The following is a 115,343-nucleotide window of genomic DNA, read 5'->3' on the forward strand; positions in this document are numbered from 1 at the left end:
TCGCGAGCAAGCATTGCTCCCACGGTGGATTGCTGGCGTTCGCGATACCTTGGAACCACGCGAAACTCTGTGGGAGCAAAGCTTGCTTGCGATCGCTGTGGGTCAGTTTGGGAGGTGTTGGCTGTGCAGACGCCTCGCGAGCAAGCATTGCTCCCACGGTGGATTGCTGGCGTTCGCGATACCTTGGAACCACGCGAAACTCTGTGGGAGCAAAGCTTGCTTGCGATCGCTGTGGGTCAGTTGGGGAAGTGTTGGCTGTGCAGACGCCTCGCGAGCAAGCATTGCTCCCACAGGCTAGACCTTGAACCGCGCCACCGTCTCATGCAGTGAACCGGCCATCTGCGCCAAGTCCTGGCCGGCGGTATCGGTATGCCGGGCCCCGAGCAATACCTGTTCGGACAGGTTGCGAATACCCACAAGGTTACGATCTACCTCCCGGGCGACCAGCGCCTGTTCTTCCGTGGCGCTGGCGATCATCAGGTTGCGCTCGTTGATCTGCGAGATCGAGCGGGCGATTTCATCCAGGGCATCGCCGGAGCGTCGGGCCACTTGCAGAGTGGTCTGCACCAGTTCGCTGTTGTTTTGCATGGCTGTAACGGCCTGCTCGCTGTCCTGGCGGATGTTGCCGATCATCTCCTCAATTTCCCGGGTCGAATCCTGGGTACGATGGGCCAGGGCCCGGACTTCGTCAGCCACCACCGCGAAACCCCGCCCGGCATCGCCAGCGCGGGCCGCTTCAATGGCGGCGTTGAGGGCCAGCAAATTGGTTTGATCGGCGATACTGCGGATCACATCCAGCACCGAACTGATGTGCTCGACCCTTCCTGCCAACTGCTGGATGCGTCCTGAGGAGTCCGTCACCCCCAGCGCCAATGCGCTGATCGAAGCAACCGTCTCCTGAACCTGCTCACGACCGCGCTGGGCGGTTTGCTCGGAAATCCGCGAGGCTTCGCTGGTACTCACGGCGTTGCGCGCCACTTCGTCCACCGCAGCGGTCATCTGGTTCACGGCCGCCGCGGCCTGCTCGATTTCCTGGCCTTGCAGTTCCAGGGTGCTGTTGGTCTGACTGCTCACCGCGCTCAGCTCTTCGGAGGAACTGGCCACCCGATCCACTGAAGCGGCAATGTGCCGGACCATGCTGTTGAGGCTCTGCTGCATGTCATGCATGTTGCTCATCACGCTGTCATTTGCGCTCCCGGCATTCAGCGGTACGCGGATCGTCAAGTCGCCCTGGGCAATCTGGCTCAGCACCCGCGCCGCATCATCGGGCTCGCCGCCCAGCGGACGGGTCACACTGTGGGTCACCAGGACCGCAACAGTACTGACCAGGGCCAGGCAGGCCAGCACCAGCGCCAGCATGTTGCGCCGCGCGTCGCTGTAGCGCGCCTGGGCCAGTCGTTCACGCTCGACAAACAACTTGCCCTGCATCGCCATCAGCCCTTCCAGGCTTTTGTAGACCTCAAGCTCCGCCGGTATCACGCCTTGCTTGAGCTGGGTCATCGCGTCGTCCGTCGCGCCCTGGCGGATCAACGCCTGGACCTGAACGAACGCGGCCACATACGCCTCACGGTGCTTCTTCAGTGCCGCATACGCCGCTTTGCCTTCGGGCTGGTCGAACAGCGGCTCCAGCGTGGTAAAGGCCTGGGTAATACGTTGCCGGGTCATGTCGATGGATTGCTGGACCTGCGCGTTGTTCTTGTCGATCAACAGGTCCCGGGTGTTCCTGGCGTTATCGCGCACACCCGTGGCGATCACCATGATCGGGTCGATCTTCGGCCAATCCTGTCTGACGATTTGCACCGCCTGGTCGCGCAGCGTGGCCAGGTCGTTCAAGGCGTACAGCGCCAGGGCAATCAACGCCAGTGGCGCGATGGCAAAACCGATCACGATACGGTGGGCAGTGGTGAGTCTGGTCATATCAAATGCTCCCTGTTCAACTACCTGCCGATTGGCAGCGCATTTGAAAACCATAAGAAAAGCCATAAAAAAAGAGCGGCCCGGCAATCCCGAACCGCTGCCGGTCGTGCATCCCCGGGGACGGTCAACTGCGCAACACAAACGAGGGAAACAACTCGCGCATGGCGGCCCACAACTCCGGCTGCAAGGCCTGTGCCGAAACACTGGAAAGATGGGGGTCGAGCATCCTGGCGGTGCGCACCAGTTGCACGGCGAAACGCGTGACGCCCTGTTTGCTCAGGCGGCGGGCCAGGGTCAACAGCCGTTCGGGGTCGAACAAATGCCAATGCACGGTGGTCCGGCATTCGTAATCCACGCCGCTGTCCAGCAGATGATCGAGACTGCGCCAGTTGGCGGCACCGCTGCCATGAACCCGAGTCACGTCCAGGGCGTCTTCGGGCAAGGCCTTGATGTCGAAGCCCACCCAGTCGGCGAGCCCGACCACTTTGGCAAAAGCCGCCGGCTTGATGCCAGCACTGTGCAGGCCGATGCGAAAACCCATCTGCCGCACTTGCTCCATGGCCGGCGCCAGCCCGTCCTGCAAGGTCGGCTCGCCGCCGCTGAACACCACGGCGTCGAGCAGATCCTGACGGCGTTGCAGGAACGCCAATACCCTGCACCAATCCACCTCTTCGCTGCCGCGCGGCGGGATCAGTTGCGGGTTGTGGCAATAACGACAACGCCAGGCGCAGCCCTGGCAAAACAAGACGCAAGCCAGTTGGCCGGGGTAATCGAGGGTGGTCAGGGGCACCATGCCCCCGACCCGTAGCGCTCGACTCATGGACGCCCGGCCGCGCTTTCAGTGAAATGAACCCGTTCGCGATGCTCGGACTGTTTGCCCGGGTTGAAGGCCGCCACCGGACGGTGATAACCCATCACTCGGGTCCAGACTTCGCAACGTTGACGCTGTGCTTGTGGAAGGCTTTGCGATGCTTTCATGGGTGAAGCTCCTTGCGGTCGATGGATCGGATCAGTGAACGCTGCCTGCCAACTGCTGTTGCACCAGCAAGGCTTCGTCGCATTTGGGGCAAAACTCGTGTTCGCCAGCTAGGTAGCCGTGGACCGGGCAGATGGAAAACGTCGGTGTGATGGTCAGGTACGGCAGCCGGAAACGTCCCAGGGCCTTGCGCACCAGTTGCTTGCAGGCCTGTGTCGAGGAGATCTGCTCGGCCATGTACAGGTGCAGCACGGTGCCGCCGGTGTATTTGCATTGCAGTTCGTCTTGCAGTTCCAGGGCTTCGAACGGATCGTCGGTGAAGCCCACCGGCAATTGCGACGAGTTGGTGTAATACGGGGCGATCGGACTGCCGGCCTGCAAGATATCGGGGTAACGCTTGAGGTCTTCCTTGGCGAAGCGGTAGGTGGTGCCTTCGGCGGGCGTGGCTTCCAGGTTGTAGAGGTGGCCGGTTTCTTCCTGAAAGCGCAGCAGCGTGGCGCGCACGTGATCCAGCAGTTTCAGGGCGAATGCCCGGCCTTGCTCGGTATGCAGGCCTTGCTGGTCATCGGTGAAATTGCGCAGCATTTCGTGCAGGCCGTTCACGCCGATGGTGGAGAAGTGATTGCGCAGGGTGCCCAGGTAGCGCTTGGTGTACGGGTACAACCCGGCGTCCATGTGGTGCTGGATGACCTTGCGCTTGACCTCCAGGCTTTCCTTCGCCAGTTCCATCAGCGTATCGATGCGCTGCAGCAACGCGCTGGTGTCACCTTTGTACAGGTAGCCCAGCCGTGCGCAGTTGAGCGTCACCACACCCAATGAGCCGGTCTGTTCCGCCGAGCCGAACAGGCCACCTCCGCGCTTGAGCAACTCGCGCACATCCAGTTGCAGGCGGCAGCACATCGAGCGCACCTGGTTGGGTTGCATGTCCGAGTTGAGGAAGTTCTGGAAATATGGCAAGCCGTAACGGGCGGTCATTTCGAACAGGCGATCGGCGTTCTCGCTGTCCCACGGGAAGTCGTGGGTGATGTTGTAGGTCGGGATCGGGAAAGTGAACACCCGCCCCTTTGCATCACCGGCCTGCATCACCTCGATGTAGGCACGATTGATCAGTTCCATTTCTTCCAGCAGGTCGCCATAGGCGAACGGCATCTCCTGGCCGCCAATCACCGGGATCTGTTCGCGCAGATCCTCCGGGCAGACCCAGTCGAATGTGAGGTTGGTAAAAGGTGTTTGCGTGCCCCAACGTGACGGGACGTTGAGGTTGTAGATGAACTCCTGCAGCGACTGGCGGACCTCGCCGTAGCTGAGTTTGTCTTTGCGCACGTAGGGCGCCAGGTAGGTGTCGAACGAGCTGAACGCCTGGGCACCGGCCCATTCGTTTTGTAGCGTGCCGAGGAAATTCACCATCTGCCCCAAGGCGCTGCTCAGATGTTTGGGCGGCCCGGCCTCGACCCGTCCCGGCACCCCGTTGAGGCCTTCGTGCAGCAGCGTGCGCAGGGACCAGCCGGCGCAGTAGCCGGCGAGCATGTCCAGGTCGTGGATATGCAGGTCGGCCTCGCGGTGCGCCTGGCCGATGGCCTGGCTGTAGACCTCGTCGAGCCAATAGTTGGCGGTGACCTTGCCCGACACGTTCAATATCAGCCCGCCGAGGGAGTAACCCTGGTTGGCGTTGGCCTGCACGCGCCAGTCTTCGCGGTCCAGGTATTCGTTCATCGAGGTGGCGACTTCCACCAGGGTCCGGCGATCCCGGCGCAGGCGCCCATGTTGCTCGCGGTAGACGATATAGGCGCGCATCGCCAGAAAGAAACCGGCATCCATCAGCACTCGCTCGACACGGTCCTGGATCTGCTCGACGTTCAAGCGCGTCTGCCCTTCCAAGCGCGTCAGCACCGCTTCCAGCAACCCTTCAGCCTCCCCCTCGGCGTATTCGCCAGTGGCCTTACCGGCGGCGATCAGCGCCTGGCGAATCTTGTCCGCGTCGAAGGCAACCACACTGCCATCGCGCTTGTGCAAGCGGTTACAGCCTACTGAGATCAACGTGCTCTGCATTTTGGCTCCAGACACTACATATAGATAATTAATAAGCTTCAAACACAATATGCAGTGGAGAGTACGGCCAAAAGTCAGGGTTGCAATTGATCGATATCAAGAATCGAGGGTGGGTCAGCCGTTGAGATGTCGACCGGTAGAACCCCATCGCGAGCAGGCTCGCGATAGCGGCGGTCCATTCAACATCTGCGCTGAGGCTCACCCACCACTCATGTTCATGAACCGCACAATCTGCACTTCCCCGCCGGGGTTGAAGTCGTGACGCAGGGGTTTGCCGCGCAGCGCCTGCTGCACTGCCTGGATCAGCGGTTGATCGTCCAGCGGATAGCGCCGTAGCAAACTGCGCAGGTCCAGAGAGTCCTCCTGCCCAAGGCACAGCAACAACCGCCCTTCAACGGTCATGCGCACCCGGTTGCAACTGGCGCAAAAGTTGTGGGTATTGGGGGAAATGAAACCGATCCGGGTCTGCGCGTGTTGCTCCAGGCGCACATAACGCGCTGGGCCACCGCTGTTTTCCGTGCTGTCGAGCAACCGGTGATGGTTGGCAATGACCGCCCGGACCTCATCGCTGGAACAGAACGACTCACCGCGCGAACGCCCGACCTCGCCCAAGGGCATTTCCTCGATGAAACTGATGTCGATGCGCTGCTCGATCGCGTACTGCACCAGCGCCGGGACTTCATCGAAGTTGCGCCCTTTCATCACCACGCAGTTGAGCTTGATCCGCTCGAACCCCGCGGCCTTCGCCGCGTCAATGCCCGCCAACACCTGATTTAGGTCGCCGTTGCGGGTGATCGCCCGAAAACGCTCGCCATCCAGGCTGTCCAGGCTGATGTTCATGCGCTTGACCCCGGCATCGACCAGCGGCCGAGCCAGCCGCCCCAGCTGCGAACCGTTGCTGGTCATCACCAGTTCCCGCAGGCCGGGCAACGCCGCGATGTCGCGACACAGCCCCACGATGCCCGGACGGATCAGCGGTTCACCACCGGTCAGGCGGATTTTCTTGACCCCCTGCCCCACGAACAGCCGCGCCAATCGGTGCAGTTCCTCCAGGGTCAATACTTGCTGGCGCGGCAGGAAGGTCATGTTTTTCGCCATGCAATACACACAGCGAAAATCACAACGATCGGTCACCGACATCCGCAGATAATCGATCTGGCGCCCAAATCCGTCCTGCAACACGGCGTTCATGTCTGTCCCCTGATTGAGCCGGTGCTCACTGCACCAGCGGCGAGTCGGCGCCCTGAAGATGAATGCCGCGAATGTCCGCCGCACCGATCAGGGTTTGCAGATACTGCACCAGCGCCTTCTGCCACACGCCTTGTTGCAGCTGGGTGCGAATCGCCGTCGCCACCGCCTCATAAGGCAACGGTTGGCCTTCGACACGCTGATCGATGCTGATCACATGCCAGCCGTAGCGACTTTCCAGCGGATTGCCCACCAGGCCCGCCGGCAAGGCAAACAACTGGCGCTCCAGTTCGGGCACGGTCTGGCCCTTGCTGATCTGCCCCAGCGAGCCGCCCTGCGCCTTGGACGGGCAGGCCGAGTGGTTCAACGCCAGTTCGGCAAAGCTGCCGGGGAACTCATCCAGGCGTTGCAGCAGAATTTCGGCCTGGCCGCGCGCCTGATCACGCGCTTCGGCGTCATCCGGTGCGCACTCCAGCAGGATGTGCCGCACCGCCAGCAACGGTGCGCTGTGAAAGCGCGCCCGATTGCTTTCGTAGTAGCGCAGGCAGGTCGCCTCGTCACATTGCGGCACCTGCACCTCACGTTCGAGCAACAGCCGCGTGGCCGCCTCCTCCTCGTTTTCACCGGCGCCCACCTGCAACGCCAGCCCCAGTTCGGCGATGCGTTGCTGGAGCAATTGACGGATCACCAACGCCCGGGCAGCCTGGTAGACCGCATCCTCGCGGCTCTCAGCCGGGTGATATTGCAGCTCCTGGGCCATCGCCTGGGGGGTGATCGACACCCCGTTGACGCTGATGATCGGCCACTCCTGCTCACTGCTGGCGATCAATTGTGCCGCAGTTTCATCGCCCGCCACCGGTCCGGCCTGGGCCGGTTCGAACTGCACCGCGCCCGCCGGTTCGGTGTCGCTAACCGGCGCGGTCACTGGCGCTGTTTTCGCCGAAGAACCACAGCCGCCGCTGCCCCCGTTACCGCCGCCACATCCGCATCCACTAGCCATGATCGTCTCCTTAAAACTTCTGCCGAACGATTTGATAACGACGTCCCAGGTACCAGACCGGCGCACTGACGATATGGACGAGACGGGTGAACGGGAACAGCACGAACAGGGTCAGGCCCAGCACCACATGAAGCTTGTAGACCAAGCCCACCGGAGCAATGGCCGCGGCCGCCTCCACCGGACGCAACAGCACGGTGTTCTGTGCCCAATCGGCCAGCATCACCATCACCGAGCCATCCATATGGGCGGTGGACGCCACAATGGTCATCAACCCCAGCACCAATTGCACCAGCAGCACCACCAACACCAGGATGTCCGACGTACTGGAAGTGGCGCGCACCCGTGGGTCGGTCAGGCGCCGGTTGAGCAGCATCACCAGGCCGATCAGACCCAGCACGCCAAAGAAACCGCCGGAAACCATCGCCAGCAACTGCTTGTTCTCGGTGCTCAGCACATGGTGATAGATCGCCGACGGTGTCAGCAGGCCGACAAAGTGGCCGGCCAGGACGAACAGCACGCCGATGTGGAACAGGTTGCTCGCCACGCGCATGCCGCGATTGCTCAGCATCTGGCTGGAGCCGGCCTTCCAGGTGTACTGGGACAGGTCAAACCGCGCCCAACTGCCGATCAGGCAAATCGCCAAGGCGACATAGGGGTAGACCCCGAACATCAACAGATCCCATTTAGACATTGCCCACCTCCCCGGCCGGCGCAGCGGCCTGCCCTTCATGCTGAAAATCCACCCAATGCAACGGCACCGCGCTTTCGTCCCGGGCCTTGCCCGGTGCGCTCGGCAGTGAACTGCAACGGTCCTGCTGCTCGGCCTTCATGAAATCCACCGCCTCCTCTTCCCAGATCCTGTCCAGAGCTTCGAGGGAGTCGTCGCGTGGCTCGGCCTTCACCTGTTCCCGCAACTCGGCCACCGCTACCTGGGGCTCGGCCCCGGCGATTTGCAGCAAGGCCCGGAAACAACTGGCGTAGGCGCTTTCGCGCTCTTCCAGGCGCGCCGCCAGCAAGGCCAGCAGATGCGCCACGTCGGCCAGTCCTTCGCGGGCCTCGATGTCTTCGCGGGTGGAGAGAAACTCCAGATACAACGGGATGTAATCGGGCAGTTCCTTCACGCCGATGGCAAAACCGGCCTCTTCGTACTGGGCCATCATGTCGACCATGGCCTGGCCCCGATCGCGGGACTCGCCATGGACGTGTTCGAACAGCAGCAGCGACAGCGAGCGTCCACGGCCGAACAGCGCGCCGTAGTGCTCCTGGCCGTCCATCAGGTCCTGGCCACAGATCAGTTCCAGCAACTCGAACAGCGCGGCGCGCTGCTTCGGGCTGATTTCCCGTGCCTGCACAATCGCCTGCTCCAGCTCGTCGCGACCGGCCACCAGGGTTTCGGTCGGATAATCGAGCAGCAACGAAATCACCTTGAGAATGCGCATGTTCATTCCTCCCACAACTGCACGGTTTTGATCACGTCGCGGCGATTGGCCTTCTTGGCGCCGAACATGTTGGTGTCGGAACTGCCGCTGCAACCGCTGCCGAAACTGAAACCACAGCCGGAGCGTTCGGCGAACGCATCGCTCATGGCGTCTTCGCGGTGAGCGCTGGGCACGACAAAACGGTCTTCGTAGTTGGCGATGGCCAGGTAGCGGTACATCTCTTCCACCTGGTTCACGCTCAGGCCGACATCAGCCAGCACTTGCAGGTCCTGCACGCCGTCCACCTGTTCGGAACGCTTGTAGGCACGCATCGCCAGCAGGCGCTTGAGGGCGCGCTTGACCGGCTTTTCATCGCCGGCGGTGAGCATGTTGGCCAGGTAGCGCAGCGGAATGCGCAGGCTGTCGACGTCCGGGATCACCCCGTTCATGCCCACGGTGCCGGCCGCCGCAGCGTTCTGGATCGGCGACAGTGGCGGCACGTACCAGACCATTGGCAAGGTGCGGTATTCCGGGTGCAACGGCAACGCGAGTTTCCAGTCCACGGCCATTTTGTAGACCGGCGAGCGTTGCGCCGAATCGATCACCGACTGCGGCACGCCGTCGGCCAGGGCCTGGCGAATCACCGCCGGGTCGTTCGGGTCGAGGAAAATCTCCAGTTGTTTCTCATACAGGTCGTGCTCGTTGGCGGTGCTCGCCACTTCACTGATGCGGTCGGCGTCATACAGCAACACACCGAGGTAACGAATCCGGCCTACGCAGGTTTCAGCGCAAACGGTCGGCATCCCGGCTTCGATGCGCGGGTAGCAGAAAATGCATTTCTCCGATTTGCCGCTCTTCCAGTTGAAGTAGATCTTCTTGTACGGGCAGCCGCTGATGCACATGCGCCAGCCCCGGCACTTCTCCTGGTCGATCAGGACGATGCCATCCTCCTCGCGCTTGTAGATCGCCCCGCTCGGGCAGGACGCCGCGCACGCCGGGTTCAGGCAGTGCTCGCACAGGCGCGGCAAGTACATCATGAAGGTGTTTTCGTATTCGCCGTAGATGTCCGCCTGGATCTGGTCGAAGTTCTTGTCCTTGCGCCGCTTGGCGAACTCGGTGCCGAGGATCTCCTCCCAGTTCGGGCCCCACTCGATTTTCTCCATGCGCTTGCCGGACACCAGCGAGCGCGGCCGTGCGGTGGGCTGATGCTCGCCCAAAGGCGCGGTGTGCAGGTGCTGGTAGTCGAAGTCGAACGGTTCGTAGTAATCGTCCAGGCTCGGCAGGTCGGGGTTGGCGAAGATGTTCGCCAACACGCGGAACTTGCCGCCGATGCGCGGGTTGATCGAACCGTCGGCGTTACGGATCCAGCCGCCCTTCCACTTGTCCTGGTTTTCCCACTCCTTGGGGTAGCCGATGCCAGGCTTGGATTCGACGTTGTTGAACCAGGCGTATTCCATGCCTTCACGGCTGGTCCAGACGTTCTTGCAGGTAATCGAGCAGGTGTGACAGCCGATGCATTTGTCCAGGTTCAGGACCATGCCGATTTGTGAGCGAATTTTCATCTCAGTTCTCCTCGATACCGGTGGGCAGTGGACGCGGCAGATCATCGCCACTGGAACCGTCGAGCCAATCGACCTTGGACATCTTGCGCACCACGACGAACTCGTCGCGGTTGCAACCGACCGTGCCGTAATAGTTGAAGCCGTAGGCCTGTTGCGCGTAGCCACCGATCATGTGCGTGGGCTTGAGCACCACGCGGGTCACCGAGTTGTGGTGGCCACCACGGGTCTTGGTGGTTTCCGAGCCGGGCACGTTCACGATCCGTTCCTGGGCGTGGTACATCATCACCATGCCTTCCTTGACCCGCTGGCTGACGACCGCGCGGGCGGTCAGCGCACCGTTGACGTTGAAGCATTCAATCCAGTCGTTGTCCTCGATACCGGCGCGCTTGGCGTCGATTTCCGAGAGCCAGACGATCGGCCCGCCTCGGCTCAAGGTGAGCATCAGCAAGTTGTCGCTGTAGGTGCTGTGGATGCCCCACTTCTGGTGCGGGGTGATCCAGTTCAGGACGATCTCGGTCTCGCCATTGCTGCGCTTGCCCTTCACGCCTTCGATGGTGCGGGTGTTGACCGGCGGCCGATAACTCATCAGTTGCTCGCCGAACGCCTGCATCCACGGGTGATCCTGGTAGAACTGCTGGCGGCCGGTGATGGTGCGCCATGGAATCGCTTCGTGAACGTTGGTGTAACCGGCGTTGTAGCTGACGTGATCGTCTTCCAGGCCAGACCAGGTCGGGCTGGAAATGATCTTGCGCGGCTGTGCCTGGATGTCGCGGAAACGAATGGCCTCGTGAGCCTTGGACAGCGCCAGATGGCTGTGATCGATGCCGGTGAATTTCGACAGGGCCGCCCAGGCCTTGACGGCCACCTGGCCGTTGGTTTCCGGGGCCAGGGACAGAATCACTTCGGCCGCGTCAATGGCGCTGTCGATCTTCGGCCGCCCCTGGCTGATACCGGCGTCGACCTCATGGTGATTGAGCTCGCCGAGAAATTTCACTTCATCGTCGGTGTTCCAGTTGATGCCCTTGCCGCCATTGCCGAGTTTCTCCAGCATCGGGCCCAGGGAGGTGAACTGCTTGTAGATGTTCGGGTAATCGCGTTCCACCACGTGCAGGTTCGGTGCGTTTTTGCCCGGTTGCGGCGCCACGCCGGCGCTTTTCCAGTCAGTGCCGCCAAACGGCTGGGCCAGTTCACCGACGCTGTCATGCATCAACGGCACGGTGACCAGGTCTTTCTCGACACCCAGGTGGCCGACCGACATGGCGGAGAACGCTTTGGCGATGCCCTTGTAGATTTCCCAGTCGGAACGCGATTCCCAGGCTGGATCGATGGCAGCCGACAGTGGGTGGATGAACGGGTGCATGTCCGAGGTGTTCATGTCGTCTTTTTCGTACCAGGTCGCGGTCGGCAAGACGATGTCGGAATACACGCAGGTCGAGGACATGCGGAAGTCCAGGGTGGTCACCAGGTCCAGTTTGCCAATGGCACCGTTGTCGACCCATTCAGCCTCGGTCGGCTTGGATTCGCCACCAAAGCCGACGTCTTCGTTCATCACGCCGTTCTTGGTGCCCAGCAGGTACTTGAGCATGTACTCGTGGCCTTTGCCCGAGGAGCCCAGCAGGTTGGAGCGCCAGATGAACATGTTGCGCGGGAAGTTTTCCGGGCTGTCAGGTTGTTCGCAGGCAAACCGCAGACTGCCGTCCTGCCAGGACTTGACCACGTAGTCTTTCGGGTCCATGCCGGCGGCAGCAGCATCCCGGCAGATGTTCAGCGGGTTGGTGTTGAGTTGTGGCGCGCTGGGCAACCAGCCGGCGCGTTCGGCGCGGATGTTGTAGTCCAGGGCGTGCTCGGGGAACTGTGATTTGTCCGCCAGGGGCGACAGCACGTCGTGCATGCTCATCTTCTCGTGGCGCCATTGCGAGCTGTGGCCGTAGAAGAAGCTGGTGCCGTTCATCTGCCGTGGCGGACGGTTCCAGTCCAGGCCGAAGGCCAGGGGCAGCCAGCCACATTGCGGACGAAGTTTTTCCTGGCCGACATAGTGGGCCCAACCGCCGCCGGTCTGGCCGACACAACCACACAGCATGAGCATGTTGATCAGCCCACGGTAGTTCATGTCCATGTGGTACCAGTGGTTCATCGCCGCGCCGACGATGATCATCGAACGGCCACGGGTCTTGTCGGCGTTGTCGGCGAATTCGCGGGCGATCTGGATCGCCTTCTCGCGACTCACACCGGTGATCTGCTCCTGCCAGGCCGGGGTGCCAGGCACCGAGGCGTCGTTGTAGTCCTTGGCGACGTTAGCGCCGCCCAGGCCACGGTCGATGGCCAGGTTGGCCGCCGACAGGTCAAATACCGTGGCAACCTTCGCCACGCTACCGTCGGCCAGCACCACGCTGTGTACCGGCACCCGGCGGTACTGCACCGCGTCACCGGCCACGTGCTGGAAGTACTCCTGGGCTTCACCGGCAAAATACGGGAAGGCCACTTCGGCCACGTCATCGCCAATCAGGCTGAGTTTGAGGTCGATCTCACGGCCCTCGCCGCCTTCACGGGCAAGAATGTTCCATTTGCCCTCCTCGCCCCAGCGATAGCCGATGGAACCTTGGGGGGAAACCAGTTCACCGCTGGCATCCAGGGCGATGGTTTTCCACTCAGGGTTATTGTCCTGGCCGAGGTTGTTGGTCAGGTCACTGGCGCGCAGGAAGCGATCAGGCTGGTAGCCGGCGCCAGGCGCCACGCCGAGCATCGGCTTGAGCATCACCAGTACCGGCAGGTCGGTGTAGCGCTTGGCGTACTCGGTGAAGTAAGCGCTGGGCTTGTCCAGGTGAAATTCTTTGAAGATCACATGGTTGAACGCCTGGGCCAGCGCCGCGTCGGTGCCCTGCTTGGGGTTGAGCCACAGGTCGGTGAGCTTGGCGACTTCCGAATAGTCCGGGGTGATCGCCACGGTCTTGGTGCCCTTGTAGCGCACCTCGGTGAAAAAGTGCGCGTCGGGGGTACGGGTCTGCGGGACGTTGGAGCCCCAGGCAATGATGTAGTTGGAGTTGTACCAGTCGGCCGATTCCGGCACGTCGGTCTGCTCGCCCCAGACCATCGGCGAGGCTGGCGGCAGGTCGCAGTACCAGTCGTAGAAGCTCAGGCACACGCCACCGATCAGCGACAGGTAACGCGAACCGGCGGCGTAGCTGACCATCGACATCGCCGGGATCGGCGAGAAGCCAACCACCCGGTCCGGGCCGTATTGCTTGACGGTGTAGACGTTGGCGGCGGCGATGATCTCGTTGACTTCTTCCCAGTTGGAACGAATGAAACCGCCCATGCCGCGCTTGCTTTTATAGGAGTCGGCCTTGGCCTTGTCCTCGACGATGCTGGCCCAGGCTTCCACCGGCGCCAGGGTCAGCCGGGCTTCGCGCCACAGCTTGAGCAATGGCTTGCGGATCTTCGGGTACTTGAGCCGGTTGGCGCTGTAGATGTACCAGCTGTAGCTGGCGCCACGAGGGCAGCCACGCGGCTCGTGGTTGGGCAGGTCGTTGCGGGTGCGCGGGTAGTCGGTCTGCTGGGTTTCCCAGGTAATCAGGCCGTTCTTGACGTAGATTTTCCACGAGCACGAACCGGTGCAGTTCACCCCGTGGGTGGAGCGCACGATCTTGTCGTACTGCCAGCGGGAACGGTAGACGTTCTCCCAGTCGCGGGACTCCTTGCGGGTCTCGCCGTGACCATCGGAAAACTCGCCTTGCTTGCGGTTGAAAAACCGCAGTTGATCCAGTAAATGACTCACAGTGTGTTCCTCTCAGGCTTGCTCCGCGGGGTCTGCGCCCCGCCCACGCAGGTTTAGATTCGGCTTAGCACGGTGTCGCGGCGCCCTTGCGGGCATACCACCACCAGGTCACCACGATGCAGCTCAGGTAGAAGCCGACGAACATGTAGAAGGCCATCTCCGGGCCGCCGGTCAGGGCCATCGAAGTGCCGAATGATTTGGGGATGAAGAACGCGCCGAAGGCGCCCATGGCCGAGCTGAAACCCAGCACCGCGGCCGACTCCTTGCCAGCGTTCTTGAGTGCTTGTTCGCGCAGCTCGGGCTTTTGGCCGCGGCTGGCTTTCTCATGCAGGGTGCGGAAGATCACCGGGATCATGCGGAAGGTCGAACCGTTGCCCACGCCAGTGGTGACGAACAGCAACATGAACATCCCCAGGAAGCCGTAGAAACTGCCGCCCTGGCCGCCTTGGGGCAGGAAATGAAGGACCCCGAACACCATCGCGATCATCAGCACGAAGTTCCACAGGGTGACTTTCGCGCCACCGAGCTTGTCCGCCAGCCAGCCACCCAGTGGCCGCACCAGGGCACCGACCAGCGGGCCGAGAAAAGCGAACTTCAGGGCGATGACGTCCGGGAACGAGGTTTTGATCAGCAGCGGAAACGCGGCGGAGAAACCAATGAACGAGCCGAAGGTCGCCAGGTACAACCAGCACATCAGCCAGTTGTGCTTGCGCTTGAAAATCACCGCCTGCTCACTGAACGAAGCGCGGGCGCTGGACAGGTCGTTCATGCCGAACCAGGCAATCACGGTCACGGCGAGGATGAACGGCACCCAGATAAAACCGGCGTTTTGCAGCCACAGCGAGCTGCCGTCAGCCAGTACCTGCGGCTGGCCGCCCATGAAGCCGAACACGCCGAAGGAAATCACCAGCGGCACGCTGAACTGCATCACCGACACGCCCAGGTTGCCCAGCCCGGCGTTCAGGCCCAGGGCCGTGCCCTGCTGGGACTTGGGGTAAAAGAAGCTGATGTTGGACATGCTCGAGGCGAAGTTACCGCCGCCAAAGCCGCAGAGCAGCGCGATCAGCACGAACACGCTGTAAGGCGTGGCCGGATCCTGCACGGCAAAGCCCATCCACAGTGCCGGCAACAGCAGCGACGCAGTGCTCAGGGCTGTCCAGCGACGACCGCCGAAGATCGGCACCATGAACGAATAGAAGATGCGCAAGGTCGCGCCCGACAGGCCCGGCAACGCCGCGAGCCAGAACAACTGATCGGTGCTGAAACTGAAACCGATGGCGTTCAGGCGCACGATCACCGTGCTCCAGACCATCCACACCGCGAAGGCCAACAGCAGCGCCGGGATGGAAATCCACAGGTTACGCCGGGCAGTCTGTTTGCCACTCTTGCCCCAGAACGCGGGGTCTTCCGGACGCCAGTCATGAATGACCGGGCCCTTTTCAGGCGTTTGCAGAACGGACATGTTCTTCTCCTTGGGCAATGCTGGAAAACGGGGATTGGCTGGCCGGCGGCTGTTTACCCAGCAGCGGGCGCTTGCGAACTTCGCTGAAGTACATCCAGGTCAGGGAGACCCAGACCACGCCGTACATCAACATGAAGCAGGACGAGCGCACGCCGGTGAGGTCCACCAGGGCGCCGAACATGATCGGCAACACGAACCCGCCCAGGCCGCCGGCCAGGCCGACGATGCCGGACACCGCGCCCATGTTTTTCGGGTAGTCGTTGGCGATGTACTTGAAGACCGAGGCCTTGCCGAACGCGAAGGCGATGCCCATCACGAACAGCAGCACGGTGAACAGCGTGGCGTTGAGGCCGATGTGAAAATCCAAGGTGCCGTTGACGGTCTGCACTTGCAGTTGGGTCTGTGGGTACGAGAGCAGGAACAGGCAGATCCAGCTGACCCACAACACCCACCAGGTCACGCTCTGGGCGCCCCAGCGGTCGGACATCCAGCCACCGACGGCCCGCAATACGCCACCGGGCAGGGAGAAGCAGGCCGCCAGCAGCGCCGCGCTTTGCAGGCTGAAGCCGTATTCCTGCACGTAGTACTTGGTCATCCACAGGGCCAGGGCTACATAGCCGCCGAACACGATCGAGTAGTACTGGCAGTAGCGCCACACCGCTGGTTCTTTCAGGGTTTTCAGTTGCTCGCGCAACGTGGCGCCGCCGGTGCCGCTGTGCTCCTTCTTCTCGGTTGTGAGAAACCAGAACAGCAGCGCGGTGATGAACAGAATGGCGCTGAACACCTTCGGCACCAGATGCCAGGAACCGAAGGCGATCAAGGCCGGAGCGAGGAATTTGGTCAGCGCGGCGCCGGCGTTGCCCGCGCCGAACACACCCATGGCGAAGCCTTGATTCTGCTTGTCGAACCACTTGGCCACATAAGCGATGCCCACCGAGAACGATCCACCGGCCAGCCCGACAAACAGGCCCAGCACCAGGAACTGCCAGAAAGCCGTGGCCAGGGTGATCAGGTACAACGGCAGCACACAGGAGAGCATCAGCAGGAAGAACACGATGCGCCCGCCGAAGCGGTCGGTCAGCAGGCCCAGGGGCAAGCGCACCAGGGAACCGGTCAGCACCGGCGTGGCGGCCAGCAGACCGAATTGGGTTTCGTTGAGCGCCAGCATTTCCTTGATCGGAACACCGAGCACGGCAAACATCATCCAGACCATGAAGCACACGGTGAAGGCCAGGGTACTCATCCCCAGTACCAACCCTTGTTGCACTTGCGCTCGCATCTCGATGCACTCCCCGTCAGTTCGATGAGCGCAGCCTAGTGATGCGTACCCCGTAAAAACTTGACCTGGGTCAACGTGCGTCCCGGCGGTACTGGCCTATGCTGGGCCCGTCTACCTCTTAGGGGGTAGAGCCTGAAGTTGATAAGAACCTTTATTTATCAAGGCTTTGAACATTTCGGCCGTGGCTTTTATCGAAACGTAGCGGCCGACAACTCTTTAGAGGTAGTGCGCCCGGGATCGGCTGCTATACCCCCCCAACGCCAGGGCGTCCCCATGTTCGGTTTGCAGAATTTCCTCCAGGGCCAGTCTCGATGATGCGGTGGCTGCGCAGTTCCCTGCCCGCTCGCGCCGGGCTGGCGGTGATCCTGATCGCCATCCTCGCCCTGGCCAGTTCCTTGAGCGCAGGTCTGATTGCCTGGTTCAGCCAGGGCGACGCGGCCGCCATCAACACCGCCGGTTCCGTGCGTATGGAGACCTATCACCTGAGCTGGAAACTGGCAGCCGGGGCCAGCGACGATGTCCCGGCGATCATCGACAGCCTGCAACGACGTCTCGAAAGCCCGTCCTTGCGCGCCGTGCTGGAAGACGGACCGGCGACCTCCCTGCATCAGAGCTATCAGAGCCTCATGCAGCGTTGGAACCAGACCTTGCGCCCGGCGATCGAACGCGGCGATTCGGCGTTCTTCCAGTCCAGTGCCGCTTCCTTCGTTGCGCAACTGGACCAGTTCGTCACCCTGTTGCAACGCCAGAGCGAGCACAAGCAAGCCTGGCAACAGACGATCCAGGGCATGGCGCTGTTCACCACCATGATCATCCTGCTGATCGGTCTGTATGAATTGCAGTACGGTGTGGTCACGCCCTTGCAGGAACTGGTGGACGCCACCCAGCGCTTTCGCCGTGGCGAATTCCAGGTGCGGGTCAACCATCAGTCAGAGGATGAACTGGGCCAACTGGCGACCAGCTTCAACACCATGGCCGAGACCATCGAGCAATCCCATCGCACCCTGGAGAATCAGGTCCAGCAAAAGACCCTGAACCTGCAACAGGCCAATGCCGCCCTGGAGCTGCTGTACCAGAGCAGCCGCAGCCTGGCCACGCGGCAGGCCAATGCCGAAGGGCTGGATGAACTGATCAGTCGGTTCCAGCAGCGACTGCCGGGCCTGCGCCTGTCGCTGTGTCTGCAAGGCCAGTTGCAGGCGCCCGCCCGGCAACTGCTGTCGCTGCATGGCGCCAACAGCCGCGAGGTCTGCGCCAGCAGCGATTGCGCCACCTGCCAGAAACATCACAGTGCCCGGCCGCAGACGTTCAGCATCAGTAACCAGGGCACGGAACTGGGTGAGCTAAAGGCGCATTTCGTCGACGGCCACGCAGCGCAACCCTGGGAAACTGCACTGATCCAGGCCCTGGCGAACCTGATCGGCACCTCGCTGTCCCTCAAGCGCCAGCGCGAACAGGACCATCGCCTGCTGCTGCTCGATGAGCGCACGATCATTGCCCGCGAGCTGCATGACTCCCTGGCCCAGGCCCTGTCTTACATGAAGCTGCAAGTCAGCCGCATGCAAACCCTGATGCGGCGCGGCGAGCCGGTGCAAACCCTGGAAACCGTCACCGCCGAACTGCGCGAAGGCCTGAACAATGCCTACCGTCAGTTGCGCGAACTGCTCACCACGTTCCGCTTGCAGATCCACGACGACGGGCTGGTCCAGGAACTCAAGGACACCGCTGAAGAGTTCTCCCGCCGGGGGGATTTCCGGGTGCATCTGTTCGTCGACACCCTGGCCTTCGAGCTGTCGGCCAGCGAGCAGATCCATATCCTGCAGATCACCCGCGAGGCGCTCTCCAACTGCCTGCGCCATGCCCATGCAGAGAACGCCTGGCTCGAACTGCGCCAGGAAGGCGAGACCGTGCGACTGTCGGTCGAAGACGATGGCCGGGGCTTCAGTGGCGAAGTGGACCAGCGCGAACACCACGGCCTGAACATCATGAACGAACGGGCCCGCAGCTTGCGCGGCGAATTGCAAATTCTCTCCCGAACGCCCCAGGGCACCCGTATCCAGGTGCATTTCCAACCGGAATTCCTGGGCCAACACAGTGAAGGTCTCGCATCATGAACGCCCCCCTGCGTCACACCCTCCTGCTGGTCGACGACCATCCAATGATGCGTCGAGGGATCCGCCAGATGCTCGAACTCGAAGACGACTTGCACATCGTCGGCGAGGCCAGCCACGGCGAAGAAGCCCTGACACTGATCGAACCGCTCAAGCCCGACCTGGTCCTGCTGGATAACAACATGCCGCAAATGAACGGCATCGAAACCCTGCGCCAGCTACGCGCCATGCAGTACACCGGCAAGGTATTGCTGTTCACCGTATCCGACGCCGAGGACGACATCCGCGATGCCCTGCGCCTCGATGCCAACGGTTACCTGCTCAAGGACATGGAACCGGAGCTGCTGGTGCAGTACATCCGCGATGCCCTTAACGGCGCGCTGGTGATCAGCCCCGGCCTGACCCGCGTCATGGCCCAGGCCCTGCGCTCCCCTCCCCGTCAGGCCGACGTGGAACTGACCGAACGTGAACGCCAGGTGCTCAAGACCATCGCCGGCGGCTGCAGCAACAAAGTCATCGGCCACAAACTTGGCATCACCGAAGGCACGGTCAAGGTTCATGTGAAGAACCTGCTGCACAAACTGGGTTTGCGCTCACGGGTCGAAGCCGCCGTGTGGGCCATGGAGCATCTGCGCGGAGCGGGCTAGCCCGGCAAAACAGATCTCCCAAAGGAGATTGGTGGTAAACACAAGTCCGGGAACACCCGAAAAAACTGTGGGAGCGAGCCTGCTCGCGATGACGGCGGCACATTCAACATCCCTGCAAGCTGCCCCTCCGCTATCGCGAGCAGGCTCGCTCCCACAGGGTGCACCTCCCTCTTCCGAGGTAGGCCTGCCGAGGCATAGGCCGGGAGCGCGTGGGGTCCTACCATGACGGCACGCGGAGGTACGCCATGCTGACTCATCCTTCCATCGTTTTACTGTTGCGTCGTCATCACTTGTTCAACCAGTTGCCGGAACGGGTTTTTGAAGACGTGTGCAACCTGGCCGTGCTCAAACGCCTGGAGTGCAACAGCACGCTCATGCACCAGGGCGACCCGGCCAAGCGGTTTTTCCTGCTGGTCAGCGGTCAGATCAAATTGTTCCGGGTCACCGGTGAAGGCCAGGAGAACCTGGTGGAAATCATCCAGCCCGGGCAGACCTTCGCCGAGGCACTGCTGTTCAGCCAGGCCCGGTGCTACCCGGTCAGTGCGTCGGCGCTCAAGGACAGTGCGCTGGTGAGTATCGAAGGCACGCACTACCGCAAGGCCCTGGAGGACCAGCCGAAGGTCTGCCTGGCGATCCTGGCGAGCATGAGTATCCATTTGCACCAGCGCCTCAAGGACATCGACAACCTGACCCTGGCCAGCGCCAGCCGGCGGGTCATCAATTTCCTGCTTCAGGAACGCGATCCGCGCGACGGTCAGGTAGTGCTGCAGGTGTCCAAACGCCTGGTGGCCTCCAAGTTGGGAATCCAGCCAGAGACTTTTTCGCGCATTCTCCATCGCCTGGTAGACGGTGGCCTGATTGCCATGGAGCGGCGCAACATTCGGATCCTGGCTGAAGAAGAGCTGGACGCTTACCAGCAATAATGCAGCGAAGTGCTAACAAGCCCCTGTGGCGAGGGAGCTCGCTCCCGCTGGGTTGCGCAGCAGCCCCAAAGAAACCGAATGCAATCAACCTGACCCACCGCAGTGACAATCCTTGGGGGGGCTTCGCCCCCCAGCGGGAGCAAGCTCCCTCGCCACAGGGTGGGTGTTTGCGCCAGAGTCTTTAATCGACACCCATCATCGGTATCAACCGCTCAAACAACGCATCCCCCTCCTCTTGCGTGCAATCGACGCCGAAACGCTTGCGCCAGCCCAACTGGCTCAAAATCACATGCACATCCGCTTCCAGATCATGCTGCCGCAAACACGCCTGAACGCACTGCAACGGACAACCATCCAGCGCGATGATCCGCCGCCCCGAGCGCGCTTTGTTGACCAGTGCTGGCACATGCCCGCCGACCCCGACGATGCAGGACATCTCGGCCAGGCCGGCGCGGTCCAGGCGCAGGGCGACGGTGTTGGCCAGTTGCGCGACGTTGGAGCAACCGGAACAGGAATACACCAGGGGCAGTGTGCCTGGAGCTTTCATCAGACCGCCGCCAATCCCTTGCCCGCCCGCTCCAGATTGCGCCATAACCAGGGCGGCAATACCTCCGGGTCGAGGCTGTCGATCAGGTTCTTCAGCGCCAGCCCCAATTCGGTGTCGCCCTCGATCACCAGGCGTCGTCGGAAGAACAACGTATCGGGATCCTCCTGACGGCTGGCGAGCAAGAGGAATTCACGCCAGTTGCCGCTGATGCTGACCTGAGCTTCGGCCCGTTCGGCGATGCGCAGTCCGTCCCGCGACAGGGTCAGGTACCAGCACAACTTCAGGTCCGGCACCCGCAGGCACAGCCAGCGCCCACGCAGCACCTCGAACCCGCCATCGCGCAACGGCTCGGCCAGGCAGCGATTGAGCGCCTGCTGCAGCGCCAGTCTCTGCACCACGAACGGCACCTTGCCCACCAGCGGCAACACCCGGTCAGCGCCTTTGAGCAACCATTTTTTTGGACTCAGCACAGGCCCGCCTCCTCAACTTTCAACATGCCGGCATGGCCGTGCCAATAACCGTTGCAACCGTCCACAAACAACGGTGGCGTCTCGCCCCGGCGGACCTTGTCGAAGGCCCTGACCACCTCGTCCATGCCCTGGGCGCGCGGGCTCAGGCGCAGCACGTTGGCGCCACTGGCCATCAGCGCGGGGTAATCGGCCAGCAGATTGGTCACCTCCCCCGACATTGTCTGAATGCCATTGAGGGTGAACAGCTGTTGCCCCTCCTGACTGCTCAACGCCAGGCCGTCGGGATAGTTGATGCAACAGAACTGACAGTCGTCCTTGGGCCGGTTTTCGGCCCGGGCGGTAAAGCAGCGGGCCGAATAAGCCAGGGGCAAGTGGCCGTAGGCAAAGATCTCCACCTCGGGCACCTCGCGGTCCAGTTCCCGCACCTGCTCCAGCACATCGCCGATCAGCGCCGCCGAGCATTCCACAGGCGGCACCCAGCGAATCATGCCGCTGTCGAGCAATTGCCCCAGGGCGTGGCCGTTGTACAAATTCAGTGCCGGGCCGCCGACGAAGGGCAGCTTGCGTTCGGCGAGAAACTGCACCGCGCCCATGTCATTGGCTTCCACCAACAACTGGCCGTTGTCACACAGGCGACGCAGTGACGACAGCTCCGAGGCCGCTTCGATCAGCGTCAGGCTCGACAAGACAATTTGTGCTTGGCTGCACGCTTGCAGTTCGCGCCCCAGGCCCAGCCATTGATCCAGGGAGAATGCCCGGCGTTTGGAACACACGGTTTCCCCCAGGTAAATCACATCCAGCGGCAAGGCCGACATCTCGGCGTAGAAATTCCCCAGTTGCGCTTTGTCCCAATAAAACAGGACCGGTCCCAGGCTGAGTTTCATCTGGCCTCCCTCATTGCCATGATCGATGGTAAGCGCCCAGGGTGGTCTGGCTGCCTTCCGACAAACCGGCCAGCACCTGGCGCCATTCTTCCCGCACCCGGAATCGTTGCGGCGCAGCCCGGTGGGCATCCAGTGCGGCGCGCCAGACCCGGGTCACTTGTTCGACGTAGGCCGGGCTGCGCTGGCGGCCTTCGATCTTGACTGCCTCAACGCCGATGGCCGTCAGCTCCGGCAGCAGGTCCAGAGTGTCGAGGCTGGTGGGTTCTTCCAGGGCATGGAAGCGCTTGCCGCCGACCAGGAAGCGGCCCTTGCACAGGGTTGGGTAACCGGCCGGTTCTTCAGGGGTGTAGCGGTCGATCAGCACCTCGCTCAAGCGTGCGCTCAGGCCATCGGCGTCCTCGCTCCAGCGTACTGCCTTGGCCGGCGAACACACGCCGCACAGGTTCGGCGACTCACCGGTGATGTAGGAGGACAAGTGACAACGGCCCTCGGCCATGATGCACAAGCTGCCGAAACCGAAGACTTCGATTGGCACTGGGCTGGCCGCAGCTACCTGCCGCACCTGGGCCAGGGACAGCACCCGAGGCAGTACCGCACGCCGAATGCCGTAACGCTCGGCGTAAAAAGCCAGTGCCGCCGCATGGGTCGCCGAACCTTGTACCGACAGATGCAGGGCCAATTGCGGATGGCGCTGGCTGGCGTAACCGAGCACGCCGGGGTCGGCGGCGATCAGGGCGTCGACGCCCAGATCGGCGGCGCGATCCACCGCGCGCTGCCAGCGCTCCCAGCCCTTGGGTTGCGGGTAGGTGTTGACCGCCACGTAGAGTTTGCGTTGGTGCTGGCGGATGTGCGCGACCGCCGCGTCGAACTGCTTGTCGTCCATATTCAGACCGGCGAAGTGCCGGGCGTTGGTGTCATCGCGAAAGCCGACATAGACGGCATCGGCGCCTTGGCGCACAGCCGCTTTGAGGGCAGGCAGATTCCCTGCCGGGCAAACCAGTTGCATGGGGCATCCTCATGAGATAACTCGGAGCGCCGCCAGTCTAGTCAGCTCGTGGGCGGCGACCTTGACGACAATCAATTGCCGTCACTGCATCAGGCTGGCGAACGGCAAGTACATCACCGTGTCGTGCATACGCACATGCGCCTGGCACTCGACCACCGCCAGGCCATCGGCCCAGCATGCGGCAGCCAACATCGCCGAACTTTGCTGGGGATGCAGCTCGACACACAGCGAACCATCGGCACTCGGGACCAGTTTCGCCCGCAGGTACTGCCGCCGGCGGTTGGGCTTTGGCCAGTCAAACCCGGCCGGCACCTGCAACGGGACGGGCAATACTTCGTCCATGCCTTGGGCCCGGAACAGGAACGGGCGCACGATGATCAACGCGGTAATCAGCGCTGCCGATGGGTTACCTGGCAGACCGATCCAGGGTTTGCCGGCCACTTCGCCAAAGGCCAGCGGTTTGCCCGGCTGGATTGCCAGGCGCCACAGATCAATGCTGCCCAGCGCTTCGATGGCTTGTTTGAGGTGATCCTCCTCGCCCACCGAAACGCCGCCGGAGGTCAGCAGCAAGTCACACTCGGCCGCCGCCAGACCCAAGGCCTGGCGACTGGCAAGCAGTTTGTCGGGCATGGAGCCATAGTCATGCACGTCCATACCCCAACCGCGCAGCAGTGCCGCGAGGCTATGGCGATTGCTGTTGTAGACCTGCCCCGGTGCCAACGCTTCGCCCGGTTCGCGCAGTTCATCGCCGCTGCTGAGCAGGCCCACCTGCAAGGGCCGATAGACCTCCACCCGCGCAATCCCGGCGCCGGCCAGCAACCCCAGTTCCTGGGCGCGCAAGCGCTTGCCGGCAGGAAGCAAAAGGTCTCCTCGGCGCATTTCCTCGCCTTCCTTGCGCACATGGTCCCCGTCATTGACCGGTGGCAACCAGACCCGCTCGCCTTCTACCCGACAGCTCTCCTGAGGCACCACGGTGTCTGCCCCCGGCGGCAGCGGCGCGCCAGTGAAAATCCGTACTGCCTGTCCCGGCTGCAGCGGTTTATTCGCTGCCTGCCCGGCGGCAATGCGCCCGACCAGGGTCAGTGAGCCACCGACAGCTGGCAGGTCAGCGGCCCGCAGGGCGTAGCCGTCCATGGCGCTGTTGTCCCAGGGAGGCAAGTTCATGGGGCTGCGGATGTCTGTCGCCAGTACCCGGCCCAGAGCCTGGTCCAGCGCCACCTGTTGCACCGGAGGTGGCAGCGGTGCCTGATCCAGCAGGTACTGGATGGCTTCATCCACCGGCATCAGCGCGCCACTCTCACAGACGCTGCTACACGCGCCGCCGCTCATGAGCGCGTCCCACAAGGCTCAACGACAACGCCTGGCTGCGGTTTGAGATGGGGAGTGAAATTGCAGGGACCAGTGCGGCGGTCCAGTTGACCGGCCAGGATCTGTTCCCAACCGGTTCGACACGCCCCCGGCGAACCCGGCAGGCAGCACACCAGTACGCCGTTGCTCATGCCCGCCAATGCCCGTGATTGCAGGCTGGACATGCCGATCTCCGCCAGTGACACCTGCCGGAACAGCTCACCAAAACCGTCCACCTGCTTGTCCAGCAGCGGCAGCACCGCCTGCGGGGTGTTATCGCGGGCGGTGAAACCGGTGCCGCCGGTCATCAGCACCACTTGCACTTCAGGGGCGGCGATCCATTGCGAGACCTGGGCACGAATCTGGTAGATATCGTCCTTCACCAGCCCGCGGTCGATCAGCACATGCCCGGCCGTTTGCAACAGATCGGCGAGGGTCTGGCCGGAGGTATCGGTCTCGAAGCTACGGGTATCGCTGATGGTCAGCACCGCAATATTCAGCGGTTGAAAGTGGCGTTGCGTCAGATGGGCCATGGTCAGCCGTCCTTATAAAAAAGATGGCCCAGCCTGAACCGCAATCGGGGCCGGGCCTATTCCTCCATGGAGGTACCTCCCTCGGCGCTCCATGCACAAACAATGATCCCCCCGTAGGAGCTGCCGAGCGTAGCGAGGCTGCGATCTTTCCCCGGCCACTTGAGTCTCAAGCGAGGATCAAAAGATCAAAAGATCGCAGCCTGCGGCAGCTCCTACAGTGGCGTTCAGTCAGGGCGCTAGGCGGCTACGCTGCCAGGCGCCATCTTGCAGGCGGTAGTCGAGGCGATCGTGCAGACGGTCGGTGCGGCCTTGCCAGAACTCCAGCCGTTCGGGCCGCAGGCAATAGCCGCCCCAATGTTTGGGACGCGGCACCGGTTGATTGATGAACCGTCGTTCGGTTTGCGCCAGCAGGGTCTCGAGAGTGGCCCGATCGTCCAGCACACGACTTTGCGGCGAGGCCCAGGCGCCAAGACGGCTGGCCAGGGGGCGGGAAATGAAATAGGCGTCCGAGAGCCCGGGATCGAGTTTGTGGACCTGGCCTTCAACGCGCACTTGCCGTTCCAGCCCCGGCCAGAAAAAGGTCATGGCTGCCCACGGACTGATCGCCAGGTCCTGGCCCTTGCCGCTGTCATAGTTGCCGAAAAATGTGAAACCTTCATCGCTGAACCCCTTGAGCAACAAGATCCGGCAATGCGGCCGGCCCTGCCCGTCCACGGTCGCCAGGGCCATGCTGTTGGCTTCCACCGGAGGGCTTTCGGTGTCGCGCGCTTGTTGCATCCATAACCCGAACAGGACCATTGGGTCATCCGGTGCCTGGGTTTCATCCAACCCGTCCAGGGTGTACTGACGCCGCATTTTGGCCAGGGAAAGGGGCATGACGGTGATCTCCACAATGAATTTGCTCCAGTGTGGGTTCTGCCGTGATGGCTGGCCTTGATCGTTGTCAATGGCGGACCTTGTGTTGAACGTGCCGATGCCATCGCGAGCAGGCTCGCTCCCACAGGGGATTTTGGGTGCAGGGAAACCGTAAACCACCACAAGCCCCTGTGGGAGCAAAGCTTGCTCGCGATGACTGAGGCACATTCAGCATTGATGCAAGCTGACTCACCGCTATCGCGAGCAAGCTTTGCTCCCACAGAGGAGCCCCGGCGTGACTGATTGATAAGGAACGTCGACGCTACTTGAGCCCCAACCGCCGCGCCAGTTTATGCAGGTTGCTCGGGTCGACCTCCAGCAGCCGCGCTGCGCCGGCCCAGTTTTGCCCGCAACGCTCCAGGGCGTTGAGAATCGCCTGGCGCTGGCAAGTGTCGACAGCGTCATTCAACGGCTGGACCGGTCCAGCGGCGACCTCTGGAGACTGTTCAAGTGTCGCGTGGGCCGTGGCTCCGCTGGCACTGACGTCCAAGTCCAGCACCTGCGGCTCCAGGGTCATGATCAGGCTACGACTGGCTCCGCGACTGAGTTGCTTCAACGCCGCGCGACTGATCACGTGTTCCAACTCCCGCACATTGCCCGGCCAGGAGTACGCCAGCAGCGCCTGTTCGGCCGCCGGTGACAGGCGCAACCCACGCAGGCCCAGACGTGTGCGGTTCAGTTCGAGGAAGTGTCCGGCCAGCATCAACACGTCATGACCGCGTTCACGCAGCGGCGGGATCGGCACCGGATAGACCGAGAGCCGGTGATACAAGTCGGCGCGAAACAGTCCGTCGCGAATGCTGTCCGGCAGATGGCGGTTGGTGGCGGCGATGATCCGCACATCGACGTGCAGCGGCTTGTCTGCCCCCAGGCGCTGGATCTCGCCGTTTTGCAAGGTGCGCAGCAACTTGGCCTGCACGCTCAACGGCAATTCGCCCACCTCGTCGAGAAACAGCGTGCCGCCATTGGCCGCGTCGAAGCGCCCGGCGCGGTCGGTCGTAGCGCCGGAGAATGCCCCTTTGACGTGGCCGAACAGTTCGCTTTCGGCCAGGGACTCGGGCAATGCCGCGCAATTGACCTGCACCAGCGGCTTGTGGCTGCGCCGGGACAGGCGATGCAAACGACGCGCAAACAACTCCTTGCCGACACCGGTTTCGCCCAGCAACAGCACCGGCAGTTCGGAGTCGGCCAGCACGTCCAGCTCGTTGAGCAGTTGATCCAACACCTCGCTACGGCCAAGGATCTCGCCCTCCTCGGCCGGCAGCCGGACATCCGGCAGATCACTGCGCGAGGCCCGCAGGCTGCGGTTTTCCTGCTCGAGCCGGGTCACCCGCACCGCCGCTTCGATCTGCAAGGTGCAGCGTTTGAGTTCCTCCCTTGCGCAGCTGTCGAAGGTCCCGGCGTGCAAGGCATCCAGGGTGATCGCGCCCCAGAGCCGCCCTTCCACGTACAGGCTCACGCCCATGCAGTCATGCACCGGCAGCGGCTCGCCGACGTGGTTGTCGAGCAAACCGTCATAAGGGTCGGGCAAGCGGCTGTCGGGCTCGAACCAGGTAGGTTCGCGCGAAGCCATGATCGCCGCCAGGCGCGGATGCTGGGCGATCACGAACCGACGGCCGAGCGCCTCGTGCACCAGGCCTATGGTGGCGACGGGTCTGAGGCTGTCGTCGTCCAGACGCAACAATCCTACGGCGCCACAGCTGAAGTATTCGCGCAGGGTCTGTACCAGGCGTTGGAATCGAACGGCATTGGGCAGCTCGACGATCAGGTCGGCGGCCAGGCTTTCACGCAGCATGGTAATGATGACCCTCCAGGGTTCGTTTGACCCCTTGCAGCCAGGGTGAGAATCACCCTGGCAAATAGCTAGTCGTTAATATTCAAGCATTTAAATCTGGCACGCCGGCTGCAAAGTCCGCTTATCTGTCCCTGCCGGGATTCAACCCAAGGAAACATGATGAGCCTCGATCTGCTGGAACAAAGCCTCGGCCAACTGGCCTGCGACATTCCCGGTGCCACCCGTACCTTCCATCACTACAACCTCGACTTCTGTTGCGGCGGGCAAAAATCCTTGCGCGAGGCGGCGCTGGGCAAAGGCCTGAACCCGCTGCTGATCGCCGATGCCCTGCGCACCCTGCAAGCCGCCGGGGAGCTGGGCCATGACTGGCGCGACGAACCCCAGGCGCTGTTGATCGCCCACATCCTGGAACGCTACCACGCCCGCCACCGCGAACAGCTGCCGGAATTGATCCGTCTGGCCCGTCGCGTCGAGATGGTCCATGGCGCCCGGGCCAGTTGCCCCGTCGGCCTGGCCGATCACTTGCAGGACATGTATCAGGAACTCGAAGGCCACATGCTCAAGGAGGAGCAGGTGCTGTTCCCGATGCTGCAACAAGGCCTGGGTGAACGGGCCGCGGCGCCGATCCAGGTGCTGCGCTACGAACACGACCAGCACGGTGAAGCGCTGGAGACCATGCTCGCCCTGACCGACCAGATCACCCCGCCCTCCGATGCCTGCAACACCTGGCGCGCCCTGTATCGCGGGCTGGTGGAGTTTCGTGACGACCTGATGCAGCACATCCATCTGGAAAACAATGTGTTGTTCGTCAATGCGATCGAGCCTGCCCGCTAGCCCTCCAACATCACTCATCATCCCGCAGGGCGCTACTCTTGTGGGAGCTACTCTTGTAGGAGCTACCTCTGTGGGAGCCTACCCCTGTGGGAGCCTACCCCTGTGGGAGCCTACCCCTGTGGGAGCAAAGCTTGCTCGCGATGGCGATTGATCAGTCAACATTGATACCGCCTGACACTGCGCCATCGCGAGCAAGCTTTGCTCCCACAGGTGTTTGTTGCTCCCACTGGCATTTGTTACTCCCACAGGTGTTTGTTGCTCCCACTGGCATTTGTTGCTCCCATAGAGGTTTGTTGCTCCCACAGGCGTTTGTTGCTCTCATCCCGACTCAAAACTGCCAATAGAACATGCCTTTGGCCAACACCACGATCAGCACCATGTGCCCCAGGATACTGCGGCGCAGCCAACAGGCCCGGCGGGGTGTCAGGCGACCGCTCTTGAGCCAATACGCCAGCCACAGATAGTGCCCGATGATACTCAGGGCCAGCAGGATCTTGAGGCTCAGCAGCAGACCAAAGCTGTTGTTCAAAGGCTGGCTCAAGGCGCCGCGATGCTGCCAGGCCAGGCCGATCCCGGCGCCGTACAGCAACAGCACCACGCCGTGCAGCACGTGCCGCGAGCGCTGGGCGATCGCCTGGTCGGCGGCGTTGCGGGCGCCTTCGGCCAATGGCCTGCGGGCGGCATGCCAGATACACACCTCGAAAAACAGCGTGCCAATGAACGCGATGGCCGCCAACAAGTGGATCACCAGCAAGACGCCATACATCATTGATTATCTCCGTACAGTCGGCTCATCCCGGATGCCCATCCACGCGGGCCTGCAACAGCATCGGGCCATAACGCCAGGCGTAGAGCCCGAATGCCAGGGTCCAGCACAGCCCCGCCAGCCACAGCGCGGCCAACGGGAACAGCAGCACCAGCAGCACTCGGCTCAGGCATGCCAGGTTCAGCAGGACGAACGCCAGAGTCATGCCGGCCGGCGGTTCCAGGGCTCGCCCGGTATGGCCCAGGCTGACGCGGGCGATCATCGCCAGGATCAACCCGGCCATGGCGCCGATGGACAAGCTATGCACCGCCAGGCTCGGGTTCAGGGCGACGCCGAAGTGCCACAGCGCCATGCCCAGGCAAGCCAGCGCCAGCCAGGCGTACGCCAGGTGCAGCGACCACAGCAGCGGCACCCGCCACAAACCCCGATCATGCCAACGCACCAGTCGCACCCCATGCCCTACCGCCAGCGCGGCGAACAACAGGCCAACCCAGAGGCTGGCCGACAGCGCCGGACCGAAGGCATACAGCAGCGCCACCAATGCCGACCCCGCCAGTAACAGGCGATCGAGCCACGGCCAGGGGGCAACGCCCTCTACCCGGCCCAAACCGCGCTGGGTAAAGAAAGGAATCACCCGCCCGCCGATCAGCCCCATCATCGCCGCTACCAACCACAGGCCAGTGAGCACGCTTTGGCGCTGCAAACCTTCGTCATGCTGCACCAGACCGTACACGGATAACGCGTCAGCGGCGGCCAACAGCAGCAAGACCAGCACAATCGGGTAATTGCGCTTCTGCCGTACGCGCCACAACGTCATGCCCATCAACGCCGCAACCGCCAGGGCGAAACCCAGCTCCAGCACCGTCAGCAATGGCCAGGGCGCATCCACCAGCCAGGCCAGTCGCGCGCCCAGCCATAACAACGCCAGTGCCGCCAGGCGCTTGCCGCTCAGCCCTGGGGTACCTGTCCAGGTCTGCACCGCCGTCAACAGAAACCCGGCAATGATCGCCAGGCCGAAGCCGAACAACAGCTCATGACGGTGCCAGGCCAACCAACCGCCGGCCGGTTGCCAGGCCGACAGCCTTCCGGTGAACGCAGCCAGCCACAACGGTATGACCAACAACGCAAGCACACACCCGGCCAGGAAAAACGGCCGAAATGCCAGCCGCCACAACGGCAGGATGGCCATGGCCTTGCGACGGTCAAGCACTTGCATACACCACTCCTTTACCTCGTCATGGGACTGGCCCACTGACGAGGGGTCAACAATCAGGGTTCGAATGATCCGCTATCGGCGCTGACGGGCCTTGTCTCAGATCAAGCCAGCCTGCCTCGCCCCTGTACTTGCAAGGGGCTTGCCGAAACCGATCGGGGCGCACACCCCACTCAATAAAACATCTGCTTATCCCTTGTGGGGGCGAGCCTGCTCGCGATGAGGCCGGTCCGCTCGACATCACCTCTAACTGTCGGCCGCCATCGCGAGCAGGCTCGCTCCCACAAATGGCTATCAATCGGGTAAATATGACCCTGTCGTGGTGATTATCACCCTAACAGCGCAGGGTCATTTATACCCATCCAACAGTAAGGCCCCACAAATCAACGGCTGCGGGCATGGCCCGTCTCTTGCTCTGGCAGGGCACAGACTTTCTTTTGCCGGGGTTTTCCATGAAGTACGTCGCGCTGCCGCTTACCTGGTTCGTCCTGCTCTCTTGCGTCGTGGCGCTGGCCAGCGGCCTGTCCCTGAGTCTCGTCTGAACCCGATTAATTTTCCCTGCCATACAAGGACTCATGCCATGGTGCTCCACCGTGTTCATCACCAGATTCTGCGCAGTCATCATCTGTTCGAGCCGTTGAACGAAGAACAGCTCGACGAACTGATGAGTACCAGCCAATTGCTGAATGTCGACCGGGGCGAACCGCTGTTCCGCCAAGGCGAACCGGCGCAGGCGTTTTACTTCGTGATCTCCGGCGCGGTGAAAATCTACCGGTTGACGCCGGACGGCCAGGAAAAAGTCTTTGAGGTGATCGGCGAGCGCCAGACCTTCGCTGAAGCCATGATGCTGATGGACACGCCGAACTACGTTGCTTGCGCAGAAGCCGTTGGGCCAACCCAGCTGTATCGCCTGTCCAATGCCACGTACATGCGTCTTTTGCAAAGTAACAGTCGGTTGACCTTCGCCCTGCTCGGCAAACTTTGTGTGCGCCTGCACCAACGGGTCAACGAGATTGAAACCCTGTCGCTGAAGAACGCCACCCACCGCGTGGTGCGCTACCTGCTGACGCAACTGGTGCGCCTGCAAACCGTGGACAGCCAGTTCGAGTTGCCCATGGCCAAGCAACTGATCGCCGGGCACCTGTCGATCCAGCCAGAAACCTTCTCGCGGATCATCCGCCGGCTGATCGATGAAAAGATCATCACCCAGGACGGTCGCCAGATCGCCATTCTCGACCGTCTGCGCCTGGAACATTTCGAATGAGCGCGCAACCCACCTGCCTGTATTGCCAACACGCCAACACCGCCAATGAAACCGAATGTCGCCAGTGCGGCATGCCGCTGCCGGCCGAGGCAGCGCTGGCCGGCGAGCGCCGGCTGCGGCGCTTCACCTGGTTCTGTGTCGGCCTGACGATATTCTGCATCGGCATGTTTTTCTGGTTACCCCGCAGCATCGCTTGAACCCTCAATCCTGAGTCAACTGCCGGTACAACTGCGGCAAACGCAGCGGCAGTTGTTCCGGCTGACGGATCAAGGTGTAGCCATTGGCGCCGAACATGTACGGCAGGTAATCCCCGGCTTCACGATCGATGGTGATGCAAAACGGCGTCAGCCCCTGGCGCCGGGCCTCCAGCACCGCCTGGCGGGTGTCCTCCACGCCATAGCGTCCTTCATAGAGATCCAGGTCGTTGGGTTTGCCATCGCTCACCAGCAACAACAACTTGCGTCGCCGCTTGCACCCTTCCAGACGTTGGGTGGCCTGGCGAATGGCGGCGCCCATGCGCGTGTAGTAACCGGGCCTGAGGCCCTGGATCCGGCCTCGGGTGTGGTCGTCATAGCCTTGGTTGAACGCCTTGATCTCGTGCATCCGCACCTGTTGTCGGCGCAGTGAAGAAAACCCGTACAAGGCAAAATCATCGCCCAGCACCGACAGGGTTTCACCGAACAGCAGCAGGCTGTCGCGGATCACGTCGATCACCCTGTGTTCGTCGTTGAGGTGGGCATCGGTGGACATCGACAGATCGGCCAACAGCAGGCAAGCCAGGTCGCGGCGGGTCTGGCGCTGTTCCATGAACAGGCCACGTTCGCTGCACTGGCCGTGCTGGCGCTCGACGTGAAAATCCAGCCAGGCTTGCAGGTCCAGCTCCGAACCCTGGGCTTGCTGGCGCAGCCATTGTCGATCGTTGCGCAGGTGCTCGAACTGGCGCCGCAAACGCTGGGCCGAGGCGCGCAGGCGGGCCGGCAGCGGCTGAGGCTCGCAGTCCCGGGGAATGAAAGTCTGCACGCTGACGAAATCGTCCTGGAGGCGTTGCTTGCGGTAGTCCCATTCCGGCAACAGGATGCCCGCGCCGAGGGGTATGTCATCCACATCGGCCGGCGGCAGGTCCAGGTGCAGCTTCAAGCCGCCGCCCTTGCGCAGGCGGGTACGCGACAAGGTCAATTGGTCCAGGTCCTCGGCGACTCGCGCCGCGTCCGGGTCTTCGCTGTCGTCCGCCCAGCGATCCAGGTCCACGTGTTCGGTCCAACTGAACAGGTTCTCCAGGCGCACGATCAGCAACCCACCGTCACGGGTGGCGTCATCGATGCGCTCGGCGCGCTTGCGACCGCCCTGCTGCTCACCCGGCGGCGTGGCCAGGTATTGCTCGGACTCCTCGAGGTTGGCCGCCTGGGGATTGCCCAGATGCTGGGGCGGATACAGCCACAGCGGCAGCGGCCAGGCGGCCCGCTCGCTGCGTGGAAAATGCTCGACGCTGCCCGGTTCGCGCAAGGCCTGACACAGCGCGCGCTCCAGGGCCGCTTCAGCCGGGGGCAACGATTGTGGATCAGGGCGCAAGGACAGATGCGCATCCACCAGCCGCCGATATCGGCTACGCAGCGCCGGATAATGCCCCAGCAGCGCTTGGGTCCAGCGCTGGTTGTCCCGCCCCCAATGCTTCATTGGCCCCGATTGTGCGGCCAGCAACGCCAGCCAGCGGTACAGCTCTTCGTTCAATCCGGCATCGGGAAACGCCGCCAGGTTCGCCGGCAGACGCAGGTTGTCGCCATCGCACCAGGCCAGTGGCACTTGCTTGCAGGTACCGGCGATCTGCTGCAACAGGTTGCGGCGCAGCAACAGGTCGCGGTCGCTGACGGCTTCCACACCCAGGTGTGGAGCGCCACCGGTGGCACGAAACAGCACGTGTAGAGCGCGTTGCCGGGGGATCAACTCCACCCGTGCTTCGGGAAAATCCACACTGGCGCGGCGGGTGATGAAGCGGTGCCAGACACTGCCGACCCACTCTTCCAGTTCAAGGGTGAATGCCATGGTTATTTCCTCTTCAACCTCTATCCACTAAACCCCGCACCGCCCTGTTGGGCTGAGCCCGTAGGAGCTGTCGAGCGAAGCGAGGCTGCGATCTTTCCCATGACACTTGAGTCTAAAGCGTCATGGGAAAGATCAAGATCAAAAGATCGCAGCCTTCGGCAGCTCCTACGAAGGCACCACCGCTGCCGGGGCGCGCAACGCGGCGCGGCCACGTTGGCGGAAACTGAACAGGTAGCAGAGCAGTCCGGCCAGGAACCCGACGCCGCTGACCAGACGCGCCCAGAACAGCGGCATCAAATGATCCATCGTCGCCATGAACGGCAAGGCGCTGCCGTCCGTCATCCAGCGTTGCAACCACACCTGGACGACACCGGCGGCGGTGAGGAACAAGGTGATCATCACCATCGACAGGGTCATCAGCCAGAAGCCCCAGATTTCCAGGCGCTGCGAGCGCTCATCCGCTGCTTCACCCAACCCGCGCAGGCGCGGCATGGCGTAGCTGATCAGCGTCATGACGATCATCGCGTAGGCACCGTAGAAGGCCAGGTGTCCGTGGGCTGCGGTCAGTTGCGAACCGTGGGTGTAGAAGTTCACCGGTGCCAGGGTATGCAGGAACCCCCAGACGCCCGCACCGAAGAACGCGGTGACCGTGGTGCCCTTGGCCCACAAGGTGGCGGCGCGGTTGGGGTGTTGCCGGCGACGGTTCTTCACCATGCTGAAGGCGAAGATCACCATTGCCAGGAACGGCAACGGTTCCAGCGCGGAGAAGATCGACCCGACCCACAACCAGACCTCGGGTGCGCCAATCCAGAAGAAGTGGTGACCGGTGCCGATGATCCCGGTAATCAGGGCCATGGCGATGATCACGTAGAGCCACTTCTCGACCACTTCGCGGTCCACGCCAGTCACCTTGATCAGTACAAAGGCGAGCATCGAACCCATGATCAGTTCCCAGACGCCTTCAACCCAAAGATGCACCACCCACCACCAGTAATACTTGTCGCGGACAAGGTTTTCCGGGTTGTAGAAGGAGAACAGGAAGAACACCGCCAGGCCGATCAGCCCGGTCATCATCACCATGCTGACCGTGGTCTTGCGGCCCTTGAGCATGGTCATGCCGATGTTGTAGAGAAAACCCAGGCAGACCACCACGATGCCCATTTTGGTAATCGTCGGTTGCTCCAGGAATTCACGGCCCATGGTTGGCAACAGGTCGTTACCGGTGACTTTCGCCAACGTGGCATAGGGCACCGCCAGGTAGCCCAGGATCGTCAGCACCCCGGCGGCGGCGAACACCCAGAACAGCACGATCGCCAGCTTCGGACTGTGCAGCTCCCGGTCGGCTTCCTCGGGTATCAGGTAATACGCCGCGCCCATGAAGCCAAACAGCAGCCAGACGATCAGCAGGTTGGTGTGGACCATGCGGGCCACGTTGAAGGGAATCAGCGGGAACAGGAAGTCGCCGACCACGTATTGCAGCCCCATGATCAAACCGAACAACACTTGCCCCAGGAACAACATCAGGGCAAACACGAAGTAAGGTTTGGCGACGGCCTGCGAGGCGAATTTCAGATGCGGATTAGCCATGCTCATCTCTCAGCCCTCCTTGTTTGGCGGCCAGCCATTGGTGTTGATTTTCGAACTCCACTTGAGGAATTCGGCGATGTCGTCGACTTCCTGTTCGCTGAGGTTGAACTGCGGCATGGCGCGACGGCCGGGGACGTTCAGCGGCTGCATTTTCATCCAGGCCTGCAGGAACGGCGTGAAGGCTTCCTCGCCACCGCGGCGGTTGACCACATTGCCCAGCTCCGGCGCAAAATACGCGCCCTCGCCCAGCAAGGTGTGGCAGCCGATGCAGTTGTTGCGCTCCCAGACGCCCTTGCCGCGTATCACCGATTCGCTCAATTGCGCCTGGTTGCTGCGTTCTGGAAAGGTCTGTTCCGAGTGGTAGGTCAGGGCCAGGAATATCAGGAAAAAGAACACGCTTCCCCCGAAATAAATATTCCTGGCCATGCCTTTGGTGAAGGTATCTGACATGGTCACTTCCTCATTGCTTGGCGTGTCCATTCTAGGAAGCGAGGGTCCAGAACCCGCTTGATGGCGATCAAGAATCTCCGATGGTTTTGGTGGGTTGTTCCAGCACAGCCAAGAAGTCAGGTGAGCTGTTGTGGCGATGGAGCTTGCTCCCTCGCCACAGGGGGTGTGTCGGGATTCAGAGCGCGAACGAGATCAAAATCGCGAGCAGCGCTGCCCAGCTCAACACCAACCGCCGCCACAATCGCGGCGCATGGCGCAGTTCCATGAAGCCATCGGCGATTAACCAGGCCTTGGTCACCGCGACCGCCAGGATGGCGATGGAAACCAGCCCGGTGGCAGCGACCTGGCCCAGGGCAACCGTGCCGATGCTCAGCACGGCCAGTGTCATCCAGCAGACGATCAAGACACGGGAAACGGACATGAGCACCTCCGCTCAACCGAGAATGTAGACAACCGGAAACAGCAGCACCCAGACCAGGTCCACCATGTGCCAATAGAGCACGCCGGACTCCAGCCCGCTGCACTGCCGCGAGCCGTAGCGACGCCGCCGGCAACCTTCGGCCAGCCAGGCGAGGATCACCATGCCCAGCAGCACGTGCAGGAAATGAAACGCCGTGAGGATCCAGTACAACGTAAAAAAGGTGTTGTGCTCCAGCCCGAGGCCGTTGGCCAACAGGTGGCTGTACTCAATGAGCTTGAGCGCCACGTAGCCGCCGGCAACCAGCAAGGCCAGCCACAACAGGAGCGCCGCTTGGCGTGGCCGGTCCTGCCGGACTTGCTCCTGGGCCAAGGCGGCAAACAGCCCGGCGCTCAGCAGGCTGAGGGTCATCGCCAGGCCGGTGGAGCGATCCAGCAATTGCCGGCCTTCGCTGAACAACGGCGGATTCAATGCCTGGGCGACGGCGAACGCGAGGATCAGCAAGGCAAACACCGTCAGCTCGGCGAGGATGAAAAACCACATTGCCAGATCCCCTGGCAAACGCCGGGTGGACAGCGCAGCGGCTTCAGCCGAAGTGGACATCGACCACATCCATCAGCGCGGCAACGGTCTGCGGGTCGTCGCTCAACGGCTCGGCCAGACAGGCCAGACAGGCCTGGCGCGGGTCCATGCCGGCCCCGATCATGCGCGCGGCGAAAATCAGCAGGCGCGTCGAGGCCACCTCCTCCAGGTCGTGCTGATCGAGCCGGCGCAGGGCCTGCCCCAATCGCACCACCTGGGTCGCCAGAGCCATCTCCACCCTGGCCTCGCGGGCAACGATGCGTTCTTCATCGGCAACCGAGGGATAGCCGAAGCGCATCGCCACGAAACGCTGGCGGGTGCTGGGTTTCATGCCCTTGAGCAAGTTCTGGTAACCGGGGTTGTATGACACCACCAACATGAACGAAGGCGGTGCCTGGAGCACCTCGCCGGTGCGCTCCAGGTATAGCTGCCGGCGATCATCGGCCAAGGGGTGCAACACCACTGCGGTGTCCTGGCGCGCTTCCACCACCTCGTCCAGATAACAGATACCGCCCTCGCGCACCGCTCGGGTCAGCGGTCCGTCTTGCCACCAGGTGCCCTGGGCGCCGATCAGGTGACGACCCACCAGGTCGGCCGCGCTCAGGTCATCGTGACAGGCCACCGTGTACAGCGGCAATTTCAGACGGTGAGCCATGTGCTGGACAAAACGGGTCTTGCCGCAACCGGTAGGGCCTTTGATCAGCACCGGCATACCGTGCCGCCAGGCCTCTTCGAACAACGCCAGCTCGTTGTCCTGGGGTTGGTAGAAAGGTTCGGCCGGGTGTTCGAGGGTGTGGATAGCGTTCATGGCATGACCTGATCAGATAACACGATTGCCAGCCACGCTACGGGCCCCTGCGACAACCTGGCAAGGGCTGTGGCGGGCAAACTTGATCGCCGTCAAGCGGGTAACCACCGGCCTGGGCATAGCCTTGCAGCGCACCAAGAATCTGCGCACCGAACCTCAATTGCAGGGCTGCGCAGGTCATGCCTGAGGAGAAATGGAATGCTGATCAGCCACAAAAAATCGTGGGTCATGGGGGTCGGGGCGCTGTGTACGGCGCTGGCTGCACTCAATGCCTTCGCCAACCCACCCGCTGCGCCGCAACACGCCCGCATGGTCAAGACCGAAGGCGCGCCAGACTTGAGCCAGGCCGATTTCGACTCGGCCAAGCAAATCTACTTCCAGCGCTGCGCCGGTTGTCACGGTGTACTGCGCAAGGGCGCCACCGGTAAACCGCTGACACCCGACATCACCCAAGGCCGCGGCCAAGCCTATCTGGAGGCGCTGATTACCTACGGTTCAGCCGCCGGCATGCCCAACTGGGGCACCTCCAATGCCTTGACCAAAGACCAGATCACGGTGATGGCCAAATTCATCCAGCACACTCCGCCCACCCCACCGGAATGGGGCATGGCCGAAACCCTCAAGACCTGGAAGGTGCTGGTCAAACCCGAAGACCGGCCCACCCGGCAACTCAATTCACTCAACCTGCAAAACCTGTTTTCAGTCACCCTGCGCGACGACGGCAAGATCGCCCTGGTCGACGGCGACAGCAAAAAGATCGTCAAACTGATCGACACCGGTTACGCGGTGCACATTTCGCGCATCTCCGCGTCCGGGCGTTATCTGCTGGTGATCGGCCGGGACGCCAAGATCGACATGATCGACCTGTGGCCGCAAGAGCCGACCAAGGTGGCCGAGATCAAAGTGGGTATCGAGGCCCGCTCGGTGGAAACCTCCAAGTTCAAGGGCTACGAAGACAAGTACACCATCGCCGGCTCCTATTGGCCGCCGCAGTTCACCATCATGGACGGCGAGACCCTGGAGCCCAGGCAGATCGTCTCGACTCGCGGCATGACCGTCGATACCCAGCAATATCACCCCGAACCCCGGGTTGCAGCGATCATCGCGTCACATGAATGGCCGGAGTTCATCGTCAACGTCAAGGAAACCGGCAAGGTGATGCTGGTCAACTATCAGGACATCAAGAACCTCACCATCACCAGCATCGACGCCGCACCGTTCCTGCATGACGGCGGCTGGGACAGCAGCCATCGCTATTTCATGACGGCGGCGAACAACTCCAACCAGGTTGCAGTCATCGACTCCAGGGAGCGCAAGCTCACCGCCCTGGTGGATGTCGGTAAAACCCCGCACCCGGGACGCGGCGCCAACTTCAACCACCCACTCTACGGTCCGGTCTGGGCTACCAGCCACCTGGGCGATGCCGGCGTCTCGCTGATCGGCACCGACCCGGTCAAGCATCCGCAATATGCCTGGAAACAGGTCGCATCACTCCAGGGCCAGGGCGGCGGTTCGCTGTTCATCAAGACCCACCCCAAGTCCCGCCACCTGTATGTCGACACCACCCTGAGTCCCGACACCAAGCTCAGCCAATCGGTGGCGGTGTTCGACATCGACAAACTCGACGCCGGCTACACCGTGCTGCCGATTGCCGAGTACGCCGGTATCAAGAAGGGCGCGATGCGGGTGGTGCAACCGGAATACAACAAGGCCGGCGATGAGGTCTGGTTCTCGGTCTGGAGCGGCCAGGAAGACGAGTCGGCGCTGGTGGTAATCGATGACAAGACCCTCAAGCTCAAGAGTGTGATCAAGGACAAGCGCCTGATAACCCCTACCGGAAAATTCAACGTTTACAACACCCAACACGACATCTATTGAGCTCCATCAATAAGAGGAAAAACCATGAAGCCTATTCTGATTGCCCTGACCTTGAGTGCCGCATTCAGCCTGCAACCGGCGCTGGCCCAGGACGGCCCGACGCTGTTCAAGAGCAAACCCTGTAGCGCCTGTCACTCCATTGACACCAAGTTGGTAGGGCCGGCGCTCAAGGAGGTGGCGGCAAAAAATGCCGGCGTCGCTGGAGCGCAAGAACTGTTGGCCAAGCACATCAAGGAAGGCACGCAAGGAAACTGGGGGCCGATGCCGATGCCAGCCAATCCAGTGACCGATGAAGAAGCCAAGATCCTCGCGGCGTGGGTCTTGACCCTTAAGTAACGCTGATTAAGAGCATCTCCCTGTGGCGAGGGGATTTATGTGGGAGCAAGGCTTGCCCGCGAGGGGGGCGAGATCAAGGCGTCTGTTTCGCGAGCAAGCTTTGCTCCCACATAAACCCCCGCACCACAGGGGGCGCGCTCGGCTTTATTTCTTGATCAGGAGGACGTCATGGAACGACACCGCTTTACCGCCTCAATGACCACCCTCCTCTTGGTTTTTTCCACCTGCGTGCTGGCGGCTCCCGATCACCAGCGCCAGGCGCAACTGCAACACCTGCTGGTCCAGGACTGCGGCGCCTGCCACGGCCTGCACCTGACTGGCGGCCTCGGCCCACCCCTGACCCGTGATGCCCTTGCCGGAAAAACCCGCGACAGTCTCATCGCCACCGTCACCCAGGGACGGCCCGGCAGCGCCATGCCCGGTTGGGCACCGCTGCTCGGTCCCGACGATATTCGCTGGTTGGTGGACCGGCTCCTTCAAGGAGTTCCTGCCTCATGATTCGATCTCTGCTGTCTCTCACCACCTGCGTGCTGTTGCTCTCCGCTTGTGCCCAGCCACCGCTGCGCGGCAGCGGCGACTTGGGCGTGGTGGTGGAGCGTGCCACCGGCAGCCTGCAAATCATCGAAAGCGACACCCGCACCGCCCTGGCCCGCGTCGAAGGGCTGGGGGATCTGTCGCACGCCTCGGTGGTGTTTTCCCGCGACCAACGTTTTGCCTATGTATTTGGCCGCGATGGCGGGTTGAGCAAGGTCGACCTGCTGCGCGCACGCATTGACCGCCGCATCATTCAGGGCGGCAACAGCATCGGCGGCGCGATCAGCCAGGACGGCAAGCTGATTGCCGTCTCCAACTACGAACCCGGCGGCGTCAAGGTATTCGACGCGCAGACACTGGAACAGGTCGCGGACATCCCGGCCACACCACTGCCCGACGGACAGAAACGTTCGCGGGTGGTCGGCCTGGTGGACGCGCCGGGGCAGCGCTTCGTATTCAGCCTGTTCGACACCGGCGAAATCTGGACCGCCGATTTCAGCCAAAGCCAAACGCCACACATCGAACGCTTCACCGCCATCGGTCGGCAACCCTATGACGCGCTGATTACGCCGGACGGGCGTTATTACATGGCCGGGCTGTTTGGTGAAGACGGCATGGCGCAACTTGACCTCTGGTACCCGGAGCGTGGCGTGAAACGGGTGCTGGGCCAGTACGGGCGCGGCGAGGCGAGGCTCCCGGTATACAAGATGCCCCACCTGGAAGGCTGGGCCCTGGCCGATCAACAGGCGTTTGTGCCCGCCGTTGGACACCATCAAGTGCTGGTGATGGACGCCCGCACCTGGCAAACGGTCGACGCCATCGCCGTGGCCGGCCAGCCGGTGTTTGTCACGGCGCGTCCCGATGGCCGACAGCTGTGGGTCAACTTCGCCTATCCGGACAACGACCGGGTGCAGGTCATCGACACCCAGACTCACGCCATCATCGCCGACCTGCGACCAGGGCCTGCGGTGCTGCACATGGAATTCACCGCACGGGGCGACCAGGTGTGGCTGTCCGCCCGCGATGGCGGTGAGGTGCAGGTCTGGGATCCGTATCGACTCGAACGCCTGAGCAGCCTGCCCGCATTGAGCCCCAGCGGCATCTTCTTCAGCAGCCGTGCGCACAAACCGGGGTACTGACCATGACACCAAGCCCACTCGCCCGCCGCCTGATCGATCAGTTCCAGCATGGCCTGCCGTTGTGCGCCGAACCCTATCGGGCAATGGCCGAAGCCCTGGGTTGCAGCGAAGCCCAGGTGATCGATTGCCTGCAGCACCTGCAACTGGCCGGCACCCTGTCGCGGATCGGTCCGGTGTTCGAACACAGCCGAGCCGGGGCCAGCACCCTCGCCGCCCTGGCAGTGCCCGTGGACCGATTGCACCAGGTCGCGGCACGCGTCAGCCAATACCCGGAAGTCAATCACAACTACGCCCGGGAACATCGCTACAACCTGTGGTTCGTGCTGACCGGTCCTGATCGTGCCCACCTGGACAACATTCTCCGGGAACTGGAAGACGACACCGGCCTCACGCCACTGGACCTGCCCATGCTGACCGCTTACCGCATCGACCTGGGCTTTGCCCTGGAGGCTACCTCATGAACACGCCCCTGAGTGAACACCAGGCACTGCAACTGCGCCGTCTGCTGGAAACCGGCCTGCCCCTGACATCACGCCCCTTCCAGGCCCTGGCCGAGCAGATCGACGCCAGCGAACAACAGGTTCTCGACCAGATGCAGCACTGGCATGAACAAGGCCTGTTCCGCCGCGTCGGCCTGGTGGTCAATCACCGCGCATTGGGCTTTGCCGCCAACGCCATACTAGTGCTGGACGTACCGGATGCATTGGTCGATGAAGTCGGTCGCCGCCTCGGCCAGGCGCCGGGCATCAGCCTTTGCTATCAACGACCACGACGCCTGCCCCAGTGGCAATACAACCTGTTCTGCATGATCCACGGTCGCCAGCGCGACCGTGTCGAGGCCCAGGTCCAGGCGCTGCTTGAAGAACACCTGCTGGACGACCTGCCCCGCCAGTTGCTGTTCAGCACGCACCTGTTCAAGCAATGCGGCGGGCGTTTCGCCGCACCGGCCGGAGCCCGTATCGATGGATGACCTGGACCGACGCCTGATCAATCGCCTGCAACTGGGTTTGCCGCTGGTACGCCATCCCTGGCAGGCATTGGCCGATGAACTGGAGAGCAACAGTACCGAACTGCTCGATCGGCTGCACGAGTTGCTCAACGACGGCGTACTCACCCGCTTCGGCCCGATGTTCGACATCGACCGCCTGGGCGGCGCGTTCACCCTGGCGGCGCTGGCGGTGCCCGAACCGCGTTTCGAGACCATCGCCGAGCTGCTCGCGACCATGCCCGAAGTGGCCCACAACTACCGCCGCGAGCACACCTGGAACATGTGGTTCGTGCTTGCTTGCCCCAGCGAACAGGCGATCAGCGACACCTTGTTGCGTATCGAACGCCTGACCGGCCTGGAGCCGCTGAACCTGCCCAAGGAGGAGACCTACCATGTCGGCCTGTATTTCCCGGTCTGAGCCGTTGCCGCAAACGCCACCTCACCCGGATGAAACGCCTTTGGCCCTGCGGCTGGTGGAACTGACCCAGGACGGCCTGCCCTTGCTCGAAGATCCCTGGGCCTGGCTGGCCGAGCAACTGGGGCTGAACGTGGAATCGACCCTCGACCTGCTCAAGCGCTTGCAGGCCGAAGGCGCGATCCGTCGCATCGCCGCGGTGCCCAATCACTATCGCCTGGGTTATCGCCACAACGGCATGACTGTCTGGGATGTGGCCGATGCCGATGTGCCGCGCTTGGGCGCGTTGCTGGGTGCGCAGCCATTTGTCAGCCATTGCTACCGCCGCCCGCGCCGGGCCGGTTGGCGCTACAACCTGTTTGCCATGGTCCATGGCCGCAGCCGCGAGGAAATCGACAGCTACCGCGAGCACCTGCGCTATCTGCTGGGTGACGCCTGTAGCGCCGACGACATGCTGGTGAGCAGCCGCATCCTGAAGAAGACCGGCCTGCGCCTGTCGCCTGAGGGAGCAAAGCTTGCTCGCGAAACAGCCGCCTCGGTTTCTGAGGGACCGCATCGGCTTCATCGCGGGCAAGCATTGCTCCCACAACGAAGGAGCGACTTATGTTGAGGATCAGCCACTACCTGCGCGCCCTGGCCGGTCAATGTCCCGCGCCGCGTGTTGCACCACCGGGCAGCACACGGCCGCCGGTGGTGATCTGGAATCTGCTCAGGCGCTGTAACCTGACCTGTAAACACTGCTACGCCACCTCGGCCGACAGCGTGTTTCGCGATGAGCTGGACACGTCGGCGGCGCTCAAGGTCATCGACGATTTGCATGACGCGGGCGTACGGGTATTGATCCTGTCCGGCGGCGAGCCATTGCTGCGCGAAGACCTGTTCCAGCTCAGCGCCTATGCCCGGTCCAAGGGGTTTTTCCTGGCACTGTCCACCAACGGCACGCTGATCGACTCGAGCAACATCGAGCAGATCGAGGCGGCGAACTTCGATTATGTGGGCATCAGCATCGACGGACTGGAAGCCACTCACGACGCCTTCCGCCAGCTCAAAGGCAGTTTCGCCCGTTCCATGGCGGCCGTCAGATTGTGTCGCGAACGAGGGATCCGGGTCGGATTGCGCACCACCCTGACCCAGCAAAACCACGCCCAGTTACCGCGACTGCTGGATCTGATGACTGAATACGACGTGCAGAAATTCTACCTGTCGCACCTCAACTACAGCGGTCGCGGCAAGCGCAGTCGCCAGCTCGACGCCCGGCAACAGATGAGCCGCGAGGCCATGACCCTGATCTTCGAGCGGGCCTGGAGCGACATCCTGCACGGTCGCGACTCGGACTTCGTCAGCGGTAACAACGACGCCGATGCGGTGCTGTTGCTGCAATGGGTAGCCTCACGCCTGCCCCATCACTACGCCGAACTGGAACGCATGCTCAAGGCTTGGGGCGGCAATGCCTCGGGCAGCGGCATTGCCAACATCGACAACACCGGTGAGGTGCACCCCGACACTTACTGGTGGCAGCACTCGGTGGGTAACGTGCGCCGGACGCCCTTTCGCACACTCTGGCTGGAACGTCCCGACGCTCTGCTGCAAAAACTGCGCGAGCATCCGCGCACCGTGGGTGGCCGCTGCGGACAGTGTCGTTGGCTGGCCATCTGCAACGGCAACACCCGCACGCGCGCCTGGGCCGACGGCGACCTGTGGGGCCAGGACCCCGGCTGCCACCTCAGCGATGACGAAATCGGCTTGCACGCGCTCCCCAGCACTTTGATTCCCAGCGTTGCACTGCCCTGCGCCCGATAACCCGACGGCGAACCTGATGATGAACCAAGGAAGTCCCATGTCTGCCTCTATCGTTCTGCCCGCTGCCCTGCAATCGTCCTTCAGATCGGGGGAAGTCGCGCTGGTCGGCGCCGGTCCCGGTGACCCGGGCTTGCTGACGTTGCGCGCCTGGAGCCTGTTGATGCAGGCCGACGCGGTGGTCTACGACCGCCTGATCAGTGCACAACTGCTGGGGTTGATCCCGCTGACCTGCGCCCGGCACTACGTCGGCAAGGCCGCCGGTTGCCACAGCCTGCCCCAGGCGCAGATCAACCAATTGCTGGCCGACCTCGCGGATCAGGGCCAGCGGGTGGTCCGGCTCAAGGGCGGCGACCCGTTCATCTTCGGTCGCGGTGCCGAAGAGCTGGAATACTTGCTGGCGCGTGGCATCGATTGTCAGGTGGTGCCCGGTATCACTGCCGCATCCGGTTGCAGCGCCTACGCCGGCATTCCGCTGACCCATCGCGACCTGGTCAACTCCTGCCGTTTCATCACCGGCCACTTGCAGCGCGAAGGTGATTTGAACCTGCCGTGGCAAAGCCTGGCGGATGACAGCCAGACCCTGGTGTTCTACATGGGCTTGTCGAACCTGGGCAGCATTGCCGCACGGTTGATGGCTGCTGGCCTGGCCGCTGATACTCCGGCGGCGTTGATCAGCAACGGCACTCGCCCCGACCAGCAAGTGCTTCGTGGCACCCTGCAACAACTGCCGGCCATGGCACTGGATTGCGTCGAAGGTCTGCCGACATTGACGGTGATCGGTAAGGTGGTCGGTTTGTTTGCCCAGCAACCGATGCAGCATCCGGCTCGCGTTCATCCCAAACCCCAGGCTTTGAAGGTGGCGCTATGAAGCGCATCGGGCTTGCAATGCTGTGGATCGGTACGAGCCATGGCGCCGTTACCACCGGCGCCGACCTGGAACAGGCCGAGCGCAATTACCAGCAGCTCTGCCAACAATGCCACGGCGTGAACCGCATCGGCGGCGCCGGGCCGGCGTTACTGCCCCAGAGCCTGGGCCGGATCAAGCCCGGCGAAATTCGCCAGGTGATCGAAAATGGCCGCCCCGCCAGTCAGATGGCGGCCTTCGGTACGCTGCTGGAGCCTGCACAAATCGACGCCCTGGCGCTTTATCTCCAGCGTCCGCCCAACTGGAATGAAGAGGCTATTCGCCAAAGTCATCGGGTGCTGGTGGACGGCGCCACATTGCCCGACCAGCCGCAACACCGGGCCGACCCGCTGAACCTGTTCGTGGTGGTGGAAGCCGGCAATCATCACGTCGCGGTGGTCGACGGGGATCGCTTCGAGGTGCTCGCGCGCTTCGCCTCGCACTTTGCAGTGCATGGCGGACCGAAGTTTTCCCCGGACGGGCGTTTTGTCTACCTGGCGTCGCGCGATGGCTGGATCAGTCTGTATGACCTGCACAACCTCAAGCTGATCGCCGAGGTGCGGGCCGGGCTCAACACCCGCAACCTGGCGGTGAGCAAGGACGGTCGCTGGGTGCTGGTGGGCAACTCGCTGCCCGGCAACCTGGCGGTGCTGGATGCCCGGGACTTGTCACTGGTCAAGACGATCGCGACGCTGGGCAGTGATGGTCAGGCTTCGCGGGTCAGCGCGGTCTATACCGCTGCGCCGCGCAACAGCTTCATCGTCGCACTGAAGGATGTGAACGAGGTTTGGGAACTGTCCACCGGCCCGAACCCGGACTTCGTGCCCAGGCGCATCGAGGTCCAGGATCATCTGGATGACTTTTCCTTCTCCCCCGACTATCGCCAGTTGCTCGCCACCTCGCGCAAGGCCCAGGGTGGACAGGTGATCGACCTCGACAGTGGCCAGGTGGTCAGCGACATCAGCCTGCCGGGCATGCCGCACCTGGGCTCGGGCACCTATTGGAAGCGCGATGGCCGCTGGGTGTTCGCGACCCCTAACATCAGCAAAGGACTGGTGTCGGTGATCGACATCAACACCTGGAAAGTCATCAGGCAGATCCCTACCCTCGGGCCGGGTTTCTTCCTGCGCAGCCATGCCAACTCCCGCTATGCCTGGACCGATGTATTTTTCGCCGCAGGCAACGATGCCATCCACCTGATCGACAAACAAACCCTGGAAATCGCCCACACCTTGCGCCCCATGCCCGGCAAAACCGCCGCCCACGTCGAATTTACCCATGACGGCCGTTACCTGCTGTTGAGCATCTGGGACACCGACGGCGCGCTGATCGTCTACGACAGCAACACCCTCAAGGAAATCAAACGCCTGCCCATGAACAAACCTTCAGGCAAATACAACGTTGGCAACAAGATCGAATTTGCCGAAGGTACGTCTCACTGAGCGAGCGAACCTGCTCCCGCTCGGTCCTGTAGGAGCTGGCGAAGCCTGCGATCTTTTGATCTTGATCTTTCACTTGAGGCTCAAGTGGTTGGGAAAAGATCGCAGCCTCGTTGCACTCGACAGCTCCTACATAACTCCTACATAGCTCCTACGCGGCTCTAACACAGCATCTACGCTCCTCATCGGGAGCAGGTTGCTGGTTCAATGACTCATCAGCGACATGGCGGTTGCCTGTCCTAGCAGCTTCTGATCGATGTCTTCCAGACGCAGCACCCGGCCGCCGGTCGCGCTGGCGAGTTTTTCCGCCGCCTGGGCGTCGGCGAACGTGGCCAGGACGACGCCCATGGCGCCCTTGAGCCTGGAGCCGACGACGAAATAGGCGGTCCGGGCATCGATCAGGTGCTCATCATCCGGGGCGTTCCAGTGGCTGCGCCCCATGTCGTGGACGTACAACTTGACGTCAGCCCGATGATTCTCCGGCTGCAGCCACCAACCGAGCATCTCGGCCGGCGAGCAGAACTTCTTCACGCCGCTGGCGGTCGCTGCGGCGCCCTTGGGTCCGGGAAAATCCGTGATGACCATGCCGCAGACATGGCACTCGTCACTGGGATGGAACGCCAGCGCCGCCTTTGAGGCCGGTGGCGACTCAGTCTTGCCGCATGCCACCAGCGCCAGGCACACCAACACCCCGGCCATGACTCGGCCCGCCCTCGAATACAGCCTGTTCATCGTTACATGCTCCCTCTATCAAGATCAGAAATCACGGGCACCGACGGTTGAACAACCGATAGGCCAGCCACAACGGCACAGCCATCCACAACCACAGGCACAGCCAAAGCCAAGGCCCGGGCACCGGCAGGTCGCTGCCCAGGGTCAGCACTGCCGCGCCGCTGGAACCGGCGTCGAACCCCGACAGGTTGATCAGCCGATACACATCGGTGGGGTTGAACAGCAACAGCCACGGCAGCAGGTCCGGACTGAACCGGCCTTCGCTCAGCACCAGCAGTGCCAGCAACGCCAGGTCAAACACCAGCACGAAGAAAAACCACACGCCCAGCGCCAGCCCGGCGGCGGTGGATTTCTCCGCCGACAGACTGCTCAGCACATAGGCCAGCCCCAAAAAAACCCAACCCAACAGCGTGCTGGAGACGATGAAGCGGCCAAAGGCCCAGAGCAGCAGACTCAGCTCGATATCGTCCACCAGCAGGCCGATGGCGAACATCGCGCAACCAAAGCCGATCAGGGTCGCCAGTGCCAGGATCAGGCCGTGACCGACAAACTTGCCCAGCAGCAACTGGCCGCGCCCCAACGGATACGTCAGCAACAGCAGCAAGGTGCCGTTCTCGTCTTCGCCGACAATCGCGTCATAGGCCAGCAACAAGGCGATCAATGGCATCAGGAACGTTGCCAGGCTGGCCAGGCTCGCCACCGTCGCCGGCACCGAGGTAAAACCCAGTTGGCCGGACGCCGCCGCGCCAAGCCAGGCGATGCCGATGGCCAGTACGGCGAACAACAGACTGATCGCCAACAACCAGCGGTTGCGCAAGCCGTCACTGAATTCCTTGCGGGCCATGTTCCAGATCGGGTTCATGAACCGGCCTCCTCGGTCGCCGCGCGAACCATGTAATGGCGGTACAAATCTTCCAGGGACGGCGGTTTGATCTCGACATCCGTCGGATCATCCTGGGCCAGTAACTGGCGCAGCAATTTGAGTTTGCTGCCATCCGGCGCGGACACCTGCAGCCCTTGCGCGCCCCAACCTTGGGTGGCATGCCCTTCGCTACGCCAATGCTGGCGAAGCCAATCGGCCCGTGACAGACCCGACGCGCGGATCAACGTCGGCAGCCCCGCGTCCTCGCGCAACCGGTCCAGGCTGCCCAGCGCCAACAGACGACCTTGAGTGAGAATTGCGGCGCGGTTGATGTGAGCTTCCACGCCAGGCAAGACGTGAGAACAAAGAATGATGCTGGTGCCCTGCCAGCGCAGGCGATCGAGCAGTTGATAGAGGTCCTGGGTGGCGATGGGGTCCAGGCCGACGGTCGGTTCGTCCAGCAATAGCAGCCGCGGCTGGCCGAGCAAGGCCTGGGCCAGCCCCAGGCGTTGGCGCATGCCCTTGGAGTAGGTGCGCACGCGCCGCCGGGCCGCTTGCGCCAGCCCGACCTCCTCCAGCAAGCGGTCGATCTGTTCTGGCGCCGCGCCCTTGAGCCGGGCGAAATGGCGCAAGGTTTCCAGCCCGCTCAACTGCGGGTAGAACATCACGTTCTCCGGCAGGTAACCGAGCATTCGGCGCACGCCCGGATCACTCGGCTCGCGGCCAAATACCCGCACCTGACCCTCACTGGCCCGCAGCAGACCGAGTATCAGTTTCATGGTCGTGGTCTTGCCCGCACCGTTGTGCCCGAACAGGCCGAGCACTTCGCCCTGGGCCAGGTTCAGGTTCAGCTCGCGCAACACGGCGACATTGCCGTAGCGCTGACTGACGCCTTCGATCTCGACGACGTTCAAGACGCGTCCTCCTGAGCACTGTTGCGTGGTGGGGGCTGGAGCGGCGCGTGCATCAATGGATGGCTGTCCATCACCCCCGGGGATTTCATGACCGGGAACGCCCGCTGTACCCAGCGCAGCAGTTCGATACCCGGACTGTTCATCAACAGCCGTACCTGGGGGTACAGCCACAGCAGGCGATCGACGTTGTCGTTCGGTTCATAGGCCACGTCTCCCAGCCCGTCGCCGTTGCGATCCCAACCCAGGTAATCGCTCCAGTAATTGCCGCGCCCGTCCACCGACCATTCCTGCAACCGTGTGGCCACGTATTTGACCTGGCGCTGGTTGCCGGCGAAAACGTTGCCGGCGATGCGGTTGTCCTCCGAGCCGGCGGTCAGGTGGATGCCCACCGCGCTGCGCTCGAAATGATTGCCTTCAATGCGGTTGAACAACGAGTTGTAAATGAACAGGGCCTTGCCCTCGGCACCGGTGATCATGGTGTCACCGGTGGACCCGTCGCGAACATCGCTGACGACGTTGTCGCGCAGGGTGGAATAGGTGATGTAGTTCATCAGGATCCCGTAGTTCTGATCCTGTTCGGAGCGGTTGCCGATGACCGTCAGTTGCCGGCTTTGCATCAAGGCATAACCGGTGCGGGTGCGCCGGGTGACGTTGCCCAACAGACGGTTATCGTTGGCGAACATGTAATGCACGCCGTAGCGCAGGTCCTCCAGGACGTTGCCCTCAAGCAGGTTGCCGTTGGAGGTGTCGATGTAAATGCCGTCGCGGGTCTCGCGTACGTGGTTGCCGATGACCCGGGCACCGTGTACCGCGTACAAGTGAATGCCGTTACCCCGGTCCTGGGAGCGCAGCCCGGGATCGCCTTGGATGCGGTTGTCGATCAGGCTGACATCCCGCGCGCCATCGACCCAGATCCCGAAGCCTTGGCCCTGCAGGCGGTTGCCACGAACCACCGCCCCCTGGGCGCCAGGCTGGATGAACACCGCGGCATTCATGGCCGTGAGGTCATGCCCCCAGTCGAGGAAGGTGCAGCCCTGGACCTGAACGTTGGGTGCGCGAATGATCAAGGCATTGCCCTGCCCCTTCCCCTGGAATACGGCGTCTGGCGCACACTTCAGGCTCATGGGTTGGTCAATGCTGAACGAGCCGCGGTATTGCCCCGCGGGCAGGCGCCATTGCTGTTCACCGTGGGCCTGTAAAGGCAGGTCGGTGATCGGCTGCGGCGCCGCAAGCGCGCCGCCCGACAGTCCCAGGAGCACCAGGGCAATGACCGGTGCGCGAGCGTAACCCATGGGCCGTTGCTGGTTACCGGTCATTGAACCTGTCTCCTCAATGAGCCGACTCAGGCCTTTTCAACCAGCATGCGCCCGACCATTTCCATGTGCAGGGCGTGGCAGAACCAGCTGCAGTAGTACCAATGCAAACCGGCCTTGTCGGCGATGAAGGTGATGGACGAGGTTTGTTGCGGACTGATCTCCATGCTCACGCCGTGGTTGGTCATGACAAAGCCGTGGGAGACGTCTTCGATCTGGTCGATGTTGGTGATCGTCACCGTCACCTCGTTGCCTTGCTTGACGGTGAACTCCGTCAGGCCATAGGCCGGTGCCATCGAGGTCATGTAGACCCGCACCTTGTTACCATCACGGATGACCTTGTTGTCGGTCTCCAGGTTGATGCCATCCTTCTTGGCCATGACCACGGTTTCGGCGAAGTACGGATCGGTGCGGCTCCAGATCTTCTGGGTCTTGATCTGGTCACGCCGGGCGAGGATGCAGTCATGGGGTTCGGCAAAGGCCGGGCCATCGTGTACCAGCTTCATTTCTTCGCCGGAAATGTCGATCAACTGGTCGTTTTCCGGGTGCAGCGGACCGGTGGGCAGAAAGCGGTCCTTGGAGAATTTGCACAAGACCACCAGCCATTTGCCGTCCGCCTCGCTGGTTTCGGTCAGGGACGCGTGGTTGTGGCCGGGTTGGTACTGCACATCGAGCTTTTGCTTGATGTAGTTGACCTTCTCGCCCTTGTAGGCGCGGATGGCCTCGTCCATGTTCCACTTCACCACCTGACTGTCGATGAACAAGGTGGTGTAGGCATTGCCGCGCCCGTCGAAGGTGGTATGCAACGGTCCCAGGCCCAATTCCGGCTCAGCGATGATCACCTCGCGCGGATCTTTGTAGCGGTCGTCGAACAGGTCATCCAGCCGGTCAATGGCGATCATCGAGACAGTAGGCGACAGCTTGCCGTTAGCAATGAAGTATTTCCCATCCGGTGAGGTATTGAGCCCATGGGGGTTCTTCGGCACCGGAATGTAGCGGGTGAACGCGCTGTCCTTGCCATCGGTTTTACGACCATCGACCACCGGCACCCTGGAGCCGTCCAGGGTGATGAACTTGCCGGCCTTGATCGCCGCTTCGATGCGCTGGATGTTGAACACCACCACCCAGTCGCGCTCGTTGCGCATCATGCCGCCCAGGTCATAGGCCTTCTCGGAGTTGTAGCAGGTGCTGGCGGCGTACTTGCCGGTGTAGTCGGCGTCGGAGTTGTCCAGGTTGCCGTCGACGATCACCTGGAAGGCCATTTCCATTTTTTCGGCGTCGATGGCGTTGAACATCGTGTAGCTGTTCTTGTCTTGCAGGTCGAACGTGCGACCGTCATTGGGGTGCGGAATGACAAATTCGGCGTTGGCGAACACGTACTTGGTGTACGGCACCTTTTGCAGGCGCAGGCCATGAATCGCCTGTACGTTAGGCACGGTGAGAATCTTGTCGCATTTCATGATGTCCAGGCGAATGCGTGCGACCCGGGAATTGGCCTTGTCGTTGATGAACAGGTATTTGCCGTCGTATTTGCCATCGGTCATGGAGATGTGCGGATGATGGCAGTCGCCGTTCTGGTACTTGGCGCTGTCACCCAGGATGCGCTTGCTTTCGTTGGTCAACCCCCAACCGGTGGCCGAGTCGACGTTGAACACCGGAATACGCATCAGCTCGCGCATCGACGGCACACCCAACACCCTCACCTCGCCCTGATGGCCGCCGCTCCAGAAACCGTAATAGTCGTCCAGCTCGCCGGGGCCGACATGCACTTTGGACTTGGCTTCCTTGGCCGCTGCGGCCCAGGACTCACGGCTGAACACCGCGCCACCCAACGCCGTGGCGCCGGCCAGCACCGCGCCGGTCACCGCACTGGTGCCCAAAAAGCCTCGACGGCTGACGCCCCTGGGTTCTTCGACCGCGCCGCTGGTTTCGGTTTTTTTGTCGCTCATGCTGTGTGCTCCATGAAAAATGAAAGGGTCAAGGGACAAGACATTCGGAGGTCTCAAGGCGCCGGGTTCACCTGCACCACGGGAATCAGTTGCGCATCGGTCGCACTTGCCTTGCCGCGCTTTTTGCGCTTGTTAATCAGCGGCGGGCATTTGTTTTCGTTGTGCCAGGTCATCTGGCAATCGAGGCAGTAGTGACATTCGTTGGCGTTGATCCGGCCATCGGGGTGAATCGCCTGAATCTCGCATTCCTTGGCGCACAGCTGGCAGGGGTTGCCACATTCCTTGCGGCGCTTGAGCCAGTCGAACAGCCGCAGCCGGGTCGGCATCGCCAGGGCGGCACCCAGCGGGCAGATGTAGCGGCAATAGACTTTGCGGGTGAACAGGTTGATCACCAGCAGACCCAGCGCATACGCCACGAACCACCACTGACGGTCGAACCTGAGGGTGATGGCGGTCTTGAAGGGTTCCACCTCGGCCAATCGTTCGGCGCTGGACATCGACTCCAGCGAGATGCCGAACAGCACCAGCAAAATGATGTATTTGATTGCCCAGAGTCGCTCGTGGACGGCGAACGGCAGCTCGTACTGCGGCACTTTCAGCTTGCGCGCCAGTTCGTTGAGCAACTCCTGCAGCGCACCGAACGGACACAACCAGCCGCAGAACACCCCACGCCCCCACAGCAGAAGGCTGGCGGCAGTGAACACCCAGAGGATGAAAATCAGCGGGTCGGTGAGGAACAGTTCCCAACGAAAGCCTTCGAACAGGGCATGAACGAAGGTCAGCACATTGACCACCGACAGCTGGGCCAATGCATAACCACCGAGAAACACCACGGTAAACATCAGGTAGCCGCGACGCAGCCAGTGCAGCAGTTTCGGTCGCCGGGCCAGCGCATCCTGGAGGAACAGGATCGCCGTGAGCACCAGCAGGGCCACACCCAGTACGGTGATCTCGAGGCTTTTCTGGTACCAGAGGGTCAACCACATCGGTCGGCTGGCTTCTTCGGCCGCTGCCAATTGCTCAGCCGTCGGCAATGGTCTTTCCAGATAAGGCTCGGGCAGTTGATAAGCCAGTTCGAAGCTGCTGAAGGTGCCGCTGACAGGCCCGGTCTGACGACGCACCAGCAGTTCCAGGCTCCAGGGCGAACCCGGGTCGAAACGGTGGGCGGCGCGGACGATGAAGATCGCCATCTCGTCGAACTCCGGCATGTCCGCCGGCGCTACGTCGTCCAGACGCTGGAAGTCCAGGTCGCGAAAGCTGATGGCGTCGCCGAACTGACGCACCTGCACGCGATCGAAAATGCCGCCGCGCACATACCCTGAGCCCTTGAAGGAATAACGACCACTGCCCATCACGGCGATCGCCTGCTCACCGGGCTTGAGCTCGGCCATCAGCGTGCGGAATTGCGCCTCGCCCAGCAGGTTGCGGCCGATGGTGGGCGGGTTCAGGTGGGTCACATACAGGTCGATGAAGGTGTCGTCTGCTTGCTCGGCGCTGGCGGCTTCGACACCCTCGGCCTCGGTCCCCTTGAAGGACGCGTCCGCCTGGCCGCGGGTCAGGTGCAGGCGACGCACCGCGCCGCTACCGGTCAAGGTCGTCCAGTCGGCGGGTTCGTAAAGGTCTTCACGCACCCGGGCCGGCGCCACCGCCAGCCCCGCGTCACCCTTGACCAGTTCCAGGGAGACCGCGACATCGTGAGCGGCGCGCATGATGACTTCATTGACCACCATCGCCGTCACGGTGGCGCCGGCGATTGCATCCACCGTCACCGCATTCGGGTCACTGGAGTGCCCCACCACCACCCGTTGGTTGACCTTGATGCCGCTGTAGCGGGCGCTGAAAGCGTGGAGCTTTTCTTCGGCAATACCGATCAGCAGAATCGGTTCGTGGTGTTCAAGCACAAAAGCATCGAGGATCACACCGGCCGGGTCAAGGATCACCTGGACGTTGATGGGCTTGCCCGAGTAAGCGGGAATGTCCACAACGTCCAGGCTTTGAAACACGTACCCCAGGACCTTGCCGGCAGCGGACAACCTGCGCACCTTGTACGGCCCTTCGGGGTCGGAGATTGCGTCGGTCTGTTTCAGGACATGGTGAATGCGCTGTTGCGGGGTGTCACCGTAGTCCCTGGCCTGGGCAAGGCTGGTGACCAACAGCAGTAGAACGGACAGTCCATAGAGCCAGAAACGGGATGGATGCAACATCACAAAAGGACGGGTCATGGACGCCAGGTCTTGGGGACAGGATCTTGGCGCTCATGGTAGGGGGCACTCCCCGCTCGGCCCTTGATTGAAATCAACTCGGGAAAATTTGCCTCGGCGAACACACAGGCAGTTCGACGCGGGCACCAGTGCAGATCACGGTGCAGCCGCCCTTGAGGGAGGGTATCCCGGCCTATTTTTATTGCACGAGCCCCCATCAAGCCGGTCGGATACTTGTCAGCGCTGTGACTCAGGCGCCATTCTCCAGTGACGCCGTTACGCAAATGAAGCCTCAATGCGTTGCGCAAACGCGCACCAAGGAACGCTCCATGCCCCAACGCTCCGCTCCCATCGCCCCATTGCCTGAAAACACCGGCTTCGTCCGGGTGCGTGGCGCCCGCGAACACAACCTCAAGAATGTCGACGTCGACATCCCTCGCGATGCCCTGGTGGTATTCACGGGAGTGTCGGGGTCCGGCAAGTCGTCGCTGGCCTTTTCCACGCTTTATGCCGAAGCCCAGCGCCGTTACTTCGAGTCAGTCGCACCTTATGCCCGGCGCCTGATCGACCAGGTGGGCGTGCCGGACGTGGACAGCATCGAAGGCCTGCCGCCAGCGGTGGCCTTGCAACAGCAACGCGGCACCCCCAGCGCACGCTCCTCGGTGGGCAGCGTCACCACCTTGTCGAGCCTGATCCGCATGCTTTACTCCAGGGCCGGGAGCTACCCGGCCGAGCAACCGATGCTCTACGCCGAGGATTTCTCGCCCAACACGCCCCAGGGCGCCTGCGAGCAATGTCATGGCCTGGGTCGGGTCTATGAAGTGACCGAAGCGTCCATGGTCCCGGACCCTTCGCTGACCATCCGTGAGCGCGCCGTGGCGGCCTGGCCCATGGCCTGGCAAGGCCAGAACCTGCGGGACATTCTGGTGACCCTGGGTTATGACGTCGACATCCCCTGGCGCGACCTGCCGAAAAAACAGCGTGACTGGATTCTCTTCACCGAAGAAACCCCCACCGTCCCGGTGTACGCCGGGCTCACCCCGGCCCAGACCCGCACGGCCCTCAAGCGCAAACTCGAACCCAGCTATCAAGGCACGTTCAGCGGCGCCCGACGTTACCTGCTGCACACGTTCATGCACTCCCAAAGCGCCCAGATGCGCAAACGCGTGGCGCAATACATGCGCGCCAGCCCTTGTCCGGTGTGCGAGGGTAAACGCCTCAAGCGCCAGGCGCTGACCGTGACCTTTGCCGGCCTGGACATCGCCGAGCTATCCCACCTGCCGCTGCTGGAACTGGCCGAGGTGCTCAAGGGCGTTGCCGCCCCGGACTATCTGGCACAAGCCGAGGAACCGGGAAAAACCCTTACCCACCAGCAGACCCGAGAGGCCCGCGAGCAGCGCGCCGCCCGCGGTGAGAATCCCCACGCCGGTGGGCCTGATGCACGCCACACGCACAATCTTTCCCTGGAAAAACGCCTGGCCGCCCAACGCATCGCCACTGAGTTGCTGGAGCGCATCGTCACCCTGATCGATCTGGGCCTAGGCTACCTGGCCCTGGAGCGCAGCACGCCGACACTGTCCTCCGGCGAGCTGCAACGCCTGCGCCTGGCGACCCAACTCAACTCCCAGTTGTTCGGCGTGATCTACGTGCTGGACGAACCCTCCGCCGGCCTGCACCCGGCCGACAGTGAAGCGCTGTTCCAGGCTCTGCAACGCCTCAAGGCTTCGGGTAATTCGGTGTTTGTGGTCGAACACGACCTGGACACGATGCGCCGCGCCGACTGGCTCATCGACGTCGGCCCCGACGCGGGTGAACAAGGCGGGAAAATCCTCTACAGCGGCCCACCCGCCGGCCTGCGGCAGGTACCGGAGTCACGCACCCGTGCCTACCTGTTTGCCGAGGACAACGCTACGGGGCGTACGCCTCGGACACCCAAGGACTGGTTACGCCTGGAAGGCATCACCCGCAACAATCTGGACAACCTGAGCGCCGCCTTTCCCCTGGGTTGCTTCAGCGCTGTGACCGGCATTTCCGGCTCGGGCAAATCCAGCCTGGTCAGCCAGGCCCTGCTGGACCTGGTGGGCGGCCATCTAGGCCAGGCCAACCACAACGCCGAAGCCGATGAACAAAGCCTGGAAGATGAACCGCTGCAAACCAGTGGCGGCCACGTCACCGCCGGGCTTGAGGCGGTCAAGCGGCTGGTCCAGGTGGACCAGAAGCCCATCGGCCGCACCCCGCGTTCCAACCTCGCCACCTACACCGGGCTGTTCGATCACGTACGTAAATTGTTCGCCGCCACGCCGCAGGCGCGGGAACTGGGCTTCGATGCCGGACAGTTCTCCTTCAACGTCGCCAAAGGCCGTTGCGAAACCTGCGAGGGCGAGGGCTTCGTCAGCGTCGAGCTGTTGTTCATGCCCAGCGTGTATGCGCCCTGCCCCACATGTCACGGCGATCGCTACAACCCCCAGACCCTTGAAGTGAACTGGCAGGGGCTGAACATCGCTCAGGTGTTGCAACTGACCGTGAACCAGGCGCTTGAGGTGTTTGCCGAGCAGGCATCGGCCAGGCGGTCACTGCAAGTGCTGCAGGATATCGGGCTGGGTTACCTGCGTTTGGGCCAACCGGCCACGGAACTGTCCGGCGGCGAGGCCCAGCGCATCAAACTGGCGACCGAGCTGCAGCGCAAAGCCCGGGGCGCCACCTTGTACGTGCTGGATGAGCCCACCAACGGCTTGCATCCCCAGGACGTGGATCGCTTGCTGGTGCAGTTGAATCGCTTGGTGGACGAAGGCCACAGCGTGGTTGTAGTGGAACATGACATGCGCGTGGTGGCGCAGAGTGATTGGGTCATCGACATCGGCCCGGGCGCTGGAAGCCAGGGCGGAAAAGTCGTGGTATGCGGGGCTCCGGCGAAGGTCGCCGAATGTCAGGAAAGTCGAACGGCGGCCTTTCTGGGCAGAGTGCTGCAGTCCGGAGGTTGAAGTGCAACCTGCCTGGCGCACTCCCTGTGGCAAGGGGATTTATCCCCGCCGCTGCGCAGCAGCGCAGCTCGGCGGGAACGGCCAGCTCTCATCATGACGTCAAACCGTACGCGAATACTGCACCGTCTGGTCCACGCCCAAGTACGCGTCGAAAGCCATGGCCACGTTGCGCATCATCAACTGCCCCTGGGGCAGCAGCACCAGCGAGTCGGGGTGGATCTCCAGCAGTCCGTCGCGCACCAGTTCCTGAAGCCGGACCAGGGCATCGGCAAAGTACGCGTTGAAGCCCACACCGTGACTGATCTGGATCCGGGCGAAATCGATCCGTCCATGGCACATCAATTCGCTGATCACCTCGCGGCGCAACCGATCATCGTCGCTCAGGCGATAGCCTCGCTGCACCGGCAGCAGGTCTTGATCCAGGCGAGCGTAGTACTGGGAAAGCTCCTTGACGTTCTGACCATAGCTGTCACCGACCTTACCGATCGAAGACACACCCAGGCCGATCAAATCGCAATCGGCATGGGTGGAATACCCCTGGAAGTTGCGCTGCAACGTGCCTTGGGCCCGGGCGCGCACCAGCTCATCGTCCGGCAAGGCAAAATGATCCATGCCGATGTAGACATAACCGGCTTCGGTCAGACGATTGATGGTCAGTTCGAGCAACTCCAGCTTGCGCTCCGGCGGCGGCATGTCTTCGGGTCGGATCATCCGTTGCGCCCGCACCCGTTGCGGCAGATGCGCATAGCTGTAGGCGGCGATCCGGTCGGGACGCAGGGCGATGATCTTGCTCAGGGTCACATCGAAACTGGCGATGGTTTGCAGCGGCAAGCCGTAGATCAGATCAACGCTGACGGACTTGAAGCGTGCCACGCGGGCGGCCTCCACCAACTCGACAACCTGTGCCTCGCTCTGCACCCGATTGACCGCGGCCTGCACCTGGGCATCGAAATCCTGGACGCCGAAGCTCAGGCGATTGAACCCCAGCTCGCGCAGCCCCTGGATCTGTTGCGCATCGATAGTGCGGGGATCGACCTCGATGGAAAACTCATGGGCATCGCTGTCATCCATGTCGAACGACTGATGCAGACAGTCCATCAGTTCGGCCAGTTGCTCATGGGTCAGATAGGTCGGTGTACCGCCGCCCAGGTGCAGTTGAGTCAGTTTGCGCGAGCGATCGAACAACGTCGCCTGCAGGGCAATTTCGCGCTTGAGGTACGTCAGGTATTCAGCGGCGCGATGGGTCTTGCGGGTAATGATTTTGTTGCACGCGCAGTAGTAGCAAAGGCTCTGGCAAAACGGGATATGAATGTAGACCGACAAAGGCTTGGGCACCGGGGCCTGGTTACTCAACTCGGCGGCCTGGCGGTATTCATCCATGGCAAACGCCTGATGGAACTGCGGCGCCGTCGGATAGGAGGTGTAGCGCGGTCCCGGACGGTCGTACTTCTCGACCAGGGCGCGATTGAAAGCGGATGCAGCATTCATGATGGGGTCAACCTGTCAAAGGGGCTGGTCAAAGCGCCTGCGTCTTCCGGAGCTGGATCGAACAGATTGCAGATCGCATCCACACTCAGGCGTCCGGCGGGCAAAATGCCGATAAAACGGCTGGTCAATTCGATCAATCCCTTGCTGCGCAACGCCTCCAGCTGCGGCCAGATGGACGCGAAATAATCGCGGAAGACCAGCCCGAAACGCGCTTCGATGGCCGGGATGTCCAGCTCCAGGTCGCAGGAGAGCTGCTCGGTAACGGTCGCCCTGACCAGATCCTGGACCTCACACCGCCAGCCGCGACAGACGGGCAATTGCCCGGCATCCAGTTGCTGGCAGTACTCAAGCAGGTCATCGGTGTTCTGCACGTACAGCTGCTCGATCTGAGTGATGGCCGACAAGCCAAACCCTACGTGGTCACAGCACCCGTGACGGGTAAAACCCTGGCAATTGCGGTGCAGGCGTCCATGTTCCTGGGCGACCGCCAAGTCATCGTCAGCCCTGACGAACTGCCCCAACCCGATGTAGTGATAACCCGCGCCGGTCAGTTGTTCGCAGCAAATCCGGCGCATGGTGTCCATGTCCGACTGGCTGCAAAAGGCACCAGCCGCCCCGGCTTTCTTCGAACGATAACGATAAGGCGCACGGGCATAGTCGAACACGTGCAACCGATCCGGTTCCAGTTCGATCAGCGTCGCCAGTTTCACAGCGAAACTGTGTGGCGTCTGCCAGGCATGGCCATAACCGAGGTCAATGTTGATGGAGCGAAAACCAAAAGTGCGCGCTGCATCGATCAGCGAATGAATCGGTGCCGGGTTCTGGTAGCAATCGACGGACAAATCGCTGTCGACCCCGATGTCGGGAACGCCGATGCTGACATGAGTAAATCCCTGGTCGCGAATCAGGCCCATGGTCGACCAATCGGTGTGGTGCAAGTCCACTTCGATGCTGTGGTCGCCGCTGTCGTATTCGGAAAAGTCGAAGCGCTTGCGAAGATCACTCATCAACCGCCGCAAATGCGTGATCACGGGCGTGCCACCGGTCAGGCAAAACTGCTCGACCCGTCGCCCCGCGCCCAAGTGGCAACCGATCAGTCCCATCTCATACGTCAGGCGTTGCAGATACCCCTCGATCTCCCCGCACTGGCAGACGCTGGCAAGCGGTGAACACGACGCCAGCCTCAAACGCGAAGGCAGATGCACCGCCAGCGACAAGGGCCGGCGCGTCTGGCGACTGTCACGCAACCCTCGAAGCAGGTCGAGCGAGCCCACGCCACTGTGGAACCTTCGCGTACCGATTGGGCAATCGAAATCAGCCACCGCAGGAACATGCCCGGATGGACGCTCGCCGAGGGTTTGGAACAGGTCGAACATGACAATCTCCGAGTGGCTGCGCGGCGACAGTGTCCGACTTATTCCTCCAGGCCACCTTGACCTGTATCAAGCGCCCTTGAAAACGCGCCGTAGCCATTTCACCACGTGGCGTAAAACATGCCCTTGGCCAACAGCACGATCGCCACCAGATGGACAAACACACTGGTATGGATGATCTGGACGTAACGGGCGTTCATGCGTGCGCGCTTGAACAGCCACATGGCCCAGAGGAAATGCCCCAGCACACTGCACGCCAACACAATCTTGAGCCCCAGCAGCAAACCGAACGAGGACGCCAACGGTGACGACAGCACCGCCCAGTACCGCAGCCAGACCATGGCAGCACCTGCACCGAACAGCGTCAGCAACACCCAGGGCATCAACTGCCGGGCACGCCGGCTGATGCCCTGTTCCAGCAGCACCATGACTTTGGCGGGCAGCTGTTTGCGGATGCTCTCCAGGAACAACACCTCGAAAAACACCGTGCCAATGAAAACCAGCGCAGCAAACAGGTGCAATGTCAGAAACAGCGGATAGCTCATGGGCTCCTCGGTCGCCCCTGAATCATCGGGCGATGGTTTACCCGAGGTTATCCCGCGACGTCGGATTGGGGGTTGATGCCAATCAAGGAAAACCGATACCGCACCTGTGGGAGCGAGCCTGCTCGCGATAGCGTCGGTTCGGCTTGCATCCCATCGACTGACACACCGCTATCGCGAGCAGGCTCGCTCCCACACAGGTTGTGCGAACCGAAAAGCGTCAACAGAACGTTACCTGTTGCTGAAGTCGTTCCGACCGTTGATCAGCCCGTTGGTTTTTTTGACGCTCAGCCGATATGCGGTCACAACTTTCGCGTTCCTGTGGGTCATAACTCGGTGGCCGCCGATGGAATATTGGCTTCTACCGTGGTTATAGCCCGATACGGAGATAAGCTCATGATTTTCAATGTACAAAATTTTGGCGCCAAAGGAGATGGCATCACCGACGACACGGCGGCGATACAAAGTGCCATTGATGCGGCGGCGGCCGCAGGCGGCGGGCAGGTGTACATGCCGACCGGGACCTACATCGTTTCGGCCGGCGAGGAACCCTCCGACGGCTGCCTGATGCTCAAGAGCAACGTCTATTTGTACGGCGATGGCATGGGCGAAACCACCGTCAAAGTGGCCGACGGCTCCGACACCAAGATCACCGGCATCATCCGTTCGGCCTACGGTGAGGAAACCCACGACTTCGGCGTCAGCCATCTCACCATCGACGGCAACCGCGACAACACCACCGGCAAGATCGACGGCTGGTTCAACGGCTACATTCCCGGCGAAGAAGGCTACGATTCCAACGTCACCCTCGACAGCGTCGAGATCAAGGATTGCTCCGGGTACGGTTTCGACCCCCACGAGCAGACCGTCAACATGGTCATCAAGAACAGCGTCTCCCATGGCAACGGCCTGGACGGCTTCGTTGCTGACTTTCTCAGCGACAGCACCTTTGAAAACAATGTCGCCTACGACAATGACCGCCACGGTTTCAACGTCGTCACCAGCACCCACGACTTCACCCTCACCAACAACGTTGCCTACAACAACGGCGGCAACGGCATCGTGGTGCAGCGCGGCAGCGAGGACATCCCCTCCCCCAGCAACATCACCATCACCGGCGGCGAGGTGTATGGCAACGGCGGCGAAGGCGTACTGATCAAGCTGTCCAGCGACGTCACCGTCAGCGGCGTCGACATCCACGACAACGCCAGTGCCGGGATTCGCATCTACGGCAGCAATCACGTTGAAGTCATCGACAACACCCTCAACAACAATTCCCTGGGCAACCCCGTACCGGAAATCATCATCCAGTCCTACGACGACACCCTGGGCGTGTCCGGCCGCTACTTCAACGGCAGCGACAACCTCATCCAGGGCAACATCATCAGCGGCAGCGACCTGTCGACCTACGGCGTTGCCGAACGCAACGAAGACGGCACCGACCGCAATGCGATCATCGCCAACACCATCAGTCACACCAGCAAGGGCGCCACACTGGTCTATGGCGACGGCAGCTATGTCAGCGCCACAGTACCGGTGACCACCGTGCAAGGAACCGCCGGCAACGACACCCTGCTGGGCAGCGGCGCCAACGAGCTTTTCTACGGCGGTGCCGGCAATGACACCATCAATGGCGGCGCGGGAGACGACATCCTGGTGGGTGGCGCCGGCATCGACAGACTGACTGGCGGCACCGGGGCCGATACATTCCGCTTCGCCAGCCAGTCCGACAGTTACCGCAACGCCACCACCAGTTTCGATGACACCATCACCGATTTCGACGTCACCCAGGACAAAATCGACCTCGCGGGCCTGGGCTTCACCGGCCTGGGCAATGGCCGTGGCGGCACGTTGCAGATCAGCTACAGCGCCAGCAGCAACCGCACCTACATCAAGGACTACGATGCCGACGCCAGCGGCAACCGTTTCGAGCTGATTCTGTCGGGCAACCTGACCAGCAGCCTGACAGCCAGCAACTTCATCTTCAACCGGGTGGTCACCGGCACCAGCGGCAGTGACTCGCTGATCGGCAGCGAGTCGGCCGACACCCTGCTGGGCCTGGCGGGCAACGACAGCCTCAGTGGTGGCGCGGGCGACGACAAGCTCGACGGCGGTGCCGGCAAGGACACCCTCACCGGTGGCACTGGGGCCGATACCTTTGTGTTCGCCAACCGCCTGGACAGTTACCGCGACTACGACACCGGCGGCGTCAACCTGGGCGATCTGATCACCGACTTCGATGTCAGCGCCGACAAGATCGACCTGTCGGCCATGGGCTTCACCGGCCTTGGCGACGGCAAGAACGACACCGTGTACGTCGTGCTCAACAGCGCCGGGACCAAGACCTACATCAAGTCGCTGACCGCCGACGCCAATGGCAACCGCTTCGAAGTGGCGCTGGAAGGCAACTACCTCGACACATTGACCAGCGCCAATTTTGTCTTCGCCACGGCCTCGCCCACCAACCAGGCGCCAGTGCTGGCCACGCCGCTGCTGGATCAGAACGCGACCGAAAACACGCCCTTCAGCTACGTGGTGCCGGCCACCAGTTTTACCGACCCGGACAACGACAGCCTCAGCTATACCGCGACGCTCGCCAATGGCAGCGCCCTGCCCGGCTGGCTGGTCTTCGATGCCGCCAGCCGCACATTCAGCGGTACGCCAAGCGATACGGCATCGGGCACGTATTCCATACAGGTCACCGCGACCGACGGCAGCAACGCCACGGTCAGCGACAGCTTCACCCTCGCGGTACAGGACGTTCCGGCCGCGCCCATCGTGATCAATGGCACACCGAACAACGACACGTTGACCGGCACCGCGGCCGACGAACAACTGTTTGGTGGCGCTGGTAACGACACGCTCAACGCAGGCGCCGGTAACGACATTCTGGTGGGCGGCACTGGCGTGGACAAACTCACCGGCGGCGCGGGTGCCGACGTATTTCGCTACACCTCCAAACTCGACAGCTACCGCACCAGTTCCACCAGCGCCAGTGACCAGATTCTCGATTTCGATGTGGCCGCCGACAAAATCGATGTATCGGCCCTCGGCTACACCGGTCTGGGCAATGGCCAAGGCGGCACGCTGCTGGTGAGCTACAGCAGTTCGACCAACCGCACCTACCTCAAGGACCTGACCGTCGATGCCAACGGCAACCGCTTCGAAGTGTCGCTGGCAGGTAACCTGGTCAACAGCCTGACCGCCAGTCATTTCGTCTTCGCCGACCAGAACACCCCCAGCAACGTGGCGCCCGTGGTGGTTATCCCCCTGCTCGACCAGAATGCCACCGAAAGTACACCGTTCACCTACACCGTGACCTCCGACAGCTTCAGCGACGCCAACGAGGATGTACTGACCTACACCGCCACCCTGGCCGACGGCAGCGCCCTGCCCACCTGGCTGAACTTCAATGCCAGCAATCTGACGTTCACCGGCACGCCAACCAATACCGCGGCAGGCAACTACAACGTACTGGTCAAGGCCACCGATCCTTCAGGTGCCTCGGTGAGCGACAGCTTCGCCCTGGCAGTGGCCGATGCGCCGGCCAATACCATCACCGGAACCAACAACGCCGAGTCCCTCACCGGCACCGCGGGCGCGGACCTGATCCTCGGCCTGGGTGGCAACGACACGATCAGGGCCGGCACCGGCGCGGACATTGTCGACGGCGGCGCCGGACGCGACTCGTTGTACGGCGGCGACGGCACCGATACCTTCCGCTACACCGACGTGCTCGACAGCTATCGCGACTACGACACCGGCGGCGTCACAGCCACGGACACGATCTACGACTTCACCGTGGGCGTCGACAAGATCGATGTCTCCGGCCTGGGCTTTCTCGGCCTCGGTAATGGCAGCAACGGCACGCTGTACATGACCCTGAACTCGGCCGGCGACAAGACCTATGTCAAATCCAGCGAAGCGGACGCCGACGGCAATCGCTTCGAAATTGCCCTCAGCGGTAACTACCTCGACACCCTGACCGCCGATGACTTCGTGTTCGGCGAGCGCGCCCAACAGGACATCCTCTACCTGCCGACCCTCGGCCAATCCAATGCGCGCCTGCTGCGCATGAGCGAGGACGACGATCAGTCCGGTACCTCGATGCTGGTCAATGACCTGAGCAAGTACACCCCTTATGACGTACGCAGTCAGTTTGACGATGCCGACGGCAATGGCATCGACATCGCGGTGGGTGGCAGTACGGTCAATGGCCTGTCAACCCTGGGCGCCGAGGAGCTCAAGTTGTGCTGGTGGCTAACCGACACCAACCAACCGGGGCCTGCGCTGTTACGCGCCGTGGCGTTGTTGCAGGATCAGCTTGCCGAGCTTCGGGCCATCGACAATGTCACCCTGGGCATCGTCTGGGGCCAGGGCGAGGAAGCGGCCCAGGAAATCGCCCGTGCCTCCGACAAGGAAGCTGCGGCGGCAGCCTACAAGACTGCGACGCTGGCCGTGTTTGATTACCTGCACGCCCAGTTCGGCAGTTTCAATGTGTACCTGATGGAGACCGGGCATTACCAGCAGGACGCGGCGCGCGCCCGTGGCTATTCGGAAGAAAAGATCGCCGACATTGTCGAAGGTGTCGGTTATGTCCGCGCCACCCAGGAGGCCATCGCCGCCGAGCGCGCGGACGTGAAGCTGGCGGTGGACTACACCGACCTGCCTCTGCGCTACGAAGTCGATCCGCTGGTGTATCCCGACGACGTCTGGCACTTGCACGAGGAATCGGCGGAAATCGTTGGCCAGCGCCTGGCCGATTACATCGCCGATGACTTGGGTTTCCAGGGCAATCCTGATGACAACAACAGCGTGCAGGACATATTCGACGACGCCCAAAACGAAGGCGGGATGATTTCCGGCACCGACCAGGCAGACACGCTGGTCGGCAGCTCGGGCAACGACACGCTGGATGGGGACTTGGGCGCCGACAGCCTGACCGGTGGCGACGGTAACGACGTCTATGTGGTCGACAACGCGTTCGACAGCGTGGTGGAAAGCAACACCTCCACCGCGCAGATCGACACGGTGCAGGCCTCGGTCAGTTGGACGTTGGGCGACAACCTGGAGAACCTGGTGCTCACCGGCGTGTCGGACATCGACGGCACCGGCAATGAGCGACGCAACTTCATCACCGGTAATGCCGCCAATAACGTGCTCGATGGCGCCGCCGGGGCGGACAGCATGAGCGGGGGCGATGGCAACGACGCCTATTATGTCGACAACTCCGGCGATACCGTGATCGAAACCAACAGCAATCCGGTGTCCGGCGGGATCGACAGCGTGCACAGCAGCCTGACGGCCTATACCCTCGGCAACCACGTCGAAAACCTGTACATCGATACCCCCGACGCCGCCAACGGCACGGGCAATGCGCTGGATAACACGCTGTTCGCCGGGGCAGGCAACAACGTGCTGGACGGTCGCGATGGCAATGACACGGTGTCGTTCGAACGGGCCATGGCCGGTGTCACGGCCACCCTTTCCACCTCCGCACAACAGAACACCGTGGGTTCGGGACTTGACACCTTCAAGTCTGTCGAGAACCTGACCGGCGGTGCCTACGCCGACAACCTGACGGGTAACAGCGGCGCCAACGTGCTCAACGGTGGGGCGGGCAACGATACGCTGGTGGGTGGCTCGGGCGATGACCGGTTGATCGGCGGCGCAGGCACTGACAGCCTGACCGGCGGCACAGGCGCCGACACTTACGCCTTCGACGTGCTGACGGACATGGGTGTCGGGGCGTTACGCGATGTCATCAGCGGCTTCAAGAGCACGGAGTTCGACCAACTGGACTTCAGCGGGCTGGACGCCAATCCGCTGACCGCCGAGATCGACACGTTCACATTCATTGGCAGCAATGCCTTTGGCGCCGATGCCACCGGACAATTGCGTTTTGCCGATGGCATCCTCTACGGCAGTGTCGATGCCGACGCCAGCGCCGAGTTCGAATTCGAACTGGTGGGCGTCAAGGAGCTGCATGCCAGTGACTTCACCGCCTGACCTGCGGGGGCAGGCCGGTCTATCAACGATCAGGCACCAGGACTCTGGCGGAAACTCACCGCCAGCCGGTTCCAGCTGTTGATGGTGCTGATTGCCAGCGTGAGGTCGACCAGTTCCTCTTCGCTGAACACCGCGCGGGCCAGGGCAAAGACCTCATCCGGCACCTGGCTTTCGGCCAACAGCGTTACCGCTTCGGTCCAGGCCAGGGCGGCGCGTTCGCGGGGGGTAAAAAACCCACTGTCGCGCCACACCGCTACGGCGAACAGGCGCCGCTCACTCTCACCCAGGCGCCGCGCATCCACCGAGTGCATGTCGGTGCAGAACGCACAACCGTTAAGCTGCGAGGCACGGATCTTGACCAGGTTCAGAAGTCCCGGTTCTATACTCAGGCGACTGCTTAGCGCTTCCAGGCCAATCATGGCTTTCATCGCCCTTGGGGACGCACTGTAGTAATCCAGACGCTGGCTCATGGCGAACTCCGTGATGATCTAGACTCGTACGGTAGAACGTGAGCACGTTGCGTGACAGATCCAATGTGTCGAAAAATCCAGGACCATTTCATACCAGACCAATCAACGCAATTTTCTCCACGCAACTTCTATGCAAACACACAATGCGGTTAATCTTGCGCCTTTGAGGGCTAGCGCCACACAATCGCCCAGGAGCGCGCGGGTATGGAACTTCATGTTGTCATCAACGGCCGCAAGGACCTGGCGGGCCAGTTGTACCAACAATTGCGCAGCGCCATCGAAACCGGTCGCCTGGCCGCCGGCACGCAACTGCCGCCCAGCCGCTTGCTCGCTGAACAGTTGGGCGTCTCGCGCAAGACCGTGTCCGACACCTACGCCCAATTGACCTACGAAAATTTCCTCACCGGCATCATCGGCAAAGGCACCTATGTCAATGCGCGCCCGGCCAGAATCGTGCGCAAACAAAGCCACCGGGAACTGGCCGGCGCCGACGTCGTCGAGATTTGGCGCAACATGCCGGACCTGATGCGTCACCCGACAATCGAAGGGGCGCTGCGTTACGACTTCATCGGCGGCGCCACCGGCAAGGGGCAGTTTCCGCTGGACGACTGGCGGCGTTGTACCGCCCACGCCTTGCGCCAGATCGCCAATGCCAAAGGCTTCTACAGCCAGCCCGAGGGCTTGCCGGCGCTGCGCAATGCCATCGCCCGGCATATTGCGTTCTCCCGCGGGGTCAACTGTCAGGACGATGACGTGGTGGTGTGCAACGGCGCACAACAGGCTCTGGACCTGATCTCGCGAGTCTTGACCCGGTCGGGCAGCCTGGTGGCCATGGAGGACCCGGGCTATCCGCCGGCACGCCTGCTGTTTGGCTCCCATGGCGCCACAGTGGCCGGGATACCGGTGGATGAACAGGGCATGCGGGTGGACCTCATTCCCGACGGCACGAGCCTGATTTATGTGACGCCGTCCCACCAGTTTCCCTTGGGCATGCCCATGAGCCAGGCCCGCCGCGAGGCCTTGCTGGCGCGGGCCTACGAGTTGGGGGCAATCATCATCGAGGATGATTACGACAGCGAATTCCGCTACGAAGGCCGGCCCGCCGACTCACTGCAAAGCATGGATGAACGCGGGATCGTGGCCTACGTCGGGACCTTCTCGAAAACGTTGCTGCCGGAGCTGCGCCTCGGTTACGCGATCCTGCCACCCGCGATTCTCGAAGCGGTGATCCTGGCCAAGCGCCTCACCGATCAACACACCTCCACCCTACCCCAGTGGGCATTGGCCAAATTCATCGCCGAGGGCTGCCTGCTCAAGCACATCCGCCGCTGCCACACGCTGTATGCCGGCCGCCGCGAGCGAATCCTGGCACGTATGACCGGGGACCTGTCGCCCTGGTTTGAGGCGGTTCCCACGACCGCTGGTTTCCACCTGGCAGTGCTGTGCAAGGTGCCCATTGATCTGGCGCTGGTGATCGAACTGGCGAAAAAAGCCGAAGTCGGCCTGTACCGCCTCGATGGCTTTTTCAATGAGGCTCCGGTGCGTCCCGGCCTGTTCCTGGGTTTCGGCGCCATCGAAACCCTGGACATCGACATTGCCCTGGACCGCTTGCGGGACATTCTGCAGCAGGTCGCCTGAGCCATTGGACTGGGCATTTATCCGCCCATTGGCTGTTTTAGCCTCGTAATTACAGGCCTATCCTGCAAGGGTCTCGCTGATTGTTGAGTAAATCCCGTCCGACTTGATTCAGGAGCCAGAACAATGACTCGCCAAGTGATCAATACCGTACAGGTCCAAGCCGCCGCTGGTCGCTCGGAAGAACTGGGCCGCCAGTTGCAGAAAATCGTCGAAACCTTGCGCGCGCAGCCAGGGTGCGATGCCTACATGGTTGACCGTTGCCCGGAGGACGGCGACCGCTGGAACGTCAGCGCCCGCTGGCAATCGGAAGCGGCGATGCAAGCCCATTTCAACTGCCCTGAGGTGCAAGGGTTCATCGGCCTGATCGACAACCGCCTGGCTCGAAGCGTGGATTTCAACAGCTGACATTCCGCGCCTGTAGGAGGTGAACTTGTCATTGGGTGGGTCGCGGCATTGGTCTACCCGCCTTCCGAAAGATTGGACGTTTGTTTGCCCCGCCGTGGGGCTTAGGGTGAATCCATCGCCGCGACAGCGCGAAATCACTCAACCCCACGAGGTCATTCCCATGAAAACGCTCTGCCTGATCGCTACCCTGAGTCTGCTGCCTCTGGCCCCGGTCTATGCCCACGAAACCGCGTCCTCGGAAAAGGTCAACGTGCTGCAGGAGAAGATGCTGAAGAACCTGCCCGGTAACAAAGCCATGATGCTGAAGGTCGACTACGCCCCCGGCCAGTCGTCCGTCGCCCACAAACATGAAGGAACGGCCATGGCCTATGTGCTGGAAGGCGCCATCACCTCCCAAGTCAAGGGCGAGCCGGCAACCACCTACAAAGCCGGGGAGTTCTGGTACGAAGCCGCGGGGTCCGAGCACTTGGTTTCGAAAAACGCCAGCTCGACCGAGCCGGCCAAATTGCTGGTGTTCATGGTGATGGGCAAGGATGAGGCGGTGTTGATACCGCTGAAGAACTAACCGGCCACGCCTCTGTGGGAGCAAAGCTTGCTCGCGATAGCGGTCCGTCAGTTGCATCAATACTGTTGATCCAGCGCTATCGCGAGCAAGCTTTGCTCCCACAGTATTTTTACCCAGGGAGCCACCGCACCAATAAAAAAGCCCCGCATCTCTCGATGCGGGGCTCTTTCATTCAACGCAGGATCAGTTGGCCGTTACGACCGCCTGACCACTCAACGCCAGGTCCAGCAATTCGCGGTTGGCGAGGACCTACAAGGCCGGGGAGTTCTGGTACGAAGCCGCGGGGTCCGAGCACCTGGTTTCGAAAAACGCCAGCTCGACCGAGCCGGCCAAATTGCTGGTGTTCATGGTGATGGGCAAGGATGAGGCGGTGTTGATACCGCTGAAGAACTAACCGGCCACGCCTCTGTGGGAGCAAAGCTTGCTCGCGATAGCGGTCCGTCAGTTACATCAATACTGTTGATCCAACGCTATCGCGAGCAAGCTTTGCTCCCACAGCAGTATTTTTACCCAGGGAGCCACCGCACCAATAAAAAAGCCCCGCATCTCTCGATGCGGGGCTCTTTCATTCAACGCAGGATCAGTTGGCCGTTACGACCGCCTGACCACTCAACGCCAGGTCCAGCAATTCGCGGTTGGCGACGACCTACAAGGCCGGGGAGTTCTGGTACGAAGCCGCGGGGTCCGAGCACCTGGTTTCGAAAAACGCCAGCTCGACCGAGCCGGCCAAATTGCTGGTGTTCATGGTGATGGGCAAGGATGAGGCGGTGTTGATACCGCTGAAGAACTAACCGGCCACGCCTCTGTGGGAGCAAAGCTTGCTCGCGATAGCGGTCCGTCAGTTACATCAATACTGTTGATCCAGCGCTATCGCGAGCAAGCTTTGCTCCCACAGCAGTATTTTTACCCAGGGCGCCACCGCACCAATAAAAAAGCCCCGTATCTCTCGATGCGGGGCTCTTTCATTCAACGCAGGATCAGTTGGCCGTTACGACCGCCTGACCACTCAACGCCAGGTCCAGCAATTCGCGGTTGGCAACGACCTACAAAGCCGGGGAGTTCTGGTACGAAGCCGCGGGGTCCGAGCACCTGGTTTCGAAAAACGCCAGCTCGACCGAGCCGGCCAAATTGCTGGTGTTCATGGTGATGGGCAAGGATGAGGCGGTGTTGATACCGCTGAAGAACTAACCGGCCACGCCTCTGTGGGAGCAAAGCTTGCTCGCGATAGCGGTCCGTCAGTTGCATCAATACTGTTGATCCAGCGCTATCGCGAGCAAGCTTTGCTCCCACAGTATTTTTACCCAGGGAGCCACCGCACCAATAAAAAAGCCCCGCATCTCTCGATGCGGGGCTTTTTCATTCAACGCAGGATCAGTTGGCCGTTACGACCGCCTGACCACTCAACGCCAGGTCCAGCAATTCGCGGTTGGCGACGACCTACAAGGCCGGGGAGTTCTGGTACGAAGCCGCGGGGTCCGAGCACTTGGTTTCGAAAAACGCCAGCTCGACCGAGCCGGCCAAATTGCTGGTGTTCATGGTGATGGGCAAGGATGAGGCGGTGTTGATACCGCTGAAGAACTAACCGGCCACGCCTCTGTGGGAGCAAAGCTTGCTCGCGATAGCGGTCCGTCAGTTGCATCAATACTGTTGATCCAGCGCTATCGCGAGCAAGCTTTGCTCCCACAGTATTTTTACCCAGGGAGCCACCGCACCAATAAAAAAGCCCCGCATCTCTCGATGCGGGGCTTTTTTATTCAACGCAGGATCAGTTGGCCGTTACGACCGCCTGACCACTCAACGCCAGGTCCAGCAATTCGCGGTTGGCGACCGCGTACATGGCGTAGTCCGTGCCACTGGCGGCACGGATGTCAACCAGCATGGCGCGCCAGCGCTCGACCATGTCGTTATGCTGTTCCAGCCACAGCGCCAAGCGTGTTTCCACTTCCTGGGTGCCGTCGCCCTGTTGCAGGACCGAAATGGTGATCGCCCGCTGCTGCCAGTCGACGTCATCACGGAACGCTTCACGGGCCAGGGCCTGCCAGTTGTTTTCCACCGGCAGCGCGCTGATCTGTTGCAAGTACCAGGTGATGTCCAGGGCGCTGCCCACGGCGAAGTAGGCCTTGGCCACATCGGCGGCGTTCTGGCCGGTGACATCCGACGCTTCGATGATCGGCAGCAAGGTGTACAGGTGCGTGGTGCCTGCAACCATGCGCGCCAGCAGCTCCGGCACGCCGGCCGCCACGTAGGCCTGGTAACGGGTCTGCCAGCCTTCACGGGTCGGGCCTTCCAGCAGTTCGTCGAGCTTGAGGCCCAACGCCGCCAGGTGCGGACCGAAGTGAGCAACGTCACGGGCAGCGTTCTGCTCGTTACGACGACTGCGCAGGAACCAGCGCGTCGCACGACGGCCCAGGCGCATCAGCTCGTCCATCAGTTCCAGTTGTACGTCGGCCGACACCTGGTGGTCCAGGGCTTCTATTTGGCGGAACCAGTGCGGGAGATGGAAGATGTCCCGCACGATCACATACGCACCCGCCACGTTCGCCGGGCTCATGCCGGTGGACTCTTTGAGCCTTTGAACGAAGGTGATGCCCATGTGGTTGACCAGGTCGTTGGCGATCTGGGTGCTGACGATCTCGCGCTTGAGGCGATGGCGACGCATGGCTTCGGAGAACTTGCTCACCAGCGTCGGCGGAAACGCGGTCTCCATGTCACGGGTCAGGTAATCGTCATCCGGCACCTGGGAGTTGAGCAGCGCCTCCTTGAGGTCGATCTTGCTGTAGGAGATCAGCACAGACAGTTCGGCACGGGTCAGGCCTTGGCCCGCCGCGACACGCTCGGCCAATTGTTCTTCGGCCGGGAGGAACTCGATGGCGCGATCCAGCTTGCCGCGTGCCTCCAGATCGTTCATCAGGCGCTTGTACTCGGCAATGCGCACGAATGCGCGGCGTGCCGCCAGGGACAAGGCCTGGGTCTGCTTGTAGTTGTTGCCCAACACCAGGCCACCGACTTCGTCGGTCATGCTGCCAAGCAACTGGTTGCGTTGCTTCTCGGTCATGTCGCCGGCCTGCACCACTTCGTTGAGCAGGATCTTGATGTTCACTTCGTGGTCGGAGCAGTCCACGCCGCCAGCGTTGTCGATGAAGTCGGTGTTGGTGGCGCCGCCATGCAGGCCGAACTCGACACGACCCAATTGGGTCATGCCCAGGTTGCCGCCCTCGCCCACTACCTTGCAGCGCAGCTCGTCACCGTTCACGCGCAGCGCATCGTTGGCCTTGTCGCCCACATCGGCATGGCTTTCGGTGCTGGCTTTGACGTAAGTGCCGATACCGCCGTTCCACAACAGATCCACTGGCGCCTTGAGCAAGGCGTTGAGCAGCTCGGTCGGGGTCAGTTTATCGGCCTTGATGTCGAAGCGTTCTTTCATCTGTGGCGAGATGGCGATGCTCTTGGCGCTGCGCGAGAAGATACCGCCGCCTTCGGACATGATGCTGGTGTCGTAGTCGGTCCAGGCCGAACGCGGCAGGTCGAACAGACGCTGACGCTCGGCGAAACTGCTGGCAGGCTCCGGGTTCGGGTCGATGAAGATGTGCAGGTGGTTGAACGCTGCGACCAGCTGCAATTTGTCAGACATCAACAGACCGTTACCGAACACGTCGCCGGCCATGTCGCCAACACCTACCACGGTGATGCTGTCTTCCTGGACATTGATACCGCGTTCACGGAAGTGACGCTGAACGCCGACCCACGCGCCCTTGGCGGTGATGCCCATTTTCTTGTGGTCGTAGCCTGCCGATCCGCCAGAGGCGAACGCATCGCCGAGCCAGAAGCCGTAGTCGATGGCAATGCCATTGGCGATGTCGGAGAAGGTCGCGGTGCCCTTGTCCGCCGCCACCACCAGGTACGGATCATCGTCGTCATGACGCACGACGTTGGCCGGCGGCACCAGTGCGCCTTCCTTGAGATTGTCGGTGATGTCCAGCAGACCCGAGATGAAGATGCGGTAGCAGGCGATACCCTCGGCCGCAATTTCATCCCGGCCGCCGCCCAGCGGCAGGCGCCGTGGCAGGAAACCGCCCTTGGCACCGACCGGCACGATCACCGAGTTCTTCACTTGCTGGGCCTTGACCAGGCCGAGCACCTCGGTGCGGTAATCTTCTTCACGATCGGACCAGCGCAGACCACCACGGGCTACGTTGCCGAAGCGCAGATGCACGCCTTCGACCCGTGGCGAGTACACGAAAATCTCGAACTTGGGTACTGGCTTGGGCAGTTCCGGGATCAGGTGCGGATTGAACTTGAAGCTGAAGTAGGACTTGTTCTGACCATTGGCATCGGTCTGGTAGAAGTTGGTCCGCAAGGTGGCCTTGATCAGGTCCAGGTAGCGACGCAGGATACGGTCTTCGTTGAGCACCTGGACGTTGTCCAGCGCCGTGAGGATCGCCTGTTCCAGGCGCACTTGCTTGTCTTCCAGATCGTCGCTGCTGAGCTTGCGGGCCAGGTAGAAGCGGGTCTTGAACAACCGGGTCAGCTCGCGAGCGATGTCGGTGTGGTTGTTCAGGGTGCTGGCGATGTAGCCCAGGTCAAAGCCGAGGCGGATCTGCTTCAGGTAACGGGCGTAGGCGCGCAGCAGCGCTACATCACGCCATGGCAGGCCGGCGGTCAGCACCAGGCGGTTGAATGCATCGTTCTCGGCGTCGCCGCGCACGATGTGGACGAAGGCGTCCTGCAAGGTGTCGTTGAGCTGCTGGATGTCCAGGTCCAGGCCTTCAGCGGCGGTGAACGCGAAGTCATGAATCCAGAACTCGCGGCCATTGGTATGGCGCAGGCGATACGGGAACTCGCCCAACACCCGCAGCCCAAGGTTCTCCAGGATCGGCAGCACGTCGGACAATGCCAGCGGCGTATCGGCGTGATACAGCTTGCAGTGCAGCTCGCGCTGACCGGAGACCTGGCCCAGCGGCTGGTAGAAGCTCATGACCAGCGGATTTTTTTCATTCAGGCTCAACAGGTGCTGCATGTCGACCACGGCCGAGTGCGCGGCAAAACGCTCACGGTAGCCGGCCGGGAAGCCTTTCGGGAAATCGGCCAGTACGTTGGTGCCCTGGGCTTCGCCGAAGCTTTCGATCACCAGGCTGGCGTAGTCGTCCTTCCAGCTGCGGCAGGCCTGCACCACTTCTTTTTCCAGCAATACAGGGTCGATGTCGAGACGGTTCTTCGGGTCCACCCGCAGGATCAGTTGTACACGGGCCAGCACGGATTCGGAGAAGAAGGTCCAGAACTCGCAGTCCGAGGCTTTCAGACGCTCCATCAGCACCTGCTGGATCTTCTGGCGCACTTCGGTGGAATAGATGTCGCGGGGCACATAGGCCAGGCAATAGCAGAAACGGCCGTACGGGTCTTTGCGCAGGAATACCCGGATCTTGTTGCGTTCCTGGATCTGCACGATGGACATCACGGTGCTGAACAGCTCGTCCACCGGCGTCTGGAACAGGTCGTCACGGGGCAGCACTTCGACCACCTGGGCCAGTTCTTTGCCCAGGTGCGCCTTGGCCTGGAAGCCCGAGCGGCGTTCGATTTCCTCGACCTTGCGGCGAATGTAAGGAATGACACGCACGCTCTCGCCATACACCGACGAGGTGTACAGGCCCATGAAGCGGCATTCCTTGATGACCTTGCCATCGGCGTCGATCTCACGGATCGACACGTAGTCCGGGTAGGCAGGACGGTGCACGCGGCTCGGATGCGCGGCCTTGGCGAACGACAGCGGGGTCGGTTCGCGCAGGTAATTGACGGCGTAGTCTTCAATGCGCAGGTCATCGACCGTAAGGCCGGCGCGCAGCAGCTTGGTCAGGCCGAGGAACGAATCGGGGTCGTATTGGATATGGCCGCCGTCGGCGTCATCACGGACCACGAACTCTTCGTAGCCAAGGAAGGTGAAGTGGTTACCCACCAGCCATTCCAGAAAGCTCTTGATCTCGCCTTTTTCGTCGGCATCGATAGCGTAGGCACTGTTGTCCAGGCTGGACAGGATGTCCTGGACCTTGGCTTTCATCGGCTCGAAATCAGCCACCGCCACGCGCACCTCGCCCAGCACTTGCTCAAGTTCCTTGCTCAGGACGTTGAGTTCGGTGGCGTTGGCGCAGCGGTCGATTTCCAGGTACATCAACGACTCTTGCAGGATGTCGTCGCCCTGGGTGCCTTTTGGCAGGATCTCCAGCAACTCGCCCTTGCTGCCGCGACGCACGCTCAACACGGTGGTTTGCAGGGTATGGATGCTGTAGCCGCGACGGTTCAGTTCGGTGCGGACCGAATCCACCAGGAACGGCAGGTCGTGGTGCAGCACTTCCACTGCGGTATGCGTCGACTGCCAGCCGTGGCGTTCGTAATCCGGGTTGTAGACGCGGACCTGCGGCTGCGAGTGATCAAAGCGCTCAAGCAGGCGCCAGGCAGACAGGGTGCAGCCGGCGAGGTCAGACAACCGGCGCTGGGTAAGTTCATCGAGAGAAATGATGCCGAAGAATTGTTCAGCGAACAGCGCCACTTGTGGCAGTGCCTGTTCACTGATGTGCTGCGCCAGTGCCGCTTGCAGTTGGTGCTGGAAGTCGGCTTTGCTGGCTGCGGTGAAGAACGCCATCTGTGGTACTCCGCTTGGGCTTGTTATTGATGGAAGCGTCGCGTGCAGCCCCTTTCGGAGCTGTCGGCCATCCTGCTCCTGATTCTCGGGCAGAGGAAACAGGATGACAGGTGGGTGAAGCTGGACAAGACCGACAGGTCACATCCTTTTCCATGTAATTTCCATGTAATGAACACCTGCAAAAAGCCCTCGTGATGCCCTTTGCAGGTGTACATCCGCCGTGCAGCTTAACGAGTGCGACAATGTGCCTGCTTGCAGCGCTGCGACATATTCGGTCAACGGCAAGCTAAACAGCCGGTTCGCATCGAACAACCCTAGCAGCCTGGCGAGCAAAACGGCACCTTGCCCGGCGAAATTGCGCGCAGATTTTGCGTGTGACTGCAGTAATACAGCAGAAAGTTGTGGGGGCTGGCAAAATCCACTTTATTTGCGCCCAGCAAGGCTCATCGAGCCAGGAGCCATCACCATGCAAATGACCACCGCCCTTCTGATCGCCAACCCATGCGACGACGAAGAAGACAACATGGCCATGTTGTGCTGCCACAGTGCCCAGGGCGAAATGTTCCTGATGACCCGCTACCCGGATGAGGACGAACTGGAAATCGCCCTGGAGGGTGAGCCTTCGACACTGGAGGGCGTCAAGGTCACCCTTAGCCCGACCCTGCTGAAAATCGAAATTGCAGCAGCGGATGCCGATGTGCTGAACGGGGACGATGTGCTGGAGATCAGCCACTGCACCGATGCGGCGGACCTGGCGGAAGTGGAGCTGACCTTGCAGAACATCCTCAAGGGGACGGGGACCTATATAAGCCAGCTCTGATTCCAAAGGCGACCGCCCCCTGTGGCGAGGGAGCTTGCTCCCGCTCGACTGCGCAGCAGTCGCAAGGCGGCCGACGCGGTGTACCTGTCAATTGGCGGGGCCTGGTTTTGGGGTTGCTGCACAACCCAGCGGGAGCAAGCTCCCTCGCCACAGGTCCAGTGCACCAACTGTTATTCGTCTTTCTGCACGAGATTGCCATCGGCGTCATAGACCAGGTACTCGTCATCGTTATTCGGATCCCTCACGTAGTAACGGGCCTCATTGCCGTTATCCGGCACCTCCAGGCTGGTGTAGGCACCCAGTTCCTTGATCAACTTGTTGTTTTGACTGATCAGGACCAGCCCGGAACCACCGCCGGCCCGGATGGCCGCGGCGTAACGGGTCTGGAACGCATTGAGCTGGTTGTACTCCAGTGGGACTCGCAAGGTGCCCGCCAGGTCGATGGCACCGTAGCTGCCATCGCGTCCGACCACTGCCATGTCGTTGGAGAACGGCGTCACTTCGTCATACGGCAATTTGATGGCTAGCCGCGCGCCCTGGCGATCGATAAAAGCGAATTTCCGGCTTTTAGTGTCCTGCACCAGCAGTGGTTGCTGGCCCACAAACCGGCCTATCACGTTGTCACCCTGAAGGTTGATCCGTTTACCTTCCAGGTCGAAAACATCTTGGCGGCTCCGATCGGCGGAGCTGGCGTAGAGCAAACCCGCGCTGTGCTCGATGCTTGAGAACTGCGCCGGCAGGATTTCCTTGCCGTCCAGGGTATAGGCGCCGTAGAGGCCTTCCATCACATCGGTTCGTTTGCCGAGACGGGCGATGAACACGTTGCCGGTCACGGTGGGGTTGACGAATTTCATCGGCAATACGAAACGATGACGCCTGGCATCGTAGAGCCCATAAGGGCCGTTGGTTTCACGCTCCACCAACACCAGGTCGTTGCTCAACACCTCGCTGATGTGTTCGAACGGCAGGTCCACGAGCCTGTTGCTACCGGCAGGAAAATAGGCGAGCTGGCTGTGCAATGCCTGCCAGCCCGACTCGGGGTCGCTGGATTTCTCCGGGGTAAACAACGTATAGGTATCGGCCATCAGGCTCTCTTGCACCTGCACCCAACGGGGCTTGATCAGCCACTGGCCGGCCTGGTCGATGAAGCCGTAGCGCTCGGCATTCCGGTCCAGGGCGATGTAACGCGCTTGTTGCGCAAGGACGCTATCGACCTGGGTGAACTCAACGGTGTTGTCTTCCATCGGATCAAGCACATGAATGACGATACGTTGCGGGGTGGCCTCGAAGTGGTAGTCGACCTCGGTGTTTTTCAACGGCCCTACCTGAGCGGCCAGCGCCTGGGTCAGGCTTTCCAACTGCTGCTGTACTGCCTGGCCGGTCTTGAGCTGCTTGAGATTGTCCTTGGTCTGCAGCAACGCTTTGTAATAGTCACGCAACGCCACGATATCGCCATCGGAGGGAAACGACCGGGAGTTGTTGCCGTTGCTGTAGAGCGCCCTGCCCGCATCATCAAACCCCTGCACCACGAAGGTCGACATTTTCGGCGTACTCAGTCGCACGGACGCGCTGCCATCACCCAGGGCGGTGAGCTGGAAGGACTGGCCATCGTCCAGGGTCACTTCTGGGTGATCCTTGTCCAGTATCACTTTCCTGAACGCCGGATAGCTGCGGTAAGCGACCATCAGGCCGAGACTCGCCAGCGGTTTGTTCACCGAAAGTGCGAAGGCGTCATGGGACGAGATCGTGTCGTCGGACTCGACCCCGGGCGGCGCCTTGAGATCGGCGAAGGTTGTTTCGCTGCCATCGCGAAAGCGCAAGCGCTGCGGCAGGTACTGCTCGGCCACCGGCTCATCCGGCGTGGCGGCGCGCTTCCAGAGCGGATCGAGGCGGCTGGTATCGAGCCGCACTTCGGAACCGTCGGCGAATAGCTTCTGGGTAAAACGCAGGTCCTGGATCGAGGCCAGCGCAGTTTTCAGTTGCGCGCTGGTGAATGGGACAAACAGTTCCTCGTATTGCAGCGCCTGCTCGCTGGCGGGCTCAGTTCCGCCGATGGTCAGGCTCAATTGCGAGTCCATGACCAATTCCAGTGAGCGGAGGCTGTCACCCGTGTCATAGATCAAGTAATTCAGGCGCTTCTCCACCTCGGGCAGCGCCAGCGTACCGATGTCTTCTATGCCGCCTTCGTTCATCTGCTCGGCGGTGAAACCTTCATCTGTCGGCGCGCCGCTGTGGCGAAACAGGTAATAGGCCGTAAAGCCCACCACCAACAAGGTCACGCTCAGTATCGACAGCAATCTCACACGAGGCTGGGTAAAGTTCATGGCGGTTTCGGCAGTCAAAGGGCTGGGAGAGGCAGGCAGCTAACCACACGGCTTTACGCGCTGCAAATCGCATGGAGGGGCCGGTTCTGTCACTTCGGCATGCCGACCCCCGGGATCAAATCCAGATTCCCACACGCGCATCCTACTGATCATCAAGAACAAGCCTACATCGGCATCGGAAGTTGCACCCTGGCCCTCCCAAAAGCTCACTGCTATTAATTATGCACTTGCGAAATAAACACGCAAATCACGGACGATCGTATCCATCCTATGCAAACGCTCATTAGAACTGCCTGCAAAAAACATACGCCCCTTCTGGCATGCACCATTGCAACAATCATAGTGCTCAAGCTCATCGTACTCGCCCCACCTTTACTTCTGGGGACCATTGTCGACACCTTGTACGGTGAGAAACACGAAACAGCCAACATATTGCTCACGCTTACGGCAGGCCTTGTTCTCGCTGGGTGCGCTCAGGCGATTATCAGCCCGCTACAGATCCATTTCCTATCCAAGCTTGTCCAGCACATTGTCATGGCCGCATCCATTGAGTGGCTGGCAAACCTTATGCGCAAGGAGTTCGCCCGATTCAATGCATGGCGAATCGGTCATTTCATAAAGTCTGTCGAGCGCGGAATTACCGCTCACGAACAACTATTGACGTTTTTTGTCACCGTCGGACTGCCTTTGTGCTTGGAGTTCTTGATCGTTGGCGGCGCTTTTCTTTACATGGGCGGCATTGAAGTGTTTGTGAGTATGACGGGGCTAGGAATTATCTACCTGATTGTCACCCACAAAATTATCAGATGGCGCAGGAAGCACATTGACGCTGTCAACGAGCAGGAAGATGAATTGAGCGCCCACTTATACAGCACGCTCAATGCAGGCAAAGCAATAAAGCTGGAAAACGCCGAATCTACCGCCACACAGCCGTTAAACGAGGCCTTCAAGTGCTACGCCAATACTGCGGTGACCGCGGCAACCTCGGGTGGTTTTTTGAGCGCTGCCAAGATTCTGTTCATCAGCCTCTCCACAAGTGGATTACTGGGATGGGGGGTTGTTGATCAACTGTCGAGCCAGCCCAGTATCAGTGTCGGACAACTGGTGGCGATTTTTTCCATTGCCGGCAGTTACTTACTCAATATCGCCGCGTTAACGGAGGGCTATCGTGTACTGGATCAGTTTCTTGCCGACCAGCGTCGACTTCAAAGCCTGCTTTTGCTCCCAAATTTTGACCATTGCAATCGGCAATCGGAAGTCAATTTTCGGGGGGCATCAACACTGATTCTCGATCCGTGCGTACTGACCGAAAATGGCGACGTTCGCTTATCGATCAGACAAAGCCTGAGATTTATTCAAGGTCAATCAGTGGCGATCATCGGTCAGAGCGGTGCAGGCAAGTCTACCTTGCTGGAAGTCCTCGCTGGTTTAGATCAAGAAACGCGAAATCAGTTGAGCATCGATGCAACTCCCGTTTCACAACTGAACCCTCGCCTCCACTTAAATGCATTGCGGTACTGCCCTCAGCAGCCTCGCTTCCTGGAGGGTCCTTTTGAAAAGTCGGTTCTGTTTGGCGCTGAAACGTCGCCTCATCTCGATCAGGCAATACGAAAACTGCAGCTACAGGACATTGTTTCTGAGCGGACCATCAGTGAGCACGCCTCGAATATTTCTGGCGGTGAAGCCAAACGCCTATCGCTGCTGCGCCTGATCAACAAACCCGGAAAATTCAATATGTTCGACGAGCCAAGCGCATCCATCGAACCTAGGCTGACCACACCTCTTTGGGACCTGTTATTTGACGTTTTTGCCGGGCAGGGATTGATATGTGTCACCCATGACGTGGACCACCTGCATCGGTTTGACCGGGTCATTGTGATGCATGACGGGGCAATCGTGGAGGATGGTCCGTGGCGGGAGCTGGTCGACAGGCCAGCAATCAGGCTTCTGGTGGATGAGATTCGAACGCAGAACTAGCTAAATATGGCGCTGGATCTGCTGCCGTCATCGTCGGATCGCCGCCGGAGCAGGCTCGCTCCCAGTTTTTGCGGTTTGCCCAGGATTTAAGGAATGACACAAGTCCCTTGTGGCGAGGGAGCTTGCTCCCGTTCGGCTGCGCAGCAGTCGCAGGCCCGGCGGGCGCGGTGTGTATGGGGAACCGCGCCGGCTCGGTTTGGGGCTGCTGCGCAGCCCAGCGGGAGCAAGCTCCCTCGCCACGTGGGTTATGTCGGCTGACGGGTTTCGATGTTGTCCAGTGCACGATTCGCCAGCAGGCTGCCCAGTTCGATCAGTTGCTGAATGCCCAGGAGGAAATGCCGGCGTGAACCGTCCAGGTCGAAAGCCAGGTCATTGGCCATGGCATTGGCCGAAGCCAGGGTTTCGCTGAGGTAGGCAAGCAAGCTTTCGGTGTCGATGTCTTTGTTGACGGTGAAGAGTTGGCCGGGGGCAGGTTCTGCTTCGGGTTTGTCCGGTTTGGGGTTTAGGTAATGGTCGAGGACTCGGTCGGTGACTTCGTCGTGTTTTTGGGACTTGGTTTTTGGGCGCGGTGAGGACGAATCGGTGTTCGGTGGGTTGGGGGTTACTTTGAACATAGATGAAACTCCAGATTAGAAAATTGGAGCCATCTCTCTCGCTACCAAACGAAGGGAGGTGGCCATACGAAGGTTGGTAGACCGGTTACCTGGCAACCCGGCGCGTCCAAGGACGCCCTGCGCATGACCACCATAAAACAGAGGACGAAAAGCCCCCTATATCAGGCTGCACCTGCGCCAGAAAACCGGGCTACCAAACCCGATCGCTGATTCATCAGCGACCCGGAAACGATAGAACCTGCCTCCCAAGCGCACAAGCCGGCGGATTCTGGCGCAGTTGTAGGCAATGGCGCAAGACCACGTAGCCTGTTCCAGAGCACTCCTACGTCCGGATAAACACCCCCCCATTTTGTGCGTGCTTTGCAACTCAAGCAGGAGCAAGCTCACCCCCACAATGTTTCCAAGCCGACCACAATTCACACGGTCGATCAAAATCCCGTTAGTCGCCACCCCCTGCCATGCATTAAAGTAACGCCCCCAGCCCCGACGTTATCCGAACGTCTGAGCCACCCTTTCCAGGAACAGTCACCGATGGAACATCGTGAAGCGCTGCTGGCGCTGCGAACCTTTCTTTCAACGCAGATCCTCGGCCAGGAAAAACTCATCGAGCGCCTGCTCATCGCCCTGCTTGCCGACGGCCACATGCTGGTGGAAGGCGCGCCGGGGCTGGCCAAGACCAAGGCCATCAAAGAACTGGCCGAGGGCATTGAAGCGCAGTTCCATCGCATTCAGTTCACCCCCGACCTGCTGCCTGCCGACATTACCGGCACGGAAATCTACCGCCCGGAAACCGGCAGTTTCGTGTTCCAGCAGGGGCCGATCTTTCACAACCTGGTGCTGGCGGACGAAATCAACCGTGCCCCGGCCAAGGTCCAGTCGGCGTTGCTCGAAGCAATGGCCGAGCGCCAGGTCAGCGTCGGGCGCAGCACGTATGAGCTGTCGCCACTGTTTTTGGTGATGGCCACGCAAAACCCGATCGAGCAGGAAGGCACCTACCCGCTGCCCGAAGCCCAGCTCGACCGCTTCCTGATGCACGTCAAGATCGGCTTCCCGGATGCCGCAGTGGAGCGGCGCATTCTGCAGCAGGCCCGGGGTGAGGCTCTGCATGGCGAAACCAAGCCCGAGCGCCGTGTGAGCCAGCAGGCAATTTTTTCCGCACGTAAGGAAATCCTCGGGTTGTACATGGCCGACGCCGTGGAGGAATACCTGGTGCAACTGGTCATGGCCACCCGTACGCCGGCCAAGTTCGACCCGGAAATGGCCGAATGGATCGCCTACGGCGCCAGCCCGCGGGGTTCCATCGCCCTGGACCGGTGCGCCCGTGCCCACGCCTGGCTCGCCGGCCGCGACTTCGTCAGCCCCGAGGATATCCAGGCCGTGCTGTTCGACGTACTGCGCCATCGCATCATCCTGTCGTTCGAAGCCGAAGCGGCCGGCATTGACCAGGACCGCGTCGTGCAACGAATTCTCGATGTCGTCGCTGTCGCTTGAGTAGCCAGCCGTGAACAACCCACTAGCGCCCGTACCGGGTATCCGCGTCAGCCTTGCGGAGCTGATCGAGATGCGCCATCGCGTGCGTGAAGTGCAGTTGTTCTCGACGCCAGGCCAGCGTAGCCCGCTGATCGGCCTGCACCACTCCAAGCTGCGCGGACGCGGCGTGGATTTCGATCAGGTGCGGGTCTATCAGGCCGGCGACGATGTGCGCACCATTGACTGGCGCGTGACCGCCCGTACCCAGGAGCCCCACACCAAGCTGTTTCATGAGGAGCGGGAGCGGCCGATCTTCATCATGATCGAGCAAAGCCATCGGCTGTTCTTCGGCTCAGGATTGATGTTCAAGTCGGTGCTCGCGGCCCAAGCCGCCAGCCTGATCGGCTGGGCCGCGCTGGGGCACAACGACCGAGTCGGCGGGCTGGTGTTCGGTGATAACACCCATTACGAGGTCAAGCCCCGGCGCAGCAAGCAGAGCCTTCTGCAACTGCTCAACCGCCTGGTGCGGGTCAATCAGTCGCTGCACACCGAAGGTGAGCCGGACCGCGATTCGTTCGGCATCGCCCTGCGCCGGGCCCGGGAAGTGCTGCGGCCCGGCAGCCTGGTCATCGTGATCTGTGATGAGCGCGCGCTGTCCGACGGCGCCGAGCAGCAATTGAGTCTATTGTCACGCCATTGCGACCTGTTGCTGTTGCCGCTCTCGGACCCGCTGGATCACGCCCTGCCTGCGGCCGGTTTGCTGCGTTTCGCCCAGCGCGGCGCACAGCTGGAGCTCGACACGCTGAATTTCGACTTGCGCCAGACCTATCGCGCCCAAGCCGAGGCACGCCAGGAACGCTGGGAATTGCTGGCGCAGAAGTTGCGGATCCTGCTAATGCCCCTGAGCACTCAGGGCGACATGGTTGACCAGTTGCGCGAATACCTGAACCCCAAGCGGTCGGGGAAAAACCGATGAGCAGTCTCGATCAACTGCAGCCACTGATGGCGCCACCGCCCATCGGTTTCTGGCCCCCCGCGCCGGGCTGGTGGCTGCTGCTGGTGGTGTTGCCGTTGCTGGGTCTGGGGCTGTGGCGATTGCGCCGATTCATGCCCGCCAGGCGCTCCACCGCCCGCGCCGAGCAACCCCTGGACCCGGCGCGCCTGGCCGCTCTGGCGGAACTCGCCCTGCTGCCCAAGCCCTACGATGGCGCCCCTGCTGGCGCCTGGCTGCAACAGCTCAACGGGCTGCTCAAGCGCCTGTGCCGCAACCACTACCCTTATAGCCAGAGCCACACCCTCAACGGACGTAAATGGCTGGCTTTCCTGGATAACCGCTGCCCGGCGGCGGGCCTGACCCGCTGGATGGTGCTGGTGGAAGGCGCCTACAAACCCGAATGCAAGCTCGATGACAAAGCCATCGCCGGCCTGACCCAGGCCGTCGAAATCTGGATTCGCAAACATGTTTGAGTTTGCCTGGCCGTGGATTTTCGCGCTGTTGCCGCTGCCCTGGCTGATGCGTCTGGTGCTGCCCGCCGCCGACAGTGGCGAACCGGCCCTCAGGGTCAGTTTCCTGGACGACCTCGAAGGCCTCGTAGGGCGTCGGGCCCGGAGCAATCTGCCGACCTGGCGTCAGCAGGCACCCTTCATTCTGCTCTGGCTGCTGTTGCTGATTGCCGCTGCCCGCCCGCAATGGTTGGGCGAGCCGCTGCCGATCGCTGCCAGCGGCCGAGACCTGTTGGTGGCGGTGGATGTCTCGGGGTCCATGGACTTTCCCGATATGCGCTGGCAAGACGAGGACATCAGTCGCCTTGCGCTGGTCCAGCATCTGCTGGGAGATTTTCTCGAGAGCCGCGAAGGTGATCGGGTCGGCCTGATCCTGTTCGGCAGCCAGGCCTACCTCCAGGCACCGCTGACCTTCGACCGTCGCACGGTGCGGCTCTGGCTGGATGAAGCGCGCATCGGCATCGCGGGCAAGAACACCGCCATCGGCGACGCTATTGGCCTGGCGCTCAAGCGCCTGCGCCAGCGTCCGGCAAACAGCCGCGTGCTGATCCTGGTCACCGATGGCGCCAACAACGGTGGCGAGATCGACCCGCTGACCGCCGCCCGGCTGGCCGCCGAAGAAAACGTGAGAATCTACCCCATCGGCATTGGCGCCGATCAGGAGGAAAGTGGCACGGCAGGATTTGTCGGGGTTAACCCGAGCCTGGACCTCGACGAAGCGACACTCCGGGAAATTGCCCAAGCCACGGGCGGCCAGTATTTCCGCGCCCAGGATGGAGAACAGCTGCTGGCGATCAAGACCACCCTTGATCAGCTCGAACCGGTGACCCAGCAACCGACCCAGGCCCGCCCAGCCCAGGCGCTTTATCAATGGCCGCTGTCCCTCGCACTGCTGTTGAGCATCTTGCTGGCGGCCCGGGAACGCTGGCCGGACAACCCTTTGCAGCGCCTGTTTACCCAGCCGCTATTCCAGCCGGCGGAACGCTCCGAGTGGCGCCAACGACTCAAGCGTTTGCGCCTGGGGAGACGCAGATGATCGCCCTCTGGCCGCACTGGCTGCGCCCCTGGTTCGTACTGTTGCTGCCCTTGCTGGGGTGGCTGTTGTGGCAACTGTGGCACCGGCAAAAACGCGTGGGTCGCTGGCAGATGATTCTGCCGCCGGCGTTTCATGCCGTGCTGCTCAGTGGCGGCAGCGGCCGTGAAAGCAAACTGCCGTGGGTTGCCCTTGGCCTGGCTTGGTTGTTGGTGGTACTTGCGCTGCTTGGGCCCAGTTGGGCAAGGGTCGAACAGATCAGCCAAAAACCTGCCGACCCTTTGGTGGTGGTGCTGGAGCTGACACCGCAGATGCTCGCCGCCGATGTACCGCCGACGCGTCTGGAGCAGGCCCGGCGCAAGGTGTTGGACTTGCTGCATAGCCGCCGCGATGCCCAGACGGCAATCATCGTCTATGCCGGCAGCGCCCACACGCTGGTGCCGCTGTCCGACGACCTGTCCACCAGCGCCAACCTTTTGGAAGCCCTCACGCCCTCGATCATGCCGCAAAGTGGCCATCGCGCCGACCTTGCGGTCAACAAGGCCATGGCCCTGCTGGATCAGAGCGGCCTCGGCCACGGCCGGATCCTGCTGATTGGTTCGTCGTTGAACGAACAGGAGCGCGAGCATATCCGCCAGATCCTGGACGGTTCTGCCACGCAATTGCTGATGCTCGGCATCGGCACCCGGGAAGGCGCGCCGGTGGCCCAGGAAGATGGCAGTTACCTCAAGGATGCCCAAGGCGCGATTCTGGTGCCGCGCCTGGACAGCCCGAGCCTCAAGTCCTTCGTCAATGGGCTGGACGGCCGCTATCGCCCGGCGCGCCTGGACGATAGCGACCTGCGCGGCCTCGGTCTGCTGGACGGTCCTCGCCATTTGCGCAGCGACGGTCAGACATTGCGCCTGGACACCTGGGCGGACCATGGCTACTGGCTGCTGCTACCGCTGTTGCTGCTGGCTGCCTGCGCTGGACGTCGCGGCTGGCTGTTCTGCCTGCCGTTGCTGTTGATGTTGCCGCAAACCGGTCATGCCTTCGAACTCCAGGACCTGTGGCTGCGCCCCGATCAACAGGGCCAGCACCTGCTCAAGCAGAAACGTCCGGCCGAGGCCGCCGTCCACTTCGAGGACCACCAATGGCAAGGTGTGGCCCTGTATGAAGCCGGTGACTACAGCGAAGCCGCCCGCCGCTTTGCCGAGGGCAACGACGCCCGCGCCCACTACAATCGCGGCAACGCCCTGGCCAAAAGCGGCGAACTGGAGGCCGCGCTGGATGCCTACGAACAAGCCCTGGAACTGCAACCGGACCTGCGTCCCGCCCAAACCAACAAGGTTCTGGTGGAAAGCCTGTTGAAAGAGCAGACACCGCCTCCGGAGGAACCGAAACCTGCCGAAAGCGAGCAGCCGGGCCCCGCCGAGCAATCGCCGCCTGCCCATACGCAGGCCCAGTCTTCCACGCCGGGACAGCCATCCTCCGAAGCACCTGCGGCGGCGGAACACCCCCAGGCGCCCCAGACAACGCCACCGCCCGGCGCCCAGGATGTGCCGGGCAGCGAGTTGCCCGATGAGCGGACCACGACCCCACCGCTGCGCCCCGCGGCCGGCCAGCGCAATGACGAAGAACAGCGCCAGGCACTGGAGCAATGGCTGCGTCAGATCCCGGATAATCCGGGCGAACTGCTCAGACGTAAATTCTGGTATGAACAGCAAAGCCATCAGGCCCAGGGAAAAACCCAATGACCCGCTTCACCGCCTATCTCCTCGCGTTGCTGCTCTGGGCCGCTGGCATCCAGGCTGCTCAGCTGACCGCCAGTGTGGATCGCGGACGCCTGAGTTCCGGGGAGACCGTGGAGCTGACCCTGGAATCCAATGACGCCACACAGTTCGGCAAACCCGACCTGAGCCCGCTCCAGGCACTGTTCGATGTTCGCGGCACCCGCCAGGTCAACCAACTGACGACCCTCGACGGCGAGAATCGCGCCACCACCCGCTGGATCGTCACCCTGCTACCACGCCAAAGTGGCACCGTGGTCATTCCAGCCCTGCAATTGGGCGAAGTGACGAGCCAGCCGATCACCCTGCAAGTGACCGAAAGCGAAACGCGCAATGAACCTGGCAAACTGGCCCCGGTGTTCATCGAGGCCAGCCTCGACCAGACCCACGTCTATGTCCAGGCACAGGCGATCCTGACCTTGCGCATCTACCATTCGGTGTCACTGTACGACGACAGCAGCCTGACGCCGCTGCACATCCCCGATGCCCGCACCGAACAACTGGGGGAGTCGCGTACCTACGAAAAGGTCATCAACAACGTACGCCACGGCGTGATCGAACTGCGCTACGGCATCTACCCCCAGCGCAGCGGCGAACTGATGATCCCGGCCCAGACCTTCAGCGCGACCCTGGTCGAGCCGGTGGCCCAGGGAGCCGCGCCGTCGGGACCCAAACCCGGCCAGTTGATGCGTGTCAGTTCCGAGCAATTGCGGCTGACCGTCAACCCCAAGCCCGCCAGTTACCCGGCTGATGTGCCCTGGCTGCCGGCGCGCAGCCTTTCCTTGAGCGAGAGCTGGAGCCCGGAACCGACCCACAGCCAGGTGGGTGACTCCCTGACCCGCAGCCTGACCCTGGAAGCGGAGGGGCTGGCCAGCGCCCAGTTGCCGCCCCTGCCGGCCACTGAAATAAGTGGCCTGCGACGCTATCCCGACCAACCGGTACTCAGCAGTCGCAGCAGTGAACGCGGTTTGGTGGGCAGCCGTGAAGACCGCGAGGCCCTGGTGCCCAACCGCAGTGGCACCATTGAACTGCCGCCGGTGGAAGTGGTTTGGTGGAATACCCTGGAAGACCACCTGGACCGCACCAGCCTTCCAGCGCGGACCCTGCAAGTGGCGAACAACCCGAGTCTGATGGTGGATACGCCGACGAGCACACCGCAGATTGTGACGATCGTCGACAGCGACACCTTGTGGTATTGGCAATTGAGCACCTTTGTCCTGGCCTGCACCACGCTGCTGGGCTTGGGACTGTGGTGGCGCGCCCGTTCGCAGCCGGCAATCCTGCGCGCGACCCAGGCCGGGCCGAGCCCACGGACCTTGCTTGACGACCTCAAGCGTGCCTGCCTGGCCAACGATACCCACGCTACACGTCAGGCGCTGGACGCCTGGGCCCGTCAGCAACCGGAAACCCTGGCCGACATGGCGGCGCGTTTCGTGCCGCTGTCCGACGCTCTGGACGGCCTCAACGGCGCGCTCTACAGCGAGACCGGCCAGCATTGGCAAGGTGAAGATTTGTGGCGGGCCATTCGCACCATTCCCGCTGCGGAAGGCTTCCAGGACCCAACCGGCGACAGTGGCTTGCCACCGCTCTACCCCAAATAATCCGCGGCCTTCGGGTAAGTTTTGTGTCTTTTGTGTCTTTTGTGGCTTTTGTGGCGAGGGAGCTTGCTCCCGCTGGGCCGCGTAGCGACCCCCTTTTTGCGATGGCTGCGCAATCGAGCGGGAGCAAGCTCCCTCGCCACAGGATCCATCATGTCCCCGGCCCAACCAGATCCGCTCTGGATCCGGTCGCCTGTACATCCGACGAAGTTGAACAAGTCCTCTCCTCTGTTTCCCAGTAAACTCTCCATCTTTTAGCCGCCCTTCTTCTCGCGGCCATCATCTGTTTTCTGGAGTTCACCTTGCGTCTGTTCCACACCTCCGACTGGCACCTGGGGCAAAACCTGCACGGCCAGGAACGCGATTTCGAGCACGCCTGTTTCCTTGACTGGCTGCTGCGTCAATTGGCCTGCGAAAAGCCCGAGGTGTTGCTGATCGCCGGCGACATCTTCGACACGGTGAACCCGCCGGTCAAAGCCCAGGAGCGGCTGTACGACTTCATCGTCAGTGCCCATGAACAAAACGCCAACCTGACCATTGTGATGATCGCCGGCAACCACGACTCCGGCTCGCGCATCGAGCTGCCGGCGCCGCTGATGCGCCGCTTGCGCACCCATGCCCTGGGCCGGGTGTTGTGGCTGGACGACGGGCAACTGGACGTCGAGCGCCTGCTGCTGCCGCTGCCCGACGCCAAGGGCAAGGTCAAGGCGTGGTGCCTGGCGCTGCCGTTCCTGCGGCCTGCCGAGGTGACCGGCGCACAACTGGGTGACGACTACCTGCGCGGCATCGGTCAGGTTCACGAATGGCTGATCGCCGCCGCCAACGACAAGCGCAAGAAGGGCCAGGCGCTGATCGCCATCAGCCATGCGCACATGGCCGGTGGCTCGGTGTCCGAGGATTCCGAACGCAGCCTGATCATCGGCAATGCCGAGGCCCTGCCCGCCAGCCTGTTCGGCCCGAGCATCAGCTACGTCGCCCTCGGTCACTTGCACAAGCCGCAAAAGGTCAACGGCGAAGAGCGCATCCGCTACAGCGGCTCGCCGATTCCGTTGTCGTTTTCGGAAATCGGTTATCAGCATCAGATCCTCGACGTCACGCTGGACGGCGAAACCCTGGTCAAGGTCGAGCCGCGCCTGATTCCCCGGGCCGTCAACCTGCAACGGCTGGGCCCGGCACCGTTGGCCGAGATCCTGGTGCAACTCAAGGACCTGCCGGACATCGACCTGTTGGCCGATGCCCAGCGCCAGCCCTGGCTGGAGGTGCGGGTGCGCCTCGACGAGCCGCAACCGGACCTGCGCCATCAAGTGGAAACCGCCCTGCAAGGCAAAGCCGTGCGCCTGGTGCGGATCGCCGCCGAATACGCCGGCAACGGCGGCAGCGCAAGCACCGATGACGGCACCGCACTGGTCGAACTGGATCAGTTGAGCCCGCAGGAATTGTTCAGCCGCGCCTGGCAGGACACCTACGGTAACGAAGTGGACGAACAGACTCTCAAGGATTTTGCCGTGCTGTTGCAAGACGTGCAGATGGAGGGCGAGCAGCCATGAAGATTCTCGCGATCCGTCTCAAGAACCTCGCCTCCCTGGCCGGGCCTTTCGAAATAGACTTCACTGCCGAACCGCTCGCCAGTGCCGGCCTGTTCGCCATCACCGGCCCCACGGGCGCCGGCAAGAGCACCCTGCTCGACGCCTTGTGCCTGGCGTTGTTCGGCGCCGTGCCGCGCCTCAACAACACCGGGCGCGACGCCAAGGTGCCGGACGCCGACGGTGAAATCGCCACGGGCGATCCGCGTACGCTGTTGCGCCGTGGTACGGGTGATGGTTACGCCGAAGTGGATTTTCGCGGCATCGACGGGCGCCGCTATCGGGCGCGCTGGGAAGCCAATCGTGCCCGGGAAAAAGCCGGCGGCAAGCTGCAAGCCAGTCGCCAGAGTCTGCGGGATCTGGACAACGACCAGTTGCTGGCGAGCCAGAAAGGCGAATACAAAGCCCAGCTCGAAGCGGCCCTGGGCCTGAACTTTGAACAGTTCACCCGTGCCGTGTTGCTGGCCCAGAGCGAGTTCAGTGCATTTCTCAAGGCCGATGACAACGACCGCAGCGAGCTGCTGGAAAAGCTCACCGATACGGCCCTGTATACCCGACTGGGCCGGCGAGCCTTCGACAAGGCCAAACAGGCCAAAGAGTCCCACAAGCAATTGCAGGACCAGGCCACAGGCGTGACACCGCTGCCCCCCGAGGCTCGCGCCGAACTGGACCAGCGCTTCAACGAAGCCCAGCAACAGCTCAAGAACCAACAGGCGCAACTCAAGCAACTGGAGCAGCAACACACCTGGCTCAAGGAGCTGCGCCAGTTGCAAGACCAACAGGCCAGCGCCGCCGAGCAACTGCAACAAGCCCAAGCCGACTGGAACGCCCTGGCCGACGAACGCCTGAAGCTGACCCGCCTGGAACAACTTGCGCCGCAACGACATCAATTCATCCGCCAGACGGAACTGACCCGCCAGCTCGAACCCTTGGCGGTACAGGTTCAGCAGCTCACCCAGCAACAGATCGACCTGCATGAACGCCAGGCCGAACTGGAGAAAGGCCTGGGCGCTGCGCAACTGGCGCTGACCGCGGCCCGGCAACAAAGCACCGACAGCGCACCCTTGCTGCGCCAGGCCTTTGAAGAACAAGGCACCCTCGCCCGCCTCGGCATGGACACCCGCCAAAGCACCGAACGCCTGGAACACGCACAACACGCCTGTACCGAAGGCCAGCGCACCCTCGACACCCTGCTTGAGCAGCAAAAGCAGGTGGCCGGGCGCTTGCAGCGAATCGCCGAGGAGCTCGAGCAAAGCACTCACCTGGCGCCGCTGAGCGACGCCTGGAAGGCCTATCGTGATCGCCTCCAACAGCTGATGCTGATCGGCAACCGCCTGAACCAGGGTCAGGCCGAACTCGTCACCCTGGAGCAAAGCGCCGCTCACGCCGCCGAGGACCTGGCAACCCACCGGCAAAACCTCGAAGTGCTCTACAAGGAAGCCGACGCCGAACCGCAAGCGGTGGCCGAGCAGATCCAGTTGCTCGCGAATCTGTTGCAAGACAACCGCAAACAACTGCGGGCATTCGAGGATCTGGCGCGGCTCTGGGCCAGCCAGCAAGAGCTGGACAAACGTGGTGCCGAGCTTGAACAGCGCCAGCAACGGGCGTTACAGGAGCGCGACCGACTGGTGCGCGAAGGCAGCGAAGCCAAGGCCGAATTGGCGATTGCCGAACAGACCCTGAGCGTCACCCGCCAACTGCTGGAGCGCCAGCGTCTGGCCCGCAGCGAAAGCGTTGAACAACTGCGCGAACAGCTCAAGGATGACCAGCCATGCCCGGTGTGTGGCAGCGTCGAGCATCCTTACCATCAGCCCGAAGCCTTGCTGCAAAGCCTGGGGCGCTTTGATGAAACCGAAGAGGCCAACGCGCGCAAAGCCGTCGAGTCGCTCCATGAAAAGGTCATCGAACTGCGCGCGCAATACAGCGGCGTCATCGCCCAGCTCAAAGAACTCAAGCAGCAACAGGAGCAGCTCGCCAGCCAGCAGCAAAGTCTGGCGCCCAGCCTCGAAGGCCATCTGCTGTCAGCGCAACTGCTGGCCCAGGATGCGACCAAACGCGACGCCTGGCTGGAGCAGCAAAACAGTCAGCTAAGCCTGCGTATCAGCCAGGACGAACAACGCCAGGCCGCCCTGCTGACCCTGCAACAGGACGCCGCGCGCCTGACGCAGCAATTGCGCCAGGCTGAAACCGCGCATCAGCAGGCATCCCTGCACCTGAACAATCAACAGCAGGAACTGGCCCGTGATCGCCAGCGCCTGGACGAGGAACTGAGCCACTTCAGTGCGTTGTTGCCGGCAGACACGTTACAGGCCCTGCGCACCGAGCCCGCCGCGACCTTCATGCAGCTTGACCAACAGATCTCTCAACGCCTGGCGCACCTGGAACAGCAACGCGACGAGCTGGGCGAACAGCTTCAGCGTCAACAGACCCTGGAAAAAGAGCAGGATCGCCAGCAAACCCGCCTCCAGCAGTTGGAGTTGGCGCAACGGCAACTGAGCGCCCTGACTGAACAACAGCAGGCCTGCCAGCAGAAGCTCACGCAACTGCTGGGCGAGCACACCAGCGCCGAACAGTGGCAACAGCAACTCGACCAGGCTCTGGACCAGGCCCACAACGCCGAAACAGCGGCCAATCAACAACTGCAAGCGTTGCGCCACAACCTGGTGGAACTGGCCGCCGAACTCAAAGCCCGCCAGGAACAGGCCCAAGCCCTGGACACCGAACACAAGACCCTGGCCGCTGGCATCGCACAATGGCGTGCCTGCCACCCGGAACTGGATAATACTTCTCTGGCGGCCTTGCTTGACCTGGATGAGCAAAGTGTCGGCCAGCTGCGCCAGCGACTGCTCAACAGCGAAAAAGCCATTGAACAGGCCCGCGTGTTGCTCACTGAACGTGAGCAGCGCGTGCAAAACCATCAGGCCCAGCACAACGGCAACCTGGAATCTGAACAACTGGCCCAGGCCCTAACCGAACTTCAAGCCCAATTTACCGTCAGCGAACAACGTTGCGCCGAGCTACGCGCCGAACAGGCCGAAGACCAGCGCAGGCAGAACGCCAACCAGGCCCTGGCCCAGCAGATCGAACAGGCTTATACCGAATACCAGCGCTGGGCGCGACTCGATGCGCTGATCGGTTCGGCCACCGGCGACCGCTTCCGCAAGCTGGCCCAGGCATACAACCTCGACTTGCTGGTGCATCACGCCAACGTCCAGCTACGACAACTGGTGCGACGCTACCGGCTCAAACGCGGTGGCAGCATGCTGGGGCTTTTGGTGATGGACACGGAGATGGGCGATGAACTGCGCTCGGTGCATTCGTTGTCCGGTGGTGAAACCTTCCTCGTCTCCCTGGCCCTGGCGCTGGGCCTGGCCTCGATGGCGTCCAGCACGCTGAAAATCGAATCGCTGTTCATTGACGAAGGCTTCGGTAGCCTGGACCCTGAATCCCTGCAACTGGCCATGGATGCTCTCGACGGTTTGCAAGCCCAAGGGCGCAAGGTCGCGGTGATTTCCCACGTGCAGGAAATGCATGAGCGGATCCCGGTGCAGATCCAGGTTCGTCGTCAAGGTAATGGCTTGAGTACCGTGGAGGTGAAATGAGCCGCGCCACGCTCTACTCCTTCCGGCGTTGTCCCTACGCGATGCGGGCGCGCATGGCGTTGCGCTACAGCGCGGTCGAATTGAACATTGTCGAAGTCAGCCTCAAGGCCAAGCCGCTCGAGATGCTGGCGCTTTCCAGCAAGGGCACGGTGCCGGTGCTGCAGGTTGATGGACGGGTGATCGATGAGAGCCTGGAGATCATGAACTGGGCCCTGGCGCAGCACGATCCGGATAATTGGAGATTGCGCGGCGACCTCAAAGGCCAGGCGTTGACGGCAGCGCTGATCGAGGAGAACGATCAGGTCTTCAAGCTTCATCTGAACCGCTACAAATACCCCGAGCGCCATCCCGAATACCCTCTGGAGCATTATCGGGCCGAGGGCGAGGTCTTCCTGCGTCGACTGGAAGGGTTACTTGACACGCAGTCCTTTCTGATTGCCGATCACCAGAGCCTGGCCGATGTGGCGCTGATGCCGTTCGTGCGGCAGTTTGCTCATGTGGACCGCGAATGGTTTGCCCAAGCGCCCTACCCTCATTTGCAGCGCTGGCTGCAACGCTTTCTGGATTCTGAGCTTTTCGTGGCGATCATGGCCAAGTAACTGCCTTGCCACAAAAGCGATCAGATCGCCGCGCCACAGATTCGAGCCTTTGCGCAATCCACCAGAAATGGTCCAAATGACGCAATCCTGGGCTTGATCGGCGCACTCCCCATCATCGCTCCCAAAGCCTTGGCAACCAGGATGTTCTGGGCAATGTTGTGGTTGCACTCGATGGTCCGCGCCAGGGATCCCGCCGAAGCCTGTCCCATGCCCAACAAAGAAAAACCGTTGGTGATCAAAGCCAGAAACGCGATCACCCAGAATCTGCTCCGGCTCATGCGCCGACAGCCGCATTGGCAACGCCATGTTCAGCGGAAGCATGATGTTCAGCGGCAGCGGAAGGCCGGGAAGCCTGAAGGGGTGTGTCAATGAAGCCTTGGTACTGGACACCAAGGCTGACCCCCAGCACCAATGCCACGTAAAGCCCAATGGCTATGTAGGCGCCCTGTTTGGCAGAAGAAAGGATTGCGCTGGCCATGGGGTTCTCCGTGGGCACGTTTCGATGCCCACAGAATCAATCAAATAAACCGAAACAAATAGCAAACATTATGCATAGCAGTCATCAGTTCTATTGATTGTGACCCGGCCCGCTCAGTCGCTTAGCAGGCTCAATAATCGCTCACGGGCAACGTCCGGCTCGCCAAGGGTCGGCTGGGCAGCCGAGACAATGGGGGTGGAATAGAGAAACAGCAGCATCACCGCCAGACGCATCGCCATAGTGTCGATCTCTTGTTGGAGAAGGAGTCAATTTACTAGCGTCAAATTTAAACACATGGCTAAGTGATATTACAGCAAGTTTTTCATAGGAACAGGCAAAGCCTGCGATTTTTTCTCTTCTAGAAGATGAAAAGATCGCAGGCTTCAATCTGAAGCTCGGTTCAGTGTTGGGTCTTGTGGTCCAGCGCGGCGTAGAAGTTGGCGCTCTGTTGCAGGTATTTTTCGGTGTAGCTTTGGGTGCGGTTTTTCTTGTCGCTGATTTCGATGCTGGCACTGGCTGGCAGCGCCACGGTGGCGGAGATAGCGGAAGCAGCGATCACAGAAAAGAGATTCAGATTCATGTCGGTAGTCCTCGGATGAGTTGGCTTATCTGCCCGGTTGGGCCGTGAAGCAAACTTACGCGCCGAGGCGTCTCGCTTTGAAATGCTTTGCACTACTAGCGACTATCAGTCTCGTTGATACAACGGCGCAGGCCCCGGGAATCGGGTCCTGCGGTCTATTGATGAGTCTATTGACGGAGCATGAACTTAAGATCGCTCGGTGCATCCATCGCCAGCTTCTGCACGGTTTTCCCCAGCAGGCCGGTCTGGGGATCACGCCCAACGACCACGATCTGGTTGCTCTTCTGATTGGCGATCAGCAGGAATTTCTCGCTCGGATCGAGGCTGAATTCCCGCGGATGATCCCCCTCCACGGAGCGGCGCTGAAGCTCTTTCAGCGTGCCGGCAGCCGGGTCGATGGCGAACACCAGCACTTCGTTGGTGGTGCCACGATTGCTCACGTACAGGAATTTGCCATCCCTGGAGGCATGCAGCGCTGCCGCCGCCCTGCCTGGCTGTGGTTTGCCCGCTGCCAGGTCAACCAGTTGCCGCTGGGTCAAACGCCCGTCCTGATAATCGAACACCGCCACCTGGGCGGTCATTTCCATCGTCAACCACGCATGCTTGCCATCGCCACTGAAGAGCAAATGGCGTGGCCCGCTACCGGGTGGCAGTTGCACGAATGCCGGTTCGGCGGCGGTCAACGGCCGCTCTGGATTAGCCTTGGGGTCATATCGATAGACGAATACCTTGTCCGCTCCCAGGTCGCTGGCGAACACGTATTTGCCATCGGGCGAAGACACGGCCGAGTGCACATGGGCGGACATCTGCCGCTCGGGATTGACCCGGCTCGGTTGATGGCTGCTCAGTTGCACCACCGACGACAGCTTGCCGTCGGCCCCAACCGGCAGCACCGCCAGGGTGCCACCCGGGTCTTCCATCACCGAATAGTTGCTGACCAGCAAATGCCGACCATCGCCGCTGAGGCTCGAATGAGTCGATTCGTTGCCCAATGACTGCACCTGGCTGATCAGGCTCAGCTCATGGGTCTTCGGGTCAATGGCGTAGCTGCTGACCTTGCCCACCGGGTCTTTCTGCCCCGGTCCGTTTTCATTGACCACGAACAGCCGGCTCATGTCATTGGAAAGGGTCAGCCACGATGGGTTGTCGGTCTTGATCACTTGCAACGGCTGGGCGTCGAGCTGGCCGTTGCGGCTGTCGAATTGCAGACGGTAGATGCCCTGGCTCTGGCCGGCGGTATAGGAACCCACCAGCAGTTGATGGCGCTCATCGGTCTCTGCCTGGACGCCCATGGCGCCCACGCTGCCGGCCATCAACAAGGGCCAGAAACTACGCGTCCTCATGTTCGTCTTCCTCATCGTCGTGGCCGCTGGTTGCTTCCACGCACTCCAGGTGGTGGTCGCCCACATCACTGCTGATGCTCCAACGCTTCGAGACGTTGTCGAATGTCGCGGCCTTCATTTGGTCCGGCGTGAAACGCCAATGCTCGAGGGTGCGACCGTTCATACACTCGACGTGCAACTGGTCCTGATCGTCGAAGGCAAAATTGAAAGCGTACAGCGTGTCGATGATCAGCATGTCGCAGTGTTCGAGGGCTTCCAGCAGAGTGTCAGTTACGGCAGTCATGGCGATCAGTCGGTCGTTGGGAAAGTGCTCATGATAACCCAATGTCGGAGTGGGCCTTGGGTCATAAGATTCGAAAACGCTGTTGGCTGACAGATCGCCATCGCGAGCAGGCTCGCTCCCACAATTGGATTTGCAGCGAACACAAAACTTGTATTCACCACTAATCCACTGTGGGAGCGAGCCTGCTCGCGATAGCGGCAGCCCATTCAACCTCAATGCAACGGCCTGACTGTGATCAGAGCGCCTCGCGCCCCGACACCCCATCGACCAACCGCTGGATGCCCAACGGGTTGGCGTTTTGCAACGGCTCGGGCAACAGGCTGTCGGGGTAGTTCTGGAAGCACACCGGGCGCAGGAAACGATCGATCGCCAGCGTACCCACCGAAGTCCCACGGGCATCGGAAGTCGCCGGGTAAGGCCCGCCATGGACCATCGAGTCGCAGACCTCGACACCGGTTGGATAACCGTTGAGCAGGATGCGACCAACCTTTTGCTCCAGCAACGGAGTCAATTCGCTGAACCGCTCGAAATCCGCTGGTTCGCCGATCATGGTTGCGGTCAATTGACCGTGCAGGCCGTGCAGCGCGGCGCTGAGTTGCGCCTGGTCCGCCACTTCGACGAAGACCGTGGTCGGGCCGAACACTTCTTCTTGAAGCGCCTCGTCACCGTTGATCAACAAGTTGGCGTCAGCCTTGAACAACTGCGGCTGGGCCTTGTTGCCCTGTTGCGCACGCCCGGCCAGATGTTCGATGCCCGGGTGGGCCAGCAACTTCTGCAGGCCCTTGCCGTAGCTTTGCAGTGTGCCGGCGTTGAGCATGGTTTGCGGGGCCTGATCGCCGATCAGCGCGGCCACCTGCTGGGTGAAGGCGGTAAACTGCGGCGAGCGAATGCCGATCACCAGGCCCGGGTTGGTACAGAATTGGCCGCAGCCCTGCACCACCGAGGCGGTCAGGTCGCGTGCGATGCTCTCGGCGCGGGTCTCCAGCGCTTGCGGCAATACGATCACGGGGTTGATGCTCGACATCTCGGCGAATACCGGGATGGGTTGTGGCCGCGCGGCGGCCATGTCGCACAGGGCTCGGCCACCCTTGAGGGAGCCGGTGAAGCCTACCGCCTGGATCGCCGGATGCTTGACCAGCCATTCGCCCACACCGCCGCCGTAGATCATGTTGAACACGCCGGCCGGCATCGAAGTCTTTTCGGCCGCACGGATAATCGCATCAGCCACCCACTCGGCCGTCGCCATATGGCCGCTGTGGGCCTTGAACACCACCGGGCAACCGGCCGCCAGGGCCGACGCCGTGTCGCCACCGGCGGTGGAAAACGCCAGGGGGAAGTTACTGGCGCCGAACACTGCCACCGGGCCGAGGCCGATGCGGTACTGGCGCAGGTCTGGACGGGGTAGCGGCGTGCGCTCAGGCAGCGCGCGGTCGATGCGCGCGCCGTAGAAATCGCCGCGACGCAAGACCTTGGCGAACAGACGCATCTGACCGCTGGTGCGACCGCGCTCACCCTGGATCCGCGCCGCCGGTAACGCAGTTTCCCGGCAGACCACGGCCACGAATTCATCGCCCAATGCATCCAGTTCATCGGCAATGGCTTCGAGGAACTCGGCCCGGCGCACCGCGCTCAGGCTGCGGTAGGCCGGATAAGCGGCAGCCGCGGCCTTGGCAGCGGCGTCGACTTCTTCGGCCGTGGCCTGGATGAATTCATGGGGCAAGGCCTCGCCGGTGCTGGCGTCGACGCTCTGCAGGCGAGTCTGGCCGGCCGCGCTGCGCGCGCCGCCGATGTAGTTGTGACCAAGGATCTGGTTCATCGCAAGTCTCCTTTAAAGTGTGCCGATAGTACCCGGGTTGAACACCGCGTCCACCGGGGCAATGCCGTTGACCAGCGGTGCGCCGAATTCGGCCTGACTGATTTCGAACACATCCCCCGGCTGAGTGCGGATGCCGTCGGCGAACGACAGGGTCGCGGTGCCAAAAAAATGAACGTGCACGTCACCCGGACGCAGGAACTGACTGTACTTGAAGTGGTGGAACTCAAGGTTCTCGAGGCTGTGGCACATGTTCGCCTCGCCACTGAGGAATTCGTTCTGCCACAGCACTTGGCCGTTACGCAGGATACGACTGGTCCCGGACAGATGTTGAGGCAGTTCACCCACGCGAAGTTCCGGGCCAAAACTGCAACTGCGCAATTTCGAATGGGCCAGGTACAGGTAATTCTTGCGCTCCATCACGTGGTCGGAAAACTCATTACCCACTGCAAAGCCCAGTCTGTAAGGCTTAGCGTCGTGGCCGATGACATACAGTCCGCTGATTTCCGGCTCTTCGCCGGCGTCTTCGGCAAAGGGTGGCAGCGGGAACGGATGGCCCGGACGGACCACGATGCTGCCGTCGCCCTTGTAGAACCACTCCGGTTGCACACCGGCCTGTCCGCTTTCAGGCTTGCCGCCCTCCACGCCCCACTTGAAGATGCGCATGGTGTCGGTCATGGCCGCTTCGTCGCCGGCCTGCTGATGCATCTTGTCCCGGGCCGAGGCGCTGCCCAGGTGGGTCAGGCCGGTGCCGCTGACCAGCAGGTGCGCCGGGTCCGGATGGTCCAGCGGTGGCAGGATGCGCAGTTCGCTGAGTAACTGCGGGTAATCATGGGCGGTTCCCAGGCCCAGGCTGTTGACCTGCTGCTCAAGCTTCACGCCCGCCTCGATCGCCGCTAGAGCCAGGTCGCGCACGGTCCGGGCGCCCTGCACTTCGCGCACCTGCTCACCGTCGACCACACCGACGCGGCGCTCGCCGTTATTCAATTCGAACTGAACTAAACGCATATATTTTCTCCTTGTAAACAAAACTTGAATAGGCGTAGCAGGCTTTTGTTGTGTAGGAGCTGCCGAAGGCTGCGATCTTTTGATCTTTCGCTCAGGACTCAATTGTCTGGAACAAAATCGCAGCCTCGTTGCACTCGACAGCTCCTACACGCAGTCGAGCGGGAGCAAGTTCCCTCGCCACAAAAGCTCGCTCCCACAGTGACCTCAGGTCCGCGTCGCCCCCCGGGCACTGGCCGCGAACTGATCCGCCGGCAGCACATGCTTGCGCTCCAGCAGGCGATACACCACGCCGGTCAACACCAGGCCAAACACCATCACGCATGACAGGAAGTACAGACCCGACGCCAGGTTGCCGGTGTACTCCTTCAGCGCACCGATCACGAACGGCCCGATATAGCCGCCCAGGTTGCCCACCGAGTTGATCAGCGCGATACCGGCCGCCGCACTGGCGCCGGCAAAGAAGCGCCCCGGCAACGTCCAGAACACCGCCGTGCAGGAGAACAGCGCAAACGCCACCAGGCACAACGCCGCCAGCTGCAACACCGGCACCGTCAGCCAGGCACTGAGGAACAGGCCGATGGCCCCCAGCACATAGAGCACGGCCAGATGACCGTAGCGGTCGTTCAAGCGGTCGGAACTGCGAGGAATGATCAGCAAACCGATGATGCCGAAGATGTAGGGCACCGAGGACACGAAACCGGTTACCAGGTCAGTGCCGCCGAATTGCTTGATCAACGTTGGCAGCCACAGCCCCAACCCGTAGATGCTCAGGGTCACCGGCAGGTAGAACAGCGCCAACAGCAGGACACGCTTGTCCTTCAAGGCGTGCAGCGGATTGCCGTGACGGGTCTGGCCGTATTCCTCAAGGTCTTTCTTCAGCTCGCCATTCAGCCAGTCCTTCTCGGCCTGGTCCATCCATTTCACCTGTTGCGGACCGTCCGGCAGATAACGCAGCACCGGCCAGGTCAGCAGGACCGCCGGCATACCGATGACGATGAACAACCACTGCCAGCCGTGCAGGCCCAGGATACCGTCCATGCCCAACAAGCCGCCGGACACGGGACCGGTGATCATCATGGCGATGGGCTGAGACAGAATGAACAGGCCCAGGATCTTGCCGCGATGGCGTACCGGGAACCATTGGGTGATGTAGTACAGCACGCCAGGGAAGAACCCGGCTTCGGCCGCGCCGAGCAAAAAGCGCATCACATAAAAGCTGTGAGGCCCCTGCACGAAGGCCATGCCGATGGTGATAGCACCCCAGGTGACCATGATCCGAGCGAACCAGCGCCGGGCACCGAAGCGCTCCAGCATCAGGTTGCTGGGGATCTCCAGCAGGAAATAGCCAATGAAAAACAGCCCCGCACCCAGGCCGTAGGCGGCGTCGCCAATGCCGATGTCGGCGCCCATGTGCAGCTTGGCAAAACCCACGGCGGAACGGTCCACGTAGGCGATCAGGTATAGCAGGATCAGGAAGGGAATCAGTTTCAGCGTGATGCGGCGAATAAGCCGCAATTCCTGGCTCATGGGACCGGTCTCCGATTGTTTTTGTTATAGAACCCTGGGGGATTTCTCTGGCAAATGAACGCTAGGACAACCCCTCCGTTGAATCGGACTATATAGTAATACTATTTACCCAACAACACTTCCAAACCGAGCAGATTGCGCTTATGTTAGGCGCAAGCTAAAACAATATAGTCTTACAATAAGAGAATCGATCATGTCTGATAAGAAACCCTCCCTGCGCTCGGCCCAATGGTTTGGCACCGCCGACAAAAACGGCTTCATGTACCGCAGCTGGATGAAAAATCAGGGCATCGCCGACCATCAGTTTCATGGCAAGCCGATCATTGGTATCTGCAACACCTGGTCGGAGCTGACGCCATGCAACGCGCATTTCCGGCAGATCGCCGAACACGTCAAGCGCGGCGTGATCGAGGCCGGGGGCTTCCCGGTGGAGTTTCCGGTGTTCTCCAACGGCGAGTCGAACCTGCGCCCTACCGCCATGCTGACGCGCAACCTGGCGAGCATGGACGTGGAGGAAGCCATTCGCGGCAATCCGATTGACGGCGTGGTACTGCTCACCGGTTGCGACAAGACCACGCCAGCCTTGCTGATGGGTGCCGCCAGTTGCGACGTGCCAGCCATCGTCGTTACCGGCGGACCGATGCTCAACGGCAAGCACAAGGGCCAGGACATCGGTTCGGGCACGGTGGTTTGGCAATTGAGCGAACAGGTCAAGGCCGGCACCATCACGATCGATGATTTCCTTGCGGCCGAGGGCGGCATGTCCCGCTCGGCCGGGACCTGCAATACCATGGGCACCGCCTCGACCATGGCCTGCATGGCCGAAGCCCTCGGCACGTCCCTGCCGCACAACGCGGCGATTCCGGCGGTGGATGCACGGCGTTATGTGCTGGCCCACATGTCCGGCATGCGTGCCGTCGAAATGGTCCGGGAAGACCTGAAACTGTCGAAGATCCTGACCAAGGAAGCCTTCGAGAACGCCATCCGGGTCAACGCGGCCATTGGCGGTTCAACCAACGCGGTGATCCACCTCAAGGCCATTGCCGGACGCATCGGTGTGCAACTGGACCTGGACGACTGGACCCGCATCGGTCGCGGCATGCCGACCATCGTCGACCTGCAACCGTCCGGGCGCTTCCTGATGGAGGAGTTCTATTACGCCGGTGGTTTGCCCGCCGTACTGCGGCGTCTCGGCGAAGCCAACCTGATTCCCAACCCGAACGCCTTGACCGTCAACGGCAAGAGCCTCGGTGAAAACACCAAGGACGCACCGATCTATGGCCAGGACGAAGTCATCCGCACCCTGGACAACCCGATCCGCGCCGACGGCGGTATCTGCGTACTGCGCGGTAACCTGGCGCCCCTCGGTGCGGTGCTCAAGCCGTCCGCCGCCACCGCCGAACTGATGCAGCATCGCGGTCGTGCGGTGGTGTTCGAGAACTTCGACGAGTACAAGGCACGGATCAACGACCCGGAACTGGACGTGGACGCCAACTCGGTCCTGGTGATGAAGAACTGCGGACCGAAGGGTTATCCGGGCATGGCCGAAGTGGGCAACATGGGCTTGCCGGCCAAGCTGCTGGCCCAGGGTGTGACCGACATGGTGCGTATTTCCGATGCGCGCATGAGCGGCACCGCCTACGGCACGGTGGTGCTGCACGTGGCACCGGAAGCCGCCGCCGGCGGACCTCTGGCGGCGGTGAAGGAAGGTGACTGGATCGAACTCGATTGCGCCAGCGGCCGCCTGCACCTGGACATCCCGGACGCCGAACTCGCCGCCCGCCTGGCTGACCTGCCGCCACCGCAGAACCTGTTAGTGGGCGGTTACCGTCAACTGTACATCGACCACGTGCTGCAAGCGGACCAGGGTTGTGACTTCGACTTCCTGGTCGGTTGCCGCGGCGCCGAGGTGCCGCGTCACTCCCACTGACCCCCTATGGGAGAGCTGTGTAGGAGCTGTGTAGGAGCCGTGTAGGAGCTGTCGAGTGCAACGAGGCTGCGATCTTTCCAAGGACACTTGAATCTCAAGCGAAAGATCAAAAGATCAAAAGATCAAAAGATCGCAGCCTTCGGCAGCTCCTACACAAGTCCAGCGGGAGCAAGCTCTGGCCACAGGTCACCAGGCCCAAGGGTTTGGCCTGATGCATATCCGCCGCGCCTGCTATCATGCGCAACACCCCCCCCGCACAGGATCGCGCCGCGTCCCATGGATTACCGCAAACCCTCCGACCGCAAAAGCATGCACGCGCGCATCGTCCAGGAACTGGGCATGCAGATCGTCTCCGGGCGTTTCAAACCTGACGATAAACTGCCCGCCGAAGCCTTGTTGTGCGAAGAGTATGCGGTCAGCCGCCCGGTGCTACGCGAAGCCACACGCGTGCTGGTCGCCAAGGGCCTGGTGTATTCGCGCCCGCGCGTGGGCACGGTGGTCAAGGCCCGTCGGGAATGGCACATGCTCGACCCGGATGTGCTGCACTGGTTGATGCAGAGCAGCCCGCAGAATGAATTCTTCAACCTGCTGACCAGTGTGCGCAGCATCATCGAACCAGCGGCCGCAGCCCTCGCCGCCCAGTTCGCCGACGAGACCGACCTCGCCGCCATCCGTGAAGCCTACCAACGCATGGAAGCAGCTCCGACCCCCGAGGCCGTGCTGCAACCGGACCTGGACTTCCACAGCCGCATCGCCGACGCCACCCACAACGACCTGCTCGCCAACCTGTGCAACATGTTGTCCGTTGCAATCGCCGAAGCACTCAAGCACTCCAACCAGCGGCCCAACCTGCATGAGCTGGCGATGCCGCGACACAAGGCGATCCTCACCGCCATCGAAAACCGCGACGCCCTCGGTGCCCGCCATGCCACGCTGGTGCAGCTTGACGATGCACGTAGCGCACTGAATGTGGTGCTGGGCAACGATCCCGCCTGACATCCCCTGTAGGAGCTGCCGAGTGCAACGAGGCTGCGATCTTTCCCCAGGCACTTGAGTCCCAAGCGAAAGATCAAGACCAAGATCAAAAGATCGCAGCCTTCGGCAGCTCCTACCCACACCCCGCCCACAACCGGGTGGTATGTATGTACCACCCCCCCGGAACAGAGAAGTCGATACTTTTCTCGCCGTCATTCCGACGGCCATGGCATTTATGAAAAGGACTTCTCATGACCGCCCTCCCCACGGCTGACACCGCTGCCGCATTGGCACAACGGGTCAGCCTGCAATTCGCCAGCCGCCCGACCTTCGAACAGGTCGTCCAACGCATGCTTGAGCAAGCCCTCAAGGAAAAATACCCCTGGCTGACCCTCGACCTCGCCAAGACCCAATTGGCAACGCCGGACGTGGTCGGGCGCGGTTGGCACTTCCAATCGTTCATGGCTTGGGTCCTGGACTATCTGGCGCTTGGCAGCCCCCTGGATCTGAGCCCGCAGGGCCATCTGGATTACTACCTTTCCGACAGCGTTCCGCACCGTCTTTGGGCAGGCAACCAAAAACCGGACATGAAGGTCATCGAAAAGGTCTTGCTCGAACTGTCCTGGACCGTACCCCTCGGGCTGGATGAGGCGTTGACCCGCTACTGGAGCGACGACCTCGATGCCAGCCCATCCACCGAGGCGAACAGCCCCATCAGCCGCTGGCAATGGCTCAGCGACACCCTCAAGAACATGCTGCATATCCGTGGGCTGCAACAACCCGGGCTCACCGACCCGGCACGTGAAGCCCTGGACCAGGTGATCCGCTGGCCGGACCGTGACAGACGCTTGCGTGATAACCGCCAGGCGCCGGTGTACGCCTACAGCCTGGAGACCCTGGTCACCCAAGGCACCTCCAGCACCGTGCTGATCGGCAGCGACATCCTCCTGGTGCGCACCACCACAGACGCAAGCGTTTTCCTGTTGTGCAGCCCCGGCAGCACCGTGCACGCCTTCACCTCCCTGGAAGCGTTCAACCAACATTGGGGTGAACGGATCGCCAGTCGATACGTCGTCGACACCGTTACCTGCCAGCGCTACGAGATCAGCGGCAATACCTTCGAAATCCAGGCGGCCATGCTGCTGGAACAGCAACTGGCCGACCTCAAGACCGTGCAACTGCCCGCTCGGATCGGCCTGCAAAACCTGAAAAAGCTCTACAACGACTTGAGCGACCCGGCCCGCGCGCTGCTCGATGCCCCACGCCTCACGCCTAAAACGTCAGCGCAACTCGAACCGCTGTTGCCCAAATGGCTGCAACAGGCCTCCATCGTCGACCAGACCACGTTCCAGCACCACAGCCTGGTACTGGCCAGCGCCAAGAAACGGCACCAGGGCCAGACCTTTCTCAGCGACATCAAGGACATCAAGGCTTTCACCGCCGACGCCCTGTTCAAGCGCATGCAGCAAACCAACGACAGCAGCACGGACAAGGTGCCGTCCAACCGCTACCAACCCGACGATGTGGTGCTGACCTTCAAAGTGTCCGCGGGGTATCCCGGCACCGCCGGTATCAGCGAAAAACGGAAGATGAGCCTGACCGACCTGGCCATCCGCAACCTCGTCGCCCGGCCAAGCGGCAACCTGACGCTCAGCCACCGCGTGGACCTGGTACTGCCTGCGTGGTTGACGCCGGACTTCGTCACCCGCCGGGACGGGTTGATCGAACAGGTCGACATTGGCACCACCTACCCGCACTACCTGCAAGACAAGCTGCTCGACGATTCGCCCCAGGCGCAGCGGCGCCGACAGATGTTCGCCGAACAGATCCCGGCGCAACTGGCGCTGGAGGCGTTGAAGCAGGTGCTCGCCCATGAAAACGGCATGACCCGCAAGGGTCTGCGGCTGATGGAGGCCGTCCTGCAAGCCGACCCACACGACCAACAGGTCGACGGTCGGCCCGTGGTCATGCGCCACCTGGCCTTGCTGCGCAAGCCCCAGGCCCACCCCGATGTCGTGACGAACATGTTCATTGTCGAGCCGCAAGACATCACCACCGGCCCGCATGTGCTGTACCGGCCGCTGCATGCGCCCATGCTGCGGGAGTTCCCCACGCGCCAGGCCCTGATGAAGGCCATCACCGCTGCCGGGGAGCTGCAGGACAGCGTCCTGACCTGGCTGTCCGATGCCGCGCGCCCGGTGTATGCCAACGGCGGTTTCCTGGAACCGCACATCGTGCGGTTTTTCCCGGGTGACGAGTTCGAGCAGCCCGAAAAACCCGCCCCGGCGACCCTCGCCAGCGACGACAGCCACGACGATCTGCTGCAATCGCTGCAAAAAGGCCAACTGATGCAGTACCTCTACGGCTGCAACGCCCAAGCCCTGGTCACCCAGGCCGACCGGGCTTCTGTCTCCAACAGCGAGAGCCGCTGGGCGGTGTTGCTCGAAGGTGGCAGCCTGTTGTTCAACACGCTGCTGTTCCCCTTGCTGCGGGGTCCGGCCATGACCACCGTCTGGCTGTGGAACCTGATGGCCAGCGCCCGAAACGACATCCCGGCCCTGAGCAGCGAAGACCCTGTGACACGGGAACTCGCCACTGTCGATCTGCTGGTCAACCTGGCCCTGCTGGTGAGCCAGTTTCCCGCCGTCCACGCGCCTGCCCGCGCGGCACTGCCTGAATCGATCAAGGCCCAGGCGATGCGTCCCCCGGTACAACGGGCGATCCCCGGACAATGGCCCGCGCCGGCCTTGCCGAGCATTGTCGAAGGCGCCGTTGCCTTGCCTGGCGCCCACGCCGAAGCCGCCAGCCGGGTCCTGGACCTCAGTTTCGCCAACCCTCTTCAGCGCCTGACGCGGGAACAACGCACCCGCCTGCTGCGCTTGCAGGCAAGGCGCCCGGCTGCACTGCCCGAACCGCTGACTAACGGGCCTTACATGGGCCTGTACGTGATCGACAACACCTGGCACGCCGACGTCGACGGCGTCCTGTATCGAGTCACCCCGGAAGAGGACGGCAGCGCGACCATCGTCGACCCGCTCGACCCAAGCAAAAACGGTCCGGCGCTCAAATCGGACACCCGAGGCCACTGGTCGCTGGACCTGCGCTTGCGCCTGCTGGGCGGTGCGCCCCCCAAGCGCGCAGCGGCGCTGAGTCGTCTGAATACCCAGCGCAGCTTCGAATTGACCGCGGAACTGAACCGACGTATTGCCCGAGACGCCGACCTGCAAAAAGCCGTGGACGTCGCCCAGCAAGTCATGACGCGCCTTGAGGAAGGCCCCTACACCGAGGCCCAGCGCGCGCCGAAACGTAAAGTCTTCTATGACCTGCTTCAAGAGCAGACCGACCTGTACGTGAGCCTGGTGAACAGCGCGCCCGAACGGGCCAGCCTGGGTATCGCGCTGGCGCCAAAATTCATGCGCGGGCTGTTGGAAAATGTGGTGAACAATGGCCGTAAAGCCTTCCTGGTGACGCAAAGCGATTACATCGCCATCACTGACGCCCATCCCCATTTCGTGGGAGAAGATAAGGCGGAAACAGCGCTCACTGTTCACCTCGAGAGCTACTTGCAGTTCCTCGATACGGTGAGTGACATCCACGAGCGTGCGATCCATTGGCTGGAACTCAAGGACGACTACCTGGAGCGGCTGTTGAACCTGGACGACGCTGGCGCGGCAGCGTTCGAACGGCTGACCAAAGACCGCCCGCTGGATGAAAGAAATGTCACCGGCAGCAGATTCCTGCTGCTGGGCACACTGCCGCTCCTGTCGGTCAAACACGCCCTTTCCGACTTTACCGAGAGCCTGCTGCGCATCGTCAAGCCACTGGCGGAACACATGCGTACCCACGGGGATCTACAGCTTTACGACCTGTCTCCCTCGGAACAGCTGGCGGTACTGGAAAGCCTGACCGAGCACTATGGCAAGGCCTTGGACGGCTTGCAGGGCCTGAAGACCCTCTACGCCGACGACCTCAATGAAAGCTATTTCGACCGGCTGATCAAACTGGTCGACAACCTTTACCAGGATGCGTCCGGGAGACTGGCCGCGGAACTCAAACCCGAGCCCAAACCACGCAAGCGTGCGCCCAAGCGTCCCAAGGCATCCGCCGGGCGTCCGCAAAAAAAGGTGATCAAGACCCGCCACCGCGGTGTCTTGATTGGCGACCTGAAACCGGCCGGCACAACCTTGCCGATTGAAGTCGTCGAGGTGCGCTCCGAAGCCAATAACAAGGTGATCGCCACCTATTCGCGCCATGACGACCTCTGGGACGTGGTCGAGGTACGCCGACCAACGCCGGCACCCAAGACGCGATCGCTCAAGGCGATCAAGGCCGACGCGCGAAAGATCCTCGATGAGTTGGAAGACCGCCTACGCCACGCTGAAAGCTACAAGAAGCACTGCCGCCATCCTCAGGAAATCGAGGAAATCATGAACAATGAGGCGGACCGCTTCCGCGCGCTCGCCGCCGAACTCGACCGGGCCTTCAGCGCATCGCCAACCACGCGCACGCCAGCCGATCAGGCGCTGGGCAAGCAGCTGTCGGACGCCATTTCCAGGCTGAGGACCAAGGGCAGCGCCCTGCGCACCGAGTTGAGCCTGCAATTGCCACCCACCGACGGCAACCTGCGGTTCCTGTTCGAGAAAAACCTGATCCAGGTTGCGCTGCTCGGCGAACGCGTGGCCTTGAAAGGCGAGCGCAAGGATTTCCTCCAGGAATACGCCATCAACGACCGTGACGGGTTTCCCCTCTGGTATGCGCACTTCCACTACGAAACGGCCGACACACCGAAAGCCGACTACAGCGTCGCGCACCTGAAAACCCGGGAGCAACGCCGGGAGCACTACCACTCGCTGATCGCCAAGGCACAGAGCCCCTACGCGGTAGTGAATGTGCATCGAGGACAGATCGGCAAATCCTTGGCCCACGACAGGTTCTTGCCGTTGGCACCTTGATAGCAACGAAAAAAGCCGCAGCCCTGGGGCTGCGGCTTGTGCCGTTGTAGGAGCTGTCGAGTGCAACGAGGCTGCGATCTTTCCCCAGACACTTGAACCTCAAGCGAAAGATCAAAAGATCAAAAGATCGCAGGCTTCGCCAGCTCCTACAGGCCCTGGTGGATAACATCCCCATCAATGCGCAAACAACGACTTACTCTTCTGCCCTGCCATTTTTTCCGGCTTGATCAGGAACCGCGCCAGCGCCGGCAGCAGCCACAGTGCTCCGAACATGTTCCACAACAACATGAACGTCAGCATCAGCCCCATGTCGGCCTGGAACTTGATGGCCGAGAAGATCCAGGTGCACACCCCGATGGCCAGGCACAGGCCCGTGAATAGCACGGCCTTACCGGTGGACTTCAGCGTTTGATAGTAAGCCTCTTGCAACGGTAGTCCGGCCCGCAGGAAGCTTTCCAGACGACTGTAGATGTAGATGCCGTAGTCCACGCCTATCCCCACGCCAAGCGCCACCACTGGCAGCGTCGCGACCTTCACGCCAATACCCATGAAGGCCATCAGCGCGTTGCCCAGCACCGAGGTGAGCACCAGCGGCAGCACGATGCACAGCGTCGCCGCCCAGGAACGGAAGGTGATCATGCACATGGTTGCCACACAGATGTACACCAGGATCAGGATAGTCAGCTCCGATTCCTTGATCACTTCGTTGGTTGCAGCTTCAATGCCGGCGTTACCCGCGGCGAGGATGAACTCCAGGCCATCCCGGTTGTTTTCCTTGGCGAACTCCTGCACCACCTTCACGGCGCGGTCCAGGGTCTCGGCCTTGTGGTCGTTGAGGAAAACCAATACCGGGGCCACTGAGCAGTTGTTGTTGTACAGGCCATCGGCCCGGGCAATGGAGTTGTTCAGCACGTCAGGGTTACGCGACAGGGTTTCCCACTTCAGGTTGCCCTCGTTCATGCCCTTGATCATTTGCTTGGACACGGTGACCAGGGAGATCGCTGACTGCACTCCCTCGGTGTTCTGCATTTTCCACATCAGCTCGTCGATAGGAGCCATGGCTTCATAGCGTGAACAGCCTTCAGCCTTGGTCTTGACCATCACCACCAGGACATCGGAGCTGGTGGAATAGTTGCTGATGATGAAGTTGTTGTCCTGGTTGTAGCGCGAGTCCGGCCGCAACTCCGGCGCGCCCTGGTCCAGGTCACCGATCTTCAGGTTCTGGCTGTACCAGAGGCCGCCACCAAAGGCGATCAAGGCCAGGACGATCGACACCGGCGCGACTTTGGCGCTGGCAAACTTCGACAGCAGGCGCCAGAACGGGTGCTCACGCGTCGCATCCTTCTTGCTGCGCTCGATGGCGCGCTTGCTGATACCGACATAGGAAATCGCCACCGGCAACAGGATCAGGTTGGTGAACACAATCACCGCCACGCCGATGGACGCACCAAAGGCCAGCTCCCGGATCACGCCGATATCGATGATCAGCAAGGTGATGAAACCGACAGCATCCGCCAGGATTGCGATCATTCCCGGCAGGAACAACTGGCGGAATGTGCGCCGCGCCGCCGTCAGGGCATTGTCCGCTTCACTGGATTGCAACGCGATACCGTTGATTTTCTGCACGCCGTGGGAGATACCAATGGCGAAGATCAGAAACGGCACCAGCATCGAATAAGGATCGAGCCCGAAGCCGACCGCATGCATCAGCCCCAACTGCCAGACCACCGCCACCAGGGTGGTGCTCAGCACCGCAATGGTGCTGCGCATGCAGTTGGTGAACCAGTACAGCAGCACCAGCGTAATGATGAAGGCCACGCCGAAGAACATTACCACCATGGTCAGGCCGTCGATCAAGTCGCCGACCTTCTTGGCGAAGCCCACGATATGGATCTTCACGTTGGGGTTCTGGGCTTCAAACTTGTTGCGGATCTTGTCTTCGAGTTCGTGGGAGAACTTCTGGTAATCCAGGGCCAGCAGCTTGCCCTGGTCCTGCGGGTCCGGATAGGACTCCAACAGCGGGATATCGATGATGCTCGATTTGAAATCGTTGGCCACCAGGCGTCCGACCTGGCCGGACTTGAGCACGTTGTTGCGTAACAGGTCGAGGCTGTCTGCCGAGCCGTCATAGCTCTGGGGAATCACCTCACCACCGGCAAAGCCTTCCTCCGTCACTTCGGTCCAACGCACGCTCGGGCTCCACAAAGACTTGAGGCCGGAACGGTCGACACCGGAAATATAGAAGACCTCGTCATGAATCTGGCGCAGGGTCTCCATGTAATCCTTGGAGAAAATGTCACCGTTGGTGGCCTCCACGGAAATCCGCACCGTGTTGCCCAGGTTCGCCAGGTCATTGCGGTGCTCGAGCATCTTCTCGATGAAGGGGTGCTCGAGGGGGATCATCTTTTCGAAACTGGTGGACGGCCGGATCAGCGTGGCCTGCCAGAACAGGAAAATACTGACCAGCAGGCAAATGACGATCACTGCCGGGCGGTTGTTGAAAATCAGGCGCTCGAGGAACGTCGCCTTGTCTTGGTGATGACTGCTCATGGGGTCCGCCTTCTTGTTATTGTGCCCGCCGGATGTTTGCGGCTCATTTGCTCAATTCAGCGCCGGTGGGGGTGGTGGCGTGAACGCCACCCTGTCCTGCCAGGATCAGATTGCCGTTGCCCGCCGCCGTGACGGCCGCCACGGAAATCCGATCCGGGCGGTTGAACACGCTGAAGGTCACGCCATCATCGCTGCTGCGCACCACACTGCCGCCGTTGCCGACAATTACGATGGTGCCATCTGGCAATAGCGTGGCCCCGGACAGGCCGAATTCGAGGACACCCCGGGTGGCCTTGAGCTCGACCTGCTCCCAAGTGCCGCCAAAGTCGGTGGAGCGATAGAGGTTGCCGCGCAGGCCGTAGGCCAGCAGCGTTGAAGGCTGAGCGGTGCCAATGACCCCGAACAGTGAGCCTTCGTATGGGCCTAAGAGCTTTTCCCAGGTCTGGCCCCAGTCAGAGGAGCGGAACATGCTGCCGGCCTCACCGACGATGAGCAGCCCGGCGTCTTTCACCGCAGCTATCGCGTTGAGGTGGAACTGGTCTTCGTTGTCGAGGCGGTCACTGACGTCTTCCCAGTGCTTGCCGCCGTCGGTGGTTTCGAACAACGCGCCGTAGGCGCCGGTGGCGAAGCCATTGCTCGCGTCTTTGAACCAGACATCCAGCAACGGCGATTCACGGGCCAGGTCTTCGAATTGTTTGGTCCAGGTGCTGCCACCGTCTTCGCTGGCAAGAATCTGCGCGTCATGGCCCACGGCCCAGCCGTGTTTGTCATCGACGAAAAATACCGCGGTGAGCAACTGGCGGGTGGGCACTTTGGCCTGAGTCCAGGAACTGCCCTGATCGTCCGAATAGACAATGTGGCCGCGATCACCGACCGCCACCAGGCGCTTGCCGGCATGGACCACATCGAGCATCAGCGTTTTACTGGCCTTGGCCGACTCGACGGAATAGATGATATCGGATGTCGACGCTGCTACGGCCATCACCGGTGCCGACAACACGGCAGAGCCCAGCAGCGAGAGTGCCGAGACCAGCAACGCGACTCTGCGCAGTACCGGCGGGCGGCAGCGGCCCACAGCCATGACAGGCTCATTCATAGACCTTTCCCCCATTATTATTGTTAGGTCATTCAACCCTTCAGGGCGCCGTAAGCGGGCTCCTCGAGATTGACTGTTCTGGAGCATAGTCCTGAAACCTGCAATCTAGAGCCACTTCGGAAGCTGCCCTATCCTATCGGGCTTTGGAAAGGTCTGACAATCGACGCCGCGTTATCTTTTGTTAACCATGGAGGGATGCAGCCGGGGGTGAATGAAGGGGTATTCGGGGAGGTTATGGCAGGCTATCGAGGCGGTTGTTGTGTGGACAGGTCCGACGCTATCGCGAGCAGGCTCGCTCCCACAAGGGATCAATGTTGAACACCAGATATATGTTCACTAAAGATCATCTGTGGGAGCGAGCCTGCTCGCGATGGGAACACCGCGGTCTGCCAGGCAGACCGCGGCGTAAAGGTCACGCCAGGCTCTTGCTCACCACTTCAAAGACGTCGGCCGACAGCCCGCCGGACGCCAGGATGCGCTCCAGCTCGGCTTTCATCAGCGCCTGGCGGGCGCTGTCGTATTTGCGCCAGCGGGTCAGTGGCGCCAGTTGCCGCGCGGCGATCTGCGGATTGAAGCCATTGAGCTGGATCACCAGGTCCGCCAGGAAGCGATAACCTGAACCGTCGGCCGCGTGGAAGTTGATC

Annotated in this window: 89 protein-coding genes and 5 pseudogenes (1 of these 94 running past the window's edge); 41 read left to right on the forward strand and 53 right to left on the reverse strand. The window is 61.8% G+C overall.

Annotation, left to right across the window (positions count from 1 at the left end; all coding sequences use genetic code 11):
- Window positions 1–294 precede the first annotated feature (294 nt).
- From MA884_RS00005 to MA884_RS00060, 12 genes are all read right to left on the reverse strand, one after another.
- The gene (locus tag MA884_RS00005) at window positions 295–1,917 is read right to left on the reverse strand and encodes a methyl-accepting chemotaxis protein (RefSeq protein ID WP_256228314.1); all 1,623 of its coding nucleotides are present in this window, start codon (window positions 1,915–1,917) and stop codon (window positions 295–297) included.
- A gap of 124 nt (window positions 1,918–2,041) precedes the next feature.
- A complete protein-coding gene (locus tag MA884_RS00010) occupies window positions 2,042–2,737 on the reverse strand; it encodes an anaerobic ribonucleoside-triphosphate reductase activating protein (protein WP_256228315.1) in 696 nt (231 codons plus the stop codon).
- Entirely contained in the window at window positions 2,734–2,895 is a 162-nt protein-coding gene (nrdD, locus tag MA884_RS00015; protein WP_256228316.1) for an anaerobic ribonucleoside-triphosphate reductase, read from the reverse strand. The genes MA884_RS00010 and nrdD overlap by 4 nt, the downstream gene beginning before the upstream one ends.
- Window positions 2,896–2,926: 31 nt before the next feature.
- Window positions 2,927–4,942, reverse strand: a complete 2,016-nt coding sequence (locus MA884_RS00020) for a ribonucleoside triphosphate reductase (protein WP_256228317.1) — start codon at window positions 4,940–4,942, stop codon at window positions 2,927–2,929.
- A gap of 198 nt (window positions 4,943–5,140) precedes the next feature.
- A complete protein-coding gene (moaA, locus tag MA884_RS00025; RefSeq protein ID WP_256228318.1) occupies window positions 5,141–6,133 on the reverse strand; it encodes a GTP 3',8-cyclase MoaA in 993 nt (330 codons plus the stop codon).
- A 25-nt stretch (window positions 6,134–6,158) separates the two neighbouring features.
- Window positions 6,159–7,130 carry a peptidylprolyl isomerase gene (locus tag MA884_RS00030; RefSeq protein WP_256228319.1) on the reverse strand — a complete coding sequence of 324 codons (972 nt, stop codon included), beginning with the start codon at window positions 7,128–7,130 and terminating at the stop codon, window positions 6,159–6,161.
- A gap of 10 nt (window positions 7,131–7,140) precedes the next feature.
- Entirely contained in the window at window positions 7,141–7,821 is a 681-nt protein-coding gene (gene narI / locus MA884_RS00035; protein WP_256228320.1) for a respiratory nitrate reductase subunit gamma, read from the reverse strand.
- Complete coding sequence (gene narJ / locus MA884_RS00040) at window positions 7,814–8,569, reverse strand: nitrate reductase molybdenum cofactor assembly chaperone (protein WP_256228321.1); 756 nt, start codon at window positions 8,567–8,569, stop codon at window positions 7,814–7,816. The genes narI and narJ overlap by 8 nt, the downstream gene beginning before the upstream one ends.
- 2 nt (window positions 8,570–8,571) lie before the next feature.
- The gene (gene narH / locus MA884_RS00045) at window positions 8,572–10,110 is read right to left on the reverse strand and encodes a nitrate reductase subunit beta (RefSeq protein WP_076384515.1); all 1,539 of its coding nucleotides are present in this window, start codon (window positions 10,108–10,110) and stop codon (window positions 8,572–8,574) included.
- 1 nt (window position 10,111) lies between these two features.
- Window positions 10,112–13,885: a nitrate reductase subunit alpha gene (locus MA884_RS00050; protein ID WP_256228322.1), complete on the reverse strand. Its 3,774-nt coding sequence runs from the start codon at window positions 13,883–13,885 to the stop codon at window positions 10,112–10,114.
- A 64-nt stretch (window positions 13,886–13,949) separates the two neighbouring features.
- Window positions 13,950–15,347, reverse strand: a complete 1,398-nt coding sequence (locus MA884_RS00055; protein ID WP_256228324.1) for a NarK family nitrate/nitrite MFS transporter — start codon at window positions 15,345–15,347, stop codon at window positions 13,950–13,952.
- Window positions 15,325–16,626 carry a nitrate/nitrite transporter gene (locus tag MA884_RS00060; protein WP_256228326.1) on the reverse strand — a complete coding sequence of 434 codons (1,302 nt, stop codon included), beginning with the start codon at window positions 16,624–16,626 and terminating at the stop codon, window positions 15,325–15,327. The genes MA884_RS00055 and MA884_RS00060 overlap by 23 nt, the downstream gene beginning before the upstream one ends.
- A 311-nt stretch (window positions 16,627–16,937) precedes the next feature.
- Between MA884_RS00060 and MA884_RS00065 the strand changes: the two genes are divergently transcribed.
- From MA884_RS00065 to MA884_RS00075, 3 genes are all read left to right on the forward strand, one after another.
- Window positions 16,938–18,737, forward strand: a complete 1,800-nt coding sequence (locus MA884_RS00065) for a HAMP domain-containing protein (RefSeq protein ID WP_256228327.1) — start codon at window positions 16,938–16,940, stop codon at window positions 18,735–18,737.
- Window positions 18,734–19,381, forward strand: a complete 648-nt coding sequence (narL, locus tag MA884_RS00070; protein WP_256228328.1) for a two-component system response regulator NarL — start codon at window positions 18,734–18,736, stop codon at window positions 19,379–19,381. The genes MA884_RS00065 and narL overlap by 4 nt, the downstream gene beginning before the upstream one ends.
- 245 nt (window positions 19,382–19,626) lie before the next feature.
- On the forward strand, window positions 19,627–20,304 hold the full coding sequence (locus MA884_RS00075) for a Crp/Fnr family transcriptional regulator (protein ID WP_256228329.1): 678 nt from the start codon (window positions 19,627–19,629) through the stop codon (window positions 20,302–20,304).
- A 181-nt stretch (window positions 20,305–20,485) separates the two neighbouring features.
- On the opposite strand, the gene MA884_RS00080 is transcribed toward MA884_RS00075, so the two are convergent.
- From MA884_RS00080 to norR, 8 genes are all read right to left on the reverse strand, one after another.
- Entirely contained in the window at window positions 20,486–20,851 is a 366-nt protein-coding gene (locus MA884_RS00080; RefSeq protein WP_305518155.1) for a putative zinc-binding protein, read from the reverse strand.
- Window positions 20,851–21,321 (reverse strand): SCP2 sterol-binding domain-containing protein, encoded by a 471-nt coding sequence (locus MA884_RS00085; protein WP_256228330.1) that lies wholly within the window; start codon window positions 21,319–21,321, stop codon window positions 20,851–20,853. Before MA884_RS00085 ends, MA884_RS00080 begins: the two co-directional genes overlap by 1 nt.
- Window positions 21,315–22,205, reverse strand: coding sequence for a U32 family peptidase (locus MA884_RS00090; protein ID WP_256228332.1), 891 nt, complete (start codon window positions 22,203–22,205; stop codon window positions 21,315–21,317). The genes MA884_RS00085 and MA884_RS00090 overlap by 7 nt, the downstream gene beginning before the upstream one ends.
- 10 nt (window positions 22,206–22,215) lie before the next feature.
- Window positions 22,216–23,211: a peptidase U32 family protein gene (locus tag MA884_RS00095; protein WP_256228333.1), complete on the reverse strand. Its 996-nt coding sequence runs from the start codon at window positions 23,209–23,211 to the stop codon at window positions 22,216–22,218.
- 81 nt (window positions 23,212–23,292) lie between these two features.
- Entirely contained in the window at window positions 23,293–24,540 is a 1,248-nt protein-coding gene (glp, locus tag MA884_RS00100; protein ID WP_256228334.1) for a gephyrin-like molybdotransferase Glp, read from the reverse strand.
- Window positions 24,537–25,091 carry a molybdenum cofactor biosynthesis protein B gene (gene moaB, locus MA884_RS00105; protein WP_256228335.1) on the reverse strand — a complete coding sequence of 185 codons (555 nt, stop codon included), beginning with the start codon at window positions 25,089–25,091 and terminating at the stop codon, window positions 24,537–24,539. Before moaB ends, glp begins: the two co-directional genes overlap by 4 nt.
- A 228-nt stretch (window positions 25,092–25,319) precedes the next feature.
- Window positions 25,320–25,967, reverse strand: coding sequence for a pyridoxamine 5'-phosphate oxidase (gene pdxH, locus MA884_RS00110; RefSeq protein ID WP_256228336.1), 648 nt, complete (start codon window positions 25,965–25,967; stop codon window positions 25,320–25,322).
- 301 nt (window positions 25,968–26,268) lie between these two features.
- A complete protein-coding gene (gene norR, locus MA884_RS00115; protein ID WP_256228337.1) occupies window positions 26,269–27,801 on the reverse strand; it encodes a nitric oxide reductase transcriptional regulator NorR in 1,533 nt (510 codons plus the stop codon).
- 159 nt (window positions 27,802–27,960) lie between these two features.
- On the opposite strand from norR, the gene ytfE reads away from it, so the two are divergent.
- Complete coding sequence (gene ytfE / locus MA884_RS00120; RefSeq protein WP_256228338.1) at window positions 27,961–28,635, forward strand: iron-sulfur cluster repair protein YtfE; 675 nt, start codon at window positions 27,961–27,963, stop codon at window positions 28,633–28,635.
- Between the two features lie 328 nt (window positions 28,636–28,963).
- Here ytfE and MA884_RS00125 read toward each other — a convergent pair whose 3' ends face one another.
- Both MA884_RS00125 and MA884_RS00130 read right to left on the reverse strand, forming a co-directional pair.
- Entirely contained in the window at window positions 28,964–29,404 is a 441-nt protein-coding gene (locus MA884_RS00125; protein ID WP_256228340.1) for a hypothetical protein, read from the reverse strand.
- A gap of 22 nt (window positions 29,405–29,426) precedes the next feature.
- Complete coding sequence (locus tag MA884_RS00130; protein ID WP_256228342.1) at window positions 29,427–30,617, reverse strand: NnrS family protein; 1,191 nt, start codon at window positions 30,615–30,617, stop codon at window positions 29,427–29,429.
- A gap of 395 nt (window positions 30,618–31,012) precedes the next feature.
- Here MA884_RS00130 and MA884_RS00135 point away from each other — a divergent pair, with 395 nt between their 5' ends.
- From MA884_RS00135 to MA884_RS00145, 3 genes are read left to right on the forward strand one after another with little or no spacing between them, the layout of a single operon-like run.
- Window positions 31,013–31,156, forward strand: a complete 144-nt coding sequence (locus MA884_RS00135) for a hypothetical protein (protein WP_256228343.1) — start codon at window positions 31,013–31,015, stop codon at window positions 31,154–31,156.
- Between the two features lie 38 nt (window positions 31,157–31,194).
- Window positions 31,195–31,878 carry a Crp/Fnr family transcriptional regulator gene (locus tag MA884_RS00140; RefSeq protein ID WP_047225841.1) on the forward strand — a complete coding sequence of 228 codons (684 nt, stop codon included), beginning with the start codon at window positions 31,195–31,197 and terminating at the stop codon, window positions 31,876–31,878.
- The gene (locus MA884_RS00145) at window positions 31,875–32,075 is read left to right on the forward strand and encodes a protein DnrP (protein WP_256228344.1); all 201 of its coding nucleotides are present in this window, start codon (window positions 31,875–31,877) and stop codon (window positions 32,073–32,075) included. The genes MA884_RS00140 and MA884_RS00145 overlap by 4 nt, the downstream gene beginning before the upstream one ends.
- A 4-nt stretch (window positions 32,076–32,079) precedes the next feature.
- On the opposite strand, the gene MA884_RS00150 is transcribed toward MA884_RS00145, so the two are convergent.
- From MA884_RS00150 to MA884_RS00175, 6 genes are all read right to left on the reverse strand, one after another.
- On the reverse strand, window positions 32,080–33,918 hold the full coding sequence (locus MA884_RS00150) for a nitric oxide reductase activation protein NorD (protein ID WP_256228345.1): 1,839 nt from the start codon (window positions 33,916–33,918) through the stop codon (window positions 32,080–32,082).
- Window positions 33,919–34,083: 165 nt separating this feature from the next.
- The gene (locus MA884_RS00155) at window positions 34,084–35,511 is read right to left on the reverse strand and encodes a cbb3-type cytochrome c oxidase subunit I (RefSeq protein WP_256228346.1); all 1,428 of its coding nucleotides are present in this window, start codon (window positions 35,509–35,511) and stop codon (window positions 34,084–34,086) included.
- Window positions 35,512–35,514: 3 nt separating this feature from the next.
- Window positions 35,515–35,955, reverse strand: a complete 441-nt coding sequence (locus MA884_RS00160; RefSeq protein ID WP_047225837.1) for a cytochrome c — start codon at window positions 35,953–35,955, stop codon at window positions 35,515–35,517.
- A gap of 175 nt (window positions 35,956–36,130) precedes the next feature.
- Complete coding sequence (locus MA884_RS00165; RefSeq protein ID WP_256228347.1) at window positions 36,131–36,376, reverse strand: cytochrome C oxidase subunit IV family protein; 246 nt, start codon at window positions 36,374–36,376, stop codon at window positions 36,131–36,133.
- Window positions 36,377–36,388: 12 nt separating this feature from the next.
- On the reverse strand, window positions 36,389–36,976 hold the full coding sequence (locus tag MA884_RS00170) for a cytochrome c oxidase subunit 3 family protein (protein ID WP_256228348.1): 588 nt from the start codon (window positions 36,974–36,976) through the stop codon (window positions 36,389–36,391).
- On the reverse strand, window positions 36,960–37,763 hold the full coding sequence (locus MA884_RS00175) for a CbbQ/NirQ/NorQ/GpvN family protein (protein ID WP_256228349.1): 804 nt from the start codon (window positions 37,761–37,763) through the stop codon (window positions 36,960–36,962). Before MA884_RS00175 ends, MA884_RS00170 begins: the two co-directional genes overlap by 17 nt.
- Window positions 37,764–38,072: 309 nt before the next feature.
- On the opposite strand from MA884_RS00175, the gene nirS reads away from it, so the two are divergent.
- The 11 genes and pseudogenes from nirS to MA884_RS00230 all read left to right on the forward strand — a co-directional run bounded on the left by nirS (window position 38,073) and on the right by MA884_RS00230 (window position 47,199).
- Window positions 38,073–39,641: a nitrite reductase gene (nirS, locus tag MA884_RS00180; protein WP_256228751.1), complete on the forward strand. Its 1,569-nt coding sequence runs from the start codon at window positions 38,073–38,075 to the stop codon at window positions 39,639–39,641.
- A gap of 24 nt (window positions 39,642–39,665) precedes the next feature.
- On the forward strand, window positions 39,666–39,977 hold the full coding sequence (locus MA884_RS00185) for a c-type cytochrome (RefSeq protein ID WP_256228350.1): 312 nt from the start codon (window positions 39,666–39,668) through the stop codon (window positions 39,975–39,977).
- A gap of 195 nt (window positions 39,978–40,172) precedes the next feature.
- On the forward strand, window positions 40,173–40,475 hold the full coding sequence (locus tag MA884_RS00190; protein WP_256228752.1) for a cytochrome c: 303 nt from the start codon (window positions 40,173–40,175) through the stop codon (window positions 40,473–40,475).
- Window positions 40,472–41,650, forward strand: coding sequence for a cytochrome D1 domain-containing protein (locus MA884_RS00195; protein WP_256228351.1), 1,179 nt, complete (start codon window positions 40,472–40,474; stop codon window positions 41,648–41,650). The genes MA884_RS00190 and MA884_RS00195 overlap by 4 nt, the downstream gene beginning before the upstream one ends.
- Window positions 41,651–41,652: 2 nt before the next feature.
- Window positions 41,653–42,111: an Lrp/AsnC family transcriptional regulator gene (locus MA884_RS00200; RefSeq protein WP_256228352.1), complete on the forward strand. Its 459-nt coding sequence runs from the start codon at window positions 41,653–41,655 to the stop codon at window positions 42,109–42,111.
- A complete protein-coding gene (locus tag MA884_RS00205) occupies window positions 42,108–42,620 on the forward strand; it encodes an AsnC family protein (protein WP_256228353.1) in 513 nt (170 codons plus the stop codon). The genes MA884_RS00200 and MA884_RS00205 overlap by 4 nt, the downstream gene beginning before the upstream one ends.
- On the forward strand, window positions 42,613–43,056 hold the full coding sequence (locus tag MA884_RS00210) for an Lrp/AsnC family transcriptional regulator (protein WP_256228354.1): 444 nt from the start codon (window positions 42,613–42,615) through the stop codon (window positions 43,054–43,056). Before MA884_RS00205 ends, MA884_RS00210 begins: the two co-directional genes overlap by 8 nt.
- Window positions 43,031–43,555 (forward strand): annotated as a pseudogene (locus MA884_RS00215) (Lrp/AsnC family transcriptional regulator); the annotation flags it as partial. The gene MA884_RS00210 and the pseudogene MA884_RS00215, both read left to right, overlap by 26 nt.
- Before the next feature lie 101 nt (window positions 43,556–43,656).
- Window positions 43,657–44,853, forward strand: a complete 1,197-nt coding sequence (nirJ, locus tag MA884_RS00220; RefSeq protein ID WP_256228356.1) for a heme d1 biosynthesis radical SAM protein NirJ — start codon at window positions 43,657–43,659, stop codon at window positions 44,851–44,853.
- Window positions 44,854–44,890: 37 nt separating this feature from the next.
- The gene (gene cobA, locus MA884_RS00225) at window positions 44,891–45,721 is read left to right on the forward strand and encodes a uroporphyrinogen-III C-methyltransferase (protein WP_256228357.1); all 831 of its coding nucleotides are present in this window, start codon (window positions 44,891–44,893) and stop codon (window positions 45,719–45,721) included.
- Complete coding sequence (locus tag MA884_RS00230) at window positions 45,718–47,199, forward strand: nitrite reductase (protein WP_256228358.1); 1,482 nt, start codon at window positions 45,718–45,720, stop codon at window positions 47,197–47,199. The genes cobA and MA884_RS00230 overlap by 4 nt, the downstream gene beginning before the upstream one ends.
- Before the next feature lie 201 nt (window positions 47,200–47,400).
- On the opposite strand, the gene MA884_RS00235 is transcribed toward MA884_RS00230, so the two are convergent.
- Genes MA884_RS00235 through nosR form a run of 6 tightly spaced genes read right to left on the reverse strand, consistent with a single transcriptional unit; the run spans window position 47,401 to window position 55,188 of the window.
- Window positions 47,401–47,928: a nitrous oxide reductase accessory protein NosL gene (locus tag MA884_RS00235; RefSeq protein WP_256228359.1), complete on the reverse strand. Its 528-nt coding sequence runs from the start codon at window positions 47,926–47,928 to the stop codon at window positions 47,401–47,403.
- Window positions 47,929–47,959: 31 nt separating this feature from the next.
- The gene (locus tag MA884_RS00240; protein ID WP_256228360.1) at window positions 47,960–48,790 is read right to left on the reverse strand and encodes an ABC transporter permease; all 831 of its coding nucleotides are present in this window, start codon (window positions 48,788–48,790) and stop codon (window positions 47,960–47,962) included.
- Complete coding sequence (locus tag MA884_RS00245) at window positions 48,787–49,704, reverse strand: ABC transporter ATP-binding protein (RefSeq protein ID WP_256228361.1); 918 nt, start codon at window positions 49,702–49,704, stop codon at window positions 48,787–48,789. The genes MA884_RS00240 and MA884_RS00245 overlap by 4 nt, the downstream gene beginning before the upstream one ends.
- Complete coding sequence (locus MA884_RS00250; RefSeq protein ID WP_256228362.1) at window positions 49,701–51,020, reverse strand: nitrous oxide reductase family maturation protein NosD; 1,320 nt, start codon at window positions 51,018–51,020, stop codon at window positions 49,701–49,703. Before MA884_RS00250 ends, MA884_RS00245 begins: the two co-directional genes overlap by 4 nt.
- 26 nt (window positions 51,021–51,046) lie before the next feature.
- Window positions 51,047–52,966, reverse strand: coding sequence for a TAT-dependent nitrous-oxide reductase (nosZ, locus tag MA884_RS00255; RefSeq protein ID WP_256228363.1), 1,920 nt, complete (start codon window positions 52,964–52,966; stop codon window positions 51,047–51,049).
- 53 nt (window positions 52,967–53,019) lie between these two features.
- Window positions 53,020–55,188, reverse strand: coding sequence for a transcriptional regulator NosR (gene nosR, locus MA884_RS00260; RefSeq protein ID WP_256228364.1), 2,169 nt, complete (start codon window positions 55,186–55,188; stop codon window positions 53,020–53,022).
- 308 nt (window positions 55,189–55,496) lie between these two features.
- Between nosR and MA884_RS00265 the strand changes: the two genes are divergently transcribed.
- The gene (locus MA884_RS00265; RefSeq protein ID WP_256228368.1) at window positions 55,497–58,148 is read left to right on the forward strand and encodes an excinuclease ABC subunit UvrA; all 2,652 of its coding nucleotides are present in this window, start codon (window positions 55,497–55,499) and stop codon (window positions 58,146–58,148) included.
- Between the two features lie 99 nt (window positions 58,149–58,247).
- Here MA884_RS00265 and hemN read toward each other — a convergent pair whose 3' ends face one another.
- The 3 genes from hemN to MA884_RS00280 form a co-directional block, all read right to left on the reverse strand.
- Window positions 58,248–59,636 (reverse strand): oxygen-independent coproporphyrinogen III oxidase, encoded by a 1,389-nt coding sequence (gene hemN, locus MA884_RS00270; protein ID WP_256228370.1) that lies wholly within the window; start codon window positions 59,634–59,636, stop codon window positions 58,248–58,250.
- Window positions 59,633–61,012, reverse strand: coding sequence for a coproporphyrinogen III oxidase (locus MA884_RS00275; protein WP_256228371.1), 1,380 nt, complete (start codon window positions 61,010–61,012; stop codon window positions 59,633–59,635). The genes hemN and MA884_RS00275 overlap by 4 nt, the downstream gene beginning before the upstream one ends.
- A 98-nt stretch (window positions 61,013–61,110) precedes the next feature.
- Window positions 61,111–61,554 (reverse strand): CopD family copper resistance protein, encoded by a 444-nt coding sequence (locus MA884_RS00280; RefSeq protein WP_256228372.1) that lies wholly within the window; start codon window positions 61,552–61,554, stop codon window positions 61,111–61,113.
- Between the two features lie 393 nt (window positions 61,555–61,947).
- Here MA884_RS00280 and MA884_RS00285 point away from each other — a divergent pair, with 393 nt between their 5' ends.
- The gene (locus tag MA884_RS00285) at window positions 61,948–67,560 is read left to right on the forward strand and encodes a putative Ig domain-containing protein (protein ID WP_256228373.1); all 5,613 of its coding nucleotides are present in this window, start codon (window positions 61,948–61,950) and stop codon (window positions 67,558–67,560) included.
- 29 nt (window positions 67,561–67,589) lie between these two features.
- On the opposite strand, the gene MA884_RS00290 is transcribed toward MA884_RS00285, so the two are convergent.
- Complete coding sequence (locus MA884_RS00290; RefSeq protein ID WP_256228374.1) at window positions 67,590–68,030, reverse strand: carboxymuconolactone decarboxylase family protein; 441 nt, start codon at window positions 68,028–68,030, stop codon at window positions 67,590–67,592.
- Between the two features lie 204 nt (window positions 68,031–68,234).
- Here MA884_RS00290 and MA884_RS00295 point away from each other — a divergent pair, with 204 nt between their 5' ends.
- The 7 genes and pseudogenes from MA884_RS00295 to MA884_RS00325 form a co-directional block, all read left to right on the forward strand.
- Window positions 68,235–69,668 (forward strand): PLP-dependent aminotransferase family protein, encoded by a 1,434-nt coding sequence (locus MA884_RS00295; RefSeq protein ID WP_256228375.1) that lies wholly within the window; start codon window positions 68,235–68,237, stop codon window positions 69,666–69,668.
- A gap of 123 nt (window positions 69,669–69,791) precedes the next feature.
- On the forward strand, window positions 69,792–70,073 hold the full coding sequence (locus MA884_RS00300) for an antibiotic biosynthesis monooxygenase family protein (protein WP_256228376.1): 282 nt from the start codon (window positions 69,792–69,794) through the stop codon (window positions 70,071–70,073).
- 160 nt (window positions 70,074–70,233) lie between these two features.
- Window positions 70,234–70,638 carry a cupin domain-containing protein gene (locus MA884_RS00305; protein WP_256228377.1) on the forward strand — a complete coding sequence of 135 codons (405 nt, stop codon included), beginning with the start codon at window positions 70,234–70,236 and terminating at the stop codon, window positions 70,636–70,638.
- A gap of 241 nt (window positions 70,639–70,879) precedes the next feature.
- Window positions 70,880–71,032, forward strand: a pseudogene (locus MA884_RS00310) (cupin domain-containing protein); the annotation flags it as partial.
- Between the two features lie 244 nt (window positions 71,033–71,276).
- A pseudogene (locus tag MA884_RS00315) lies at window positions 71,277–71,429 on the forward strand (cupin domain-containing protein); the annotation flags it as partial.
- A gap of 244 nt (window positions 71,430–71,673) precedes the next feature.
- Window positions 71,674–71,826, forward strand: a pseudogene (locus tag MA884_RS00320) (cupin domain-containing protein); the annotation flags it as partial.
- 241 nt (window positions 71,827–72,067) lie between these two features.
- Window positions 72,068–72,220, forward strand: a pseudogene (locus tag MA884_RS00325) (cupin domain-containing protein); the annotation flags it as partial.
- A gap of 183 nt (window positions 72,221–72,403) precedes the next feature.
- Here the strand turns inward: MA884_RS00325 and MA884_RS00330 are convergent.
- A complete protein-coding gene (locus tag MA884_RS00330) occupies window positions 72,404–77,272 on the reverse strand; it encodes an NAD-glutamate dehydrogenase (protein WP_256228378.1) in 4,869 nt (1,622 codons plus the stop codon).
- 466 nt (window positions 77,273–77,738) lie between these two features.
- Here MA884_RS00330 and MA884_RS00335 point away from each other — a divergent pair, with 466 nt between their 5' ends.
- On the forward strand, window positions 77,739–78,092 hold the full coding sequence (locus MA884_RS00335; RefSeq protein ID WP_256228379.1) for a hypothetical protein: 354 nt from the start codon (window positions 77,739–77,741) through the stop codon (window positions 78,090–78,092).
- A gap of 170 nt (window positions 78,093–78,262) precedes the next feature.
- Here MA884_RS00335 and MA884_RS00340 read toward each other — a convergent pair whose 3' ends face one another.
- Entirely contained in the window at window positions 78,263–80,416 is a 2,154-nt protein-coding gene (locus MA884_RS00340; RefSeq protein WP_256228380.1) for a WG repeat-containing protein, read from the reverse strand.
- Between the two features lie 270 nt (window positions 80,417–80,686).
- On the opposite strand from MA884_RS00340, the gene MA884_RS00345 reads away from it, so the two are divergent.
- On the forward strand, window positions 80,687–82,393 hold the full coding sequence (locus MA884_RS00345; protein ID WP_256228381.1) for an ATP-binding cassette domain-containing protein: 1,707 nt from the start codon (window positions 80,687–80,689) through the stop codon (window positions 82,391–82,393).
- Window positions 82,394–82,638: 245 nt separating this feature from the next.
- Here MA884_RS00345 and MA884_RS00350 read toward each other — a convergent pair whose 3' ends face one another.
- Entirely contained in the window at window positions 82,639–83,007 is a 369-nt protein-coding gene (locus MA884_RS00350; RefSeq protein WP_079305541.1) for a DUF6124 family protein, read from the reverse strand.
- A 531-nt stretch (window positions 83,008–83,538) separates the two neighbouring features.
- On the opposite strand from MA884_RS00350, the gene MA884_RS00355 reads away from it, so the two are divergent.
- The 9 genes from MA884_RS00355 (at window position 83,539) to MA884_RS00395 (ending at window position 96,164) form a co-directional block, all read left to right on the forward strand.
- Complete coding sequence (locus tag MA884_RS00355; protein WP_047225799.1) at window positions 83,539–84,498, forward strand: MoxR family ATPase; 960 nt, start codon at window positions 83,539–83,541, stop codon at window positions 84,496–84,498.
- A 10-nt stretch (window positions 84,499–84,508) separates the two neighbouring features.
- Window positions 84,509–85,453, forward strand: coding sequence for a DUF58 domain-containing protein (locus MA884_RS00360; protein ID WP_256228383.1), 945 nt, complete (start codon window positions 84,509–84,511; stop codon window positions 85,451–85,453).
- Window positions 85,450–85,944 (forward strand): DUF4381 domain-containing protein, encoded by a 495-nt coding sequence (locus MA884_RS00365; protein ID WP_256228385.1) that lies wholly within the window; start codon window positions 85,450–85,452, stop codon window positions 85,942–85,944. Before MA884_RS00360 ends, MA884_RS00365 begins: the two co-directional genes overlap by 4 nt.
- A complete protein-coding gene (locus MA884_RS00370) occupies window positions 85,937–87,016 on the forward strand; it encodes a VWA domain-containing protein (protein ID WP_256228386.1) in 1,080 nt (359 codons plus the stop codon). Before MA884_RS00365 ends, MA884_RS00370 begins: the two co-directional genes overlap by 8 nt.
- The gene (locus tag MA884_RS00375; RefSeq protein WP_256228388.1) at window positions 87,013–88,749 is read left to right on the forward strand and encodes a VWA domain-containing protein; all 1,737 of its coding nucleotides are present in this window, start codon (window positions 87,013–87,015) and stop codon (window positions 88,747–88,749) included. The genes MA884_RS00370 and MA884_RS00375 overlap by 4 nt, the downstream gene beginning before the upstream one ends.
- Window positions 88,746–90,383: a BatD family protein gene (locus MA884_RS00380; RefSeq protein ID WP_256228389.1), complete on the forward strand. Its 1,638-nt coding sequence runs from the start codon at window positions 88,746–88,748 to the stop codon at window positions 90,381–90,383. Before MA884_RS00375 ends, MA884_RS00380 begins: the two co-directional genes overlap by 4 nt.
- A gap of 299 nt (window positions 90,384–90,682) precedes the next feature.
- Complete coding sequence (locus MA884_RS00385) at window positions 90,683–91,927, forward strand: exonuclease SbcCD subunit D C-terminal domain-containing protein (protein ID WP_256228391.1); 1,245 nt, start codon at window positions 90,683–90,685, stop codon at window positions 91,925–91,927.
- On the forward strand, window positions 91,924–95,565 hold the full coding sequence (locus tag MA884_RS00390; RefSeq protein WP_256228392.1) for an AAA family ATPase: 3,642 nt from the start codon (window positions 91,924–91,926) through the stop codon (window positions 95,563–95,565). The genes MA884_RS00385 and MA884_RS00390 overlap by 4 nt, the downstream gene beginning before the upstream one ends.
- Window positions 95,562–96,164, forward strand: coding sequence for a glutathione S-transferase (locus MA884_RS00395; RefSeq protein WP_256228394.1), 603 nt, complete (start codon window positions 95,562–95,564; stop codon window positions 96,162–96,164). Before MA884_RS00390 ends, MA884_RS00395 begins: the two co-directional genes overlap by 4 nt.
- Before the next feature lie 20 nt (window positions 96,165–96,184).
- Here the strand turns inward: MA884_RS00395 and MA884_RS00400 are convergent, their stop codons facing one another.
- The 9 genes from MA884_RS00400 to MA884_RS00440 all read right to left on the reverse strand — a co-directional run bounded on the left by MA884_RS00400 (window position 96,185) and on the right by MA884_RS00440 (window position 103,196).
- On the reverse strand, window positions 96,185–96,442 hold the full coding sequence (locus tag MA884_RS00400) for a hypothetical protein (RefSeq protein ID WP_256228395.1): 258 nt from the start codon (window positions 96,440–96,442) through the stop codon (window positions 96,185–96,187).
- Window positions 96,439–96,642, reverse strand: a complete 204-nt coding sequence (locus MA884_RS00405) for a hypothetical protein (RefSeq protein WP_256228397.1) — start codon at window positions 96,640–96,642, stop codon at window positions 96,439–96,441. The genes MA884_RS00400 and MA884_RS00405 overlap by 4 nt, the downstream gene beginning before the upstream one ends.
- Window positions 96,643–96,755: 113 nt before the next feature.
- On the reverse strand, window positions 96,756–96,881 hold the full coding sequence (locus tag MA884_RS00410; protein ID WP_256228399.1) for a hypothetical protein: 126 nt from the start codon (window positions 96,879–96,881) through the stop codon (window positions 96,756–96,758).
- A gap of 161 nt (window positions 96,882–97,042) precedes the next feature.
- On the reverse strand, window positions 97,043–97,222 hold the full coding sequence (locus MA884_RS00415; RefSeq protein WP_018611529.1) for a hypothetical protein: 180 nt from the start codon (window positions 97,220–97,222) through the stop codon (window positions 97,043–97,045).
- 167 nt (window positions 97,223–97,389) lie between these two features.
- Window positions 97,390–98,565: a lactonase family protein gene (locus MA884_RS00420; protein ID WP_256228402.1), complete on the reverse strand. Its 1,176-nt coding sequence runs from the start codon at window positions 98,563–98,565 to the stop codon at window positions 97,390–97,392.
- The gene (locus MA884_RS00425) at window positions 98,552–98,848 is read right to left on the reverse strand and encodes a DUF5629 family protein (RefSeq protein ID WP_256228404.1); all 297 of its coding nucleotides are present in this window, start codon (window positions 98,846–98,848) and stop codon (window positions 98,552–98,554) included. The genes MA884_RS00420 and MA884_RS00425 overlap by 14 nt, the downstream gene beginning before the upstream one ends.
- Before the next feature lie 235 nt (window positions 98,849–99,083).
- Window positions 99,084–100,664, reverse strand: coding sequence for an aldehyde dehydrogenase (NADP(+)) (locus MA884_RS00430; RefSeq protein ID WP_256228405.1), 1,581 nt, complete (start codon window positions 100,662–100,664; stop codon window positions 99,084–99,086).
- A gap of 12 nt (window positions 100,665–100,676) precedes the next feature.
- Window positions 100,677–101,669, reverse strand: coding sequence for an AraD1 family protein (gene araD1, locus MA884_RS00435; RefSeq protein ID WP_256228406.1), 993 nt, complete (start codon window positions 101,667–101,669; stop codon window positions 100,677–100,679).
- 204 nt (window positions 101,670–101,873) lie between these two features.
- Window positions 101,874–103,196, reverse strand: a complete 1,323-nt coding sequence (locus MA884_RS00440; RefSeq protein ID WP_256228407.1) for an MFS transporter — start codon at window positions 103,194–103,196, stop codon at window positions 101,874–101,876.
- Window positions 103,197–103,389: 193 nt separating this feature from the next.
- Between MA884_RS00440 and MA884_RS00445 the strand changes: the two genes are divergently transcribed.
- The 3 genes from MA884_RS00445 to MA884_RS00455 all read left to right on the forward strand — a co-directional run bounded on the left by MA884_RS00445 (window position 103,390) and on the right by MA884_RS00455 (window position 111,053).
- Window positions 103,390–105,126 carry an IlvD/Edd family dehydratase gene (locus MA884_RS00445; protein WP_256228409.1) on the forward strand — a complete coding sequence of 579 codons (1,737 nt, stop codon included), beginning with the start codon at window positions 103,390–103,392 and terminating at the stop codon, window positions 105,124–105,126.
- A 276-nt stretch (window positions 105,127–105,402) separates the two neighbouring features.
- Window positions 105,403–106,122: a FadR/GntR family transcriptional regulator gene (locus MA884_RS00450; protein WP_256228410.1), complete on the forward strand. Its 720-nt coding sequence runs from the start codon at window positions 105,403–105,405 to the stop codon at window positions 106,120–106,122.
- Between the two features lie 230 nt (window positions 106,123–106,352).
- A complete protein-coding gene (locus MA884_RS00455) occupies window positions 106,353–111,053 on the forward strand; it encodes a dermonecrotic toxin domain-containing protein (protein ID WP_256228411.1) in 4,701 nt (1,566 codons plus the stop codon).
- A 174-nt stretch (window positions 111,054–111,227) separates the two neighbouring features.
- Here MA884_RS00455 and MA884_RS00460 read toward each other — a convergent pair whose 3' ends face one another.
- The 3 genes from MA884_RS00460 to pepN all read right to left on the reverse strand — a co-directional run.
- Window positions 111,228–113,603: an RND family transporter gene (locus MA884_RS00460; protein WP_092398546.1), complete on the reverse strand. Its 2,376-nt coding sequence runs from the start codon at window positions 113,601–113,603 to the stop codon at window positions 111,228–111,230.
- 43 nt (window positions 113,604–113,646) lie between these two features.
- Window positions 113,647–114,699, reverse strand: coding sequence for a YCF48-related protein (locus tag MA884_RS00465; protein ID WP_256228412.1), 1,053 nt, complete (start codon window positions 114,697–114,699; stop codon window positions 113,647–113,649).
- A 412-nt stretch (window positions 114,700–115,111) separates the two neighbouring features.
- On the reverse strand, window positions 115,112–115,343 hold the end of the coding sequence (gene pepN / locus MA884_RS00470) for an aminopeptidase N (RefSeq protein WP_256228413.1). 2,426 nt of this gene lie beyond the right edge of the window; only the last 232 of its 2,658 coding nucleotides appear in the window; its start codon lies off the right edge, out of view; its stop codon occupies window positions 115,112–115,114.

This window comes from Pseudomonas sp. Q11 (assembly GCF_024494355.1).
GTDB lineage: Bacteria > Pseudomonadota > Gammaproteobacteria > Pseudomonadales > Pseudomonadaceae > Aquipseudomonas > Aquipseudomonas hefeiensis.

Coding starts and splice junctions, on each gene's coding strand:
- MA884_RS00005 (WP_256228314.1), bottom strand. CDS start 1,917: ATGACCAGACTCACCACTGCCCACCGTATCGTGATCGGTTTTGCCATC.
- MA884_RS00010 (WP_256228315.1), bottom strand. CDS start 2,737: ATGAGTCGAGCGCTACGGGTCGGGGGCATGGTGCCCCTGACCACCCTC.
- nrdD (WP_256228316.1), bottom strand. CDS start 2,895: ATGAAAGCATCGCAAAGCCTTCCACAAGCACAGCGTCAACGTTGCGAA.
- MA884_RS00020 (WP_256228317.1), bottom strand. CDS start 4,942: ATGCAGAGCACGTTGATCTCAGTAGGCTGTAACCGCTTGCACAAGCGC.
- moaA (WP_256228318.1), bottom strand. CDS start 6,133: ATGAACGCCGTGTTGCAGGACGGATTTGGGCGCCAGATCGATTATCTG.
- MA884_RS00030 (WP_256228319.1), bottom strand. CDS start 7,130: ATGGCTAGTGGATGCGGATGTGGCGGCGGTAACGGGGGCAGCGGCGGC.
- narI (WP_256228320.1), bottom strand. CDS start 7,821: ATGTCTAAATGGGATCTGTTGATGTTCGGGGTCTACCCCTATGTCGCC.
- narJ (WP_256228321.1), bottom strand. CDS start 8,569: ATGCGCATTCTCAAGGTGATTTCGTTGCTGCTCGATTATCCGACCGAA.
- narH (WP_076384515.1), bottom strand. CDS start 10,110: ATGAAAATTCGCTCACAAATCGGCATGGTCCTGAACCTGGACAAATGC.
- MA884_RS00055 (WP_256228324.1), bottom strand. CDS start 15,347: ATGTCCGTTCTGCAAACGCCTGAAAAGGGCCCGGTCATTCATGACTGG.
- MA884_RS00060 (WP_256228326.1), bottom strand. CDS start 16,626: ATGCGAGCGCAAGTGCAACAAGGGTTGGTACTGGGGATGAGTACCCTG.
- MA884_RS00065 (WP_256228327.1), top strand. CDS start 16,938: ATGATGCGGTGGCTGCGCAGTTCCCTGCCCGCTCGCGCCGGGCTGGCG.
- narL (WP_256228328.1), top strand. CDS start 18,734: ATGAACGCCCCCCTGCGTCACACCCTCCTGCTGGTCGACGACCATCCA.
- MA884_RS00075 (WP_256228329.1), top strand. CDS start 19,627: ATGCTGACTCATCCTTCCATCGTTTTACTGTTGCGTCGTCATCACTTG.
- MA884_RS00080 (WP_305518155.1), bottom strand. CDS start 20,851: ATGAAAGCTCCAGGCACACTGCCCCTGGTGTATTCCTGTTCCGGTTGC.
- MA884_RS00090 (WP_256228332.1), bottom strand. CDS start 22,205: ATGAAACTCAGCCTGGGACCGGTCCTGTTTTATTGGGACAAAGCGCAA.
- MA884_RS00095 (WP_256228333.1), bottom strand. CDS start 23,211: ATGCAACTGGTTTGCCCGGCAGGGAATCTGCCTGCCCTCAAAGCGGCT.
- glp (WP_256228334.1), bottom strand. CDS start 24,540: ATGAGCGGCGGCGCGTGTAGCAGCGTCTGTGAGAGTGGCGCGCTGATG.
- moaB (WP_256228335.1), bottom strand. CDS start 25,091: ATGGCCCATCTGACGCAACGCCACTTTCAACCGCTGAATATTGCGGTG.
- pdxH (WP_256228336.1), bottom strand. CDS start 25,967: ATGCCCCTTTCCCTGGCCAAAATGCGGCGTCAGTACACCCTGGACGGG.
- norR (WP_256228337.1), bottom strand. CDS start 27,801: ATGCTGCGTGAAAGCCTGGCCGCCGACCTGATCGTCGAGCTGCCCAAT.
- ytfE (WP_256228338.1), top strand. CDS start 27,961: ATGAGCCTCGATCTGCTGGAACAAAGCCTCGGCCAACTGGCCTGCGAC.
- MA884_RS00125 (WP_256228340.1), bottom strand. CDS start 29,404: ATGATGTATGGCGTCTTGCTGGTGATCCACTTGTTGGCGGCCATCGCG.
- MA884_RS00130 (WP_256228342.1), bottom strand. CDS start 30,617: ATGCAAGTGCTTGACCGTCGCAAGGCCATGGCCATCCTGCCGTTGTGG.
- MA884_RS00135 (WP_256228343.1), top strand. CDS start 31,013: ATGGCCCGTCTCTTGCTCTGGCAGGGCACAGACTTTCTTTTGCCGGGG.
- MA884_RS00140 (WP_047225841.1), top strand. CDS start 31,195: ATGGTGCTCCACCGTGTTCATCACCAGATTCTGCGCAGTCATCATCTG.
- MA884_RS00145 (WP_256228344.1), top strand. CDS start 31,875: ATGAGCGCGCAACCCACCTGCCTGTATTGCCAACACGCCAACACCGCC.
- MA884_RS00150 (WP_256228345.1), bottom strand. CDS start 33,918: ATGGCATTCACCCTTGAACTGGAAGAGTGGGTCGGCAGTGTCTGGCAC.
- MA884_RS00155 (WP_256228346.1), bottom strand. CDS start 35,511: ATGAGCATGGCTAATCCGCATCTGAAATTCGCCTCGCAGGCCGTCGCC.
- MA884_RS00160 (WP_047225837.1), bottom strand. CDS start 35,955: ATGTCAGATACCTTCACCAAAGGCATGGCCAGGAATATTTATTTCGGG.
- MA884_RS00165 (WP_256228347.1), bottom strand. CDS start 36,376: ATGTCCGTTTCCCGTGTCTTGATCGTCTGCTGGATGACACTGGCCGTG.
- MA884_RS00170 (WP_256228348.1), bottom strand. CDS start 36,976: ATGTCCACTTCGGCTGAAGCCGCTGCGCTGTCCACCCGGCGTTTGCCA.
- MA884_RS00175 (WP_256228349.1), bottom strand. CDS start 37,763: ATGAACGCTATCCACACCCTCGAACACCCGGCCGAACCTTTCTACCAA.
- nirS (WP_256228751.1), top strand. CDS start 38,073: ATGGTCAAGACCGAAGGCGCGCCAGACTTGAGCCAGGCCGATTTCGAC.
- MA884_RS00185 (WP_256228350.1), top strand. CDS start 39,666: ATGAAGCCTATTCTGATTGCCCTGACCTTGAGTGCCGCATTCAGCCTG.
- MA884_RS00190 (WP_256228752.1), top strand. CDS start 40,173: ATGACCACCCTCCTCTTGGTTTTTTCCACCTGCGTGCTGGCGGCTCCC.
- MA884_RS00195 (WP_256228351.1), top strand. CDS start 40,472: ATGATTCGATCTCTGCTGTCTCTCACCACCTGCGTGCTGTTGCTCTCC.
- MA884_RS00200 (WP_256228352.1), top strand. CDS start 41,653: ATGACACCAAGCCCACTCGCCCGCCGCCTGATCGATCAGTTCCAGCAT.
- MA884_RS00205 (WP_256228353.1), top strand. CDS start 42,108: ATGAACACGCCCCTGAGTGAACACCAGGCACTGCAACTGCGCCGTCTG.
- MA884_RS00210 (WP_256228354.1), top strand. CDS start 42,613: ATGGATGACCTGGACCGACGCCTGATCAATCGCCTGCAACTGGGTTTG.
- nirJ (WP_256228356.1), top strand. CDS start 43,657: ATGTTGAGGATCAGCCACTACCTGCGCGCCCTGGCCGGTCAATGTCCC.
- cobA (WP_256228357.1), top strand. CDS start 44,891: ATGTCTGCCTCTATCGTTCTGCCCGCTGCCCTGCAATCGTCCTTCAGA.
- MA884_RS00230 (WP_256228358.1), top strand. CDS start 45,718: ATGAAGCGCATCGGGCTTGCAATGCTGTGGATCGGTACGAGCCATGGC.
- MA884_RS00235 (WP_256228359.1), bottom strand. CDS start 47,928: ATGAACAGGCTGTATTCGAGGGCGGGCCGAGTCATGGCCGGGGTGTTG.
- MA884_RS00240 (WP_256228360.1), bottom strand. CDS start 48,790: ATGAACCCGATCTGGAACATGGCCCGCAAGGAATTCAGTGACGGCTTG.
- MA884_RS00250 (WP_256228362.1), bottom strand. CDS start 51,020: ATGACCGGTAACCAGCAACGGCCCATGGGTTACGCTCGCGCACCGGTC.
- nosZ (WP_256228363.1), bottom strand. CDS start 52,966: ATGAGCGACAAAAAAACCGAAACCAGCGGCGCGGTCGAAGAACCCAGG.
- nosR (WP_256228364.1), bottom strand. CDS start 55,188: ATGACCCGTCCTTTTGTGATGTTGCATCCATCCCGTTTCTGGCTCTAT.
- MA884_RS00265 (WP_256228368.1), top strand. CDS start 55,497: ATGCCCCAACGCTCCGCTCCCATCGCCCCATTGCCTGAAAACACCGGC.
- hemN (WP_256228370.1), bottom strand. CDS start 59,636: ATGAATGCTGCATCCGCTTTCAATCGCGCCCTGGTCGAGAAGTACGAC.
- MA884_RS00275 (WP_256228371.1), bottom strand. CDS start 61,012: ATGTTCGACCTGTTCCAAACCCTCGGCGAGCGTCCATCCGGGCATGTT.
- MA884_RS00280 (WP_256228372.1), bottom strand. CDS start 61,554: ATGAGCTATCCGCTGTTTCTGACATTGCACCTGTTTGCTGCGCTGGTT.
- MA884_RS00285 (WP_256228373.1), top strand. CDS start 61,948: ATGATTTTCAATGTACAAAATTTTGGCGCCAAAGGAGATGGCATCACC.
- MA884_RS00290 (WP_256228374.1), bottom strand. CDS start 68,030: ATGAGCCAGCGTCTGGATTACTACAGTGCGTCCCCAAGGGCGATGAAA.
- MA884_RS00295 (WP_256228375.1), top strand. CDS start 68,235: ATGGAACTTCATGTTGTCATCAACGGCCGCAAGGACCTGGCGGGCCAG.
- MA884_RS00300 (WP_256228376.1), top strand. CDS start 69,792: ATGACTCGCCAAGTGATCAATACCGTACAGGTCCAAGCCGCCGCTGGT.
- MA884_RS00305 (WP_256228377.1), top strand. CDS start 70,234: ATGAAAACGCTCTGCCTGATCGCTACCCTGAGTCTGCTGCCTCTGGCC.
- MA884_RS00330 (WP_256228378.1), bottom strand. CDS start 77,272: ATGGCGTTCTTCACCGCAGCCAGCAAAGCCGACTTCCAGCACCAACTG.
- MA884_RS00335 (WP_256228379.1), top strand. CDS start 77,739: ATGCAAATGACCACCGCCCTTCTGATCGCCAACCCATGCGACGACGAA.
- MA884_RS00340 (WP_256228380.1), bottom strand. CDS start 80,416: ATGAACTTTACCCAGCCTCGTGTGAGATTGCTGTCGATACTGAGCGTG.
- MA884_RS00345 (WP_256228381.1), top strand. CDS start 80,687: ATGCAAACGCTCATTAGAACTGCCTGCAAAAAACATACGCCCCTTCTG.
- MA884_RS00350 (WP_079305541.1), bottom strand. CDS start 83,007: ATGTTCAAAGTAACCCCCAACCCACCGAACACCGATTCGTCCTCACCG.
- MA884_RS00355 (WP_047225799.1), top strand. CDS start 83,539: ATGGAACATCGTGAAGCGCTGCTGGCGCTGCGAACCTTTCTTTCAACG.
- MA884_RS00365 (WP_256228385.1), top strand. CDS start 85,450: ATGAGCAGTCTCGATCAACTGCAGCCACTGATGGCGCCACCGCCCATC.
- MA884_RS00370 (WP_256228386.1), top strand. CDS start 85,937: ATGTTTGAGTTTGCCTGGCCGTGGATTTTCGCGCTGTTGCCGCTGCCC.
- MA884_RS00375 (WP_256228388.1), top strand. CDS start 87,013: ATGATCGCCCTCTGGCCGCACTGGCTGCGCCCCTGGTTCGTACTGTTG.
- MA884_RS00380 (WP_256228389.1), top strand. CDS start 88,746: ATGACCCGCTTCACCGCCTATCTCCTCGCGTTGCTGCTCTGGGCCGCT.
- MA884_RS00390 (WP_256228392.1), top strand. CDS start 91,924: ATGAAGATTCTCGCGATCCGTCTCAAGAACCTCGCCTCCCTGGCCGGG.
- MA884_RS00395 (WP_256228394.1), top strand. CDS start 95,562: ATGAGCCGCGCCACGCTCTACTCCTTCCGGCGTTGTCCCTACGCGATG.
- MA884_RS00400 (WP_256228395.1), bottom strand. CDS start 96,442: ATGAGCCGGAGCAGATTCTGGGTGATCGCGTTTCTGGCTTTGATCACC.
- MA884_RS00405 (WP_256228397.1), bottom strand. CDS start 96,642: ATGGCCAGCGCAATCCTTTCTTCTGCCAAACAGGGCGCCTACATAGCC.
- MA884_RS00410 (WP_256228399.1), bottom strand. CDS start 96,881: ATGGCGATGCGTCTGGCGGTGATGCTGCTGTTTCTCTATTCCACCCCC.
- MA884_RS00415 (WP_018611529.1), bottom strand. CDS start 97,222: ATGAATCTGAATCTCTTTTCTGTGATCGCTGCTTCCGCTATCTCCGCC.
- MA884_RS00420 (WP_256228402.1), bottom strand. CDS start 98,565: ATGAGGACGCGTAGTTTCTGGCCCTTGTTGATGGCCGGCAGCGTGGGC.
- MA884_RS00425 (WP_256228404.1), bottom strand. CDS start 98,848: ATGACTGCCGTAACTGACACTCTGCTGGAAGCCCTCGAACACTGCGAC.
- MA884_RS00430 (WP_256228405.1), bottom strand. CDS start 100,664: ATGAACCAGATCCTTGGTCACAACTACATCGGCGGCGCGCGCAGCGCG.
- araD1 (WP_256228406.1), bottom strand. CDS start 101,669: ATGCGTTTAGTTCAGTTCGAATTGAATAACGGCGAGCGCCGCGTCGGT.
- MA884_RS00440 (WP_256228407.1), bottom strand. CDS start 103,196: ATGAGCCAGGAATTGCGGCTTATTCGCCGCATCACGCTGAAACTGATT.
- MA884_RS00445 (WP_256228409.1), top strand. CDS start 103,390: ATGTCTGATAAGAAACCCTCCCTGCGCTCGGCCCAATGGTTTGGCACC.
- MA884_RS00450 (WP_256228410.1), top strand. CDS start 105,403: ATGGATTACCGCAAACCCTCCGACCGCAAAAGCATGCACGCGCGCATC.
- MA884_RS00455 (WP_256228411.1), top strand. CDS start 106,353: ATGACCGCCCTCCCCACGGCTGACACCGCTGCCGCATTGGCACAACGG.
- MA884_RS00460 (WP_092398546.1), bottom strand. CDS start 113,603: ATGAGCAGTCATCACCAAGACAAGGCGACGTTCCTCGAGCGCCTGATT.
- MA884_RS00465 (WP_256228412.1), bottom strand. CDS start 114,699: ATGAATGAGCCTGTCATGGCTGTGGGCCGCTGCCGCCCGCCGGTACTG.